Origin of the sequence: Variovorax multivorans (genome assembly GCF_051216835.1) — a bacterium.
GTDB lineage: Bacteria > Pseudomonadota > Gammaproteobacteria > Burkholderiales > Burkholderiaceae_C > Variovorax.
In genome coordinates this window covers 1-115,343 of sequence record NZ_JBPJZL010000016.1, presented here as the reverse complement: position 1 = coordinate 115,343, position 115,343 = coordinate 1, and the positions used below count along the sequence as shown (strand labels likewise).

Genomic DNA, 115,343 nt, shown 5'->3' with positions numbered 1-115,343 from the left:
AAAATGGCCATCGGCTTTCCCTTTTCTCCTTCTCTTGAAATCGGACCGTATCAGACGTACAGCGCCTGCGGATTCAGGTCGCTTTCGCACACCGGAGTGTCGCGCCATCCCATGGCGACTGGAACGCGGTACAGACGCGGATTGCCCAGCTCAGGCCAGATGTGGCACAGCCCCGGCACGACCACCTTCACAGTGTGCAGGGGAATGTCGGGGCGCGTGTGGTCCAGGACGATGGCTTCCAGGCCGAGCGCGGCGGCAATGGCAACGCAGCGCCGGATCTCCTCGGCGATGTCCGTGCGCGCGGCCGGCGTCGGCGCGACGTTGCCCGCGCCCGACGGCATGAGAAAGCGCAGCGGGCCTTCTTCCCTGGCTTCCCCGGCGGCACGCTGCATCGCGAAGGTCTTGCTCGCCGCGATCAGCTGGCTCATTTCGGTGAGCGCGCGCTCGCAGGCCAGCGCGCGATCGGGGCTGCAGCCGAAGCCGATGGCCCACGCGCCCGTCTGCAGATGCCGGCCGATGGCAACCGCCACCGGAATGCCGAAATCGTGGGTGATGTCGAGCACCCAGCGCTCCCATTGTGGGCCGCAGGTGCGTTCAACGCGCTGGCGAATTTCGTCGGACAGGCCACCAAGGTCGATGGCCGGCCTGGGAACTTCGCCGTACCACCAGATGGCGGCGGCATCGCGCTCCACCAGTTCGAGAAAGCCCTGCAGGATGGCTTCCTCGCGCGTGTTTCCAGCAGCGCAGCCGTTCGATGTCCAGCTGACGTGGCGCTGGCTTTGCGCCGGCGCGTGGGCGAAGCAGAAGGCCAGCGGCAGGTAACAGCGTTCATCGGCCGTGAGCGACCAGGCAGGCGTCCACCACGCGGGGCCGGACGACACGGACGACGCCACGGCATGCGGGGGCTTGTGCGCCGTGTCGAATCGCTCGCGTTGCCGGTCGCTGAAGAGCGCCAGCGCCTGCGGCTGGATGCAGCGCGCATCGAGGTCGTCGGCGAAGGCCACGACCGAGGCTTCGTCGCCCTGATGGAAGGCGGCATAGCGTTCGACCGCCTCGCACAGCGCGCTGGCGCGGGACTGGTCCATCGACATGCCCTTGCCGAGGCAGATCTGGGTCAGCGCGCCGGGCAAAAGATCGTCGCCGGGCGGCGGCGTCCTGAAGATTTCGCTGCGATAGACCGTCAGCGCGCCCTCGGACTCGGCGTTCAGCGGCGCGATCTGCGCGATCACGCCGCACAGCGGGCTGACGTGTGGCGCCAGCCGCTCCACCGTGGCCGAGGCCGGCACCGTGCGCCAGCCGCCATCGCGCCGGCCAATGGGCAGACCTGGCGCCAGCGTGATGCGCTCGCGTTGCCGCTGCGCCACGAGCCCCGGCGTTCCGCAGTGCGGGCACTGGGGGCGGGCAGCGACGGAATGCGGCTGCGGCGAATCAAGCGTGCGCACCTGCGCGTCCGCGTGCGTGGCGATTTGCCGCGCGATGGGCAGCAACTGGTCGAGGCGTTCGGCGACGAGCCGGTCGCCTGCCCGCACCGGCAGGCCGCTGCCCGGGATGCCATGCCGCGCCTGCCACCAGGCGCGCGCCGGCCGGTTCCTGAGCCAGCGGTGCGCGAGGCAATGCCAGCAGGGGCCGACCGTTGCCGCGCCCAGCCTGAAGAATGGGCCGACCATGGCCTGTTCGCCGGTGGGCTTGACCAGCAGCCAGGGACGCCCCGAGGCGCGCTGCTGCGCATCGATGGTGCCGAGCCGGGGGTCGAGGTAGTCGTCGCAAAAAACGAGGGCGAGGCTGGTGTCGGCGAACGCCTGCGCCCAGCCGCTTGCCACGTCGTCGCGCATGGCGTTCGACAGCGCGATGACATCCACATGTGCGGAGAGGGCCGTGCGCACATGCACCGCAGAAAAATCAGGCACGAGGTACGGCTCGCCGCCGTCCATCGCAACAGGTCGCACGAGCCCCTGGCGCGTCAATGCTTCGAGCGCATGCAGCATCTGCGCGAGCAGCGCGGCCGCGCCTTCGTTCCGGCAATACGTGGCGAGGCTGACGCCCTCGCGCAGCACGCGTTCGACGGCCATGACGCCCGGCGAGCCGAGCACCAGCAAGTCGTTCTCGCTGGGCAGCAGCAGGCGGTCCTGCAACACCACCGGCGGCAGGTACTTGTCGTGCCAACGGAAAACATCGCCGAAGAAATCCGGCGCCGCCGCAGCGCTACTCATCGTCTTTCAGGCCCAGCGCGAGGCGCACGACGCCATAGGGCCAAGCGCCTGTCGTGGCCCGGAACGCCGCCTCGAACAGCCGATGCTGTTCCGAGAATTGCGCGTAGATATGGTCTTCGGACAGCACCCGCATCGACGGATGCAGGCCTGCGATGCGGGCGCCATCCTCGAAGCCCGACACCACTGGCAACCGCATGCCGCCCACTTCCATGGGCATGCGCGCGAACATCGGATGCACGTGGTCGAGCACGACGACACATGGCGTCGCGCTGTGTTCGAAGCGCCCGGCCAACCGGCGCAGAAGCGCCTCCAGCGGCGCCTGCGGCAGGTAGGGGCAGACGCCTTCCAGCATCGCGAGCACGGGCCGCTCGCCGGGCAGGCCGGCGGCGTCGAACCACGCGTCGTCGAGCACCGAGCATGCGAGATCGCTCTCGCCCTCATGGCGTGCAATGTGTTGCGCCCGCAGGCTGATGGCCTCGGGCAGATCGACGTTCAGCCAACGGGAACCCGCAGTCACGGCGGCTCCGAGGCGGCTGCGCCGGGTGCACAGCCCCGCGCCCAACGTGATGCACAGGCCGGTCGGATGGGCCGCGAGGAACTCGGCCGCATAGCGGTCGAACAGTGCGGCACGCAGGACCACACTCCTGACGAATGCCGCGTCCGTCGCATAGGCCGACAGATCGAAGGGCAGCGACGCCGCGATGCGTCGCGCCTCGGGATCGGAAAACACCGACGCATCGGCCACGCTGCCGGAGTCGGCACGCGCGGCCAGCGTCAGCAGGAGCGTGGCCGAGACGCCTTGCAGCGCGCCCGTGGCCTGCCCCTGTTCGGCAGCGGACTCAGCAGGTGAAGGGATAGGCGTCGCCCGTGTTGTTGTACGAGGTGAGCGCGATCGGCCGCATGTCCACTTCCACCGGTGCGGTCGGGTAGTTGAGGAGGATGCCGTTCTTGATCAGCGAGCCGTCCGCGTTCTTCAGATTCCATTCGCCCTTTGCCGCATCCCACGTGAAGGCGGAATTGGTCGTGAACAGGATCTTGAAGTTGAACGGGTTGTTGTAGCCCAGCCATTGACTCAGCACGGGCGCCTTGTCGGTATCGGGGTCGCGCGTCAGGTCGAAAAGGAACTCCGGCGACTGCCATGCGAGCGCAATCGCGCGCAGCACCACACCGCCGAACGCCAGCAGCGAACCATCGCCGCCGCCGGGAATGCCGAGGCCGGTGGGCAGTGCGCCACCCACGATGCCGGGGGGCGGCACGGGTGCTTCGAAGGCAGCAGCGGAGCCCATGAAGTTCGGGAACAGCTGGTAGTAGGCGGCCAGAGCCTCCGTGGCATGCGACGACGGCGCCTGCGGCAGCACGATGACGAAGGAGTCGTCGGGGCCGACCCAGCCGGAGGTCAGCACCGGCTTCCATTCGGCGCGCATGTCCGGATTGGGGCTCTGGAAAAGCCTCACGTCGAGTTGCGGCCACAGCGTCGGCAAGCCGAAGTCGCGGTGCAGCATGGGCTGGATGTCCTGCGAGTCGAGCAGTTCGCGGCGGTAGGCATCGTCCTGCCACGATTTGGCAATGCCACGCAGGTAGGCAAGACGGAATTCGAGCAACGGTTCGGCAGCTTGGCTTTGAAAGGTCATGGTGACTTCATCCTTGGTTCAAGACATGGTTCGAGAAACAGGCGCATGCACGGGCATGCGCGACGGCAGTTCCGGCCGCAGGTCGGCCAGCTCCTTGAGGCGTCCAGCCACGTCGTGCCCGGCGGGTGCCAGTGCCTGCAACGCCACCAGGGCCTCGTATTCGGTTCTGTACTTCGCACCCTCGCGCGCCACGTTGGCGGCCTGCGAGAAGCACTCGGCCACTGCGTCGTGTTCGCCGCCCGAGGCCTGCAGGTAGCGGGCCTTCTGCAGATGGAGCTCGGACCTGTAGAGCCCTTCCTTGAGCTCGTCCGCCAGGCGCAGGCACTCGTCGACCCGCTCCAGCGCCTCGCCCCAGCGGCCATTGGCGGCCAGCGTGTCGGCGGCAAAGGCGCGGTAGTAGGTCTGGCAATAGCGGCAGCCCATGCCCCACAGCGCCTGCACCCAGCCGTCGGCCTGCGCGATGTTGTCGACGTCGCCGGTGGCCCAGCAGCGGATGATTGCCGCGTAGCCCTGGAATGCCGGCAGGCCGTAGCGCTCGGTGATGCCGAGCAGCTCACCCGTGCTCACCAGCGCCCGCGCCTTGTCGTTGCGGCCCTGATGGCCCAGGCTCTGGTACAGCAGGGCCATGCTCAGCGACGGAATGTGCGACATCTCGCGCGCCCAGCGCACGGCGTTCGTGGCGTCGGCGCGCGCGGCCGCATCGTGGCCCGCGAACCAGCGCACCAGCGCACGCCCCGTGGTCGCCCACACGCGGGTGTCGAAGCCGAAGTAGGCGGCGTGGTGCGCGTGCGCCTCGGGGCTGTAGCGCTCGATGCCGTCCGTCAACGACTGCTCGGCGCGCTCGAAATGGCCGTCTGAATAGTGCGCGAGCCCGAGGTACGTTTGCGCCGCGACGAACACGCCCTCGTCCTGCTGCTGGGTGGCGTGGTCGAGCAGCCGGTTGCTCAGCTGCTGCACCTCGGCGCGGTTGCTCGCGACGTGGTGGAAGGTGATCAGCGTCCACAGGTGCTGCACCTGCTTCTCGCGCGCCACGTCGTCGGAGAGCAGCTCCTGCGACAGGGCGATGCGGTCCACCACCTGCGCATGCGCCCAGCCGTACTTGTTCATCATGGCCTGCGTGACGTAGCTGTTCACGTCGAGCCGCGCCTCGCGTTGCGCGGCGCTGTCCAGGTGCGCCATCCAGCCGTCGATGTGCTGGGCATAGGCAATGGTTTCGTCGTTCAGCGAGCGGTGCTGGGTAATGAGCAGCTGGCGCACGGCCAGCGCGACGGCCTCCGCGTGCTCGCCCGCATCGGCCCAGTGCTGGGCCACGCTGCCCGGCTCGCTCGCCACGCGCTGCGGCTGGCTGCTCAGCAGCGTCTGCGCGACGTTGCGGTGCTGTTGCCGGCGCTGCGCGTCGAGCATGCATTCGTAGGCGGTGTCGCGAATCAGCGCGTGGCGGAAGATGAAGGCGCCCGGCGGCCCGGCCGGGGCCACAAGCCCCGCGTCGAGCAGCACGGCCATGTCCTTGTCCATCGCTTCGGGCGACTTGCCCGAACAGGCGCACAGCAATTCGGCATCGAACTGCCGCCCGATGGTGGCTGCCAGCTGCAGCAGGCCCTTGACGGAGCCCAGCCGGTCGAAGCGGCTGACCAGAGAGTCGCGCAGCGTGACCGGAATGGCAGCCGGCTGCGCCGTGTCCTTGAAGACCCAGACGCCCTCTTGTTCCACCAGGTAGGCGTCGAGCAGCATGCGCGCCATTTCCTGGATGAACAGCGGCACGCCGTCGGTGCGCGCGACCACGTTGTCGATCACCTGCTGCGCGGCGACCCTCGGCGCCATCGCCTGCCGGGCCAGTTCGGCCGCCTGCGTGTCTTCGAGCCGACGCACCTCGATGCACTCGGCCTGCAGCGCCGGCGGCTTCACCCATTCGGGCCGCGCAGTCAGCACCAGCAGCACGCGCTGCTGCGGCAGCTGGGCAACCAGCTGCTCGACGAACTCGATGCTGGTGGGGTCGGCCCAGTGCACGTCTTCGAGCAGGAGCAGCAGCGGTGCCGCCTCGGCCATGTGCAGCAGCCACTGTGCGGTCGATTGCAGCAGCAATCCCTTCTGCATCGCGGGGGACACCTGGCTGGGTGCGCGGTCGCCCAGTGGGAGAGACAGCCAAGCGCAGAAGATCGGCAGCACCGCTTCGGCGTCGCAGCCGGCGGCCTGCAGGGCCTCGCGCAGCCGCTCGCGCCGGGCGTCGGGCGTGGCTGCGTCCGGCGCGGCTTCGAGGCGCTGGCGCAGCAGCGTCAGGAACGGCGTCAGCGCGTTGTTCTGGTTCTCGGGCTGGCACTGCGCGCTGACGGTCTGCCAGCCTTCTTGCGCCACCTGCTCGCGCAGCACGTCGGCGAGACAAGACTTGCCGATGCCGGGCTCGCCGCGGACCCACACCGCTCCGCCGTGGCCTTGCCGGGCCTGCGCCCATGCGGCGCGCAGCTGTTGCAGTTCTGCCTCGCGTCCGATGCACGCGTTGTGCAGTGCCTGTTCCACGGATCCATGCGGCGCTGGCGCCTGCTGTTCACCGCCCAGGCGATAGGTCTGGATGCCGCCGGACTGCCCCGGCAGGGTCACGTTGCCGGCCTTGTCGAAGCGCGCATGGCGGCCCAGCAGCCGGTAGCTGCTTTCGCTTGCCAGCAGCGTGCCGGTATCGGCCACGCCCTCGAGCCGCACCGCAACGTTGACGGCATGGCCCGACGGAATTTCTCCGGCGGCCACCACCGCCATGCCGGTGTGCATGCCCATGCGAATGCCCAGGTGCACGCCGTGCGCCTGCTCGATGGCAGCCGAGCGCTGGCGGCTCAGCTCGATCAGCTCCAGCGCCGTCATGCCGGCCTGCCGCGCATCGGTGTCGCTGGCGTGCGGATAGCCGAAGAGCACGATCATCCGGTCGCCCAGCGTGCCGGCCAGCAATCCGCCGCGCCGCGTGGCGGTCTCCGCGAACAGGGTGAGCTCGTTGCGCTGCAGCAGCTCCAGGTTTTCGATGTCGGAGGGCAAGGCGTCGTCGATGCCCTCTTCGTCCGCGCCGGCGTCCGGCCAGACGGAGACGCTGCAGCACAGCACGGTGAGCTGCCGCTTTTCGGAAAAGCCGCGCGTGGTGACCACGGTGTGACTGAGAGCTTCGTCTTGCGCCTGCTTCGCCGATCGCAGCACGCCCACCAGATCGTCAAGCCGCAGGCGCCCGAGTTCGGCCAGCAGCGTGGCTGCTGAATCGCTGCGGTCGGCCGCCTTCTTGCGCAATGCCTGGCGCAGCACGGAGGCCACCGGATGGCTGGCGATTTCCGCCGGCAGAGGCACCTCTTGCGGGCTCAGTTGCTGGTGAAGAATTTCTGCCGCCGATGCGCCGCGAATGGCGGGCACGCCCGTCAGGCACTCGATGAACATCAGGCCCCAGGCGTAGATATCTGACTTGACGCCGGGCGGCTCGCCGCGCAGTTGCTCAGGCGCGCTGTAGGCCGGCGTGCCCAGAGACTCGTCGGTCATCGTGAGCGTAGGAAACTCGGCGCCCCTGTTCGAGGGAATGACGGTGCTGATGCCGAAGTCGAGCACCTTCGCATGCGGGACGGCGCCGGTGAAGGTGACCATCACGTTGTCGGGCTTCAGGTCGCGGTGCACGATGCCCGCGCTGTGCGCGCAGTCCAGCGCGTCCAGCACTTCCGCCATGAGGTGGGCGGTTTCGGTGGCCGTCAGCGCGCCCTTGCGCCGGATCAGGCTGGTGAGCGTTTCGCCCGGCACGTACTCGAAGACGCCGTAGACGCATGGGCCCTGCTCACCCTTGTCGAGCAACTGGACGATGTGCGGATGGTGCAGCGAGGCGCAGAGCTTCGTCTCGCGGTGAAAACGTGCAACGCGCTGGCTGCCGACCTGCAGCTTCACGACCTTGATTGCGACCACGGTGCCCGTGTTCTTCTGCAGCGCGCGATACACGGTGCCATAGCCGCCGGCGCCTAGCTCCTCCAGCAACTCGTAGCCCGGAATCTCCAACGGATTCGGCAATGATGATTGCGACACTGCGTGCGTGGGGTTGGTGACGGCATCCTGCATTTCAGTCTCGTCGTGATGGATCGCGTTGAGAGTCCTCCGGAGCGTGCTGCGGCCGCGATCTGCGCTGCGGCAGGAACGCGAATTAGACACTAATTGTTACTGTAGCGGACGCGAGGACTTTTCAACTGGGTCGCCCCAAAAAAGAAAACCCGCGCAACGCGCGGGAGGTTAGAACTTTTGAATGTATAAGCGCCCTCGCTCGCGAACGTGGCCGATTCGCGCACACCGAGGAACCGGCTCCGCCGGGCCTCAGGTGTCGCCCCCGGTAGGGGGTTGGCGTAGCGACACGAAGTGCGCGAAGCCTGGGGGCGAGCTTATTTCTTGTCGCCGCCCGGCACCTTGCCTTCGACGCCCTTGACGTAGAAGTTCACGCCCGACAGGAACTTGTCGTCGGCCACAGCGTCCTTGGCGACCACTTCCTTGCCGTCCTGGCCGAGGATCGGGCCCTTCCAGATCACGAAGCTGCCGTCCTTCAGGCCCTTCTTCACCGCCTCGACCTTGGCCTTGGTTTCGGCCGGCACGTCCTCGGCGATCGACACGATGTCGATGGCGCCTTCCTTCACGCCCCACCAGGCCTGGCCAGTGGCCCACTTGCCGTCCAGCGCTTCCTGGGTGGCCTTGATGTAGTACGGAGCCCAGTTGATGGTGGCCGAGGCCAGGTGGGCCTTGGGACCGTAGGCGGTCATGTCCGAATCCCAGCCGAAGGCGCGCTTGCCCTTTTCCTGTGCGGTCTTGAGCACGGCGGGCGAGTCGGTGTTCTGGAACAGCACGTCGGCGCCGCCGTTGATGAGGGCGGTGGCGGCTTCGGTTTCCTTGGGCGGGCTGAACCACTCGTTCACCCACACGACCTTGGTCGTGATCTTCGGGTTGACCGACTGCGCACCCAGCGTGAAGCTGTTGATGTTGCGCAGCACTTCGGGAATAGGCACCGAGCCGACCACGCCCAGCGTGTTGCTCTTGGTCATGGCGCCGGCAATGACGCCGGCCATGTACGCGCCCTCGTACGTGCGGCTGTCGTAGGTGCGCATGTTGTCCGAGGTCTTGTAGCCGGTGGCGTGTTCGAACTTCACGTCCTTGCTGTCGGCCGCGACCTTGAGCATGGGCTCCATGTAGCCGAAGGTGGTGCCGAAGATCAGCTTGTTGCCCTGGCCGACCATGTCGCGGAACACGCGCTCTGCGTCGGCGCCCTCGGGCACGCTTTCGACGAAGGTGGTCTTGATCTTGTCGCCGAATTCCTTCTCGAGCGCCTTGCGGGCGTTGTCGTGTGCGAAGGTCCAGCCGCCGTCGCCCACCGGTCCGACATAGGCGAATGCGATGTTCAGCGGCGCTGCCGGTGCCGGAGCGGCCGCAGCAGGTGCCGGGGCCGGCGCGGGCGCCGCGGCCGGTGCTGCCGCTTCTTCTTTCTTGCCGCAGCCGATCAGGGCCGCCGAAGCGACCGCAGTGAGAGCGGCCAGCTTGAGCAGGGAGCGCTTGTTCAGATCATTCATTGTCGGAAATCCTCAAAAGGACAGGTTGGCGGAAAAACGAATCGCGATTATGAGCCGGGGTAGAACGGTTTCCCGATGGAAGCCGGCATGTTGGCGCGGATGAAGGCCGGGTTGCGCGAGATCAGCGCCAGCACAACGATGGGCGCGATGTACTGCAGCATGCTGAGGAACTGCGAGGGCACATCGACGCCGCTGCTCTGCAGGTGAAAGCCCAGCATCGACACCCCGCCGAACAGGTAGGCGCCCAGCAGCACGCGAACCGGCCGCCAGGTGGCGAAGGTGGTCAGCGCCAGCGCGATCCAGCCGCGGCCGGCCACCATGCCCTCGACCCACAGCGGCGTGTACACGGTCGACAGGTACGCGCCCGCCAGCCCGCACAGCGAGCCGCCCGCGATCACCGCCATGAAGCGGATGCGCCGCACCGGGTAGCCCAGCGCATGCGCCGACTCGGGCGATTCACCGACTGAGCGCAGCACGAGGCCGGCGCGCGTGCGGTACAGGAACCAGATCAGCGCGACGGTCAGCACCACCGCGAAATACACCATCGGGTGATGGCGGAACAGCGCGGGGCCGACGAGCGGAATGTCGCTCAACACCGGGATCGCGTACGACGTGCTTTCGGGCAGCTTGGCCTGCACAAAGTTGATGCCGGCAAAGGCCGAGAAGCCCACGCCGAACAGGCTCAGCGCCAGGCCCGTTGCGTACTGGTTGGTGTTGAGCCAGATCACCAACACACCGAAGAATGCCGCGAGCAAGGCGCCCGCCGCCATGCCGGCGAGAAAGCCGAGCCAGGGGTTGTGCGTGGTGACGACCGTGGCAAAGCCCGCGATGGCGGCGCACAGCATCATTCCCTCGGCGCCGAGGTTGACGATGCCGGCCTTCTCGTTGATGAGCAGGCCCAGCGCCGCGATGGCGAGCACGGTGCCCGCGCTCAGCGTGGAGCCGAGCAGGAGTGCGTAGCTTTCCATGTTCAGTGGCTCCCTTCGGTGGCACGCGCGACGGGTGCGGTGATTGGCGTGCTCGCTTGCAGCGAAGCGGTGGTCATGGTGGCGGCTTTAGCTGCGGCCTTGCGCCGGATCCGGTACGCAATGAGGGTGTCGCAAGCCAGCAGCGTGAACAGCAGCAGCCCCTGGAACACACCGGTCAGCGACTTGGGCAGACCCAGCCGCGACTGCGCAAGCTCGCCGCCGATGTAGAACATGCTCATCAGAATGGCCGAGAAGATCATGCCCACCGGATGCAGCCGTCCGACGAAGGCCACGATGATGGCTGCGAAGCCGTAGCCCGCCGGCACGTACGGCGTGAGCTGGCCGAGCGGCCCAGCCACTTCGAGCGCACCGGCCAGGCCGGCTGCGCCACCCGAGGTCAGCAGCGCGATCCACACCGCGCGCCGCGCCGAGAAGCCCGCGTAACGCGAGGCCGCCGGTGCCAGCCCGCCGACTTGCTGCGCGAAGCCCGCCCGCGTGCGGAACAGGAACACCCACAGCGCCCCCGCCCCCACCAGCGCGATAACCAGCCCGATGCTCACGCGCGAGCCCTTGAAGAGCCGCGGAATCTGCGTAACCGCCTCGAAGGTCTTGGTCTGCGGGAAGTTGTAGCCGTTCGGGTCTTTCCACGGCCCATAGACCATGTAGCCCAGCAGCAGCGTGGCCACGTAGACCAGCATCAGGCTCACCAGGATTTCGTTGGCGTTGTACTTGTCGCGCAGGAACGCGACGATGCCCGCCCACACCATACCCCCGAGGATGCCCGCCAGCAGGATTGCCGCGACGATCCACTGCCCTGTGGTCTTGTCGGCCAGCAGCGCCACGCCGCCCGCCGCAATGGCGCCGAACACGAACTGCCCTTCGGCGCCGATGTTCCAAACGTTCGAGCGGAAGCACACGGCCAGCCCGAGCGCGATGATGAGCAGCGGCGTCGCCTTGACCATCAGCTCGCCGATGGCATAGCCGCTCTTGATGGGTTCGTAGAAGAACACCAGCAGGCCCTTGACCGGGTCCTTGCCGAGCGCGGCGAACAGCGCCACGCCGATCAGCACGGTAATCAGCAGCGCCAGGATCGGCGAGGCATAGCTCCAGAAGCGCGACAGCTCCGGGCGGGGTTCGAGCTTAAGCATGGGCGGCCTCCGCCTTCTGGCCGACATTGTTGCCGGAGGTCTGCCACAAGCCGCTCATCCATTCGCCGATCTGCGGCAGCGTGGCGGCCGCGCGGTCGATGGAGGGCGACAGCCGCCCCTTTGCAATCACGTGCAGCCGGTCGCAGATGTTGAACAGCTCGTCGAGCTCCTCGCTGATGACCAGCACGGCACAGCCCGCATCGCGCAGCGCAAGGATCTCGGCGTGGATCAGCGCAGCCGCGCCCACGTCCACCCCCCAGGTCGGCTGCGAAACGATGAAGAGCTTCGGGTTGGCGTCGATCTCGCGGCCGACGATGAACTTCTGCAAGTTGCCGCCGGAGAGCGAACGCGCCGCTGCGCGCGGCCCACCAGCCTTGACCTTGAAGCGCTCGATGATGGCCTTGGCCTGACGCTCGAGCGCGCCTGTGCGGATCCACCCGCCCCGGCCCACTGCATCGCTGCGCGTGAGCAGCAGGTTGTGCGCAAGCCCCAGCGTCGGCACCGCGCCGCGGCCCAGCCGCTCTTCGGGCACGAAGTGCAGGCCCAGTGCGCGGCGAGAGCGCGGGCGCAGCCGGCCGGCCGGCTTGTCGAACACCCGGACCATCGAGGCCTCGGCGCGCACATCTTCACCCGAGAGCGTGTAGAGCAGTTCGCGCTGGCCGTTGCCCGAGACGCCCGCAATACCGACGACCTCGCCAGCGCGAACCTCGAACGAGATGTCCTCGAGGTCCATGCCGAACTGGTCTTCGCGCGCCAGCGACAGCCCGTCGACGCACAACGCCACTGCGCCCGCATGCACCGGCCGGTGCTGCAACGGCGGCGGCTCGCTGCCAATCATCAGCCGCGACAGCGACTGGGTGCTCTCGTTCTGCGGATTGCACACGCCCGTTACCTTGCCGCCACGCAGCACGGTGCAGGCGCTGCACAGCTCCTGGATCTCATGCAACTTGTGGCTGATGTAGAGGATGCTGCAGCCCTCGGAGGCCAGCTTGTTCAGCACATGGAAGAGCTTGATGACCGCCTGCGGCGTGAGCACCGAGGTCGGCTCGTCGAGGATCAGCAGCTTGGGGTTGGTGAGCAACGCGCGGATGATCTCCACCCGCTGCATCTCGCCCACCGACAGCGTGTGCACCGGGCGCGAGGGGTCGATGTCGAGGCCGTATTCGCTCGCCTTGGCGGTGATGCTGCGCGCAACCTCGGCGAGCTGCAGCGACTTGTCGAGCCCCAGCCAGACGTTCTCGGCCACGGTGAGCGTGTCGAACAGGCTGAAGTGCTGAAACACCATGCTGATGCCCAGCGCCCTCGCCTGCTGCGGGTTGCGCAGGTTGACGGCGTGGCCGTCGAACATCACGGTGCCCTCGTCGGGCTTGACCGACCCGTAGATGATCTTCATCAGGGTCGACTTGCCGGCGCCGTTCTCGCCGAGCACGGCGTGGATTTCGCCGGGCTGCACGGCCAGGGAGATGTCGCTGTTCGCCACCACCGCGGGATACCGCTTGGTGATGTTCGCGAGCTGGAGTCTGGGGGTTGTCATGCCGGGTTTCGTGGATTTGTCTCGTTCAACTGCAACAAAGCGGGAACAGCTATCAGTTTAATAGCGTGCTCCCGCGACCATCGGCGCCCGACGGCGCTTCGCTCAGTTCATTGCTTCAATGCCCGCCGATATAGGCGAACTTGAACAGGAACACGGCGGCGATGACCCAGACCATCGCATGCACTTCCCGTGCCCGGCCGGTGCAGAGCTTCAGCACGGCGTACGTGATGAAGCCGAAGGCCAGGCCGTTGGCGATCGAGTAGGTGAAGGGCATGGTCAGCGCGGTCACTGCGGCCGGGATCACCTCGGTGGTGTCTTCCCAGTCGAGCTCGACCAGGTCGCGCAGCATCAGGCAGCCCACGAAGAGCAGCGCCGGCGCGGTGGCATAGGCCGGCACCGAGCCCGCCAGCGGCGAGATCATCAGGCAGGCCAGGAACAGCAGCGCCACCACCACGGCCGTGAGGCCGGTGCGTCCGCCCGCCTGCACGCCCGCCGCGCTTTCCACGTAAGCCGTGGTGCTCGAGGTGCCGAGCAGCGAGCCCGCGAAGATCGCGCCGCTGTCGGCCAGCAGCGCCTTGTTCATGCGCTCCATCTTGCCCGGCACCAGCAGACCGGCGCGCTTGGCCACGCCCATCAGCGTGCCCGTGGCGTCGAACATCTCGACCAGGAAGAACACCAACACCACGTTCAGGATGCCGCCCTTGAGCGCGCCCAGGATGTCGAGCTGCATGAAGGTGGGCGCGATGGACGGCGGCGCATCGAACACACCGTGGAACTTGTTGCCGCCGAAGAAGAACGACAGCACCGTCACCGTGACGATGCCGATCAGGATCGCGCCGCGCACCTTGAGCTTGTCGAGCGCCACGATGATGAGAAAGCCCAGCGTCGCCAGCACCACCGGCGCCGAGTGCAGGTCGCCCAGCGTGACGAAGGTCGCGGGAGAAGCGGCCACCACGCCAGCGCTCTTCAGCGCGATGAGCGCCAGGAACATGCCGATGCCCACCGTGATCGCAGTTCGCAACGACTGCGGTATGCCCTGTATGAAAAGCTCCCGCAACCCCGTGACCGTGACGATCAGGAACAGGCAGCCCGAGATGAACACCGCGCCCAGCGCAACCTGCCACGTGTAGCCCATGCCCAGCACCACCACGTAGGCGAAGTAAGCGTTCAGGCCCATGCCCGGCGCCATGGCAATCGGGTAGTTGGCGTACAGGCCCATGATGAGCGTGCCCAGCGCCGCAATGAGGCAGGTGGCGACGAAGACCGCGCCCTTCGGCATGCCCGCGTCCCCGAGGATCGACGGGTTCACGAAGATGATGTAGGCCATCGTCAGGAAGGTGGTGAGCCCCGCGATGACTTCGGTGCGCACCGTGGTGTTGTGCGCACTGAGCTTGAACATGCGTTCAAGCAGACCCGAGCCGCTTGCGCTGCCCACAGCCGCACGCGGACGCGCGGACTCGACATGCCCCGGGATGCGGGGCTCGGCGCCTTTCGGCGCCTGTTCCAACGTACTCATTTCGCTTGTCTCCAGCTGTTGTAGTGGCGGTTTTCATCGTTCCCCCGCTCACGACGCCGGCGCGAACGGGGTTTTCTCAGGGATCCGGGGTTTCAGGGGCGGCGGGCGGGCGCGTTACGGCGCCAGATACACCGGGTATGGCGGAAGCCGGGGGCCGCAGCGAAGCCGCCACGTCCTTGATGCATTCGCGCAGCCAGCGCGCAGAGCTCGACGAATGGGTGCGTTCGTGCCAGAGCTGGTAGTACATGAGGCGCGGCAGCGCCACGGGGCAATCGAGAATCTTCAGCGGCAGCCGCGAGGCGAAGCGCTCGCAGTACTGGCGCCCGGTGGTCAGCACCAGCAGGCTCGAAGCCACCATGTCCGGAATGAGGCTGAAGTGCGCGCAGCGCGCCGTGATGTTGCGCTGCCGCCCCAGCTCGTCGAGCATCTGGTCGATGATGCCGCGCCCGCCCGGGTGCATGGGCGTGGGCGCGATGTGCTCGGCCGCAAGCCAGGTCTCCAGGTCCCAGCCGCGGCGCACCGCCGGATGATCCTTGTTGACCAGCGACACCACCTCGTCGCCGAAGAGCCGCGCCATGTGCAAATCTTCCGGCGGCTTGAGCCAGTTGCCGATCACCAGGTCGACCTGTCCTAGCGCCAGGTGCCCGTGGTAGTCCGAATCGGGCGAGAGCGCGTGGATCTCGATCTGGCACAGCGGCGCGTCGCGCTTGACCTGCGCCACCAGCATGGGCAGGAACAGCGGGTCCATGTAGTCGCTGGCCGCAATGCGGAAGGTGGTGGCCGCCGACTGTGGCTCGAAGCCGCGCGCATCCGAGAACAGCATCTCGGCCGCACGCAGGATGCTCGCAGCCGGCTCGATCATGCGCAGCCCCGCGTCGGTGGGCACCATGCCCGAGCCCGAGCGCACCAGGAGCGGGTCGCCCGACAGCTCGCGCAGGCGCTTCAGCGCGGCCGAAACGGCCGGCTGGTACATGCCCAGGCGGATGGCTGCGCGCGAGACGCTGCGGTCGGTCAGCACGGTGTGAAGCACCCTGATGAGGTGAAGATCGATCTTGTCGAAAAGCGCCTGGTCTCTCATGGCTGTTCACACCTTTCTTGTCTGTGCGAACAGTTATACAGCGCAGCATTTGGCGAAACCGGGTGTGGAAGTGAAGCTCGGACCGTGCGAGCACGGCCCGCTGTCATTCGGCCGATGCTGTCTGCACCACCGTAATGGCGCGAAGAATCGACTCGCTCGTGGCCGGCGCCTTCAGCGGCGGATCGACCCTGTGGCCGCCCGCGGCCGACACCGCATCGCGGATCGCGAAGAACACCGAGAACGGCAGCAAGAGCGGCGGCTCGCCCACGGCCTTGCTGCGGTGAATGGAGTCTTCGAAGTTCTGGCCTTCGAACAGGCGCACGTTGAACACGGGCGGGCAGTCGTTGGCGGTCGGAATCTTGTAGGTGCTGGGCGCGTGCGTGGTGAGCTTGCCACTTTGCGGATGCCACACCAGCTCTTCAGTGGTGAGCCAGCCCATGCCCTGGATGAAGGCGCCCTCGACCTGGCCGATGTCCACAGCCGGGTTCAGCGACTTGCCCGCGTCGTGGAGGATGTCGGCGCGCAGCAGCTTCCATTCGCCGGTGAGCGTGTCGACGATCACCTCGCTCACCGCCGCGCCGTAGGCGTAGTAGTAGAACGGACGGCCCTGCATCTTGTCCTTGTCCCAGCTCAGGCCGGGCGTGGCGTAGAAGCCATCGGACCACAGCTGCTTGCGGTCGAGATACGCCTCGCCCACCACGGTGCTGAAGGCCAGCGTGCGGCCGTTGACCTCGACCTTGTCGTTGGCAAAGCGCACTTCGCTGGCCTTGCCGCCGTGGCGCTCGGACGCGCTCTCGGCCAGGCGCTCGCGGATCTGGCGGGCCGCGTCCTGCGCGGCCTTGCCGTTCAGGTCGGCACCGGTCGATGCGGCCGTGGCCGAGGTGTTGGCCACCTTGGTCGTGTCGGTCGCGGTGACGCGCACGCGCTCGAAGCTCACGCCCAGCTCGTGCGCCACCACCTGCGCCACCTTGGTGTTGAGGCCCTGCCCCATCTCGGTTCCGCCGTGGTTCACGAGGATCGAGCCGTCGGTGTACACGTGCACCAGCGCGCCGGCCTGGTTGAAGTGCTTCACGTTGAACGAGATGCCGAACTTCAGCGGTGCCAGCGCCAGGCCGCGCTTGAGCACAGTGCTCCTCGTGTTGAAGGCCGCGATGTCTTCGCGCCGCGCGCGGTAGTCGCTGCTGGCTTCCAGCTCGGCCACGAGTTCGTGGACGATGTTGTCGGTCACGGTCTGGCGGTACGGCGTGACGTTGTTCTCCGCCTTGCCGTAGAAGTTGACGCGCCGCACATCGAGCGGATCGCGCTTCAGTTCGCGGGCCACCGAGTCCATGATGTTCTCGATGGCGATCGCGCCCTGCGGGCCGCCGAAGCCGCGGAAGGCCGTGTTGCTCTGCGTGTTCGTCTTGCCCGAGAAGCCGTGCATGGCCACGTTGGGCAGCCAGTAGGCGTTGTCGAAGTGGCACAGCGCGCGCGTCATCACCGGGCCCGAGAGGTCGGCCGAGTGACCGGCGCGCGAAACCATCGTGATCTCTGCGCCGAGGATGCGGCCTTCGTCGTCGTAGCCGACTTCGTACTCGTACCAGAAGCAGTGACGCCGGCCCGTGACCATGAAGTCGTCGTCGCGGTCGAGCCGCAGCTTGACCGGGCGCTGCAGCTGCCGCGCCGCGATGGCGGCCACGCAGGCGAACAGCGCCGACTGCGACTCCTTGCCGCCGAAGCCGCCGCCCATGCGCCGGCACTCCACATGCACTTCGTTCGACTGCAGGTGCATTGCATGTGCCACCAGGTGCTGCATCTCGCTCGGGTGCTGCGTGGAGCAGTGGATGTGCAACGCACCGCCTTCCTTCGGAATGGCGTAGCTGATCTGGCCTTCGAGGTAGAACTGTTCCTGCCCGCCCACGTCGAGCGTGGCCTTGTGGCGATGCGGCGCGTTGGCAATGGCAGTGCGCACTGCAGCCTCGTCGCCTTCGTTGGCGACACCGCCGCTGCGCACGATGTGCATCGGCGGCACCACGTACTGGCCGCGCTCGTGCGCGGCCTGCGGCGTGATCACGGGCGGCTGGGCCTCGATGGTCAGCGCGTCCTTGGCCTTCGCGGCGGCGCGGCGCGCGTCGGCACGCGTTTCGGCGATCACGGCGAACACCGGCTGGCCGAGGTAGCGGATCTCGCCGCCGTCGTTCACGGGCAGCAGGATCGGGTCGTCGTGAATGATCGAGCCGCAGTCGTTGGTGCCCGGAATGTCGTCGGCCGTGATGACCGCGACCACGCCCGGCATGGCGCGAATGGCGTCGAGCGACAGCGCCGTGACGCGACCATTCGCGGCCGGCGACAGGCCCAGCGCGCAATGCAGCGTGCCGGTGAGTTCGGGAATGTCGTCGATGTAGGTCGCTTCACCGGCAACGTGCAGGTGCGCCGATTCGTGCGGCCGGCTGATGCCCACGCGCATGCCGCGCTCGTGCGCCAGCGCTTCGGCGCCCACGTCGATGCGGGCGGCGGTGTTCGTCAGGTAGTCGGCAAAGGCCTCGGAGGGCTGCAGCAGGCGGGCGTCGATGGGCTTGTTCATGGTCAGACTCCTGCGGCAGTGGCCGGGGTCGCGTGGGGCATCACGCTCCAGACGCTGGTTTCTTCCAGCGACAGGGCGTCTTCGGCGCGGGTTTCGAGCCAGAGGCGCTGAATGAGGTTCTGCGCCACCTGCAGCCGGTAGTCGGCCGAGGCGCGCATGTCCGACAGCGGCTTGAAGTCTTGCGCCAGCGCGAGCTTGGCGGTGGCCACGCTGGCCTGCGTCCACGGCTTGCCGACGAGAGCCGCTTCGGCATTCGCGGCGCGCTTGACGGTCGCAGCCATGCCGCCGAAGGCCAGGCGCACGGCCTTCACCGTGTCGCTGCCGGCTTCGAGCTCGATGGCGAAACCCGCGCACAGCGCCGAGATGTCGCAGTCGAAGCGCTTGCTGATCTTGTAGGCGCGAATCTGGCGGCGCAGCGCGGCATGCGGAACAGCCAGCCCCTGGACGAATTCGCCGGGCTGCAGTTGGTTCTTCATGTAGTCGAGATAGAACTCGGGCAGCGGCATGCGGCGCACCACGTCGCCGCGGCGCAGTTCGATCTGCGCGTCGAGCGCCATCAGCACAGGTGGCGAATCGCCGATGGGCGAGCCGTTGGCCACGTTGCCGCCCATGGTGCCGGCGTGACGGATCGGCGGCGAGGCAAAACGCAGCCACACCTCGGCCAGGCTGGGCACGCGCTCGACCAGTGCGGTGAAGGCGGATTCAAGCGAGGCGCCCGCGCCGATGTAGAGCTCATCCTCGCGGTCTTCGATGGTCTTCATTTCGGCCACGTCGCCCACGTAGATGATGTCGCCCAGATCGCGGAACTGCTTGTTGACCCAGAGGCCGACGTCGGTCGAACCGGCCAGCAGCTGGGCGCGCGGCTTCTGTTCGCGCAGCACGGCAAGCTGGGCCAGGGTCTTGGGGGCGTGGAAGTGGTCGATGCGGGCGCCGAGCGGGGCGGCGTAGTTCAGGTCCAGACCGTCGTTCTGCAGGGCGGTGAGCGCTGCGACCACGGGTTTCGTGTCGAGGCGAACCGATGGCAGGTCGAACATGCGCTGGCCGGCATCGAGGATCGGGCGGTAGCCGGTGCAGCGGCACAGGTTGCCGGAGAGGTCGTCGGCCAGTTGCTGGCGCGTGGGCTGCGTGCCTTCGGCCTGGTGGTGTTCGTAGGTGGACCACAGCGACATCACGAAGCCGGGCGTGCAGAAGCCGCACTGGGAGCCGTGGCAGTCGACCATCGCCTGCTGGACCGGGTGCAGGGTGTGTACGGGGTGCTTTTTGTCGACGGTTTTTTCGGTCTTGCACTGGCCCTTGAGGTCTTCGACCGTGAACAGGGCCTTGCCGTGCAGCGTGGGAAGAAACTGGATGCAGGCGTTGACGGTCTGCAGGTTCAGGCCGCCAACAGCGCCCGGGGCGTTCGGGTCGGTGGCGAGTTCGCCGATGACGACGGTGCATGCGCCGCAGTCGCCTTCGTTGCAGCCTTCCTTGGTGCCGGTGCAGCGGGCGTCCTCGCGCAGCCAGTCAAGCACGGAACGGGTCGGGTGGACGCCGGTGACGTCGACGATCTTTCCGCGATGGAAAAAGCGGATCGGGTGAATCTGGCTGCTGCTGTCGGTGCTCATGCTTTTGGGCTCGTGGGGGACCCGTTGTGGGTCAGTCATGGACGTTAGCGGCTTGTTCGGGGTCTTGCATATGGAGGGGCCCATAACGCGTATGTGGGGGGCGGTATGCCATGTACGGGGAAACCCTTGTGCAGGTGCTGCAATTCCTGGGCCAATTTTTGTTTTTGTGCTCTTTGCTGAGGGCGGAGGCCGGGTCTCGGCCCGGCGGCCGACTCACTTTCTTTTGCTTCGCCAAAAGAAAGTAAGCAAAGAAAAGGCGACCCTACTGTCTGCGTCCCTTCGCTTCGCTACGGGCAACCTGCGGTGCTCGACTCCGGAGGGGGTCCGCAGAACTCGCTTCGCTCAAACAGCTGCGGCCCTGATCCCTCCTACGTCTGCGCTCCTCGGCGCAGCCAGAAGGGACTGGGGAACCCAGCAGGCCATCGCTTCGCTCGGCCGAACATCCAATACCAACAGCCAATACCAACCACCGCAGGCGCACAGCGCCTGCGGTGGCATGGTGGCCGAGCGAAGCAAAGGCCCGTTCCGTTTCCCCTCCCCTCTGGCTGCGCCGAGGAGCACAGCGTTTCGCGGATAAGGGCTCGCCCTTGTCTGAGCGAAGCGAGTTTGGGCGAGACCCCGCGAAACGCGAGCACCACAGGTTGCCCCTTCGCTACGCGAAGGGGTCGCAGATAGTGGGGTCGCCTTTCTTTTGCCTACTTTTCTTTGGCGAAGCAAAGAAAAGTAGGTCGCCCGCCGGGGCGAGTCCCGGCCCCAGAAAACAACCCCTCAGCGCAACTCAAACCCGCTCAGAAAACAACTCAGTAATAACCCCCCGCAACCACCGATTCCCCGGATCAGCCTCAAACCGCTTGCTCCAATGCAGCGACACCGTGAAATCACGCAATGGAAATGGCGGCTCAACAATGGCATACCCCCCCTCCTCCGCAAAACCACGCGCAATGTTCCGCGGCATCACAACCGCAAGGTCAGTAGCACGCACGATAGCCGGCAGCACCATGAAGTGCTCGGTAGTCAGCCGCAGCCGATCTTCGAGGTTCAGCAACTGCAGGATGCGCAGCGTGTCCGCATGCGTGCGCACCGCCACGTACTCGAGCTCTTGCAAGGCTTCGAGCAACGCCTGCCCGCTACGCCGCCGCTTCACAAAGGGATGGTCCTTGCGCAACAGCACGATGTAGCGGTCCTTCAGCAGCTGTGTGCTCTGGGTGTCCTTCACGCGCGGCAGAAAGCCGAAGGCGAAATCGACCTTGCCGCCATCAAGGCCGGTGGCAATGTCGCCCGGCGCCAGCGGCATGGTCTCGACCCTCACCCCCGGCGACAACTCGCGCAGCCGCGCCATCAGCGCCGGCAGGAAGCGCCCCTCGCCGATGTCGCTCATGTGAATGCGGAAGGTCTTGCGCGACACCAGCGGTTCGAAGTGGTCGGACTCGTGCAGCGCCTCTTCCAGCACGCTCAGCGCCGCCTGCACGGCCACCGCCAGCCGGTCGGCGCGCGGTGTCGGCGCCACGCCGCCGGGCGCGCGGGTGAAGAGCGCATCGGCAAGCAGCAGCCGCAGGCGGCCCAGGCCATGGCTGGCCGCCGGCTGAGTGAGGCCCAGCGATTCGGCGGCGCGGCTCACGTTGCGTTCGCGATAGACCGCGTCGAACAGCCGCAGCAGATTGAGGTCGAGCGTTTCCATATGCATGCCATTCATATTACTTAGCTCGATTATTTTATTGAACGCTGCAGCAGCGCCACGCACACTGGCGGGCGTTGTCCGGATCGCCCCGCGGCCGGACAGCCCCACGACAAGAAGGAGACAAGACATGGCCCCGATTCGTGCATTCAGCGCGTTCCGCGCGCATGCGGCGCTCGCCGCCCTTCTCTGCGCAGCCGTTACCGCATGGGCCCAGCAGCCGCCCACCGAAGAGCCGGGCTGGGCCAAGGGCAGGCCGAAGAACGAAGCCGCCACGCGCATGGCACCAGTTCCCTCCTTCCCGATTCCGACCGCGGCCGACCAGTTGCCCACGGCCAAGTTCAAGCTGCCGCCCGGCTTCAAGGTCGAGACCTGGGCCTCGGGCGTGCTCGACGCGCGCGAGCTGCGCCAGGGCGCCAAGGGCACGGTGTTCGTGAGCACGCTCTTCGTGGGCAACAAGGTCTATGCAATTGCCGAGAAGGGCGACCGCAAGCCCAAGACCATCATCGACAAGACCGAGTTCGCCACCGGCATCGAGTTCTACAAAGGAGCGCTCTACCTCGCGACCCACAAGCAGATCGTTCGCTACGACGGCATCGAGGACAAGCTCGACAACCCCGGCACGCCCGTGGTGCTCAACGACAAGCTGCCCGGCGGGCAGGACCACAGCTGGCGCTACCTGCGCATGCACGACGGCAAGCTCTACTACGCGGTCGGCGCGCCCTGCAACCTGTGCGAGCCCGACGACGCGCATGCGCGCATCTTCCGCATGAACCCCGACGGCAGCGGCATCGAGACCGTGGCGCGCGGCGTGCGCAACACGGTGGGCTTCGACTTCGACCCCAAGACCGGCAACCTCTGGTTCACCGACAACGGCCGCGACTGGCTCAGCGAAGACCTGCCGAACGACGAGCTGAACGTGGTGACCAAGCCCGACCAGCACTTCGGCTACCCGTACTGCCACCAGGGCAACATCGCCGACTCCGAATTCGGCTGGGGCAAGAACTGCAACGACTACGTGAAGCCCGCCGCGCTGCTCGGCCCGCACGCCGCCGCGCTGGGCCTCACCTTCTACAAAGGCACGATGTTCCCGGCCAAGTACCGCGGCGCCATGTTCATCGCGCGCCACGGCCCGTGGAACCGCACCGTCAAGTACGCCGACATCGCGGTCGCCTGGCCCGACGGCAAGGGCGGCGCGAAGGTCGAGCCCTTCATGACCGGCTTCGTCGAGAACAACACCTACCTCGGCCGGCCGGTGGACTTTCTGGTGCTGAAGGACGGCTCGATGCTCGTGAGCGACGACCACGCCGGCGCGATCTACCGCATCAGCTACGGCGGCCGATGACACCAGCGGGCCTTCTCTTTCGACACGCGATGGCGGCAATGATCATGGCGGCGGCAGCATCGTCGGCCGGTGCACAGGGCACGCAGGCGGCAAAGGGCGGCTACGCCCAGCGCTACGCCGAGCTCTGCGCCTCATGCCACGGCGCCAACGGCCGCAGCGACATGGCAGGCACGCCGGTGCTCGCGGGGCAGCATTCGTTCTACGCGATCACGCAGCTGTATCTCTTCCGTGAAGGCCGGCGCGACAACCCCGCGATGACGGCGGTGGCGAAGACCATGAAGGACGAAGACCTGCGCGGCTTCTCGGACTTCATCGCCACCTTGCCAGCGGTGCCGCCCCCGCCGCCCGCCGCGCCGGCCGACGCGGCGCGCATGGCGCGCGGCCAGGCGCTGGCGCAGGAACATCGCTGCCTGCTCTGCCACGGCGCCGACCTGAGCGGCGGCCAGCAGGTGCCGCGCATCGCACAGCAGCACGAGGACTATCTGCAACTGTCCCTGCAAGGCTTCCGCACCGGCAAGCGCCCGGGCTACACGCAGGCCATGGGCGAAGCGGTGGGCCGCGTTCCACCGGAAGACCTGGACACCCTCGCCTACTACGTGGCGCGCTTTCCCGGCGCGGCGCCCAAGCCGCCTCCCAAATAAACGCCCTCTTCCGGCGTGCAGCACCGGCGGATGCACGGTGCCGGCACTGCGCACCCCGAACCCTCCCCCAACGAACATCGGAGCCGAATCTCTTGGAAGTCTCATTCAGCAAGGAAGTGGAAATGCTGCGCCTCGGCGCAGGCGACACCTTTCACGGCGAGGGCATCCTCGCGATCACCAAGGGCCTGCTGCAGTCGGGCGTGGCCTACGTCGGCGGCTACCAGGGCGCGCCGGTGTCGCACCTGCTCGACGTGATGGTCCAGGGCAAGGCCTACATGGACGAGTTGGGCGTGCACGTGGAGGCCTGCTCCAACGAGGCCTCGGCCGCGGCAATGCTCGGCGCGTCCATTCACTACCCGCTGCGCGGCGCGGTCACGTGGAAGTCCATCGTCGGCACCAATGTGGCGGCCGATGCGCTGTCGAACCTGTCCTCGCCGGGCGTGACCGGCGGCGTGCTGATCGTGGTGGGCGAAGACTACGGCGAAGGCGCCAGCGTGATCCAGGAGCGCACGCATGCCTACGCCCTTAAGTCGAGCATGTGCCTGCTCGACCCGCGGCCCGACCTCGGCGTGATGGTGCGCATGGTCGAAGAAGGCTTCCGCCTCTCCGAAAGCTCGAACATGCCCTGCCTGATGGAGCTGCGCATCCGCACCTGCCACGTGCGCGGCAGCTTCGAGTGCAAGGACAACATGGCGCCCGCCATTTCGACGCGCGCTCTGATGACGGAGCCGGCGGGCTTCGACTACATGCGGCTTGCGCATCCGCCCGTCACCTTCCGGCACGAGAAGCTCAAGGGCGACCAGCGCATTCCGGCAGCGCGGCGCTACATCGTGGAGCACGGCCTCAACGAGCTGATACCGGGCCAGCGCCATGCAGACCTGGGCATCGTGGTGCAGGGCGGGCTCTACAACGCGCTGATCCGCAGCCTGCAACAGCAAGGGCTGGCCGATGCCTTCGGCGAAACGGACATTCCGATCCTCGTGCTCAACGTGACCTACCCGCTGGTGCCCGAACAGGTCGCCGACTTCTGCGTGGGCAAGCGCGCGGTGCTGGTGGTGGAAGAAGGCCAGCCCGAGTACATCGAGCAGGACATCGCCACGCTGCTGCGCCGGCGCGACATCCAGACGCCGCTGCACGGCAAGGACATGCTGCCGTCGGCGGGCGAGTACGGCGTCGAGGTGCTGTCGGGCGGCATCGGCACCTTTGCCGCGAAGTACATCGAGGCGGGCGAGGCCCTGTCTTCGGCGCAGGCCTGGCTGGCCGGCAACCGCGAGCGCCGCGAAGCCGTTGCGCGCAGCCTGAGCGCGCCGCTGCCCAACCGGCCGCCGAGCTTCTGCATCGGCTGCCCCGAACGGCCGGTGTTCTCGGCGCTGAAGCTCGCGCAGCAGCAAACCGGCCCGGTGCACATCGCTGCCGACATCGGCTGCCATGCCTTCGGCACCTTCGAGCCCTTCTCGATGGGCCATTCGATCCTGGGCTACGGCATGAGCCTGGCGAGCCGCGCGGGCGTGGCGCCGATGATGAACCGCCGCACGCTGTCGATCATGGGCGACGGCGGCTTCTGGCACAACGGCCTGCTGACCGGCGTGCAGAGCGCGCTGTTCAACGGCGACGATGCGGTGCTGCTGATCTTCAAGAACGGCTACACATCGGCCACCGGCACGCAGGACATCATCTCGACGCCCGACGACGAGATCAAGGAGCGTGCCGTCGACAAGCAGCAGAGCCTGGTCGACAAGAACCAGACCATCGAGGACACGCTCAAGGGCCTGGGCGTGAAATGGATGCGCACCGTGACCACCTACGACGTGGAGCGCATGCGCAAGACGCTCACCGAGGCGCTCACCAGCGATTTCAACGGCCTGAAGGTGGTGATCGCCGAGGGCGAATGCCAGCTGGAGCGCCAGCGCCGTATCAAGCCGTGGATTGCCGGGCTGCTGAAGAAGGGCGAGCGCGTGGTGCGCGTGAAGTACGGCGTCGATGAGGACGTGTGCAATGGCGACCACGCATGCATCCGCCTGTCGGGCTGCCCGACGCTCACGCTCAAGGACAACCCTGATCCGCTGAAGGTGGACCCAGTCGCCACCGTGATCGACGGCTGCGTGGGCTGCGGGCTGTGCGGCGCGAATGCCCACGCGGCCACGCTGTGCCCGAGCTTCTACCGGGCCGAGGTGGTGCAGAACCCGAAGTGGCATGAGCGACTGCTGCATGGGCTGCGCGGCGCGGTAGTTCGCGCATTGCAACCGGCGTGAGGAGCGAAGGCATGGAACAGAACCGCCCCCTCACCCTGCTCGTCTGCGCCCTCGGCGGCGAAGGCGGCGGCGTGCTGACCGAATGGCTGGTCGACATCGCACGCCACGCCGGCTACGCGGCACAGAGCACGTCGATTCCCGGTGTTGCCCAGCGCACGGGCGCCACCACCTACTACCTCGAAGTGTTCCCCGTGCCGCTCGCGCAGCTCGGCGGCAAGCGCCCCGTGTTCAGCCTGAGCCCGGTGCCGGGCGCGCTCGACGCGATCGTCTCGTCGGAACTGCTGGAAACCGCGCGGCAGATCGGCAACGGCATGAGCGCACCGCTGCGCACGCTGGTCATCAGCTCGTCGGCGCGCATCTTCACGACGGCCGAGCGCATGGAGCCAGGCGACGGCCGTGCCGACGCGCAGCGGTTGCTCGATGTGGTGAAGGCCTTCAGCCGCGAGCACCATGTGTTCGACATGAACGCCATCGCGCGCGACAGCGGCACGGTGGTCAGCGCGGTGATGCTGGGTGCCATCGCGGGCAGCGGGATGTTTCCGTTCCCGCGCGACGCCTACGAGCACGTGGTGCGCGGCGGCGATGCCGGTGCGCCCGACAAGATCGGCAAGATGGCTGCCGCCAGCCTGCGCGGCTTTGCAGCAGCCTTCGATGCGGTGAGCGCCCCACGCGCGCAGGCGGCCTTCGTCAGCAGCGTGCTGGCCGGCGACACGAACGACGCACCGCCACCAGCCAGCGCCCTGCCCGCCGACCTCGCGCGGCGCTTTCCGCCGGCCGTGCACGACATGCTCACGCTCGGCCACGCCCGCGTGCTCGACTACCAGGACGCCGCCTACGCCGCGTTCTACGCCGAGCGCCTGGGCCGTGTGCTCGACGCCGAGCGCGCCGCCGATCCGGCCGGTGCGCATGGCTTTGCCATCACTCGCGAGGCCGCGCGCTGGCTCGCGCTGTGGATGGCCTTTGACGACATCGTGCGCGTGGCCGCGCTCAAGGGCCGCGCGAGCCGCGCACAACGGGTGCGCCAGGAGGTGCGGGCCGGCGATGAAGACATCGTGAAGGTCTACGACCACTTCAAGCCCGGCGCCGCCGAGTTCGCTGCACTGCTGCCTCCTTCGCTCTCGCGCCGCGTGACGGCATGGGACCGGGGCAGGCAGGCGCGCGGCCTCGCGCCGTGGGCGCTGCCGCTGAAGGTGGGCAGCCATTCGGTGTTCGGCATGGCCTCGCTGCGGCTGCTGGCCTCGCTGCGCTGGCTGCGCCGCCGCGGCAGCCGCTTCGCCGAGGAACAGGCTCTCATCGAACGCTGGCTCGCCGCAGTGGAAGCCGGCGCACGCGAAGCCTGGGCGCTGGGCCATGAACTGGCGCTGTGCGGGCGGCTCATCAAGGGCTACGGCAGCACCAACGAACGCGGCAAGGACAACCTGCTGCACGTGTCCGACCACCTCGCCGCACAGCCCGGCGTGACGCCGGCCGAGCGAGCACTGGCCGTGGCCGCCGCGCGCACGGCCGCGCTGGCTGACGACGCGGGCAAGGCGCTCGATGCCGCGCTGGTCGAACATGGCGCGCCCGCACGCCCCATCAAGGCCCAGCCCATCCGCTGGATGAAGCGCAAGCCGACCGGCGGCGCCTGAGACGGAAGGCGCCCACGATGACGCAGCTGCTCAACGTCGAGGACTACCGCTGCCGCGCACGGCGCGTGCTGCCGCGACTGGTGTTCGACTATGTCGACGGCGGCGCGGAGGACGAACGTTGCCTGCGGCGCAACCGCGACGCGCTCGAAGCATTGCCGCTGATTCCGGAGTGCCTGCGCGACACCCACGCGATGGACATCGGCATCGAACTCTTCGACCGACGCTGGCGCGCGCCTTTCGCGGTCGCGCCCATCGGGCTGGCCGGCCTCGTGCGCCCACGCGCCGATGCCTTGCTGGCCAGCGCCGCGCAGGCCGCGCGCGTGCCCTTCATCCTCTCGACCGCATCGAACACCCGCATCGAAGACGTTCGCACCGCCGCCCCCGACGCCACGCTGTGGATGCAGCTCTACGTGATGGGCGAGCGCGCCATCGCCGAGCGCATCGTGCGCCGCGCGCGAGCCGCCAACTTCGAGGCGCTGGTGCTGACTGTGGACGTGCCCGTCGGCGGCTTGCGCGAACGCGATCTGCGCCATGGCTTTCGCGTGCCGATGCGCCTCACGCCCGGCACGGTATTCGACATGGCGCGGCACCCCGCGTGGCTGCTGCGACTGGCGCGCGGCAGCATGCCGCAGTTCGCGAACCTGCTGCCTGATGAGGACGACGACGCCCCGGTCTCCGCGCAGACACAGGCCGCGCTGCTCTCGCGCAGCATGGACCGCACGCTGACATGGGAAAGCCTCGCTTGGCTGCGCAAGCTCTGGGACGGCCCGCTGCTGGTGAAGGGCCTGCTCGGCGCGGAAGACGCGCGGCGCGCGGTGAGGCATGGCGCGGACGGCATCGTGGTCTCGAACCACGGTGGACGCCAGCTCGATGCGGCACCGGCCAGCATCGCGGCGCTGCCTGCGATTGCTGATGCGGTCGGCGGACGCATCCCCGTGCTCATGGATGGAGGCATCCGGCGCGGCAGCGATGTCGTGAAGGCGCTCGCGCTGGGCGCACGCGCGGTCCTCGTCGGCCGCGCACCCGTCTACGGACTGGCCTGCGACGGCGAGCGAGGCGCGCTGTCGGTGCTGCAACTGCTGGCACAGGAAACCGAACGCACGATGACGCTGCTCGGCGCAGCGCATGCACACGAGCTCGGCCCGCGCCATGTCGACCGGCCCACACCGCGCTCGCCCGACGAACAGAACGGCTCCGCGCAACGACCTCCGGAAAGCACGCGCGGGAAACCCTCCATTTACCCAGCGCGTGCGCCTGCCTAGGCTCACCGGACTCGACGATTTCACACGCTACCCATAACGAAGGAGACCATGCAAACCACGCACCGCCCCCGCCGCCTCGGCACACCACGCCCGCAACGCGTCGCTCGCCGCATCCAGCCCCTTGCCCTGCTCGCAGCCTGCGCCGCGCTCGTCGCGGGCACGCCCGCCGTGCAGGCGCAGGACAAGCCCGTGCAGCTCAAGCTGTCGAGCTGGGTGCCCGCGCAGCACCCGCTCAACCCCGCGCTGCAGGCCTGGGCCGACGACATCAAGAAGGAATCGGGCGGCACCATCACCGCCATCCTGTTTCCGTCGGAACAGCTCGGCAAGGCCTTCGACCACTACGACATGGCGCGCGACGGCATCGCCGACTTCTCGTACGTGAACCCCGGCTACCAGCCGGGCCGCTTCCCGGTGATGGCGGGCGCGTCGCTGCCCTTCCTTTTCGCCAACGGCAAGGAGGGCTCGGCTGCCATCGACGCCTGGTATCGCAACTACGCGGCCAAGGAAATGAAGGACGTGAAGTACTGCTTCGCGTTCGTGCACGACCCGGGCACCTTCCACTCGCGCAAGAAGATCACCGTTCCCACCGACGTCAAGGGCATGAAGGTGCGCCCGGCCACCAGCACTGTGGGCCAGCTCATCACCTCGCTGGGCGGCACCAACGTGCAGGCCTCGGCGCCCGAGTCGCGCGACATGCTGGAGCGCGGCGTGGCCGACGCCATCACCTTCCCGTGGGGATCGATCGGCCTGTTCGGCATCGACAAGGTGGTGAAGTACCACATGGACGCACCGCTCTACGTCACGCCCTTTGTGTGGGTGATGAACAAGGGCAAGTACGACGCCATGTCCACCGCGCAGAAGAAGGTGATCGACGACCACTGCACCAGCGAATGGGCGCAGAAGGTGGCCGGCCCGTGGGCCGACTTCGAGTTTGCGGGGCACGCCAAGATGGCGGCGCTGTCGGGCCATGAGATCTACAAGCTCACGCCCGAGCAACTCGATGCATGGCGCAAGGCGGCAGCGCCTTCGGAGGCGCAATGGGCCGAGAGCGTGAAGAAGGTGGGTGAAGACCCGAAGGCCATCATGGATGCACTGAAGGCCAGCCTCGTCAAATACAAATCGGCGCTCTGAGCGATGGCTACACGGTCCGCCAGCTATATGGACCGCGCGATCAACACGATCGAATGGCTCGCCGCCATCTTCGTGGGGATCGTCGCGCTCAACATCTTCGTGGCCGTGGTGCTGCGCAAGTTCTTCGACACCTCGATTCCCGACGCATACGACTTCGGCCGCATGCTGCTGGGCATCCTGATCTTCTGGGGCATTGCGGCCACCAGCTACCGCGGTGGCCATATCACGGTCGACCTCGTGTGGACGGCTGCGGGTCCGCGCATGAAGCGCGTGATCGACGTATTCGCCACGCTGGTGCTGTTGTTCGTGGTGGCGGTGCAGACCGCCATGCTGTTCGACAAGGTGCGCGGCACGTATGTCGACAACGTGCAGACCTACGACCTCAACATTCCGACCTGGCCCTTCTATGCGGTGGCCTGGGCCGGCGACGTGTGCGCGGTGCTGCTGATCGCCATCCGCACCTACAGGCTGATCTTCCATCCCGAGCAGCTCGAAGAAATCCACCCCGAACAGAAGGCTGATGAATGAGCCCCGATGCAGTTGCCATCCTGGGCTTCGTCGCCCTCTTCGTTTTGATGTTGTTGCGCGTGCCGGTCGGCATGGCGATGGGGCTGGTCGGCGTGGTGGGCTACAGCTACCTCGTCGGGCCCGGTCCCGCGCTGAAGCTGGTGGGCCAGACCTCCATGCGCACCGTGACCGACTACACCTTCGGCGTGATCCCCATGTTCATGCTGATGGGTGCGCTGGTGTCGGTGTCGGGCGTGAGCCGTGAGCTCTTCAAGGCAGCGAACTCGATGATCGGCCACCTGCGCGGCGGCCTCGGCGTGGCCACGGTGGTGGCGTGCGGCGGCTTCGCGGCGATCTGCGGTTCGTCGGTGGCCACGGCCGCTACGTTCTCGGCGGTGGCGTATCCAGAGATGCGGCGCTTCAACTACCCGCAGTCGTTTTCCACCGGCGTGATCGCTGCGGGCGGCACGCTGGGCGCGATATTGCCGCCCTCGACCGTGCTGGCGGTGTACGCCATCCTCACGCAGCAGGACATCGGCAAGCTCTTCATGGCGGGCATCGTGCCCGGCATCCTCGCGATGGCGATGTACGTGCTGACCATCGCGATCATCGTGAAGGCGCGGCCAGGCTGGCTGCCAGGCGGCGAGATCAAGCCGTGGTCGGAGCGCCTGAAGGATTTGAAGAACGTGTGGGCGCCGCTGGTGCTGTTCGTGTTCGTGATCGGCGGGCTCTACGGCGGCTTCTTCACGCCGACAGAGGCAGGCGGTGTGGGCGCGAGCGGTGCGTTCATTCTCGGGCTGGTGCGGCGCAAGCTCGACGGCCCGAAGATCCGCGAGGCACTGCTGTCGGCCACGCGCACGGCTGCGGCGGTGTTCACGGTGCTGATCGGCGCGCTGCTGTTCGGGTACTTCCTCACCATCACGCAAAGCCCGCAGAAGCTCACCGAATTCCTCACCAGCCTTGGCATCGGTCGCTACGGCGTGCTCGCGCTCATCATGCTCATGTACTTGGTGCTGGGCTGCCTGATGGACGCGATGGCGATGATCATCCTGACCGTGCCCATCATCTACCCGGTGATCGTGCACCTGGGCTTCGACCCCATCTGGTTCGGTGTGATCATCGTGATGACGGTGGAGCTGGGGCTCATCCATCCACCGGTGGGGATGAACGTGTTCGTCATCAAGAGCGTGGTGAAGGACGTGAGCTTCACCACCATCTTCAAGGGCGTGCTGCCGTTCATCGTGACCGACATCGTGCGGCTGGTGATCCTGATCGCCTTCCCCATCATTGCCCTGTGGCTGCCGACGAGAATGGGCTGATGAGCAGCATCAAAGAAATCGTCTACACCGCACGCGTCGAATTCGGCGATTGCGACCCGGCCGGCATCGTCTGGTTCCCCAACTTCTTCCGCTGGATCGATGCGGCCTCCCGGCACTTCTTTGCCGAGTGCGGCGTGCCGCGCTGGGAGGAAACGACCGAAACGCTGGGTGTGATCGGCACGCCGCTGGTCGACACGCACACGCGCTTCGTGAAGGCCGCGAGCTATGGGGATACGCTGCAGATTGCGGTGCGCATCACCGAGTGGCGCGAGAAGAGTTTTGTGCAGACGTACCGCGTGACGCGCGGGGATGACCTGATCCTCGAATGCGAAGAGGTGCGGATCTTCGCCGCGAAACGCGAGGGCGGCGGCATCCGCGCGGTGCCGATTCCGCCGGACATTCGCGCACTCTGCGCATAGCGCCGGCCAGCGACGCCGCTTAATTCCTTGGACCTCATTCGTCGCGGCTTCGCGCTCCGTGAAGCCTTTCAGTACCCTTTCATTTCACACGCCTCGATACAAATAATCGCAGCCATTACAAGGCTGGAGGCGAGCCGTGAACCATGTCTACCGTGTCATCTTTGATCGTCGGTCGGGGGAGTTCCGGGTCGCATCGGAACTGACGAAGCGCAATGGTTCAGGAAGGACAAGAGGCAGCACCGGTGCTGTATGCCACAGCGTGCTCCCTGCCCTCGCGGTGCTGGCGGCGCTGCAGTTTCACAGCGGCGAAGCGGCGGCGGCATGCACACCCGCAGCTCCCATCGACAACGACACGGTGAGCTGCACCGGCGTGCCGATCACGCTGCCGCCGAACCCGAACAGTTTTCTCAGCAACGCGAACGGCCTCGCCGTGACGGTGCAGGCGGGCGGCATCATGAGCACGCTGCCCGGCGGTACGGCGATGGCCCTTGGGGGCGACAACATCACGCTCAACAACCTGGGCGCCATCGATGCGAATGCGGCGGGGTCCCTCGTGCTCGCTCGGGCCCTGACCATCGGCAACCTGATCGCGCCCACCAGCAGCAACGTCACGGTGAACAACTCGGGCTTGCTCGAAGGCACCTTCGACGGCACCTTCGGCCTGCTCGGCACGGCGGCGGTCATCGCCAACGCCGGAACCACGACGTTCAACAACAGCGGCTCGATCGGCGTGAACGTGCTGGGCGCTTTCGATCCGGTCAACTCGATCGCGGTCGCCGTCTACGGCGGCGGCAACGTCAACTTCACGAACACCGGAACGATCACGGGCCGCGTGGCTTTCGAGAGCCCCACCGCCGGCGGCAACACCTTCGTCAACGCAGGCACCATCAACGGCAGCGTCTCGCTGGGCACCACAGTCAGCAACGACACCTTCGTGGCGGTGACCGGGTCGTCGATCGGCAATCCACTGATACCGCTGCCTGCCGTGACCATTCCCACGCTGACCCTCCCACCGGGCCTGCTCACATTCGCCGCCACGGGCACGGTCGATGCGGGCGTCGGCGGAAGCGACACGCTCGTGCTGCAGAACACCATCGCCGGGCCCGGCTCCGGCACGGGCGGCACCGGCAACATCTCGGGCCTGCAGTACCTCAACTTCGAGAACCTGACCGTCAACAGCGGCACGTGGACGCTCACCGGCGCGGTGGTGAGCGGCGCCACCACGCTCAACGGCGGTCTCTCGGTCTTCGACAACCCGCTGGCTTTCGGCACCGGCGCGCTGACGGCCAACGGCGGCGCCATCGAGGCGTCGCTTCCGGGCCTGGCGCTGGCGCAGAACGTCAACCTGACAGGCGACCTGATCGTGCAGGGCGCCAACGGCCTGACGCTCGGCGGCACGATCAGCGGCGCGGGCGGGCTGATCAAGAACGGGGCCGGCACCCTGGCGCTGTCCGGCAGCAACAACTTCAGCGGCGGGCTGGCGCTCAATGCGGGCGGGCTCACGCTGGGCTCGGCCAGCTCGCTCGGCACCGGCCTGTTCCAGGTCGGCGGTCCGGCCACGCTGAACACCGCTTTCACGGGCACGCTCACCAACCCGGTGCAGCTCAATGGCGCCCTGTCGCTCAACGGCGCGGGCACCCTGACTCTGGGCGGCAACATTGCCGGTGCCGGCAGCCTGACGCTCAACAGCGGCGCCCTGGCGCTGACGGGCAGCAACAACTACGGCGGCGGCACCGTGCTGCAGGCCGGCTCGATCGATCTGGGCAACAGTTCCGTGCTCGGCTCGGGCGCGCTGACCGTCAACGGCGCCGGTTCGCTGACCGGTGCGGCCGGCGTGACGATCGGCAACGCTGTCGTGCTCAACAACACACTGAACTTCGGCGCGGGTGGCGGAGGCGGTGCGCTGACGCTCAACGGCACGATCAGTGGCGCGGGCGGCATGAGCCTGGCCGGCGCGCCGGGACTCACGCTCAACGGCGCGAACAACTTCGCCGGCGGCTTCAACCTGGGCGGCGGCGCGCTCACCGTCGGCAACAACCTCGCGCTGGGCACGGGGGCGGTCACGGTCAGCGGTGCCGGCTCGCTCACGGCCGGCGCGGCCGTGAGCCTTGTCAACAACTTCAACCTCAATGCCGGCCTGACCATCGGCAGCGGCAGCGACCTGGCGCTCAACGGCGCCCTCGGCGGCCTCGGCGGCCTCATCAAGACCGGCGCCGCCAAGCTCTCGCTGGGCGGCGCGAGCACTTTCTCCGGCGGCGTGAACCTGCAGGCCGGCAGCCTGGGCATCGGCACGAACACGTCGCTGGGCCTGGGCGCGCTGACGGTCAACGGCGCTGCCACGCTCGATGCGAGTGCGAACGTGAGCGTAGGCAACGCGGTCGTTCTCAACGCGGGCCTGACCGTGGGCGGCGCCAACAACATCGCCCTCGGCGGGCTGGTGTCGGGCATCGGCACGCTGGGCTATAACGGCACGGCGACGCTGGCCCTCAATGGCGCCAACGTCGGCCTTCTGGGCGGCGTCAACCTGGCCAGCGGCACGCTCAGCGTGGGCAACAACCTCGCGCTGGGCACGGGTGGGCTCGGTGTCAGCGGCAGCGCGAACCTGAGCGCGGGCGTACCCGGCATTACCCTGGGCAACAACGTCACGCTCAACGGCGGCGCCACGCTGGGCCTGGGTGGCGCGAATGCGCTCATGCTGGGCGGCGTCATCGGCGGTGCGGGCGCGCTCGCGGTCAACGGCGCTGCCGCCGTCACGCTAGGCGGCGCCAATAACTTCGGCGGCGGCGTGACGCTGGCCGGCGGCCAGCTCGCGCTGGGCACCAGCACCTCGCTGGGCACCGGCACGCTCGGCGTGACGGGCAACGCCACGCTGTCGAGCACGGGCGGTGCACTCGCGCTGACCAACGCCGTCACGCTCGGAGCAGGCGCGGGGCTCACGGTGGGCGGCGCAGCAGACCTCACGCTCGACGGCACGGTGAGCGGCGCCGGCTCGCTCATCAAGAACGGCACCGGCACGCTGGCACTCAACAACGCCAACAATTTCGGCGGCGGCGTCACCCTGCAGGCGGGCACGCTCAGCGTCGGCAACAACGCAGCCCTGGGTACCGGCGCGCTGACGGTGGCCAGCACCGCGATGCTCAGCGCCAGCACCGACGTGGCGCTGGCGAACGACGTCGCGCTCAACGGCAACCTGGGTGTCGCGGGCGCCAGGAACATCACGCTCGGCGGCACGGTCAGCGGCGCCGGGGGAATCTCGATGGGCAGCACCGGCACGCTGGCGCTGAACGGCGCCAACAACTACTCGGGGCCGACCGTGGTCGCCAGCGGCACGCTGCAGGTGGGCAATGCGACCGGCAGCGCCACCGGGAGCGGCGCGGTCACGATGCAGAACGGCTCCACGCTGTCGGGCAATGGCCGCATCGGTGGCGATGTCACGCTCAACAACACTGCCGTGCTGGCACCGGGCACCCCCGGCGCGATGGGCATGCTCACCATCGGCGGCAGCCTGTCGCTTGCCAACGGCAGCGTGTTCGACTACCAGTTCGGCACGCCCGGCGCCAACTTCGCCACGCCCGGCCAGAGCGACAGCGTGAGCGTGGGCGGCAACCTCCTCATCGCGGGCAACACCACCATCAATGTGACGGACACCGGCGGCTTCGGCCCCGGTGTGTACCGGCTCGTGGACTACGGCGGCGCGCTCACGGGCGGCGGCACGCTGACGCTGGGCGGTGTACCCGGCGGCGCCACGTTGGTCCTGCAAAACCTCAGCGCCGACAAGCGCTTCACGCTCGTCAACAGCACGGGCATGACGCTGGACTTCTGGAATGCCAATGGCCTGGCCAGCCCGACGCAGTCGGGCGGCGGCACCGGCACTTGGTCGACCACCTCGCCGGTGTGGACCGATGCGGTGGGCAACATCTCGCTGCCGATGCAGCCGCAGCCGGGCTTCGCGATCTTCACCGGCGCGCCGGGCACCGTGACGGTGGACAACACCGGCGGCGCGGTGCAGGCCACCGGCCTGCAGTTCGCGAGCAACGGCTACACGCTGACCGGCGACGCGCTGACGCTGCTGGGCGCAGGGGGCGGCGCGAAGGCGGAGATCCGCGTCGGCGACGGCGGCGCGGGCTCGGCCGGCTTCACCGCCACGCTGAACAACACGGTCGCGGGCACGGCCGGCATCGCCAAGACCGGCGACGGCACGCTGGTTCTCGGCGGCACCAACACCTACACCGGCGGCACCGCGGTGCAAGGCGGCACGCTGTCCGTTTCCGCCGATGTGAACCTCGGCGCGGCCGCCGGCAATGTGACGCTGGACGGCGGGCGCCTGCAGGTGACAGGCACCGCGTTCACCGGTACCGCGCGCAACCTGGACATCGGCGCGGCGGGCGGCGGCATCGAGATCGTCGATCCGGGTCTGGACTTCACCGCCAGCGGCGCGCTCGGCGGCAGCGGCGGCCTGGTCAAGTCGGGCGCAGGCACGCTGACGCTCGCAGGCACCAGCACCCTCACGGGCGCCACCACCGTCGCGGCCGGCACGCTGCGCTTCGGCGCGCCGGACCTGCTGAATCCCACCGCGCCTATCGCACTGGCCAACACGGCGGGCGCAACGCTGGACCTGAACAGTTTCAACCAGACCATCGGCTCGCTGTCCGGCGGCGGCACGGCCGGCGGCGAACTCCAGCTCGGCAGCGCAACGCTCACGACCGGCGGCGACAACACCAGCACCACCTTCGGCGGCACGCTCAGCGGCAGCGGCGACCTGGTCAAGCAAGGCACGGGCACCTTCACGCTGACCGGCGCGAACAGCTATGCGGGCGGCACATCGCTCACACAGGGCCGCATCGACGTGGGCGCCAATGCGGCACTGGGCACGGGCGCGCTGGCGATGTCTGGCGGCACCACGCTCGGTCTTGCGGCCGATGGCCTGACGGTCGCCAACAACGTGACGCTCGGCGCCGGCGGCGGCGGCGCGGTGGTCGACACCGGTGCCTTCAACGGCACGCTCACGGGCGCCGTCAGCGGCAGCGGCGCGCTCGTCAAGGAGGGCAGCGGCACGCTGACGCTGGCCGGCACCGCCAACACCTACACCGGTGCAACGCAGGTGGACGCGGGCACGCTGCGCGCAGGCGCGGCCAATGCGTTGAGCGCTGCCTCCGCCACCAGCGTGTCCGCGGGTGCGACGCTCGACCTGACCGGCTTCAGCCAGACGGTGGCCTCGCTGGCCAACGGCGGCACGGTCTCGCTGGCCGGCGCCGCGCCGGGCACCACGCTCACCGTCACCGGGCCCTACACGGGCAACAACGGCATCCTGCAACTGGGCGCGGTGCTCAATGCCACCGGCCCCTCGGACCGCCTGGTGCTCGACGGCGCCGGCGCGACCGCAAGCGGGCGCACCACGGTGCAGATCATCAACCTCGGCGGACTGGGCGCGCTGACGACGGGCAACGGCATCGAGGTGATCAGCGCCCTGAACGGCGCGACCACCACCGCGCAGACCACCAGGGACGCCTTCTCGCTGGCCGGCGGCCACGTGGACGCTGGCGCCTACGAGTACCGGCTGTACCCGGCGGATGCCAGCGGCAGCGGCGAGAACTGGTACCTGCGCTCCACCACCGGTGGCCTTCCTGGAACACCGGGCGGGCCGGGCGGGATCGGCGGGTTGCCTACCTACCGCATCGAAGTGCCGCTGTATGCCGCGCTGGCGCAACAGCTGCGCCAAGGCAACCTCGAGATGCTGGGCAACCTGCACCTGCGCGGCGGCGACGACACGCGGCTGGCCACCGACGGCGCCAGCGCTCGCGGTCGCCGCGCCTGGGGCCGCCTGATCAGCACCGACATCGACGCGAGCCAGCGTGGCACCGTGAACGCGCAGAGCAAGGGTCGCCTCCACGGCTTCCAGGCTGGTACCGACCTGTGGGCCGACACCCGCTGGAACGTGGGCGTCTACGTCGGCCAGCTCGAAGGCAACATCCGCGTGAACGGCCTCGCGCGCGGCATCCAGGGGCTGGACGTGGGTTCCAACGACCTGCGCAGCCGCTACCTCGGCGCCTACGCCACCTGGCACGGCGACGAGGGCTGGTACGCCGATGCCGTGCTGCAGGCCGGCCAGCACCGCTACAACGTGCAGCCGTTCGCGACCTTCGGCAGTTCGGGCAAGGGCAAGAGCCTGCTGGCCTCCATCGAGGTGGGCAAGGCCTTCGGCATCGGCAGCGGCTGGATCGTGGAACCGCAGCTGCAGCTCATTCACCAGCGCCTGCGCATGGACGACACGGGCATCTCCGGCGCCGCGGTGACACAGGACCCGCATGACGGCCTCATCGTGCGCGCAGGCGTGCGCATCAAGGGCGAGATCGCCACCGGCACCGGGACGCTGCAGCCCTATGGGCGCATCAACGTGTTCCACGCCTCTGGCGGTGCCGACGTGACGCAGTTCCTGAACTTCGGCGGCGGTACGGCCATCCGCAGCGAAACGGGTTCGACCAGCACCGAAGTGGCCGGTGGCGTGACGCTCGCCCTCGGCGAGCGCGCCTCGCTCTACGGGGAGCTCGGCAAGCTGTGGGCCTCGGGCGGCGCGGCGCGCTTGAAGAGCTCGATCAACGCGTCGCTGGGTGTGCGGGTGCGCTGGTAGCAAGCGCGGCCAGCCTCGTCAGCAGGCCGTCGACGCCAAGATCGATCAGGTCGAAGACTTCGACAAAAGCCTGATGCCCGCCATACCAGGGGTCGGGCACATCGCCTTCGACACCCTCGGCGAATTCGGTGAACAGGTGCACCTTGTGGGCCGTGCCTGCGGGCGCGAGCCGGCGCAGCGCGGCGCAGTGCTGGGCAGTCATGCCGACGATCAGGTCGAAACGTTCGAAGTCGGCCTTGCGGACCTGCCGCGCGGAATGGGCGTGCATCTCGATGCCACGGCGTTTGGCCTCGGCCACGGAGCGTGGATCGGGCGGGTTGCCGCGCTCCTCGTCGGAGATGGCAGCGCTGTCGACATCGACCGCCATGCCTGCGATGCGGGCCTTGTGCATGAGCAATGCATGGGCCGTTGGCGAGCGGCAGATGTTGCCGGTGCAAATAAACAGGATTGCCAGTTTCTTCATATGCGACAGAGGCTACAATACGGCCTCGCTCAATGATCCTGAGCGTTGCCTGGCCAGGCAAGCTGAATCTCACACCAGCGCGTCGAAGTCACTACGACGAAAAAAACAAAAATGACTTCATGCAAAAGAATTTGCCGTAGCGTGGACCGCGTAAGAGTTCACGACCACATTCCCAAAGCCCGCCTCGAGCGGGCTTTTTTACGTGTGGACGCTTTGGTCTGATGGTCCTACAGACCGTGAAAGGTGACAGCAGTCGGCATCGAGGCACTTCCCTGAGCGGTTTTATTCCTCCCTCGCCTCTACCAGCGCCGTCTGCTGTCGAAGCCAGTGTGCTCAAGCGAAGTGAATTCGGCATGAAGTCCGCGGGAGTGTTCTGTGAAGCGAAGCCAGGTCGCGTAGCCCGAGACCGGCCAGCTTGACCAGGCGCATGAGGAGGTCACTTCGCACTCCAACGGCATCCGCCAGGCTCTTTGGTTGGAATCGACAGCTTCTCACCGTTCTCGGCCGGCTGCTCGTAGAGGTCATAAGTGCAATAGAAGACTTTCTCCTTGAGGTCCGAGATGTACGAAGCCCCCTCCTTCGGAATGAACGAATAGAAGAAACTGCAGGTGCTGCCTGTGTAGCCGGTGTTGTTCTTATGCCCGACGTAGACCCTTACACCGGCCGGAATCTCAAGCCAACGCCAGGTTCTGGCATCGCCCTCCTCTCCGCATCTGTCGGACACAGACAAGGTCGCCGAGATTCGGTTGGCGTCGTCATAGAACTTGATCCTCGCTTTCGACTGGGTCGGAGGGAACTCAAAATTCTTGACGGGCTGTGTCGGGGCACAGCCCCCGAGCATGGCAAGAAGAGTCAACGAGGCAAAGGCGAAGCGCATTTTCAGGGCTCAGGTTGTTTGGGCGGGCGGAGCATACACACCAGCCCTCAGCATCGGCATGGCCCCGGGGCCGAAATCGAGCCAAGGCGTAACCGCAACAGTGAGGCGATAACCACCATGCTGGCATCGGGGGACATGGCCAAAAGGGTTGACGCTGTTCGTGCCGCAGTGCAACAATCCTGCATCTTCATTTCGGAGCCCCGTGCGTGGACAGTGCCAGTTGGATCAGTGACAAGACGCGTGCCTCGGCAGGCGTGACACACCCGGCTCTCTAGCGCAGGCTTCTTGCGCGCTGCGTGCCGGTGTGCACACAGCGTGACCCTCTTGCCTCATCGGCAAGCGGTTCCCCTCCTCCCGATTCCCGTCGTTTCGTCGCTGACTTTTTCAGTCAGCTTGCGTGCGTCCGTGCACGAGGCCCTTCATCGCGAAGGAGCCTTGTCATGCGTCACTTTCATCTTCGTCGTCAGCCGCACGAACAGCAGCAGCGCGTTCGCCCGTCGGCGCACGTGCCTGCCCGCGACCCTGCGGCAGCGGACGCCGCGCCCGTCGTCGATGCCTCGCTCGACCAGGTCGCGGCGCTCTGGACAACGCGCCGCATCCGCAGCTTCCTGGTGCTCCAGCCGGCCTGCGCGCCTCGCCGCTGAGCCGCGCTCCGAGCCCCTCTTTCAACCTGCAAGCAACCCGGGAGCACACGATGGACCCAGCCTCTCATTTGCGCCGTAGCGCGCCCCCTTCGCTTCGATCGATTGCACCAACAACAACGCGGCCCGCCGCCGCGCTTCGCAAAGGGTTGCTCCTGGCTGATTGATGCCTGGAGGTTCTCCCTGGGCGGGCGGCGGCCGCCCCGAAGGAGAACCCCATGAAAAACGTCCTGAAGTCTTTCTTCGAAAGCTTCCTGCGCAGCCGCCACATGCTGCATCACTTCGAGCGCTGGCAGACGCTGCTGGGCTCGAAGCCCGTCGGCACCGGCTCCGCCGTCAGCATGCCGCCCGACATCGCGAAGGCACTGGGCGTCGCCTCGCGCACCGATGCCGGCGAGATGCTGGTCAAGCTCAACAGCTCGCCGCGCGGCCTCAGCGAAGGCCATGCGCAGGTGCTGCGCAAGCGCCTCGGCAGCAACGAGGTGCGCCACGAGCAGCCGCTGCCCTGGTGGCAGCACCTGTGGCAGTGCTATCGCAATCCGTTCAACCTGCTGCTGACGGTGCTGGCGTTGGTCTCCTATGTCACCGAGGACATGAAGGCCACGCTCGTGATCGGCAGCATGGTGGTGCTGTCGACGGTGCTGCGCTTCCTGCAGGAGTCGCGCTCCAACAAGGCGGCCGACCGGCTCAAGGCGATGGTGAGCAACACCTCCACCGTGCTCCGGCCTGCACCGGGCTACAAGGCGGGCGCTGCTGGCGACGAGGGCTTCGACACCACGCACGCCGGTACGGTTCGCGTCGAAGTGCCGATGCGCGACCTGGTGCCGGGCGAAGTGATCGCGCTGTCGGCCGGCGACATGATCCCGGCCGATTGCCGACTGCTCACCGCCAAGGACCTGTTCATCAGCCAGTCCGCGCTGACGGGCGAGGCCATGCCGGTGGAAAAATTCGTCGTCGATCGCGGCGACCACGCAGCGGGCGTGCTCGAACGCGAGAACCTGCTCTTCATGGGCACCAACGTGATCAGCGGCACCGCCAGCGCGCTCATCGTGCACACGGGCGACCGCACTTTCTTCGGCGCGCTGGCCCAACGCGTGACAGCCACCGACCGCGGCACCAGCGCGTTCCAGGCAGGCATCAACCGCGTGAGCTGGGTGCTGATCCGCTTCATGCTGGTGATGGCGCCGCTGGTGCTGGTGATCAACGGCGTGGCCAAAGGCGACTGGTGGGAGGCGGCGCTGTTCGCGCTGTCGATCGCGGTCGGCCTCACGCCCGAGATGCTGCCGATGATCGTGACGGCCACGCTGGCGAAAGGCGCGGTCGTGATGTCGCGCCAGAAGGTGATCGTCAAGCGGCTCGAAGCCATTCACAACTTCGGCGCGATGGACGTGCTGTGCACCGACAAGACCGGCACCCTGACGCAGGACCGCATCGTGCTCGAACGCCACACCAACGCATGGGGCGAGGGATCCGACCACGTGCTGCAACTGGCCTACCTCAACAGCTTTCACCAGACGGGGCTGAAGAACCTGCTCGACAAGGCCGTGCTGAGCCATGCCGAGATGCAGTTCGAAACACGCCTGCAGACGGCCTACCGCAAGATCGACGAAGTGCCCTTCGACTTCTCGCGCCGCCGCATGTCGGTAGTGGTGGCCAATGGCGGCAGCGAGCACCTGCTGATCTGCAAGGGCGCGCTGGAAGAGATCCTGTCGGTGTGCACTTCGGTCGAGCGTGGCGCTGAAGTGCTGGCGCTCGATGCGGAGGTGCTGGCGCGCATTCATCGCGTGGCGTCGGAGCTCAATGCCCAGGGCCTGCGCGTGGTGGCAGTGGCCAGCCGCTCGCTGAAAGTCGAAGCGCAGAAGCCGGCCTACGGCGTGGCCGACGAGTCGGGGCTCATGCTGCTGGGCTACGTCGCCTTCCTCGACCCGCCGAAGGAGTCGACCGCGCCCGCGCTGCGCGCGCTGGCTGAGCACGGCGTGGCCGTGAAGGTGCTGACCGGCGACAACGAGCTGGTCACGCGCAAGGTCTGCGCCGACGTGGGCCTGGAAGTCGGCCGCATCGTGCTCGGCCGCGAGATCGAGGACATGGCCGATGCCGACCTGCGCCTGGTGGTCGAAGCTCACCAGGTGTTCGCCAAGCTCACGCCCGCGCACAAGGAACGCATCGTGCACGCGCTGCATGCCAACGGCCATGTGGTGGGCTTCATGGGCGACGGCATCAACGACGCGCCCGCGCTGCGCGCAGCGGACATCGGCATCTCGGTGGACGGCGCAGTGGACGTGGCCAAGGAATCGGCCGACATCATCCTGCTGGAGAAGAGCCTGATGGTGCTGGAGCAAGGCGTGATCCAGGGCCGCCGCACTTTCGCGAACATGCTCAAGTACATCAAGCTCACTGCTAGTTCGAACTTCGGCAATGTGTTCTCGGTGCTGGTGGCGAGCGCGTTCCTGCCGTTTCTGCCGATGCTGCCGCTGCACCTGCTGGTTCAGAACCTGCTGTACGACGTGTCGCAGATCGCGATTCCGTTCGACAACGTGGACGACGAATTTCTGAAGAGCCCGCAGCGCTGGAACCCGGCGGACCTGGGTCGCTTCATGGTGTTCTTCGGCCCGCTGAGTTCGGTGTTCGACATCCTCACGTTCGCGGTGATGTGGTTCGTGTTCGCGGCCAACACGGTGGGCCACCAGACGTTGTTCCAGTCGGGCTGGTTCGTCGAGGGCCTGCTGTCGCAGACGCTGATCGTGCACCTGATCCGCACGCGCAAGATCCCGTTCCTGCAAAGCCGCGCGGCATGGCCGCTGCTGATCATGGGCGCGGCGATTGCCGCGGTGGGCATCTGGCTGCCGATGGGACCGCTGGCGCACTACTTCAAGCTGCAGGCGCTGCCGTTGATGTACTTCCCTTGGCTTGTCGCCATGCTGGTCGGCTATGCGGTGCTGACGCAGGCGGTGAAGGGGTGGTATGCGCGGCGGTATGGGTGGCAGTGATGTGCCTGTGCTGAGGGGACTGTTCGGGGTGCGTGCGAATGACACCGGGTGCTCCCCTCCGCGAATGTCCCCCGGCCTGCGGCCTCCTCCTTTATTTCGCTGCGGGGAGCACCCGGTGTCATTCGCACATGGGCGCGGCTGTTGTGCTGGCCGTTCAACCACTACTCTGGCTGATCACATCGACGGGGTGCTCGCGCCCCGAAACAACGCACAACGGTCGAATATGCTTTGTCTCTCAGAGTGAAGCCGCCCCACATGCACATGACACTCAAGACCCGCAAACTGCTGGTGCTGGATCTCGACGAAACGCTGGTTCACGCCACGGAGAACACACTCGGCCACGACGAGGATTTTCGCGTCGGCCCTTACCGCGTGCACTTGCGGCCGCACCTTGCCGACTTCGTGAGCAACGTGCTCGCACAGTTCAAGGTCGGCGTCTGGACTGCATCGGGCGAAAGCTACGCGTCGCAGATCGTCGAGCGCATCTTCCCGGGCTGCACGCTGGAGTTTGTCTGGTCGAGCGCACGTTGCACGACAACGCGAGACTGGATGACGGGTGAGTACCAGAGCATCAAGAACCTCCAGAAATTGAAGTCCAAGGGCTATCCACTCGAATCGATCATCGCCGTCGACGACACGCCATCGAAGTACGCAAGGAGCTACGGCAACCTGGTGACGGTGCGCGAGTTCGTGGGAGACAGGAGCGATGCGGAGTTGCCGTTGCTGGCGGCGTATCTGACGCACCTTGCGGACGTTCCGAATGTGAGGCGTATCGAGAAGCGCAACTGGCGTGAACACATCCAGCGGCATACCGGCATGACGCCGCCGGCCGATTGAACATCGACATCACAACAACAAGGAACCTTTCGATGCAAGCTATCCAGAACATCAACCTGCTCTCGCTGCTCGACACTTTCATCAGCGTGGCAGCCGCGTTCGTCCTCGGCTCGCTGATCGGCCTGGAGCGCCAAATACGGCAGCGCACCGCAGGCCTGCGCACCAACACGCTGGTGGCCGTGGGTGCGGCGGTGTTCGTCGACATGGCCAACCGCCTGCATGGCCAGGACGGGGCGGTGCACGTGGTGGCTTACGTGGTCTCGGGCATCGGCTTCCTGGGCGCGGGCGCGATCATGAAGGAAGGCGCCAACATCACGGGCCTGAACACGGCGGCTACGCTGTGGGGGTCGGCGGCGGTGGGCGCCTGCGCGGGCGCCGATCTGCTGGGCGAGGCGATGATCGCCGCGCTGTTCGTGCTGGCCAGCAACACGCTGCTGCGGCCGGTGGTCAACCGGATCAACCGCCGCCCGATCAGCGAAGAATCGAGCGAGGCGACCTATGCAGTGCGCGTGATCTGCTCGCGCGCGGCGCGGCCCGAGGTAATGGACCAGTTGCTGCTGCTCCTGGAAGCCGCGAACTACCCGGTGCGCGATGTCGACCAGCACGCCTTCGGGCCGGCCGACACGGAAATCGAGGCAACGCTGTACGCCACCGCAGTCGAGCCGCTGGAGCTCGACCAGGTGATTACCGAGCTTGAAGCGCTCGACGGCGTGCAGCAGGCGTTCTGGAACGCCTCTGCCGAAGACTAGGCGCCGATCAAACGCCCAGGATCGAAACAGCCTTGGTGTTCAGGTAAGCCTCGAGTGCCTCCGGGCCGCCTTCCGAACCGTAGCCCGAATCCTTCACGCCGCCGAAAGGCATTTCCGGCGACGGCGTGGCGGGCTGGTTGATCCACAGCATGCCGAGTTCGAGCTTCTGGCTCAGCAGGTGCGCGTTCTTGATCGACTTGGTGAAGGCGTAACCGGCCAGGCCGAAGGGCAGGCGGTTGGCTTCGGCGATCGCTTCTTCGAGCTTGTCGAAGCCGCGGATGGCGGCGATGGGGCCGAAGGGTTCGTTGTTGAACACGTCGGCGTCCAGCGGCACGTCGGTCAGCACGGTCGGGGCGAAGAAGTTGCCGGTGTCGCCCACGCGTTCGCCGCCGGCAGCCACGGTGGCGCCCTTCTTGCGCGCGTCTTCCAGCACATGGGCCATGGCCGTGAGGCGGCGTGCGTTGGCAAGCGGGCCGATGGTGGTGCCTTCGGCGAGGCCGTCGCCGAGCTTCAGGCCTTCGGTGTACTTGACCAGCGTGCGGGCGAATTCTTCGCGCAGGCTGTTGTGCACCAGGAAGCGGGTCGGCGAGATGCAGACCTGGCCCGCGTTGCGGAACTTGGCTGCGCCCGCGGCCTTGACGGCCAGCGCCACGTCAGCGTCTTCGGCCACGATCACCGGGGCGTGGCCGCCCAGCTCCATCGTCACGCGCTTCATGTGCGAACCGGCCAGCGCAGCGAGTTGCTTGCCGACCGGGGTCGAGCCGGTGAAGGTGACCTTGCGGATGATCGGGTGGGCGATCAGGTAGTTCGAGATTTCAGCGGGGTTGCCGAACACCAGGCCCACGGTGCCGGGCGGAATGCCTGCGTCGACAAAAGCCTGCAACAGCGCGGCGGGCGATGCCGGGGTTTCTTCAGGGGCCTTCACCAGGAACGAGCAGCCGGTGGCCAATGCCGCGCCGAGCTTGCGCACGATCTGGTTGATCGGGAAGTTCCACGGCGTGAAGGCAGCGACCGGGCCGAGCGGCTCCTTCAGCACGAGCTGCTGCGCAGCCAGGTTGCGCGAGGGCACGATGCGACCGTAGACACGGCGGCCTTCGTCGGCGAACCATTCGATGATGTCGGCGGCAGCCAGCGTTTCGCCCTTGGCTTCGGCCAGCGGCTTGCCCTGCTCTTGCGTCAGCAGCTTGGCGATTTCAGGGGCGCGTTCGCGGATCAGGCCGGCGGCGCGGCGCATGACGGCGGCGCGCTCGTTGGCGGGGGTATTGCGCCAGGTTTCGAAGCCGCGTTGTGCGGCGGCCAGAGCGCGGTCGAGGTCGGCGATGCTGGCGTGAGCCACCTTGCCGATGGCCTTGCCGGTGGCGGGGTTCACGACGTCCAGCGTCTTGCCGCCGGTGGCGTCGACCCATTCATTGTCGATCAGCAGGCGGGTGTCGGTGTAGGTGGCGGTCATGGCGAACTTTCCTTCGGGGACTGGATGATGAAAAGAAGAATGGGGAATTCTGGAGGTGCTGTGCGGCTCTGCACCCGAAAGGATGCGCCGGCTTCAACGGCAGCCACAGGCCGCCGGGGGCATAGGTTAACCCGAGTTCACAAACCTCGCCCGCCAGCGGTCGCGGGTGGGAAACGGGGTCGTCATGCGCGCCGAACATAATCCCCGTCACACAAACACACAGAGGACGAGGGAAATCCATGCACGCAGCGCTGCGCAACAACCTGTTTTTCATCAAGGAACACGTCGGCATCTTCAAGGCGGCCAACAACTACGACATCTTCGACCCGAATTCGCAACAGAAAATTCTGGAGTGCCGCGAGCCGAACCTCGGCTTCTTCAGCAAGCTGCTGCGCTTCACCGACTACAAGCGCTTCACGCCTTTCGACGTGGTGGTGTCGACGCCCGAAGGGCAGAAGGTGCTGTCGGTCAAGCGAGGCGTGTCCATCTTCCTGTCGAAAGTGCAGGTGCTGGATGGCAACGACCAGGTCGTCGGTTCGTTCAGGCAGAAGCTCTTTTCCATCGGCGGCAAGTTCGACGTGCTTGACGCGCAGGAGCAGATCGCCTGCACGCTCAAGGGCAAGTGGACCAGCTGGGATTTCCGCTTCGTGCAGGGCAGCACCGAGTTCGCCGCCGTGTCCAAGAAATGGGCGGGGCTGGGCAAGGAGCTCTTCACCACGGCCGACAACTACATGCTGTCGATCGACCCGGGCGTACCGGCCAACGACGCCCGCCGCCTGCTGATCGTGGCAGCGGTGATGTGCATCGACATGGGGCTGAAGGAGTAAAGCTCCTTACAACACCAGCAGCGCGCGGAAGTCGTTGACGTTGGTGTGGGTCGGGCCGGTCACGAACAGGTCGCCGATGGCGTCGAAGTAGCCATAGGCGTCATTGCGATCGAGATGGTCCGACAGCTTCTTCCCGGCAGCGGTGGCGCGCGCCAGCGTGTCGGGCGTGACGAAGGCGCCCGCGTTGTCTTCCACACCGTCGATGCCGTCGGTGTCGGCGGCGAGCGCCCACACCTGTGGCTGGCCCATGAGCGCACCGGCCAGCCCCATGCAGAACTCGCCGGCCCGGCCGCCGCGGCCCTTGGCCTGGCCCGGCTGGCGGGGGCGGATGGTCACCGTGGTCTCGCCACCCGAAAGAATTACGCAGGGCCGCGCGAACGGCTCGCCGCGGTGCGCCACGGCACGCGCGAGCGCGGCGTGCACCTTGCCGACTTCGCGCGATTCGCCTTCCATTTCGTCACTGAGGATGTGCGCCTCGATGCCAGCCTCGCGCGCCGCCCTGGCCGCGGCTTCGAGCGACTGCTGCGGCGTGGCGATCATGTGCGTCTCGTGGCCCTTGAACACGGCGTCGTGCGGCTTGGGCGTTTCGAGTTCGCCGCTTTCGAGCTGCGCGCGCACCGGGGCGGGTACTTCGATGCCGTAGCGGTCGAGGATGGCAAGCGCATCAGCGCAGGTGGTGGCGTCGAGCACCGTCGGGCCGCTGGCGATGACGGCCGCGTCATCGCCGGGCACGTCGCTGATCGTCAGCGTCACCACGCGGGCCGGCGCGCATGCTGCTGCCAGCCGGCCGCCCTTGATGCGCGACAGATGCTTGCGCACGCAGTTCATCTCGCCGATGCCTGCACCGCTTTCGAGCAGTTGCTTGTTGATGCGCTGCTTGTCGGCCAGCGTCAGGCCTTCGGCCGGCAGCACCAGCAGCGACGAGCCACCGCCGGAAATCAGGCACAGCACGAGGTCGTCGGCTGTGAGGCCTTGCGTCAGCGCGAGGATGCGCTCGGCGGCCTGCTGGCCTGCGGCGTCGGGCACGGGGTGTGCGGCCTCGACGATCTCGATGCGCTGCGGCACGCCTTCGGGCCGCGGCGGAATGTGGTCGTAACGCGTGACGACCAGCCCCGACAGCGGTGCATCGGCCGGCCACAGGGCCTCGAGCGCCTGCACCATCGAGCCGCCGGCCTTGCCTGCGCCCAGCACCAGCGTACGGCCCTTGGGCGGTGGAGGCAGGTGGGCGCCCAGGGTGGACAGCGGCAGCGCGCGGTCCACCGCCACGCGGTAGAGGTGTTCGAGAAATGCGCGCGGGGCTTCGCGCGGATCGGGAGCGGGGCCGAAGGCGGGGTTCGATGCGGTCATTGCTGCTTTGTCTCCAATCCGGCGATTGTGCTGCGGACCGTGACCCGCCCTCTTGCCGCCGGTCAACTTCTGTCTGTCTAGTTTGTCTTTGCGCCGCCCTGGAACCAGCGGCTGATGAGGGCCCGCTCTTCGTCGGTGATGCCGGTCGCGTTGTTCATCGGCATGATCTTCGTGACCACCACCTGCTGGTAGATCGCCTGTGAATGCGCGGCCACCTGCTCGGGCGAATCGACCCGCACGTTCTTCATCTGAACGGCCGCGCCGTGGCACATGAAGCAACGCTGTTCGAGCACCTTCTGCACGTCCTTGAACGGCACGGCGGGCGCGGCGGCAGCCACCGCGGGCGCGGCCACGGGTTCAGGTTTCATCCAGACGATCGTCAGGCCCAGCACCACGATGCCGACCAGTGCGTAAGGCAGCGGGTTGCCCGCATTGCCCAGCTTGAAGCGATGCCGCACCACGAAGAACTGACGAATCGCCGCGCCGCCGAGCATGATCAGCAGCAGCACGATCCAGTTGTACTTGTGCGTGTAGGTAAAGCTGTAGTGGTTGCTCAGCATCGCGAACAGCACCGGCAGCGTGAAGTAGGTGTTGTGCACGCTGCGCTGCTTGCCGCGCTGACCGTGCACCGGGTCCACCGGCTTGCCTTCGCGCAGCGCCGCCACGTTCTTGCGCTGGCCGGGAATGATCCAGAAGAACACGTTGCCGCTCATGGTCGTGGCCATCATCGCGCCCACCAGCAAAAAGGCCGCGCGGCCCGCGAACCACTGGCAGGCCAGCCAGGTCGCGAAGGCGATGAAGATGGCGATCAGCACGCCGACGATGGTGTCGCCGTGCTTGCGCCGGCCGAAGATCTGGCAGATGCCGTCGTACACCATCCAGAACACCACGAAGAAGGCCAGCGCCACGGCAATGGCCGCACCGGGCTGCCAGTCCATCTTCGACTTGTCGATGAGGTACGTGCTCGCGTTCCACAGGTACGACATGGTGAAGAGCGTGAAACCCGTGATCCAGGTCGAATAGCTCTCCCAGTAAGACCAGTGCAGGTGGTCCGGCAGCTTCTTGGGCGCCAGCGCGTACTTCTGCATGTTGTAGAAGCCGCCGCCGTGCACGGCCCATTGTTCGCCGCCCACGCCCTTGTCGAGCGATTCCTGGTCCTGCGGCTTCTCGAGGCTGTTGTCCAGCATCACGAAGTAGAAGGAGGCGCCGATCCAGGCGATGGCGGTGATGACGTGGACCCAGCGCAGCAGCAGGTTGGCCCAGTCGAGGTAATAGCTTTCCATGTGCTCTCTCTCAACCCAGTTGGCGCGTGGGGGCACCAAGGAGGGGTTTCAGCCTGCTCACCACCGCGGGCGCTGTAAGCAGAGAAAGTGCCGCGAACGCAGGCTCCATGAAGAAATGGGCCTCGCTCCGCTGCGGCTTGTTGTGGACCGAAAGTGTATACAGTTTTGGCAAGGACGGGGCTGTTTTTTAAGGCGTGATCGCCGGGAAAACCCTGTTCAGCCCAGCGATTGCAACAACTGTGCCGCCACCGCCACAGCGATCACCTCGGGCTCCTTGCCCGTGATGCCGGGCACGCCGATCGGGCAGGTGATGCGGGCCAGTTCGTCGGCCGTGAAGCCCCGCGCCTCGAGCCGGTGGCTGAAGGTGGCCCACTTGGTCTTGCTGCCGATCAGGCCGACGTAAGGCAGGTCGTTGCGCTCGCGCAGGCGCTTCAGGCAGGCGATGACGATGTCCAGGTCTTCGGCATGGCTGAAGCTCATGATGAGCACGCGGCTGCCCGGCGCCAGCGCGGCCACGGCGTCCTGCACGGGTTCTGAATGTTCGGTGTCGATCTGCGCGGGCAATTCGTCGGGGAAGACGCCGTCGCGGCTGTCGATCCAGCGCACCGCGAACGGCAACGCGGCCAGCAGCCGCGCCAGTGCCGCGCCCACGTGGCCGCCGCCGAACAGCGCCACGGGCTTGAGTTGCGCGACCAGTTCGCGCTGCAGCCTTGGCGCATCGGCGGCCGTGACGTGCTCGTACGACAGGAACATCACACCGCCGCAGCACTGTCCCAGGCTCGGGCCCAGCGGGTAGCGCTGAATGCCATCGAAGGGCGCGCGTGTGCCCGCCAGCATTTCGCGTGCTTCTTTCGTGGCCTGGAATTCGAGTTGCCCGCCGCCGATGGTGGCCGTGAGCGCATCGGCCCACACCGCCATCCAGGTGCCGGCCTCGCGCGGCGCCGAGCCCTGCGTCGATTCGACGCGCACCAGCACCGCGTCTTCGTGACGAAGACGTGCCAGCAGTTGATCGACCGCACCGCTCATCGTTGTCGATACCTTCGGTTGCCTGGCCCATGAAGACTCACGGTATAAACCCGGCGATGAATCGCCAGCTTACGCCCCGCCGCCTTGCACTTGCCGCTTCCGTTCTTTCCGCCCTCTGGCTGGCCGGCTGCGGCAGCCCTGGCGCCGTGCCCGGCCAGCTGAGCAGTGCCTCCCCTTCCAGCGCATCCGGCCGGGTGCCCCGCGCCTCGAACGCCGCCACGGCGCGCGACTACCGCCGCGATGCAGCGCGCCATATCTACGAGATCAACCGCTCGCGCATCTACGGCGGGCAGCTGCCGCCCATGCTCTATGCGGTCGGCACGCTGCAGGTGAACCTGGATGCGGGCGGCAAGGTGGTCTCGATGCACTGGTTGCGCGCTCCCCAGCATGCGCCCGAAGTGATCGCCGAGATCGAGCGTGCCGTTCTGCAGGCCGCGCCCTTCCCCGCCGCCACCCGCCTCGGCGCGGTCACGTGGACCGACACCTGGCTGTGGGACAAGAGCGGGCGCTTCCAGCTCGACACCCTGACAGAGGGGCAGCAACAAGGCGACTGACCTCAGGAGCCCCGGTACGTGGAGTAGCTCCACGGACTGACGAGCAGGGGCACGTGGTAGTGCTGGTCGGTGTGCGCCACGCCGAAGTCCAGCGACACCTTGTTCAGGAAATTGGGCTCCGGCAGCTTGACGCCGCGGGCCTTGAAGTAACCCGCCACGTCGAACACCAGCCGGTAGGTGCCGGCCTTCAGTGAGTTGTTGTCGTACAGCGGTCCGTCGCTGCGGCCGTCCGAATTCAGCGTGAAGCGCTTCACCAGCGTCGCGGCGTCGCCGTCGGTGGTGTACAGCGCGACCTCCATGCCGGCTGCGGGGCCGCCATGCATTGTGTCCAGTACGTGAGTGCTCAGGCCCATGGGGCGCTCCTTGAAATGGGTGCGGGAAATTCCGGTGGACAAAAGTGTATACAGTTACCGGCTTTGGGTCTATCATGAAAAACATGGAGTCCTCCACCACCCGTTCGATCGTCGATGCCCTCACGAAGGCCATCGTCGAGCACCGGCTTCAGCCCGGCACCAAGCTGGCCGAGCAGAAGCTGGCCGATCATTTCGGCGTCTCGCGCACGCTGGTGCGCCAGGCGCTGTTCCAGCTGTCGCAGAACAAACTCATACGCCTTGAGCCCGCACGCGGCGCCTTCGTGGCCGCACCGGCCGTCGACGAGGCCAAGCAAGTGTTCGCCGTGCGCCGCATGCTCGAGGCCGAGATGACGCGCGAGTTCGTGCGCACCGTCACGCCCGCCAAGATCAAGGCGCTGAAGGAGCACGTTGCACTCGAAAAATCCGCCGTATCGGGCGAAGACATCTCGGGCCGCACCGAGTTGCTCGGCGATTTCCACGTGCGCATGGCCGAGCTCATGGGCAACCAGGTGCTGGCGCAGATCCTGGGCGAACTCATCTCGCGCTGCGCCCTCATCACGCTGATGTACCAGAGCGCCAGCGCGGCCGAGCACTCCAACGACGAGCACGCCGACATCGTGAAGGCGCTGGCCGCGCGCGACGAAGAGCGCGCCGTTCGCCTCATGACCGAACACCTGGAGCACGTCGAGGCCAATCTCACGTTCGACCGCAAGGTGCCCACCAACGACATCTCCCTCGCGCTGTCCTGATCCAAACCATGACCGTCTACGACACCACCCTGCCCTACCCGCGCGACCTCGTCGGCTACGGCCGCAACCCGCCCCACGCCCAATGGCCGGGCGGTGCGCGCGTCGCGGTGCAGTTCGTCCTCAACTACGAAGAAGGCGGCGAGAACGCCACGCTGCACGGCGACGCGGGCTCCGAGCAGTTCCTCTCCGAGATGTTCAACCCGGCGAGCTTTCCCGACCGGCACATCAGCATGGAAGGCATCTACGAGTACGGCTCGCGTGCCGGCGTATGGCGCATCCTTCGCGAGTTTGAAAAGCGCGGCCTGCCGCTCACCGTGTTCGGCGTGGGCATGGCGCTTGAGCGCTACCCCGAGCTGACCGCCGCCTTCAAGGAGCTGGGCCACGAGATCGCCTGCCACGGCTGGCGCTGGATCCACTACCAGAACCTCGACGAAGCCACCGAGCGCGAACACATGCGCCTGGGCATGGAAGCGATTGAAAAGCTCACCGGCGAACGTGCCCTGGGCTGGTACACCGGCCGCGACAGCCCGCGCACGCGCCGCCTCGTGGCCGACTACGGCGGCTTCGAATACGACAGCGACTACTACGGCGACGACCTGCCCTTCTGGATGAAGGTGCAAAAGACCGACGGCACCGTGGTGCCTCAGCTCATCGTGCCCTACACACTCGACTGCAACGACATGCGCTTCGCGCTGCCGCAGGGCTACTCGCACGCCGACCCATTCTTCCAGTACATGAAAGACACCTTCGACGCGCTGTATGCCGAAGGCGACCCGAACGGCGACAACAGCCCGAAGATGATGAGCATCGGCATGCACTGCCGCCTGCTCGGGCGGCCGGGCCGCATCACGGCGCTGCAGCGTTTTCTCGATCACATCGCACAACACGACCGCGTGTGGGTCTGCCGGCGCCTCGACATCGCGCGCCACTGGAAGCAGGCGCACCCCTTCGAAACCGGAGCTATTGCCGGAGCCGCATCATGAGCCTCACCATCGCCCAACTCAACGCCGCGGTGCCGGCCGCAGCCGTCGCGCTGCTCGACGGCATCTATGAGCACTCGCCCTGGATCCCTCAGCGCGCCCTGGCCGCGCGCCCGTTCCGCTCGCTCGCGCATCTCAAGCATGCGCTCGTGCAGGCGCTGGCCGCTTCGTCGGCCGACGAGCAGATCGGCCTGATCCGCGCCCACCCCGAACTCGCCGGCAAGGCCATGGTCAGCAAGACGCTGACGGCCGAATCGACCAACGAGCAGAGCAAGGCCGGCCTGACCGACTGCACGCCCGAGGAGTTCGCAAAGATCCAGCAGCTCAACGCCGACTACAACGCGAAGTTCGGCTTCCCGTTCATCCTCGCGGTGCGCGGCCCGCGCGGCACGGGGCTGCCCAAGCGCGAGATCATCGACACCTTCGCGCGCCGGCTGTACAACCACCCCGACTTCGAACTCGGCGAGGCGCTGCGCAACATCCATCGCATCGCGGAGATTCGCCTCGACGACAAGTTCGCCGCCGACGTCACGCTCGGCAACGACGTGTGGGACTGGCAGGAGCAGCTCTCGGTACACACCGACCCGGGCTATGCCGAGAAGGGCCAGCTCACCGTCACCTACCTGACCGATGCGCACCGCGCCTGCGCCGCGCAGATCAGCGCGCTGATGCGCGACGTGGGCTTCGACTCGGTGCACATCGACGCGGTCGGCAACGTGGTCGGCCGCTACGAAGGCTCGACACCCGGCGCCAAGACCCTGCTCACCGGCTCGCACTACGACACCGTGCGCAACGGCGGCAAGTACGACGGCCGCCTGGGCATCTTCGTGCCGATGGCCTGCGTGCGCGAACTCAAGCGGCAGAACAAGCGCCTGCCCTTCGCCTTCGAGGTGGTGGGCTTCGCCGAGGAAGAAGGTCAGCGCTACAAGGCGACCTTCCTCGGCTCGGGCGCGCTCATCGGCCACTTCGACCAGCGCTGGCTCGACCAGAAGGACGCCGACGGCGTCACCATGCGCGAGGCCATGCAGCAAGCGGGCCTGAAGCAGGAAGACATCCCGAAGATCCAGCGCGACCCGGCGCGCTACCTCGGCTTCGTCGAAGTGCACATCGAACAGGGCCCGGTGCTGACCGAGCTCGACCTGCCGCTGGGCATCGTCACCTCCATCAACGGCAGCGTGCGCTACGTGGGCGAAGTGATCGGCATGGCCAGTCACGCCGGCACCACGCCCATGGACCGCCGCCGCGACGCCGCGGCCGCCGTGGCCGAGCTGATCCTCTACACCGAGCAGCGCGCCGCAAAAGACGGCGACTCGGTCGGCACCGTCGGCATGCTCGAAGTGCCCAGCGGCTCGATCAACGTGGTGCCGGGCCGCTGCAAGTTCAGCCTCGACCTGCGCGCGCCCAACAACGCGCAGCGCGATGCATTGGCCACCGACGTGGTCAATGCGCTGAAGGACATCTGCGAGCGCCGCGGCGTGCGCTACGAGCTCGAAGAAACCATGCGCGCCGCCGCCGCGCCCAGCGCACCCGCCTGGCAGCAGCGTTGGGAAAAGGCCGTCGATGCGCTGGGCATTCCGCTCTTCCGCATGCCCAGCGGCGCAGGCCATGACGCGATGAAGCTGCACGAGGTGATGCCGCAGGCCATGCTGTTCGTGCGCGGCATCAATTCGGGCATCAGCCACAACCCGCTCGAATCGAGCACCAACGACGACATCCAGCTCGCAGTGCAGGCCTTCCAGCTGCTGCTGGACAACCTCGCCGCCGAACAAGCCCACTGATTCACAGAAGAACAACCATGACCGACTACGCCAAGCTCGACGCCTGGATCGACGCCCACTTCGACGAGGAAGTGCAATTCCTGCAGCAACTGGTGCAGGTGCCCACAGACACGCCACCGGGCAACAACGCGCCGCACGCCGAGCGCACAGCCGAGCTGCTGAAAGACTTCGGCCTCGATGCCGAGAAGCACGCCGTGCCCGCGCAGGAAGTGAAGGACTACGGCCTCGAATCGATCACCAACCTGATCGTGCGCCGCAAGTACGGCAACGAAGGCCTGACGGTCGCGCTCAATGCCCACGGCGACGTGGTGCCCCCGGGCGAAGGCTGGACACACGACCCGTATGGCGGCGAAATCGTCGACGGCAGCCTCTATGGCCGAGCAGCAGCCGTCAGCAAGAGCGACTTCGCCAGCTTCACCTTCGCACTGCGCGCGCTCGAAGCGGTGGCCAAGCCCACCAAGGGCAGCGTCGAGCTGCACTTCACCTACGACGAAGAGTTCGGCGGCATCCTCGGCCCGGGCTGGCTGCTCGACAGGGGCCTGACCAAGCCCGACCTGATGATCGCGGCCGGCTTCAGCTACGAAGTGGTCACCGCGCACAACGGTTGCCTGCAGATGGAAGTGACGGTGCACGGCAAGATGGCCCATGCCGCCGTGCCGGCCACCGGCATCGACGCGCTGCAAGGCGCCGTGAAGATCCTCAACGCGCTGTATGCGCAGAACACGCTCTACCAGCAGGTCACGTCGAAGGTCGAGGGCATCACGCACCCGTATCTCAACGTCGGCCGCATCGAGGGCGGCACCAACACCAACGTGGTGCCCGGCAAGGTCGTGTTCAAGCTCGACCGCCGCATGATCCCCGAAGAGAATCCGGTCGAAGTCGAAGCTGCCATCCGCAAGGTGATTGCCGATGCGGCCGCCGAGAGCGCGGGCATCACGGTCGAGATCAAGCGCCTGCTGCTCGCCAATTCGATGAAGCCGCTGGCCGGCAACAAGCCGCTGGTCGATGCGATCCAGAAGCACGGCGGCGAACTGTTCGGCGAGCCCATCAAGGCCATGGGCACGCCGCTGTACACCGATGTGCGCCTGTACGTCGAAGCCGGCATTCCAGGCGTGATCTACGGCGCCGGCCCGCGCACGGTGCTCGAATCGCACGCCAAGCGCAGCGACGAGCGCGTGGTGCTCGAAGACCTGCGCCGCGCCACCAAGGTGATCGCGCGCACGCTCAGCGACCTGCTGGCCTGATCCGGCTCAGACGACCTTGACGGCCACGGGCGCCGAGCGCGCCGCGGCCCACGCCATCACATCGGGCAGCGGCGCGGGCCGCGCCAGGTGATAGCCCTGCACCAGCCGGCAGCCCATCGCGTGCAGGGCATCCAGCTCGTCCTGCGTTTCCACGCCTTCGGCAACCACCTGGATGTTCAGCGAGCGGCCGAGCTGGACGATGGCGTCCACCAGCACCACGTTGCCCGGCGAGGACGACAGGTCGAGGATGAAGCTGCGGTCGATCTTCACCTGCCGCACGTACTCGCTGCGCAGCGACGCCAGCGACGAATAACCCACGCCGAAGTCGTCGACCACGATTGCCACGCCCGCGGCCGACAGCGCGCTCAACCGGCTGCGCGTGGCGTGGGTGTCGAGCGCCACCTCTTCCGTGATTTCGATCTGCAGCCGGCGCGGTGCCACGCCGCGCGTCTTCAGCATGCCGAGCACGATGTCGTCGACCGCCAGCTGCGCCATCTCGCGCGGAGAGACATTGATGGCAACCGGCACGGCGGCCAGGCTGGAGCCTGCGGCCTCGAACTGGCGCATGCCCAGGCAGACCTCGTCGACCAGATGCCGCAGCAGCGGCTCGGCCACGCCGGTGCTCGCTGCAGCGTAGATCACCTCTTCGGGGGCAATGTGGCCGTGGCGCGGATGGTTCCAGCGCATCAATGCCTCGAGGCTGTGAACTTCCCGACCGTCGCTGTTCATGATCGGCTGGTACCACACGCCGATGTCGCGCGCCTCGATGGCATGGAGCAGGTCGCGCTCCACGTCCCGGCGCGTGGCCAGCCGCTGGTTGAGCGCCTTGTCGAAGACCTGGTAGCGGTTGCGCCCGGTGCGCTTGGCCTCGTAGACGGCCTCGTCGGCAAAGCTGATCATGTCGGCGATCTCGGCATCGCCCGAGACGGAGATGCCGATGCTCACGCCCAGGTGGCCGCCGTAGTGCGCCGTGGCGAATGAGATCGAACGGATCAGCGCCTGCGCGATGGCCGTAGGTGCCTGCCGCTCGTCCTGCAGGCTGTAGAGCACCGCGAATTCGTCGCCGCCCCAGCGGCCGAGCACGGCCTGCATGTCGGCGGTCTCCCGCTGCAGCCAGCGTGCCACGTCCTGCAGCACGCGGTCGCCGACCTTGTGGCCGAAGGCGTCGTTCACCGCCTTGAAGCCGTCGAGGTCCAGCAGCAGCAGGCCGTGCTGGCGGCCGCCGGGTGCGGCGATGTGCAGCGTCGCCGCCTCGGTGAAGCCTTCGCGGTTGAGCAGGCCTGTGAGCGAATCGTGCGAGGCCCGGAAGGCCAACTGCTGCGTGGCGTCCAGCGACAGCGCGTGCACCAGCCGCAGCTGCGCGGCCATGGCTGTGGCTTCGTTGCGCAGGCGGCTTCCTTCGCGAAAGGTCCTGTCGCTCTGCAGCGCACCGCGCACCAGTGCCGCGAGGTACAGCAGCACCATCGCCGCCAGGCTCAGGTTGTCGAAGCCGCCTGCATAAACAAGGCAACCCACCACCGACAGCAGCGCCGGCGTGATGAAGCTGATGGGAACGAGCGCATAGGCAATGCCATAGGTGACAGCCCCCGCGCAGATGCCGCACACCACCGTGAGATAGAACACCGCATGCGGCGATGAGTAGCCGTCGCACAGAAACGGAATGAGGGCCCACACACATCCCGACACCGCAGCCATGACCGCAGCGATGCGCAGGTGCCATTCGACCGGGCGACCATTTGGCGAGGTCAGGACGTCACTGCCGGGCTCGGCGCCGGGCGACGGCGCGAACGGCCAGCGGCAGATGTAGCTGCGCAGTCCGTTCACCATGAGCGACAGCAGCAGCCAACTCATCCCTTCGAACGCGCGGCCGGCATTGAGGGCGACCAGCGCCGCAGTGAAGCTCAGCAGCACGCTGATCGGAATGGCCGAGAGAACGCTGCGGCGCACCGTCACGAGCTGATCGGTGCGCACCATGCGCGACAGCACTTCATCGTCGATGGATGCGGTGGGCAGGGGGACGGGCGCGCTGGGGATCATGGAAGGGGCACAGTTTATAGAGGGCAAGCCCTCCAGCGGCCCGGTTGCGGGCGCGAAAACAACGAACTTTCGTTCTGCTTTCATCGAAGCGTCATGGCGCCATTCGAGACTCGGCGACTTCCTTCGACACGCGCACTTCAGGTGCGCGTCACTTTTTTCAGACCGCCATGTTCATTCTTCCGACCGCCCTCTCGACGCCTCTCCCGTTCCGCCGCACGCTGTTTTCCACCCTCGCCATCGGCACGCTCATGCTGGCCGGCTGTGGCGGCGGAGACTCCAGCGGCCCGGCCTTCTTCCCCGTGGCGCCCAGCACCCCGGCAGCCGTCGCGCCCGCGCCCGCCCCCGCTCCCGCAGCCGATCCAGGCCCGTCCGCACCGCCCGGCCGCTGGACCGTTGGCGACATGCACATCCACACGATGCAGTCGGACGACACGCAGCAGATTTCCACGCTCGACCAGGTGCTGGCCAAGGCCTTCGACCAGTTCGGGCTCGACTGGGCGGCGCTGTCCGACCACCTGCGCCTGTCTTCCTATGACAACAACGGCACCAAGCTGCCGGCGCAGATTCCGTTCTCGGAAGGCATGGCCAAGTACCAGGTGCCGCGCATCAAGGCGCTGCAGGCCGGTGGCAAGTACGCCGACAAGACGATCTTCGCGTCCTTCGAATGGGACATGCCCTCGCATGACCACGGCAACGTCGGCATCCTGACCGACAACCCCATGTCGGACGCAGCGCTCAAGGCCGCGAGCCAGTTCGAATACCTCTTCACCAACCGCGCCGCCGCGCTCTTCCCGGCCGGCGACGTCACCGCCTGGGGCCCGAAGGCCGGCGTCAACTACGACACGCACGCCGAGACGCTCGCGGCAATCGCCTGGCTCAAGAAGAACTACCCCGACACCAGCTACCTGCAGATCAACCATCCTTCGCGCAACCCCGGCAAGTACACCATCGCCCAGCTGCGCGAGATGAACGACCTCGCGCCGAACATCGTGTTCTCGCTCGAAGGCATGGTCGGCAACCAGATGGAGCCCGACCGTGGCGGCTACACCAGCGCCTACATCCCGGCCAACCTGCCCTCGCGCACCTACGGCGGCGTCGATTACCTCGTCGCCAAGCTTGGCGGCACCTGGGACGCGCTGCTGTCCGAAGGCCGCCATATCTGGAACGTGGCCGACTCCGACTACCACTTCACTACCTCGCAAGGCCAGTACAGCAGCGGCTACGCGCCGGGCGAATACGCGAAGAACCACCTGTGGGGCGATGTCAAGGACCCGAAGTCGCTGCTCTCGGCCCTGCGCTCGGGCAAGCTCTTCGCGGTGAACGGCGGCCTGATCGACGCGCTCGACTTCAAGGTGCAAAGCGCCAAGGGCGCTGGCGAGATGGGCTCGGACGTGGCGGCCAAGGCAGGTGAAGACCTGAAGATCACCATCCGCTTCAAGAGCCCCGAGCGCAACAACTTCGAGTACCAGCTCGGCAGCGGCAACTTCGCCAACGTGAAGCCGGTGGTCGACCACATCGACCTGATCGCCGGCGACGTGACCGGCCCCGAGCTGGCGGGCACGCCGGGCTACGCGCGCGACACCAACCCGTCGACGCGCGTGCTCAAGCGCTTTACCCGCAACGACTGGAAGCTCGACGCCGACGGCTACTTCTCGGTGAGCTACACGGTGAAGGCCGGCAACAACCAGTATTTCCGCCTGCGCGGCACCAACCTGGGAACCGACGTGCCCAACGAAACCGCCGCCGGCGAGCCCTTGCCCGACGCGCAGACCACGGGTACCGACAACGTGGCGCGCTTCAATGCGATCAACGTGCGCAACTACAGCGACCTGTGGTTCTACTCGAACCCCGTGTTCGTGAAGGTCGCAGCGCTCTAACAAGCGAGCCGGAGCCCGCCCGCATCGATCAGTTCTTCGCGGCGCGCACCTCCGGCATCGCCGACGAGTGGTGATGCGCGATCAGCCACTGCCCGTTCACCCATTCATAGACATAGGTGTAGCGGGCATGCACCGTGCCGCCATCCTTGAAGCGGAAGGTGTAGGTGCCGACGTCCTGCGCCACGTTGCAGCCGATCTTGACGATGCGCTTGTCGATCGTGCCCTGCGGCTCGCTCTTGAGGAACTTCACGAAGTAGTCGCGGATCTCCGCCGGGTTGGTGCGCGGCTGGTTCGACACGGTCGCCAGCAGCACGCCATCGGGTGCGTAGTTGGCGACCACCTTGTCGGGGTCCAGCGTGCGCAGCGAGCTGTTCCAGCGGTCGAACAGCGCGCCGATCTGCGCTTCATCGGTCGCCACGCAGGCAACTGCTGCACCCGCCCCCTGGGCCAGCGCACCGGTGGCAAGAGTGAGAGAAAGAACGCCGAGGGCGGCACTGGTGACGAGACTTTTCTTCACGGAGATTCCTTGTTGTGAAAGTGTTGAAGCACCGGTGTCTGCCGGCGCTGCACCGCATTCGCGAGGCAGGAATCAAGTCTCTGGCGCAGAGATGAACACGACCCGTGCCGGGCCATGAACACAGGTTGAAGCGCAGATGAACAACGGATGAACGCGCACGCACCCGTCGTGCGCCCGGGCGCTCAGGCTTCCAGCGCGTCGAGTCGGTAGCCGAAGCCGCGCACGGTCTTGAGCAGCGCGAGCGGGTGGCCCTCGTCGATCTTGGCCCTGAGGCGGCGCACGTAGACGTCGACCACATTGGTCAGCGGGTCCTCATTGGTGCCCCACACGTTCGAGAGGATGCGCTCGCGGCTGTAGACGCGGCCGGGTGCGCTCATCAGCAGCTCCAGGAACGCCAGCTCCTTCGCCGTCAGCGCAATCGGCTGTCCGGCTCGCGTGACCTGCATGCGTTCGCGGTCCAGCACGAGGTCGGCCACCTGCAGGCTGCTCGCCTTCACGCGCTGCTCGCGTCCGCGCCGCAGCAGCGCCTCGATGCGCGCGAGCAGCTCCTCGAAGGCGAAGGGCTTGGTCAGATAGTCGTCAGCGCCCAGCCGCAGGCCGTTGACCTTGTCCTCCAGCGAGCTCATGGCCGTGAGCATCAGCACCGGCACATGATGGCCTTCGGCGCGCATCGTCTGGCACAGCTCCAGGCCACTGATGCCGGGCAGCATCAGGTCGAGGATGAGCAGCGCCGGCTCGCCGCCGCGCGCCAACGCCAGGCCCTCGGTGCCGGTGCGGGCCAGCTGCACGCCATAGCCTTCGGCGCGCAGGCCGCGCTGCAAGAAGTCGGCCACGCGCGGATCGTCCTCGACCACGAGGATGTTGTTCATGCGGCCTCCGGCGTCGTGGGGGCAACTGCGCTATCAAAGCGCGGCAGCCTGATGCGAACCGTCGTGCCCACGAACGGCTCGCTGTCGATGTCGATGCGGCCTTCGTGCGCGGTAACGATGGCCTGTGCGATCGACAGGCCGATGCCGGTGCCATCGACCCGATGCGCCCGCGCGCGCTGGCCGCGCGTGAAGCGCTGGAACACCGTGGGCAGCTCGTCGGCGTCGATGCCGATGCCCTTGTCGCGCACCGCGATCTCCGCGCACCCGTCGACTTCACGCCAGCCGATGCGGACCTCGCCGCCCGAGCGCGAATAGCGCACCGCGTTGTCGAGCACGATGACCAAGGCCTGGCGCAGCCGGTCGGCATCGGCATGCACGTAAAGCATGTCCGACTGCGCGTCTTGCGAGCTATCGAGGCGAACCCCCACGCCGTGCAGCGCACCCAGCGCCTCGGCCTGCTCGGTGGCATCGCCGACCAGCAGGCCGAGGTCCACCTGGTCCTGCCGCATGACGAGCTGGTCGGCCTCGGCGCGTGCGATCAGCATCAGGTCGTCGATCACGCGCGCGAGCTGCTCCACGCCGCCGACGATGCGCGACAGCGTCTCCTTGTATTCGGCCAGCGGCTTGTCGGTGCCGCGCAGCGCTATCTCGGCCTCCCCGCGGATGGCGGTGGCCGGCGTGCGCAGCTCGTGGCTCAGGTCGGCGAACAACTGGCGGCGGCGCTGGTCGATGTTCTGCAGCGTGACGTGCGCGGTCTGCAACTCGGCCGTGCGCGCGTCCACCGCTTCTTCGAGCTTGTGCCGCGCAGCTTCGGCATCACTTCGGCGCTGCTGCAGTTCGGCGGCCATGGCGTTGAAGTTCTCGGCCACCTGGCCGAATTCATCGCCCGAGCCAACCGCCATGCGATGGTCCATCTGGCCCGCCTGCAAGGCCTGCGTGCCGGTCAGCAGGCTGGCAATGGGTGCCTGCAGCCGCCGGTTCAGGCGAATGGCGAGCAGCACCGCCGCTGCCAGCGTCAGCACCGCCAGGCCGATGGCCTGCAGGCGCAGCACCTCGATGGCGTGCTCGGTGGCCAGGCGTGCAGCCGGCACCGCCTGCTTCTGGCGCTCGATTGCGCCGTTGACGAGTTCGCGCAGGTCGCGCCCGCGCGTCACGTCGAACACCTGATTGATCTGCTGCCACACCGATGAAAACTCCGCGCCCGGCTGCAGCGGCGCAAGCTGCAGCAGGCGATCCTGGACCGCGGCGATGTTGGCATCGAGCAGGTCGATGCTGGCCGCCAGTTGGGTCACCGCTTCGGGCACCTGCGTGCCCCGCGCCGAGGTCACGGTGGTCCACCAGGCCAGGTCACGCTGCGTCAGGTCCCGCAGGCTGGCTGCGCTGGAGCGCATGCCGGCCAGCCAGCGGTCGCGCGACTCGATCGGTGCGTCGCCATTCATCAGCCGCTGCGAGGCCCAGACCCGCAGCCGCTGCTTGTTGGCGGACAGCTCCAGCAGGTCGGACTGGATGTCGCTCGCCAGCCGGCTGTGCTGCGCATAGAAGGTGACGCGCTCGGAGCCCAGGTAGATGAACGCGGCCTGCACGCAGACCAGCGCGACGAGCGCCGCGAAGGCCAGCGAAAGCCGCGAACGGAATTTGATGGAAGGCATCGATCGGTGCGAGGCGCATACCTGCTTTGAAGGGTGCGAAGAATAGCCCATGCCCGTTGGACGGCCGGACATCCATCACTTCTGTTAAAGCTCGATTGACCCGAGCATCGATGTTTGCGATGCTCCAGGCGTGATCAACGAACTCAAGACCTTCATTGCGGTGTGCAAGCTCGGCACCTTCGCGGCAGCCGGCGACCGCATCGGCCTCACGCAATCGGCAGTGAGCAGCCAGATGAAGCGGCTCGAAGAGGCCCTGGGCTTCGAGCTGTTCGACCGGACAGGCCGATCGGCCACCTTGAACGTCGCGGGCCAGACGACCTTGCCGCGGGCGGAAGAAATCTGCGCCCTGTTCGCCAAGCTCGGCGAACTCCCTCACGACGACGCCACCCGGGGGCTCCTTCGCATCGGCTCGATTGCCTCGGCGCAACCTACGCTGCTGGCGCGTGCGCTCGAGCAGCTGCGCAAATCATTTCCCCTTGTGCGCGTGCATGTGTCGCCCGGTGTTTCGATGCGCCTGATGGACGACCTGGACGCCGGCAAGATCGATGCGGCCGTGATCATCCGCCCGCCCTTCGGAATGCCTCCCGACCTGACGTGGCAGGCGCTGGTGCAGGAGCCCTTTGTGCTGGTCGTGCCCAAGGCCGTGCCCGCAACGAAGAACTGGCGGGCGCTGATCCAGGAACAGCCGTTCCTTCGCTACGACAGGGCTTCGTTCGGGGGACGGATGGTCGAGGCGTTTCTGCGCAGGGAAGGCCTTTCGGTCAACGACGCCATCGAGATCGACGAGATCCCCGGGTTGATCCACCTAGCCTCCAGAGGGCTAGGCGTGGCGCTTGTCCCGCTGGTCGAGGCGCATCTTCCGATGCCTGCGGGGGTGCGCATCGTCTCACTGGGCGAGTTCACTTTCCATCGCGAGATCGGCCTGCTCCATCGCAAGCCCCGGGCCAGTCCGCCCGTGGTGGCGCACTTCGCCCAATGCCTGCGCGATGCGGCTGAAGCGACGGCACCGACTCGCCGGCGTTCGACGTAATGCCGACTCGGCCGGCTCGGCCCCTCAATCGCCCGGTATGTGGGGCGGATTCAGCACCACGGGTTTGGCCGACTTCTTGCGCATGCGGATGTTGAGCATTTCCACGCTCAGCGAGAAAGCCATTGCGAAGTACACGTAGCCCTTGGGCACGTGATGCTCGAAGCCTTCGGCGACCAGCACGACACCCACCACCACCAGGAAGGACAGCGCCAGCATCTTGATGGTGGGATGGTTGGAAACGAAGCGGCCGATCGGCCCTGCAAACAGCATCATGAGCAGTACCGAGGCGATCACCGCCGCGATCATGACGCGCACGTCGTCCACCATGCCGACCGCGGTGATGATCGAGTCGAGCGAGAACACCAGGTCGATGATCATGATCTGCAGGATCACCGAGGCGAAGGTCGCCTTCGCCGTGCTCTGCTTGTGCTCGTGTTCGCCCTCCAGCGACTGGTGAACCTCGCTCGTGCTCTTCCAGATCAGGAACAGCCCGCCCAGGATCAGGATCAGGTCGCGGCCCGAGATCTCCTGGCCGAACACCACGAAGAGCGGCTTCACCAGCCCGACGATCCATGCGAGCACCAGCAGCAGGCCGATGCGCATGAACATGGCCATGAAAAGACCGATGCGCCGCGCGAACTCCCGCTGGGCCAGCGGCAGCTTGTCGACCAGGATCGAGATGAAGATGATGTTGTCGATCCCGAGCACCAGCTCCAGCGCGGTCAGCGTGGCGAAGGCAATCCAGACCTGGGGATCGGAGAGAAGTTGGAGCATGAGGCGACCCGTTTGCAGCAAAAACGCGGTCGCATCTTAAAGCTCGAGCCGCAAGGGCCCGTGTCAGCGTGCGAAGAGCGAGCTCAGGTCGGCGAACGACTTCATCTCGATGGCGTTGCCGGAAGGGTCCAGAAAGAACATCGTCGCCTGTTCGCCCGGCTCGCCCTTGAAGCGGATGTAGGGCTCGATGACGAACTTGGTCTGGCGGGCAATGAGCTTGTCGGCCATGGCCTGCCATTGGTCCATGGGAACGATCGCGCCAAAGTGCCGCACCGGCACGTCGTGACCGTCGACCGAACTGCTCTGGTGGTGGCCGCATTCGTCGGGCGCCAGGTGCGCCACGATCTGATGGCCGTAGAAATCGAAGTCCACCCATTCAGGCGCGCTGCGGCCTTCAGGGCATCCCAGCAGGTCGCCGTAGAACGCGCGTGCCTCGGCGATGTCGCGCACCGGAAACGCGAGATGAAAGGGGATGCGGGTGGTTGTGTTGCTCATGGTTCTTGCCATCGGAAGTGGGGGATGGACGGGACTCTAAGCAGCGCGTCTCACAACTGAAAGCGATATATTTTTTCTCTGAGCCACACAGATTTCGATCAGTCAAAGAGATCGAGAGCGACAGAAACGGCCGGCTCCCCCGATGCGATCCGCGCGACCGCCTGGATGTGGAAACCTCATGGCGACGGGCTGAGCGAGGGCGCCTGGTCCGACCTGCAGTTTGTCGGCCAACCTGCGCCGGTCCAGTTCACCGTGCAATTCGCGCCACGGTCAACCACCTGGCATAGGCCTTCTGTCCTTTCGGCGCCCGTTACCGAGTAGGCGCCATCTCGCTCGCTGATAACCGCTTCAGCCTGCTCCTTCGTGAAACCAAATGCACCGGGAGCTCCATTCGCGACGCGGGCCGTCAAGTTGCACGCCAGCAGAGTAATGGAGTGCAGGGCAACGCCAGCGCTCAGACGCCCCGACACCTCGGATATTTTCAGCACGTCGCGGCTCGAAGGGAAATCCAGCGCCACGTCGGTGCGGCCTGTACGCCGCACTGTCGTGTTCGCCGCGTTGGAGAACACCCGGATGAACCCCAGAGCCTCATCGTCCTGCATGACCCTGATGATCGGGGGATCCTTTCTCGGCATCACGATTTCTCCCGGGTTTTCGCTCTGCTGCTTGCGCAACCACGTCCAGCCACTCACCGGCGATGTGTTGAAAGCGTAGGCGATCTTCACGTCCTCGCTCATGTATGCGGCCAGCTGCGCCATGCTGCCCCCCAAGGAATGCCCAGCCGTGTAGATCTCGACATTCGGGGCGTCTTTCTTCAATTTTCTGACGATCTCTTTCAATCCGATCCGGACCTGCACGAACTGCTGTGGTTCGAGATTCAGCGCCATCGCCAGATTCGCTTCCCAATCGGGCAACAACTGGCCGCTGTAGTTCTCCGTACCGCGAAAGACAATGAACGCTTGTGTGATCGGCCCGTCGGGCAGGCGATAAACGAAGGTCTCGTAGTACAGGCCTCCCACGGCTTTGCAGCCGACCCCCGAGTGCTCCCATGACTCCCATTTGCCGGCACCGGCGGACGGGACCCTCTTCAGCCGCTCCAGCGGATGCAGATCCGGCCTGTAGGCGCAGTCGCCCCGGCTTGCCTCAGGCGCATACCGTCGGTAGACCACTTTGCTCAGCACTGCAGGCCACGCCATCTGGCCGAGCACTTCGGCCGCGGAGGTTGCCTGGGCCACTTCCTGGGGCGTCCACGGCTTGCTTATTGCAACGGCGGACGGCGAACTGTCTATCGTCGGTTTCTGAACCCGATCGACCCTTGCTCCCTCGAGCGAGCGGCTGGCAGCGGAGATCACCGCGCTGTAGCAGTCGGACGCGTCGGTATCCCGGTAGCGATGGTCCAGAACGTGCCGCTTTTCCGGTGAGGAGCCATTGCGGCACTCTTCCACCTCACGCCTCATCTCCGCGGCCATCTCGGCGCGGTACAGCTTCGCCTCGCGGTTGACGGAATAGAGACCACAGCCTCCCGATGCGGCGCAGCAAAGCAGCACCGCCATGCACCGGGCGGCACGCCCCCAGTTTTCTCTTTGCATCTCCACCTCCAAATGTTTGCCGCAGCATAGCGGCGCGCTACGCACGCCACGGGGTTCATCCCGCAACGTCGGCAGCGCTGCTGTGTGCGAATAAAGTGCGTCGGGAAAGCTCTCACCGTAAGTCATTGATTTGGCGGAGTTTTTTTGAGATTCATGACGCGACGCAAAGTGCGTCGCCGTTTTAATAAGCGGTCTCCCAACGCGGCCCCTTATTCATTCCCTCGATAGCGAACAGCTCGTCACGACACGATTCGATGGCTTTTCAAGGAACTGGTCAATGCCCTGCCGGCGGCGGGTGGCAAGCCAATGGAAGGCCGCGCGAATGGTCAAGCATATTGCACGCGGACAAGGGACACGACTACACACTCTGCCACCACTACCAGCAAACGATAAGCTATGTATCCGCTTCGAGGGTCATATCAGCATTCATGTCGCTTTGTTAACCGCTTCTAGTAACGCCAATCTTCTCAGGCTCCCGTGCAAAGAAAATCTAATGTTTTGCTTGGTATAGCAAGATTTTCTGTAGACCAAGCGAATGCAATTGACTAGAGTAGCGTTGCGATCCAAACTCGCGGCCTAGAGGATTTTCAATCTCTAATCTTGCCAAGTACTTCGATGATCAAATTTCGGGGTGACGAGCTAAGTTTGAAAGCAATCAGTTGGCTAGAAGACGAAACGTTGCACAGCCTGTGTACTCGTCAGCATTTCCTCTTGGGAAATGTTAAAAGTTCCGAGACAAATTCTCAACTTTTTGGTCAAAGCTCTAGAAAGATCACACATGATTTTCCGGGCGCGATCGACAAATTTGTTGAACGAACGGGTGGCAAACTCGGAGATAGCGAAGAGATCATCCGACGCAGAACGATACTGGCCGCATACCTCCCATTTTTGAGCTCAGGCCAAGAGCAGATTGCACTCGAATCAATGCGACAGGGCTCTGGACACAACGGCGTTTTCGCCAAAATCGGCCTCGGGGGCGAGCGCTATTTCAAGACACAATGCCTGCGTTTTTGCAGGGAGTGTGCAAGCCGAGACATCATCCAACAAGGTACGGCACACTGGCACCGAGACCATCAACTTCCTGGCGTTTTCCGTTGCCTCTTGCACGGTTGCGAACTACATGAACGCTCGATGCGAGACCGTCTTAGAGAATCATATCTAAAGCTCCCGACGCCCAGCCTCATTGACGACCTTGAGTTTGTGCCTGCAGTCACGGCTACAAATCAGCGAGAAGCAGAGGCTCTGATCAAGATCACGAGTTTCTCGATCAAAATCGCTCATCAACCTGCAGGCTTCAAAATCGAACGGGCACCACTCCTGCAAGCCTATCGATCTCGCTTGATAGGCCGAGGCTGGGCCAATGACAGTCAAAAGCACATCGATTGGAATCGTGCGACGACTGATCTGCTTGGATTCGCGAGTGCTATCGACAGACATCGTACCCATCCGGGTTGGCTTAGCAGCTTGTATGCGAGGTCCAACCTGTTTCACCAGCTGCAAGCGCGTTCGATTCGACCTTTTTTCCAGTTCGTAGTAATCGCGTGGCTTTTCGATAACTGGGAAGACTTCATGGATTGCTATCGAATTCACGCCGCTCAGGATCCAGCATTACACAGACAGCAACCGTATTTCCGTTTGCCATCACAACGTTCACTTGACATCAATGCTCGCAAGCAGAAATTTGGTCACCTGATTCGAGAGGGTGCATCGGTATCCGCCGCAGCGCAGACTGTTGGTATTTCAAACGGAATAGGCAGAGGCTGGGCAGCTGCCCTAGGCATTAAGCCCAGGCTCCGCCGCAACACCATACCCAAAGAGTATCGCGACCGGCTCGACTCAATGATCCGCAGCGGTGAACCATCAGAAGTCATTGCCTTGAAACTTTCTATCTCGGTGAGCAAAGTCGATGAATATCTCAGACTGAATCCTCAAATGCACGAGGAGAGGAAGCGCGCACGTGTTCTGAAGCGCCTCGAAATTGCTCGTGCCAACTGGACATATGCTCTCGAGCGTTCTCGTCGAGGAGACGTAGGAGCGACGAGAGTCGCTTCCTCGGACTACCACTACCTTAGAAAGCACGACGTCCAGTACGCAACGTCATCAGTAAATCTAAAACCACCTGTCACAGCCCGTCGCCACAAGGATCAGCACCAATGGGCAGAACTTGAAGAGCTCTATGTTCAGGCTATCAGAACCGCGGCTGGAGAGCTCCGAAAGATCGATCCGTATCGTGAGCCGAGCCGCTGGGATATTGTCCTGCGCCTAGAGCATCTTGGTCCAAGCAATGAACTTTCAGCACGTATTCTGATGCCGCGAGTTTTCGCAGCACTTAAACACGAACTCAAGCCACAGCATCTTCGAACCGATGATGCGAACCCAGATGTGGCTCGCAAGCCAGTCGATCCGCGTGAGCTCAATTAGTCGCCCGATGTCCGAAGAACGCGCCGCTCCAAACAAATCTAGCCTCGCTTAACGCTCGAAGGATTGCGCGACTTACTTTTCGGTTGGAGAAGTGAGTAGGCGGCCTTGACCAAGGCCACAGATCTCATTTCTGATATCGCGTCAGCGGGCTCCGCAGGTGCAGCCGCCCCTGCCGTGCGAGGTCTCGGATCTGCTCTGCGCCTCTGCGCGGCTGGAACAGGACTCAGATCAGATTTGATCTTCGCAAGCTCCTTCTTCTCGGCTTCGTTCAGCACGGAGTCTTCAACCGCCTTCCCGAAGCGCTGCTGAAGCAGGCTCCTCAATGCCGCTTGGTATTCGTTGTTTGACGGACTTGCAAACGGACACATGAGATCCCGCTTGATCTTCGTGTTGCCCATCGCATGTGCAAGCAATTGCTCGACCTCTTCTCGGGTCGAGAAGTAGTCAGTGTGCAGGTAGGTCGACTCGACAGTCGACCAGCTCACCGAAGTCTCACCAACACGCCGAGATGCCCGGAACGATTCTTTTAGCAACTGCTGGAGGTTGCGCTTGAGTCCGGCGCTGTAGTTCCACAGCTCCGTTGCCCGATCGACAAGATTGAATGCAAACAGTCCTGGAACTGCAGCTTGCAGCTCCTGCAAATATTCAGCCCACAATGGATCTCGCGGCGAACAAGGAGTCACCAATCTCAAGCGGGCGAGCAACCGTTGACGACTCTCATGTGGCAACTTAAGCATCTTGTAGACCATGCTGAAATTGCAAAAATACGCCAGTGGCATTCCCAAGCTTGCCGCGCTCAAGAGCAATCTGGCCGCCATGGCTCGAGCGTCTTCCCCATGAGTGAGGAACTGCATCTCGTCGAGAACTGCGAAACAGGCACCCGAGCGATACATCGAACCTCGACATTCGACCATCGTCTGCTTGAGCTTGGAGCCGGGACCGGCCAGTGCTGCGAAGACCAAGGTGCTCTGTGGTCCGTTTTCGATCAGCGCAGATCGCATTGGAATCCATGGAAATGGCTCATATTCATCAGACACCGCGATCGTAGACGCCGGTGGCGTGAACAGTCGCTCCAAAGCTCGGCGCAATGCGCTCTTGCCAACACCGGACAAACCCGTCACGCAGAAAGGGAAAACCGGTGGTATGTTGATAGCTCCGCTGAAGATAGTGCCCAAAAATGCCTTCTTCGTCCGAAACCATTCGTTAGCGTATGCGAGTGCCACTTCTACAAATTCCAGCAGCAGCCGACACTCGCTCTCGCTCGGAATGTAGATGGCATCCCAAGCGGCTTCGATACGCCGACACGCCACCTCGACAGGGGCGTCTCCAAGCCCTGAAAGGGCCTGCGCCCCCACTCGCACCATCCGAGCTATATCGCCAATGGTCTTGATTCCACGCAGGTGACTGGTCCACGGACTCTCACACGGCTCAACACCATGGGTCAATGAAGGACCTCCTTGCCCTTCGAGAGTGCCCGCGTTCGCGCGCCCTCACTGCGGGCTTGCTTGGTTCCATATTTGGCACGCCCCGGCTTGGCTTTGGCCGAGCGCCAGGACTTTCCGGTCTGAGACCGATGCTGCTCTGCGACATGGGCTTCCGTAGCCTGCTGGTGCTCAGGCAGCTTGCGTTCCCATTTTCGATGTTGGTCCGCTCGCTCCTGCAGTTCGGACAAGGTGACGAAGAACTCGCGATCTGTTGTACGGTACGCAGCTGTCATGTCGAGTTGGATCAGCTTTCCCTTCATATCAAGCCAGATGTGGCGAACACACGCCTCAAGAACCCAAACGTCGACCTCAAGCGTCTGATTCCCATTGATGCACTCCCGTAGACCGGATTTGTCTAGTGCATCTGAGCGGAAGACTCGCCCCATCAACTCGACACCTCGCCGAGTGAGCTTCGCTTTCGCAGGAGTCAGGAAGGCACGGATCGCATCCTCCCGCAGCATTGCAATGCCATCGTTGCGCATGCGTGCGTCGAGCGCCTTCCACAGCCGCAATGGTGTCGGCACGGAGACCTCCTCAAGCAAATCATCGGATACCCGGTCTTTCACATTCATGCTGTCGTTGTCCCTGATCAACCTCCAGATCTCCTGGACAACCAACTGAAACGAGTTCTTGTCCGAGCGCATGTACGCCAACTGATCGTCGACCTTGAGCTCCCGCGGATTGGATGCCTCGATAAGCGCCTTGGATTGCGGGCTGCGGCTCGGCGAACCTTCGACAATCACAGGCGTGAACTCATCCACCCTCGCAAATGCTCCATCCGTTCCGCCGGGGCCACGATCCTGGATGTCGTGCGGAGAGTTGCCTTCGCTGGGCCACATATCTGCCGTAATCCGAATGCCAAAGAGGCTGCAGAGCCAGACCTTGTCGACGGCCTGCACAAACCTCGCCATCCGGTAGGCGCTACTGGTTTCCGAGCCGAAGGAAAACCCGATCCCGGTGAAAAGCCCGGAGCGCTGATCTCGCAGCCGAACAATCACCAAAGGCTTTACATCTGCATCGCTGATCAGACCACGAGGAACTTCCTTCGACACGTATGCATCGCCCTCCACCCGCTCCATCAGGTTCGCGACATTGGAGCTGAATGACCCAACGAAGGGTGCGAACTTCGAACGCTCCTTTTTGCGTCCGATGCGGGTACGGCGCTTCTTCTTCTTGCCGATGGTCTGATCGACGTGGTACCAGTACATATTTTCGGTAGGAAATCGCTCCCCACGCGGATGGTAGAACTCGCGCGCACCATTGACCTCCCGGGTCTTGCACCCAAAATCCTCGACGATTGCGCGAATGTAAATGTCGTCAAATTTGACGCCTGACTTCGCTAGGCGCCGATAGGATTCCAAGATCGTCCCGAGCATTGCCCGGTCGGTGTTGTACCCGTGACCAGGTCCCTCATCGCGGCTTGGTGCCCCCCTCTTGACCAAGGAATTCGAGTCGAGTCGGTCCCAATGTCCGATGCTTGCAAATGAGTAGTGCAAGGCCAGATCGTTGCCCTCGAATGCAAGCCTCGTATAAAACCACCACGAATACCGCGTCTCGTTGACCGCAGGCTTGCAAGATCGCGCGAGCCGGCCGAGCATTTGCTCCGGTTTTTCGGACGCCAGGATCTCGTTCTTGATCTTTAGCGCGGGGGCAATACGCTTGAGCTTGTCCTTGATGCGATCAGCGTGCTTCTTGACGGCGTTTCGCCTTCCCGCATCGCTCGCGTGCAGTCTGTCGACAGTGAGCCCAGACAGCCATGGGGGCAAGCTGTTTTGCTCCTCACATTTTTTTATCATGCCGTTGTCGAGCCCGGCTTCGAACTCCGAACGGCCCAAGCGCACAAGGATTGCCCGTGGCTGTGGCTTCCGTTTGGTTCGTGCCGCCGGTTCGGCGTCTTGATCTTGCGCTTCCGACTTCCGCGGATCGTTCTTGGACTTAGGCGGAAAGGCCGGGGCCGGGGCGATGAACTGCACTAGCGAGACAAGCTTGGTGTTCTCATTGCTCTGCAGGAAATGGTAGACCGCCCCTTGCTCCAGGTTGAGATACCCCCGAGGCGCGTAAAGCTGTGTTCCAGCAGCTGGCATATCAGTCTCGCGTGAACCAGTTGGCGTAGACCTCGAAGACATCCTTTGTCTCCGACTGCATCGGCTGATCGAAAAGCACTGGGTGAAACAGATCAAGACGCAGATCCCGACTCCAAATCGCGCGATAGAAAGCCGTCTTGAGCTCATCGACGTCAAGTGATGAGGAACTCGCGCTTACGCGCCGGACGACCTCGAGCGCGCTTTGCCCCTTCGATATGCCAAGGCGAAACTCTTCCATCAGATCGGCATAAGCCGTCCGACTCAGCGCGAATCGACGCTTCTGATAGAGCAAGGCAGCACGAAGGTTGTTGCAAACCTCTGAATCCACGTCCTCGTCAGCGGCGATATCGACCGTCTTGATATCCCCAGCTCGGTAGCGCTCACGCACGATCCGATGGCGCGATATCTCTTGCTCGCGAGCATCTTCTGGGCTCATTCTTGAGAGCTTGAAATCCGGAGGGTCTTGGAACGCATCGCGTGTATCTTTGATGTTCAGATGCACGCAGTAGGGGCCTTGAGAGCCCGCTATGAACGGCAGGAGATCGCCAATGAGGAAACTGGGCACCTCATAGCGCTGGCCGGCAACCTTGGTCTTGATCGTCGGGTAGTGCTTTAGCAACCCCAGTTTCTCCGCGAGCATGCAGGCGCCAGGCAATGGTGCGGGGCGCAAAAGATCTGCTCGCGGATGATCAGTCAGCGGATGAGGGCGTTCATCGAAATGGATGAGGCGTTGCTCTTGAAGTTCAAAAACCCAGGGACAGTGCAACACAATCAGCACCACCTTGAACTCTGGCGCTGACAACACGTGGACGTCACGCCCCATTAACGGCCAATAGACGGTGAGATACCCTGAAACGCTTGGTGCTTCCTCCCTGGTCGCCAAGATGGAGGGCGTGTAACCTGGACCGAACTCTGGTGGATCCTGTCTGATCAGAGTCTTTTTCAGCCGGGCTAGAGTCTGAGCTGTCGTTTTCGGCATAACACGCCCAAGGAAAGAGATTCCCCTACCGTCTTCACGGTGAGCGACATTTGCGCGACAGTCGAATCAGGTACTACTCAACATATCGCGACGCTCCAGCTCACGCTGGTTGTAGAAGCCCGTTTCACCTTTGGCGAGGTGAGCGGGTTTTGTTTTTGGCGTCAGATCATCTGTTGCTCAAATAAGGACTGGTGTCCGCCAGTCTGCAACAGGCAAGACCTTCCGCACGAGATCGGTCACAAGCTCTGAATTCAGATGTCGATCTCGCCAGTTACGCAAGCACGTCAAGCGTCTGACAGGGATAACGTCAGAGTTCTGCAGCGCCCCTACCATATCATTCCTCAAGATCATGAATCGTCTGCAGCAGACTTTGCTCGCGGCTCGAAGACGCGTTCGTTGACCTTGAAAAATCAACTCCTTCACTCCAAACTCCGCAATTATTAATGCGCCCTATCAATTCTTGCAATAGATTTTTAATCTAACCCTCTTAGTTCGGCACATTCGATGCCATTGCCTCAATTTTTCTTCATTTTACAATGTGAAATAGTTTTCAATTCGATCTATGATTTTTCCATTTCGCCGAGAAAATTATTTCTTTTTTGAAATTACTCTTATGCGAAGCAAATCAAGAATGCACATTGTTCTAGTTGATTTCTGCGCGGTTGATTGACCAGATACGCCCAGGCGTCAATGGATTCCACTGCCCCCCTCTTTGATCTCCCAACGACATGCACTTGGCTGCCAGGAGAAACCTTGTATAGCCTGTGCTGTCGCCACCACTTCATAGCCGGCAACACGCGCGCGGGCGAAACCACCCTGCAGCTTTTTGGCACCTCATCCTGCGGCCCAGTGCGGACAGGTGGCGTCGCAGCGCTTGTCGAACGCGCCAGAGGCCAGCTCGGTAATACAAGAAAGATCATCGAAGACCGGACGCTGTTGCCGTTTCACATGCCGTTTCTTACGCAGCGCCGCGTCACTCGAACGATCACGGCCATGAGCACAGGCACGCCTGGGGGGTTGAAGGTGGCACTGAATGCGCTGGCTGGGCGATCTGCGATCCCACGATCGCTGCGCGCCTGCCTAGCCTGTGCCCGCGCGGACAGGGCGGCCCATCACATCGCGTACTGGCATCGAGATCACCAGTGGCCCGGCGTCTATCGCTGCCCTCTCCACGACCTCCCTCTTCGCGAACTGACCATCCAGCCAATTTCCGCACATGGACTCATCTGGTGTCTGCCAGTTATCGAAGCATTGGAGTCATCAAATGCGGGCCCTGCAAACAGCATGTCCGCTCACCTCGTACAGCAAAATGCTTTCCACGCCTCCTACTTCACGCCGTTCCCACCTCAGGACAGCGCACACGAGAACGTCATCAAGTGCATCGCATCGATCGCCATTGCCCTTGGCACGCATGGCCACCTTTTGCGATTGGAAGGAAGGATATTGAGCGACGTTTATCGAGCCACACTCTCGCATCAAGGACTGCTAACAGCAGGTACCGGACACCTGCGACAGCCAGAAGCGGGAGATCGGTTCTATGCATTTGGCGCCGCACTCTGCCGCTCCAGTGATTTTTTGGGGCTGTTACAGAATCCCGAGCAGGCAAACGGCCACTTACTACGCTTGATGAAATCGAACCGCATGCCCCGAAATCCGCTGTGGCATCTGCTGGCTATTGCATGGCTTTTCGAAGATTGGGAAGGATTCATGCGGCAATACCACGCGTTCTCATCGTCTAGTGAACGCCGAAAGAATCAATTGGAATTTCACAAGTTGGCGGATCTACTCACAGAACCTCAAGTACGCAGGAGCCGACCAGGAAGTTCGCAAGCGTGGCGACCGTGATGCCGTGATGTCGTGATGTCGTTGGTCCGAGCTAATAGAGTTCAAAACATTTAGGAGGTGCCAGGTAAGGGAAGATCTGAACAGCTCACCAATTGGCCTTCGATGAGGGCCAACGATGCGCATGGCGATGAATCGCATCGCCAGATACCCCGATTCAATGAGGCCTGCGTGTGATCCAGCACCCTCAGGCTGTTTGCAAACGTGCCTGTCCCATCATCGTCATCAGTTTCTTGCGCGCCAGCCATGGCGATCTTGTACGCAGCGTACTCAGCCTGCGCACGACGAGGCCGACTCCACTGGCCAGTGCACCACCGCGGTGGCGCTACCTCTCCGAAGCTCGATGCGAACGTCGCGAATCGGCCTCTTGGCTTCGGGCTGCACATCGAGCGCGATAAAGGCTGGCGCCGGCAACTTGGGAACCTCGAGCGCCTCCGGTGCAGCCGCCTTCCTTGATTGACCCGCATCTGCGTATCGATGCAGCGGGCTGCAGTCGTGCGCTCCGAAGTATGGGCAGGGTCAGGCGCAAGCAGAAACGTGGATCACGTCTGCGCGGAAATCAACAGTCAGAAGTCACTACGCTTGCTCCACCTTGATCAAGCCATATTCCTGCATCTGACTACGCACCTCTTGAATCTCACGATTCAGTTGGACGAGATATTCGTTGGCAACCATAGAGAACAGGTCTTCACCAACTTTATCCAGCTTGACGATGAAATCCCCGATCCCGATTCGCTGTATGAGCTTGTTGAATGCACTCTTGACCGCATTCGGATTGTCGTCAGACAGCGGGATCGTGACAGGGTCTTGCTCCATGTTGATCTTGAGGAAGTACTTCTCCTCAACGCACTCCACTGCTGCATCAAGTATGACCATAGATTTTCCCTCTCTCTCCAAATGCATCCTTGCCGCCTTCGAGTGTGCGCATGCTGACCATCTTCCAATCACGCTCCTCAGACTTCTCCACGTTCACCAGGTTGTTCGTGAAGGGATTGCCAACGAACGTGCTATATCCCTCCGGCCCATGAGTGCGGTAGATCGAGCAGTACGGCAACGTTCGCACGGCAATGTTGGCATCGTGCGTTGAGATGAACACTTTACGACCTGACTTCGCTCGCTCTTTGATGAGCGGAACGATTACATCGTTGATGTATTCGTTGCCAAGGCTCTTCTCGGGCTCATCAAGAATGTAGACCTCCTTGTCGATCCCCAGCTCCTTTTGCAGCATCACCATCGACGCCTCGCCACTTGAAGGCGCATAGGGCAGGCCGTCGAGCGTGAAGTACCTCTTGAACAGAAGCAATTCATGGACCGTTTTGATCTCATCGACGCCCTCGGTGGCATTGAGCTCAGAGACATAGTGGAACAGATTGTCCTGGAACACATGCTTGCCCACCGCATGGAGAGCATTGACAAACTTCTTCTGGACACCCTTCTTCACGCTCGTCAGGCTCAGCGTCTCTCCGTCCGTGACGCTGCCATCCTGAAAGAGGAACTGGGTCACGAACTTCAACTCGCCCTTGCCTGAGCCGAGGTCGCCGACGATCTCCTCTTCATTCGCGATCACAGAATTCAGGCTCTTGTCGATCGCGCGGATACTGGCGGCGATCTTCAGGCGGTTCATTGCATAGTCACGAAAGCCCGTCGTGATGGGCTTCGCGGGCGAGCCTGTTTTGCGCTCTACTTCGATCCGGAAGGTCTTGATCGCTGAATTGAGCAATGAGAGTTCCTTCCAGTCTACAAACCCGGACCACTCCTTCCCAATGAGGCGATCGAGCAGCAGCCCGAGGATACGCCGCAGCTCTGTGAACTCGTCGTCCGTTAGCTCCTTCTTCACGAGAGGGTCTTCTTCCATAAAGGCAAAAAATGCATCGATCTTTGAGGCAGTCTCGTGGTATTTGGAGAAATTTCGCTCGGCGTCACCTTCCTCCTGCGTGTCGATGTCTTTGAGCAGGATCAGCTTCGCATTCTTGTTCGAGACCGTGGACTCAAAGAACGCCTTGAACTTGGTCACGCTTGTGACGTCCACTTCGATGGCGGTACGCACCACCTGAATATCGTCCTGGCAGTAGCTAATGCCATGGTTGTTGAGATTGGTGCTTAAGCCCTTGCCCTTGATGTCAAAGATATCGTTGAGACGGCCGCTGGCGGACTCGTAGACCTTGGCATCGATTCCGTTCTTCATGTAGTGCTTCGCAATAGCGTGGAGGATGCAAGACTTCCCAGTCCCCTTCGGCCCAAAGATGATGTTGATATCGTTGAACACCCTGATGGTTAGCTTCTTCCCGTCTTCGAAGGGCGCCAATGTGAGTTCTTCAGACGTCTTGCGATCCATTACCGTGTTGATGGTCGTGGGGTCCTTTTTCAAGAGCAGGCAGAAGTGCTCGAAGCCATCGATAGGAAGACGTAGATCGGGCAACTCGTGAGCACCCTCGACATACTTCCCCCAATCATGGATGTCGGAGCCGTAGATCGAAGACCGGCCATGCGAGATGTGGATGCCCGCGGAGATGGCATTGCTTACCTCTTTCAGGATGCTCCACCTGTTCTGCGCTCCCGATTCAAGCGCTGCCAGCATTTCGTCCGATACGCTCGGCCGCTTCTGCTTGTAGTGGGCAACATAGAGCGGCTCCATCGCATCGAACGTCGCGAGAACGTCCGGAATCGTCACCTTGAACGAGTCCGGCGTGTAGCCCTTTGTTAGATCAACTACCGCGGCGAAGAACTGTGCCGCTAGCTTGGGCGAGACAATAACCAGCAGGTGACCTTTGCCACGATCGTCGTAAACATCAAGTTCCACACCAGGCCATACCTGCGCGTCCGTTCCGATGCGTGCCTGGATAGCCTGGAACTGAGAGAGATCAAAAACGTTGTGATTTGTGATCGCAACAACCCGGACTTCTGTCGATAGGATCGCGTCACAAAAGTCCTCCGGCGAAATCTCTCGCGTCTGCGCATCACCAGATTTGCATTTCCTAGTATGCGTGTGGATATCGATTTTCACAGATTGCATCTCCCCATACGAGTCTCAGGCGGTGTGTTGGAGTGCTGTGATTACTTGTGGCTCCCATACTGGTCACGGGTTTTGTTGTTCCGGTAAGTGCCGCCGCGATGCGAACTACCTTGCCCACCCGAATAAGTACCGCCGTGACTGACAGTGTGATGCCCTCCTCCATACGCAACGCGGCCGCCCCCACTACCTTTGGCAACAGCCAACGGCGCAGCGAACATGGCAATGGACCAGACCGCAAGCAGAAATGCTCTCTTCATGGTGTCCCCTTCTGTGAAAATTTCCCAACATGTGGCAAGACCGTGCATTGGTCGCACAGAAATTGACGCCTTGGGGCAGGGTTGTCCAAAGCGGCCCAAGCGGCAATCCCGCGTTCATGGGATGAGCACCTCACGCCCGCGCCGCCACTGCTCGACATCTTCCGCATCGCGCTCTAGTTCCACACCCAGCCTGTAGACAACGCGGAAGATGACGGCTTCTAGCAGCGGCGAGAGTCGCAATGGCCTTAAGCTGGGCGACTGGCCACGACGGTGGAGACTGTGCAGCACCAGTGATCGAAGCGTCCGCGCGGTTTTGGGTTCTGATGTGGCGCAGCGACCAAGTCCCTGAGGCGAAAATGATGTCTGCCAAAGAGATTCTGGAGTGCGCAGGTTCGAATCCTGCCGTCTTACTCTTGTTGCGGCTCTGCGCTATTGCGCGCTTAGGCGCTCCGCGATTTCGCGTGCGCCGAGTTCTCGCACAGTCGCAAGACTTTCGAGTTGTGCTGCCCGCGGACGTGCCTTGCCTTGTTCCCAGTGGTAGATCGTCTGCCCTGACACGCCAACCAGTTGCCCATAGCTCGCCGCGGACAGCCCAAGCTTTGCGCGATGTGCCGCCAACCTGGTTGGGCTGAATCGGCGCTTCGTGCTGGCTGCGGCTTCATCGGCCGAATCAGCCGCTGCGGCAGGGCGCGTCGCTCCCTTCGCAACACGGCGCAGTTCCTTCTCGAGCGCAACCACTTGGCGACGCAACTCAGCAATCGATGCGCGATGCGCGACCGATGCTTTCTTGAGCGTTTCGATCTCAGCGCGCACTTCTTTGCGAGCAACACGGGAGATTTCGGTTTTGAGGATCGAGGCGATGTTTGGCATGGGCACATTGTGCCGTTTCATTGCAGCGCTGAAGCTCTGCCGCCGGGCTTGCAATCGGACCGCACCAACCTCATCCATCGCGAAATCCGAGGCGGAGTGCATGAGCACCGGATAGCCATCTTCGCAACGTTCCTGTGTGATTTCTAGAACTCGCTACCCAATTGCTTTCCTTGTAGGCCCCCAGCCAAGCAACTAGACTGAACAGTGAGGGCACCCGCGATACTGGGGGCCGAGGAGCCTGCCATGTACAAGCGTGTTCTTGTCGCAACCGATGGCTCCGCGCTGTCGGAACAGGCGGTCGCAGCGGCCATCGACTTGGCCCTGCTGACCGGTGCCGAACTGGTGTGTGTCAATGTCACGCACCTTCTACCGTACGGCTATTTTGAAGGATCGATGGTGTTGAATCAGCGTGAAATCGAAGCCATGCAACAGCAGACGAATATGTCCGCGCAGCGCTTGGTCGACGCGGTCAAGACCGCTGCGCTCGCCAAGGGGGTGCGCGATGCACAAGCCATCGTCATAAAATCAAACCAAGTAGCCGAAGCCATCATCGCAACAGCCAAGAATCAGCAGTGCGATTTGATTGTGATGGCTTCGCACGGGCGACGCAGCCTCGCGCGATTGCTGCTGGGCAGCGAGACGCTGCATGTGCTGACGCACTCACACATTCCCGTACTGGTGTTGCGCTAGGAAGATCAACGCCAGTTGACGGGCACTTGCGCGTCGAGCCCGGTTCGACTCTGGTCGATCTGCATCGAGGACCAAGACCAGACGCGTAGATCCTGCATGAGATCAACGGACAAAGCCGTCGGGCTCGATCCCTCGACGGCGAGGATCGTTCGGACAGGAGACTGCAGATCGATCCATTCGAGAACTCCGCTCGTCTGCTAGTGCAATTCTCCAGGAGGACCAAATTCGACGAAGTGATTTGGCATCTCTACCACTTCATATCGACCAGTCTGTCGTCCATCAAGAACATCCTTTGGGATGGGATCTCGCAAAGTCATCTGGCCCGACACCCAGGAATGAGGCAACCGATCTATTCGAATCGTGCGAGTCGGTCTGGAAAATCCTTCCGACGGATATCCATCGATCCACTCGGGGACGATCCAGTATTGCCCATCGATGACCACAGTATCGATGATGACGAGACCCTCGCCTTCAATCGCTATCCACGATTTGGTGATCGCATGAACCATGGCTCCATGTCCCTGCTGAGTTGGGGGCTGGCGAGCTCCCAGAAGTACATCATCTACGTGATGATCAACAGCCAAGCGATAGTCCGAAGTACTGGCGAATGCCTACTCTCCCGAATCCAAGCGAGCCTCAAGCCAGGTCCTCACCTCCTTCATACCCCACTCGGCAGCTTCGGCCTCCGTCTCAAACGTCGGCTCCAACCATTGGAGGGGATGCTGATCCGGATGCGGTTCCACGCAATATGTCGCTGTCGCTGCCGCCGCAAAACGGCCGTCGGGCAATCTGATTCCACGGCTCTTGAGTTCCCATTTATCCATCGTGAACATCGTAGTCTCCGTCGTTCGAAAAACGAATTTCTTCCTGCTGCAAATTTGCGAGCGCTGTGTTTCTCAGATGTCCAAGCATTGAAGCAGACACTTGCATCGACCAGCCGTTGCCTCGGGCGACGCAAATTCTTGTAGCGCAGATCGAGAGTTCTCTGCACGTTTGAATCAGCGCTCGTGAAGAGCGGTTTGGAGCCACACGCGTTGAAGCTGCTTGGAGCACAAAACGCCTGCTTCGATAACGCCTCATCAAAAGCACGACGCACCTTTCCCTGCCCGATCACCAGAACATGTAACTCGCATCTTTGTGGCCTTAAACACGATTTTCATGCGATTTATATTATCATGCCACTGCCGTAACGATCCACCCCCTCACTTGCGGCATGACGCACGGCGAAACTGTTTGCTCTGGGCGTTGTGAGAGTCGGCTCGCCCAACGTAGGCGCTGTAGTTGCACTTCTCTTGAACACAGGTCGCACAGAGGTTGTGTGGGCGGTTCTACTTGTGTGAACCGGACCGCTGCGGGACTCTTCATTGGATCGCCATCAAATTGACAATGCCTTTCTCCCGCATCACCGGCACTGGCAGCTTTTTGCCTCCGCAACGCGTCACCAACGACGATCTGTCGGGCGAACTGGCATCACGTGATATCGAGACTTCGGATCAATGGATCGTCGAACGCACCGGCATTCGTGCGCGCCACTTCGCTGCACGCGATGTCGCCAGCAGCGACCTCGGGCTGGCGGCGGCGAGGAATGCACTGAAGGCTGCGAATCGCAGCGCCGACGATGTCGATCTGATCATCGTCGCCACATCGACGCCCGACATGGTGTTCCCGTCATCAGCCAGCATCCTGCAGCACAAGTTGGGCATCGCTGGATGCCCCGTGTTTGATGTGCAGGCCGTCTGCTGCGGTTTCATCTACGCGCTAACGGTCGCGGATGCCATGATCCGCACTGGTGCTGCGAAATGCGCTCTGGTGATCGGTGCTGAAGTGTTTTCGCGCATCCTGGATTTCAGTGACCGCACGACCTGCGTGCTGTTTGGCGACGGTGCGGGAGCCGTGGTGCTGGAGGCGAGCAACGAAGCCGGCATCCTCGCAAGTGATCTGCACGCCGATGGCAAGCACGTGGGGATACTGTGCGTTCCGGGTCACGTGTCGGGCGGAAATGTGCTGGGCAGGCCGCTGCTTGAGATGGACGGTCCGGCTGTATTCAAACTCGCCGTTCGCTTGCTCGAAGAGACGGCCCGCACGACGCTCGCCAAGGCAGCTAAGTCTGTCGCCGATGTTGATTGGCTCATCCCCCACCAGGCCAATATCCGGATCATGGAAGGCACCGCAAAAAAACTGCAAATGCCGCGCGAAAAATTGATCGTCACGCTGCCCGAACATGGGAATACCTCTGCGGCCTCGATTCCGCTCGCACTCGACCAGGCAAGACGCGACGGCAGGGTAAAGCTGGGGGACACGATCCTGCTCGAAGCGGTGGGCGGGGGTTTTACTTGGGGCTCGATTTTGCTGACCCTGTAGCACTGTTGGCACGCAAGGACTTCATCGAAACTCATGCTCCTTCTGGCCCGAAACTCGTCTGCACTGCCCTTATCGTCAGGTGCTGGACCATCGAGCCACGAACATATGGCTGAAGGTTACTAACGCTCTTTGCGCAAGAACATGCGCGAGATCGTCTGGATCGTTTGCTCGCGCGACGCAGCATCTCCCGCATGCAACTCGGCCATCGCGCCATGCATCATCTTCTGGGTAAGTCCGCGCGACATCACCTCGAGGACTGCGTCGACCGACTCGCCTTTGGCCAGCAACCTGCGCGCCCGCGCCATTTCTGCCGCGCACCATTTGTCGGCCTGCGTGTTCAGTTGCTGGATCAGCGGCACGATGCAGTTCCGACACAGTCAGTACCCGAAGGCCTTGCTCGCCACACGGCAGAGAAGCCCTCCATCTTCACCAAAACTTCCACCAAGGTCGTGAAGCCACGCCGCTTGTTCGGGTCTGCCCCGTACCAGACGCGCCATCAGTTCGTCGCTCACGACGTCGTATTTCCGCCTCGAAGGCGTCCGCAATCCCGGGTGCGATCTGATCCCCGTGCCGCGCGCGATCACGCCATTCACGCGCCAGATGCCTCAATCGTGCATCGTCAAGGGACTCGGAAGGGAGGTTGTCGTCTTGTTTCAAATCCCTGCTCTTACCGCGATGCGGAAGCATATTTCGCCACTCCAAGGCGCTGCCCCAAAAGCACGGCGATGCTGGAAGCAGGGCAAGCCCACCGTCTTGCCAAGTGAGGCCTCATTGCTGTCTGGCCCAGTCGAACGGGCATGGCCTGCATGCCTCGACTCAACGGCACAGACGTCTTTGTGGGGTACGACCGACGGCACGCGGTGTCCGATGCTCTTCTTTGGCGACAGAGCGATCAAGGCTTCTCGACCATCTCCTCTTCCTGCTCTGTGCCGCTGGGGACGAAGGTCACACCGTGGTGAGTCAGGTAGTCGCGGATCAGGCGTCGCACCACCTGTGAAGGTGTGACGTCCTGCCGTGCGCAAAGCGCTTCAAATGCTTTTTTCTTCGAGGGATCAACCAGCACCGTCAGGCGCGCAGTCTTGAGTTCCATAAGGTATCCCTATGCTAGTTTCATGATAATGATAGTATCATTCAGCGCAATCGAATTGCAAGCTGAGTGGGCACCCTGAGTGCCTGTTTGGCCGAGATCTTGGAGCTCTTCATTTGCATTGTTTCGTTGATTCATGCATGTCGCACGTGGCTTGTAAATTCAGGTCGCAGCAGCGCTCGGCTGAGCACCTTCGATTCGACGGGGAGGCATCGTACGTCCTAGCGCCCGAGGTTCGGGGCCATCAATGACGGCTCTCAATGCGGCTGTCTTCATATTGCTGCTGGGCGCTGCTGTTTGCCTGCTGCCCATGCGCAATGCCGTGCATGCCGGGACGGGGATATTTTCGCAGCTGATTGCCACGGCTTTTGTCTGGGCAGCGGCGGTTCCCATTCTGGCCGGAAGAGCGCCGGTGGTCGGCGAACTGGCATGGGCCTATCCGGTGGGCACGCTGAAGGTGCAACTGGACGCGCTCGGCGCCTTTTTTCTCGTCTGGTCGCTGCCGATGACCTTGCTAGGCAGCATCTATGCCGTCGGCTATCTGCGCCCCTATTTCAAATCGACGCGACACCTAGGGTTGCACTATGCGCTACTGAACCTGATTTCCCTGTCGTTCGTTCTGGTCTATACCGCGGACCATGCCCTGATATTCCTGCTGGGCTGGGAGACGGCGGCACTGGCTGCCTGGCTTCTCGTCATCTGGGACTACACGAATCAGAAGGTCCGCTTCGCCGGTTTCAACTATCTGGTGTCCACGCACATCGGGCTGATCTTCCTGGTCGCCGCGTTCATGATCCTGTACACGCATTCGGGCTCATGGGATCTCGGCAGTTTTGGGCGCTGGCTGCGAAACAACGCCGGGGCAGAACGCAACCTCGTCTTCCTGTTGCTGGTCACGAGCTTCGGCCTGAAGTCGGCGTTCTTTCCCTTTCACTCCTGGTTGCCGCGCGCCCATGCCGCCGCACCCGCGCACGTCTCCGCGCTGATGTCGGGGGTCATCCACAAGGCCGGTCTCTACGCGCTGGTGCGCTTCGTCTTCCTGATCGGTAGACCCGACGAGTGGATGGGCTGGTTTCTGATCGGTTTCTCCGCGCTGTCGGCGCTGATCGGCGCCCTGTACACGGTCGGCCAGCGGGACCTGAAACGCCTGCTGGGCTACTCCTCGACCGAGAACGTTGGTATCGCCGGCATCGGCTTCGGTGTCAGCTGCCTGGGACTGAGCTGGGGCAATGCCTCGCTCGTGGCCATCGGATTCACCGGCGGGTTGCTGCATCTGCTGAACCACGCGTTCTTCAAATGCCAGCTGTTCTACGCCGCCGGTGCTGTCTACCAGGCCACGCATACCGTCGACATGGAAAAACTGGGCGGGCTGTCCCGCCTGATGCCATGGACCTCGCTGAGCTTCATCCTCGGTGGTGTCGCGATTGCCGCGATGCCGCCGCTCAACGGCTTCACCAGCGAGTTCGTCATCTACTCGGGCCTGTTCACCGATGCGCCAATCGGGGTCTGGGCGAAGGTGGCACTCTGTGCCACTGGCGCGCTGCTGGCCTTCGTGGGCGCCGTGTCCGCGTTGAGCATCACGCGCGCCTTCGGCGTGGTCTTTCTTGGCACACCGCGCGATCGCAGCGTGCCATTGCCGACCGAGGTGAGTCGCTGGATGCTGGTTCCCATGGGGGTGCACGCAGCAGGTGTCATCGCGTTGGGGGTGATGCCGATACTGGGCTTCAAGCTGGTGCAGGGCCCCGCCGGCATCGCACTGAGAACCTTGCCCAACCCCGCTGGCAATGTCCTGCAATCCATCGCCACGACACTGACCTGGATCGGCGTGGTCTCCGGGGGACTCGTCCTGCTGGTCGAAGTGCTCATCTGGCTTCGGTCAAGAGTCGCATCTCCAACCGCCTCGAGCCACGTCACCTGGGGCTGTGGCTATGCTGCGCCGAACTCGCGCATGCAATACACCGGATCCAGCTTCTCGTCGGATTTCAGCGCACGATTTCGCAGTGTGATGGTGATGTTGCGGCGACAGAAGGCCCCAGCCGGCTACTTTCCGACCGAAAGCTACCTGATCACTGACTGTGTGGACGCCGTAGAGCGGCGACTGTTCTCCGTGATCGGTCACGGTGATGCCTCGGCGGGCGATCTCTCGAAGCGATTGCACGAAGATGATCCGCGCGTTGCCTTTGCGGCGGCCCTGATTGGCATCGTCGTGATCGCTGGGATTCTGGTGTTGGTGAGCGGGCCGCTGCAATGACGCTTGTGACGGGATTCGCGCACGCGCTCTTGGCGCTCGGCATGCCGGTGTTGATGGTCGGTCTCGTGAACCGGACCAAGGCGTTATGGGCAGGGCGCAAAGGCCCGCCGCTGATGCAGTTGGGGTGGGACCTGCTGCGACTCATGAGGAAACGCCCTGTGCTCAGCGCCGTGACCACGCCGCTGTTTCGCACTGGCGCCTGGGTGGTCCTGGCCGCATCCATGCTCGCAGCGATGATCGCGCCGAATCTCGGCCGATTCGCACCGCTCGAGTTCAACCACGACTTCGTCTTCTTTGCCTACACCCTCGCACTCGCGCGCATCTTTCTCATGCTGTCGGCCATGGACGTTGGCAGCGCCTTCGAAGGCATGGGAGCCGCCCGCGAAGCATCGTTCACCGCCTTCGTCGAACCCGCGCTTTTCCTGCTCATCGGCGCCGCCAGCGTCGTCACTGGTCACTCCAGCTTTGCGGGCCTGATTGGCCATCTGCACCAGGCCGAATCGTTTCGCTGGCTGGTCCTGCCTCTGATCGTGGTCCTGTTCATCCTGCTGCAAGCCGAGGCTTCACGGGTCCCCGTGGACGATCCGTCGACACACCTCGAATTGACGATGATTCACGAGGTGATGGTCCTCGACCACAGTGGGCCGGAACTGGCGGCGATGCAATACGCCGCAGCCCTGAAGATGACCATCTATGCAGGTCTTGTCGCTGCCCTGCTCAATCCTTTCGACCTGGCGACCGCGCCGCTGGCCTGCATACTCTTCTCGACATTCATCATGGCCGGTGTTGCCGTGGTGGTTGGGTGTGTCGAGTCACTGGTCGCACGCCTGCGCATGCGACTGGTGCCGCCATACCTGATGCTGGCATCGACGCTCGCGGCGCTGTGCCTGGGCGGCGCCGGCTGGCTGACGAGGCCCTGATGACGCTGCCACTGGTTATCTTTTTGGTTGCCACGGTCGCCCCAGTCTTCTTCAGCAAGATACGGTCCACGCCGGTCTGGCTCGCCATGCAAGCGCTGGCTCTGGGCTGGAGCAGCACCTCGCCGCAAGTACAGGTGTCGCCCCACGTACTCGTGGCTCTGCTGGAGGTCCTGCTCGTGCACGGCGTCATCGCCCCGCTCCTGTTGCGTCGCGCCATCCGTCTGCGCGTCGAACCGAACATGGATTTGATGCCGTCGAACCTCTTCACCTGGGCTATCGCCGTTGCGCTCATCGTCCTGGCATTCGAGTTCGGTGCACCGGCCATGTCCGACCGGCAGGCCTTCACGCTCGGCGTTGTCGGCGCAACGGTGGCCGTGGCCTTGCTGGTGCTTTCGACCAACAACTCACCGCCGGCGCAACTCGTGGCGGTCCTTTTCATGGAGAACGCACTGGCGCTGTTCGAGTCCTTACTCCCCGAGCCTTGGCCACTGCCTGTTCATGCCGCTCTGAGCGCCATCTACCTGCTCACAGCCGGTGTCGGCAGCTGGCTGGTTGGCGCACAAGAGCCGGGTGAAACGGGCGAGCCGAAGCTTCCCGCGAAGGAGCCTACATGAATAGCCCGCGCGTTGTTTTCGAATCGGGCCTGCTCGCACCAGGCGTTTCCAAGCCCGTGGAGCCTTTGGGGTCCGCAAGTCAGTTCCAGAAGACGCGCTATCCATGGATCGGCCCGGCGCTGGTTGCAGTCGCACTGGCCACCCTGGGTCTGTGGGTGACCGTCTTCGTGCGCACGCCGCTCGCGGAGCTTCCGCTCTATTTCGCGCAGCGTTATTTCGTTCTCGACGCCACTTCGCTGCTATTCCTGCTGGTGATCAACATCGTGTTCCTGGGCATCAGCGTCTACATGGCCTCCCGGGTCAGCACGTCGGCCACGCTGGCCACACGGATGCCGTCCCGGGCATCCCTCACGCTCGCCTTCATGGTGGCCATGAACCTTGGGGTGATGGCCAACAACCTGCTGCTGCTGTGGGCGTTCATCGAACTGACCACGTTGTGCGCAGCGCCGTTGGTCGCGCAGGGCAACGCAAAGTCTCCGCATCGGGTCGCCTGGCGCTACCTGCTGTACTCCAGCATGTCGCTCGCGCTGACTTTCCTGGGCATCATGTGTCTCACCCGCTCGGCATACCTGCAGGGCGTGGAGATCAATTTCGCACTCAGCGAAATGGCTGCGGCCATGCCACCCGTGGGCGATTCCTGGCGCCACCTCGGATTGGGGCTGATGTTGTTCGGCCTGGGCAGCAAGCTTGGCCTGGCGCCGCTGTACAGCTGGATGCCCGAGACCTACGAGGCCGCACCGACCAGCACGAGCGCGCTGCTCGCGGCCGTGCAGTTCAACATCAGCGTGGTCGCGGTCTTTCGAATTCTCCAAGTGTTCCATGTCCAGGATTCAGGCTTCGTGGCCTATCAGCTGTTGATCATGGGCTGTCTGTCGCTGACCGTGGCAGCGATCCAGGTGATGGCCGCGCACAGCTACAAGCGGTTGATCGCCTATGCATGCGTCAGTTCCTCCGGCGTGATCGCCATTGGTTTGTCGGTCGGCAGAACCGCCGCGTACGGGGTCCTGCTCTACATCGTCAGCAACGCCTTCGTCAAAGCCCTGCTGTTCCTCACCGCGGGACGGCTGCGAGCGGTCTATGGCACCAACGAAATCAAGGCGCTGAGCGGTGTGATCCGGGTGCTTCCTTTCTCCGGATTGCTGTTCGCCGTGGGCACTTTCGCGCTGCTGGGGTTCCCCCCGTTCGGCAGCTTCATGGCGGAGATGCTGATCCTGTCGGGCATCGTGCAATCGGGCAATCTGATCGCGTTCACCGTGATGTGCACGATGCTGACGATCATCTTTGTCGCGACGGGACGCTCGATTTTCCCGATGCTCTGGGGCCCCTCCAACCGACAGGTTCCGCCGACCGACGGGAGCTGGGTGACCGCGGCGCCCAAGCTGGGATTCGTCGTGGCCCTGGTCATGTTGGGTGTCTACACACCTGCGCCGGTCAGTCAGTTGCTGCGTCAGGTGGCGCAATCGATCGGGGGACAGTGATGGGGCCGATCAAGTCGCTGGCCATGATGCTCACCCGCGAGATGGCGCCCATCGGCTTGTCCACATGGGCGGACCAGTGCGCTCAAGCTTTAGATGCCGGCGATCGGTTAATCACGCTCTTCGGGCGTCCGGACGCGGGGGATCAGACCGTGGTGACGGCCGTTCTGATGGGTGAGGAGGAGCGACTGCATATCCTGCGCGGGCGTGGCAAGCGCCATGCATCGTTTCCATCGCTGACGCCCAGGTATCCCGCCGCGCAGATGTTCGAAAGGGAGCTGTGGGAGCAAACCGGATTGATCCCGGTCGGGCATCCCTGGCTCAAGCCAGTGCGCTACGAAGGCGACCACCAACAACACATGACCGAGTACCCCTTCTTCAAGGTACGCGGTCAGGAGATTCATGAGGTCGGGGTTGGACCGATCCATGCCAGCGTGATCGAGCCGGGGCATTTCCGGTTCATGTGCCATGGCGAACAGGTGCATCACCTGGAAATCCAGCTCGGCTACCAGCACCGCGGCGTCGAGGAGCTGCTCTTGCGCCGTCCGCCGCTCGCGCTCACGCCGTTGGTCGAGACCATCGTGGGAGACAGCAGCATCGCGTATGCCTGGGGCTACTGTGCCGCAGTGGAGGCACTGTCCAGTACCCAGATCTGCATGGAGTCCGACCTTGTCCGCGGCATCGCCCTCGAGTTGGAGCGCGTGGCCATGCACCTGGCCAGCCTGACGGGGCTGGCGACGGACATCGCGTTCCTGCAGGGCGGCGCCACCTATGGGCGATTGCGCACGGCGATCATCAACGCCTGCATGCGGATTTGCGGCAGCCGCTTCGGCCGCGGGTGGCTGCGCCCGGGCGGCGTCCGGTTCGGAATCACCGACGAACTTCGGCGAGACCTGCTCGCCACCATCGCGGCCTTTGCGAAAGACTTCGCTGAGGTCAACGACCTCATCCTCAGCGCACGCAGCGTGCAGTCTCGTTTTCGAGGAGTCGGCGTCGTGACCCATGAGGCGGCGCAAGACCTCGGACTCGTGGGTTTGGTGGGGCGCGCCAGCGGCGCCGCCGTCGACATGCGCGTCAGTTTGCCTGGACGGATCTACACCGCCCATCCCGTCGCGCGCTTGACGGAAGACACGGGGGACTGCTGGGCGCGGCTGAAACTGCGTATGCGCGAGATCGACGAATCGGTCCGATGGTTGAAGCAAGTGCTCCAAGCGCAAGACATCGACCTGAGAGCCCCTGCGCCCGCAGCGGTGGGAGCACTCTGGCCCGACACGCTCTGCGTCTCGGTGCGGGAGGGGGTCCGAGGCCCAGTGGTCCAGGTGCTGGAGACCGGTCCGGACGGGCGCCTGGTCCACTACAAGGTGCAGGACCCGTCGCTGCTGAACTGGTTCGGCCTTGCATTCGCCCTGCGCGACAACGAGATCTCGGACTTCCCCATCTGCAACAAGAGTTTTGATCTTTCCTATTGCGGGAACGATCTCTAGGAACATCGATGCTCAAGTCGATCGGCGTGAGGATCTCGCAGGGGACCCAGTACATCAAGGACCCTCGCCAGGCCAACCCCATCGGCTTCCGCGGCAAGCCCGCCATCGGCAGTGCCTCTTGCGACACAGGCTGCGGTGCCTGCGCGGCCGCGTGCCCGACCGAGGCGATCACGCTCGACCCGGTGCAGATCGATTTGGGGCGTTGCGTGATGTGCGGTGACTGCGCGCCCGCCTGCCCCAGTGGAAAGATATCGTTCACGAACGACTTCAAGCTGGCCTCGACCAATCGAGATGGATTGACCGTCAGCGCATCGCGACCGATGCCCGATCCCGTGAAGGTGTCCGAAGCACTGCGCAAGCGTTTTGGCCGCTCCCTCAAACTGAGATCCGTCTCGGCCGGCGGTTGCAACGGCTGCGAGCTCGAGGTCAATGCCCTCACCAACGTCAACTTCGACATCGCGCGCTACGGCATCGACATCGTGGCATCTCCTCGGCACGCGGACGGCCTGGTGCTGACGGGACCGATCACCCGCAACATGGCGGCAGCGCTGGAGTTGTGCTGGGACGGCATGCCCGATCCCAAGCTTGTGATCGCGGTCGGGATCTGCGCAATTTCAGGGAGCCCGTTCGAAGGGGCAGGAACCCTGGAGCGAGGCTTCCTTGATCGCTTCAAGCCGACGCTCTATGTGCCCGGCTGTCCGCCGCACCCGCTCACTTTCGTATGCGGCGTTCTTGATCTACTTGGCATCAGTAGCTGAGTTAGATCACGGGGTTCAGTCCAGTCGTCGACGACAACGGACTGCCGTGGGAAGGCGGATCCGACAGCATTGCGGGACGTCCGTGACGTTGAACTTCCTCAGGCGCTAGGTGCCAATGGCGCCAGCCTCATCGCTTCGTCCGGATGAATCCACCCAGGCAGCGCGCGCAGCAGACCCAGCCAGCGCTCAATATGAGGGTAGTCGGCCTCCGAAAACCCGGTCTGAGACAACCAGAAAAGGTAGGCGGAACATGAAATATCCGCAATCGTCGGCCCCGAAGGCAAAAGGAACTCAGTTCTTGAGAGCGCTTCGTCGAGCGTCTGCAAGTCTGCGAGAACCCGTTTGCGCAGGTACGCAAGAACATCGGGCGGCTGAGGCTCCCACAACAACGAAAAGCGCAGATTGGGCGCGCTGAAGCCGATGCGATTCGCCTCCCAGGAAAGCCACTCGAGGATCGCACGCCATTCGGCTTTATGGCCGCGGAAAGCGTTCGTGCGCTGGGCGAGATGCATCAGGATCGCGTTCGACTGGCAATGCGCGATGCCGTCATCGATCAGAACGGGAACTTCGCCGAACTTGCTGACAGCAACGAATGCCGCGGAGCGTTCCAATCTTGGCGTGCCGAGATCAACCCACTCATAGCTGTGGGGTGTCCCTGACATCAGGAGAAAAGACCTGACTTTGTACGAGTGACCCGAGTCGGTACTTCCATAGAGCAGCATGCATGCCTTCGCACTGTGTCGGTAAAGAAAACTGGCCCAGCTCCTCTGGGAATGCCAGTCAAGTCGAATTCCAAGCCATTTTTTCCTGAATTTGATTTCAAGCCGGAAGACCGGCCGAGGTCAGGCGCTCCGCGGCAAGTATCGACATCATCGGAGCATGATAATGTTATTATCATTGCAACGAAACATCAGACGCATTACATTTGCTTTTTATCGTGTTATGTGAAGTGCGCGGGTTAGCTGTGTGTCGAGTAATTGCGCGCCGCTGATCGGACTTTCATGAGGGACGGATTGCGACTGAAATCCAGTCGTCCCAACAGCTTGTCATCCGGCAGTGCTGAATAGGTGGTTGATTGGTGTTGGCGACCCATGCTCGCCGGGTGCGCAGGTGGTCAATGCTGGTGGAGAGCGTCGAAGGTGTCGTGATGTCTCAACAAATGTTCAACAAGTCCATAGCAGCCCGCCGCTCGCACCGCAGCCGTCACCTGAAGCTGGTGCAATTTCTGCCGCCATCCGGGAAGCCGAAGGTCTGTGCCGCCGTCTGGCGCGACGGTGACTATGTGCGTCTCGCCTCGCCGCTGATGCGCGCACACAACGGCGTGCGAGATCCAAGATCCTACGCACGGCAGTTCCCCGATGCCCTGGAGTCGATCGATGCCTTTGAAGAAACCATGACCTGGCTGGACGCAGTCTGCTATGCCGCCTCGGATCCCCGCGAGGTCGACACCGCCTGTCAACAACACCCTGAGTGGCGTTTGCACTGCCTGCGGTACGAAGGGAGCGATGCCAACCTGCTGGAGGTAGCAAGCCTCCTTCGAGCTTCCAAGACAGCCGGCTCTTTTCCGGAGACCATCATGCGCGATTGCCTGCACGAAATCATCCGGCAGATCCTGAAGAGCGATCCTGAAATGGCCACAAGCCAGATCGCTTCGACCTCTCCAGAAGGGGACGACATCGCAACGTTGGATATCGGGCCGAATCGCATCGTCATCGTCAACCTGCTCAGGAACGTCGTGCCCACGGACGTCGTGCGCCAGGGCGTTCTCGCGCACCACAGGATGACTGCACTGAACGATGCACGCAGTCAATGCCTGCTTGTGGTGCCGGACCTTGAACTCAACGCACCGATGTTCCTCACGCCGCGCGTGGTGATCACGAACATGGATGTTGACCACATCCGTGCTTCGTTGGCGCGCATGGCCCAGCGCTGAACCCGATTCCCCATCAGAAACCAAGAGCCGTTCTCACTCATGCCCGACAGCCTAGCCTCCGCTCGACACGTCAAACCCTTCGTCTACGAAACCGCTACTTCCAAGCTCCTTCATTTCTGCATCAGCAACATCCAGAGTCGCATGCGCATCAATGATCCCAACGCCTTGGCGCTCGAATACACGCGCACGATGATGGGCTTCCTGCTCTTCAAGCCTGACCCCCGGAGCATCGGGATGATCGGCTTGGGGGGCGGATCGCTGGCCAAGTTCTGCTATCACTATCTGAGCCGAACCCGAATCCAGATCGCCGAGATCAATCCGCATGTCATCGCATTGCGTGAAGAGTTTCACATTCCCCCTGATGATGCGCGATTCATGGTCTTTCAGGCCGATGGAGCGGACTTCGTGCATCGCGATCCCAGCCGCTTTGATGTCCTGATCGTGGATGGGTATGTCCTGGAAGGCCTGCCTGCCCAGCTGAGCTCCCAGGGTTTCTATGACGGCTGCTACGAGTCGCTCAAGCCCGATGGGATCATGGTGGTCAACCTGCAGCACGGGGACCCCGAGAGCGTCGACCACCTGATCCGGATCCGCCAGAGCTTCAATGAGTCCGTCCTTGTCGTCGAAGATGGCGAGGAGAGCCACAACATCGTGTTCGCGTGCAAAGGCAACGCTCTCGAGACGTATCGGCTCGGTGCAATTCGCAAGCCGCCCAACCTCGATCCTTTCGCCGCCAGCCAACTGCTGGCGGGGTTTGCACTGATCACGTCCGCGCTGAAAGACCAGCGAAGCTAGGCCTTCCTGAATCGCATGGTATTCATATACCATGTGTTGAAGATACCCTTTGGATTTCAACGCGATGCTGAGGATCCATGGAACTCGAAGTTGCATGCCAGCCTTTTCGCCAAACCTCACGGTCGGTGAAAGGCGTCCTCTCGTAGCGCGCTGACCTCCAAAGTCCCCAGCGATGACCAGCCTGCCTTCTCTCGCGCAATGGCTCTGGCTGGACTGGATACTCGTTGTTGCGTTGGCCTGGCTCCTCCTTGGCATCGCTGGCGTATTTGCGCTGCATCGACTCGGCTTGGTGTCCCGGTGGCTCTTTCCTGTTAGCGCGTTGCTCGGACTGGCACTTTTCAGCTTGGCTCTGGGCGCACTCCTTGACTCCCCGGAGGTCGCCGTCCTGCCCATCGGACTGCCGACACTGCCGTTTCATCTGCGCTTGGACAGCCTGTCCGCTTATTTCCTGATGGTGGTTGGAGGCGCCTCGGCCGGCATCTCCGCATTTGCAGCCGGCTACTTCCGAAAGGGCGAAGGCACGCCCCCCGGATTGCTGTGCCTGGAGTACCACGTTTTCCTGGTCAGCATGGTGGGCGTGATCCTCGCCGACGACGCGTATTCATTCATGGTGATGTGGGAAACGATGGCACTGTCGTCGTTCTTCCTGGTGACCGCGAACCACCGACTGGCCGAAGTACGTAGCGCCGGCTATCTCTACATCACAATGGCGAGAATCGGTGCCATCGCCGTCCTGCTGTGCTTCGGCGTGTTGCAGGCCAACACGGGCGATTACACCTTCGCCAACATGCGCGCCCAGACATTGCCGCCGTTCTGGGCCTCGGCCGGTTTCCTGCTGGCGGTGTTCGGGTTCGGTGCCAAGGCCGGCATCCTGCCGCTGCATGTCTGGCTGCCTGAAGCCCACCCTGCCGCGCCATCCCCCGTTTCGGCCATGATGAGCGGCGTCATGCTCAACACGGCCGTCTACGGCCTGTTGCGCGTTTCATTCGATCTGCTGAACACACACCTGTGGTGGTGGGGTGGTCTGCTGCTGGCGATCGGTCTGGCGACCGCGTTGTTCGGCGTCGTCTTCGCCGCGGTGCAGGTCGATATGAAGCGGCTGCTGGCCTATTCGTCGATCGAGAACATGGGCTTGCTGTTCGTCGGCATGGGCCTGACATTGATATTTTCAGCCTACGGCATGAAGCCGATGGCCGCGCTCGCGTTGACGGCGACCCTCTATCACGTCGCAAGCCACGCTTTCTTCAAGAGCCTGCTCTTTCTTGGCGCCGGCAGCGTGCTTCATGCCACTTCCGAAAGAAATCTCGGCAAGCTGGGGGGACTGATCCGGACCATGCCCTGGGTCGCCTGGCTCACGCTGCTGGGCGTGCTGACCAGCGCGGGTCTGCCGCCGCTGGGCGGGTTCGTGTCGGAGTGGCTGCTGCTGCAGAGTTTCCTTTTCACACCTGGACTGCCAGTGCCGCTGCTGACCATGCTCATTCCGGTGGTTGCCGCGCTCATCGTCCTGGTGGCCGCGCTGGCCGGCTACACGATGGTCAAGTTCTTTGGCGTGATCTTCCTGGGTCAGCCACGCGAAGAGAAACTCGCCGATGCCCATGATGCCGGCCGCTGGGAGCGTATCGGCATGGTGTGGCTGGCGCTCGGCTGTGTCGCGCTTGGGTTGCTGCCGACATGGTTCATTCAGTTGATCGATCCGGTGACGCGACAGCTTGTTGCATCGGGCCTTGGCGTCAAGGCATCTGCCAACGGTTGGCTGTTGGCGCCGAACAGTCTTGAGCAGGCCAGCTATGGTCCTGTGATCTTCCTGCTGGGCATCCTGGGAAGCTTTGCGCTCGCTTTCCTGCTCGTGCGCGGCCTATACCACGGGCGTGTGCGGCGCAGCCCGCCCTGGGCCTGCGGCTTTCCGTGGGGGACCGCACGCATGCAGGACACCGCCGAGGGCTTCGGCCAGCCGATCCGCCAGATCTTCGAACCGTTCTTCCTGATGCGACGCGATCTGCCCACGCCTTTCGACGCGAAGCCGCGCTATCGCGTGACGGTAGAGGATCATTTCTGGCGCTGGCTCTATGTGCCCATCGCCGACGTCGCGGCGTATCTCGCACGGCTGGTCGGCTTGATGCAGCAGGGACGAATCTCGGTGTACCTTCTGTACAGCTTCCTGACACTCGTGGCCACGCTGCTCGTGGTCATGCGATGAGATCGCCATGAGCCTCACGGGTTTCCTGTCGCAGTTGCTGGAGATCGTCATTGCGATCGCACTGGCCCCCTTGCTCACAGGCTGGGTCAACCTGTGGCGCGCATGGTTCCAGAACAAGTCTGCACCCAGCCTCTGGCAGCCCTACCGCATGCTGCACAAGTTGTTCAACAAGGAGTCGGTGATTGCCGACCATGCGTCGCGACTGTTTCGCATCGCGCCCTACGTGATGTTCGGATGCATGGTGCTGGCCTGCGCGATCATTCCCACGCTGTCGACCGACCTGCCGCTGGCACCGGCCGCCGACGCGATAGCGCTGGTTGGCCTGTTCGCCTTGGCGCGGGTATTCGTCTCGCTGGCGGCCATGGACATCGGCACTGCGTTCGGCACCATGGGTGCGCGGCGCGAAATGCTGGTCGGGTTCCTTGCCGAACCTGCGCTGCTGATGGTGTTGTTCTCGGCCTCGCTGATTTCCCAATCGACATCACTCACGACCATTGTCGAGACACTGGCGCATCGCGAACTCGCGATCTATCCCGGGCTCGCCTTTGCTGGTGTTGCATTCACGATGGTGTCACTGGCAGAGAACGCGCGCGTGCCGGTCGACAACCCGGCCACGCACCTGGAGCTGACCATGATCCACGAGGCGCTCATCCTCGAGTACTCGGGCCGGCATCTGGCATTGGTCGAATGGGCGGCCAGCCTGAAGCTCTTCGCTTACTCGTGCATCGGCTTGGCTTTGTTTCTTCCGTGGGGCGTTGCCGAAGCCCAGGCCCCGCTGGAGATGCTGCTGGCCCTACCGGCGTTGGTGGTCAAGCTTGCCGTGGGTGGGTTTCTGCTGGCCGTGCTGGAGACGGCAAGTGCCAAGATGCGCATCTTCCGCGTTCCCGAGTTCCTGGCCACCGCCTTCCTGCTGGCGGTGATCGGCATGCTCGTGCACCTGCTGCTCAACCGTTGACATGAGCAGCAGCATCCTGGCCCAACTCGTCAACCTGCTCGGCGCGGTGCTGTTGATGCTCGCATTCGCGATGCTCTCGCAGCGGCGCATCCTCACGCTGATACACCTGTTCACGATGCAGGGCGCCACGCTGGCGCTTGCAACCGCTGTGGTCGGGTATGTGACTCATCAGCACCACTTGTACCTTTCGGCGGGTCTGACTTTGGTGCTCAAAGTGCTGTTGATCCCGTACCTGCTGCACCGGGTCATCGCCCGCCTCAACATCCGCGGGGACATCGAAACACTGATCAAAATTCCGACCACGATGCTCATCGGCATCGGGGTCGTGATCTTTGCGTTCAATCTGGCGATCCCCATCTCCCAGCTGTCGTCGGCAGTGGCACGCGGTACGTTGGGCATCGCGCTGGCCTGCGTGCTGTTGTCGTTCCTGATGATGATCACGCGCGCAAAGGCGGTTCCGCAGGTGGTCGGCTTCCTCGCGATGGAGAACGGTCTCTTCTTTGCTGCCACATCAGCCACCTACGGCATGCCGATGGTGGTTGAGTTCGGTATCGCACTGGATGTGCTGATCGGCGTGCTGATCCTGGGTGTCTTCATGTTCCAAATTCGGGAGCAGTTCGACAGCCTGGACATCCGCCATCTCGAAAAGCTGAAGGAAGACTAAGTTGCTTGCACTGGCCTTCCTCCTCGCAACCCCGCTGGCCGGAGGGCTGGTCTTGGCGCTGGTCGGCCATCGCGACAATGCGCGCGACGTCAACGTCGGCTTCAGCCTGGGGACCTTCATTGCCGCCTGTGCACTCACGGTGCAGATCATCGAGAACGGGCCAATGCTCGCGTGGGACCGCGAGTTCCACATCGATCCGCTGAATGTCTTTCTCGTCGCTCTGACCGCGCTTGTTGGCTTGACCACCGCCATCTTCTCGCGCCCCTACATGCGCGTGGAGCGCGACCACGGCAAGATGACGCCGTCGCGCATGCGTCTCTACCACAGCATGTACCAGTTGTTCAGCTTCACGATGCTGCTGGCGCTGACGACCAACAACATGGGCATCATTTGGGTCGCCATGGAGGCCGCCACACTGACCACCGTTCTGCTGGTCAGTGTGTATCGCACCGCCGCCAGCCTTGAAGCCGCATGGAAGTACTTCATCCTGTGCGGCGTGGGCATCGCCCAGGCCTTGTTCGGCACAGTGCTGCTCTACATGGCAGCTGAGAAGGTGATTGGCCCGGAGGGCGGCGCCTTGCTCTGGACCAACCTCGATGCGGTGAAGGAAAAGCTCGACCCGAACATCATCACGCTGGCGTTCGCGTTCCTTTTCATCGGCTACGGTACCAAGGTCGGACTGGTGCCTGTCCATAACTGGCTGCCGGACGCGCATGCCGAAGGCCCGACGCCGGTGTCGGCGGTGCTGTCGGGCCTGCTGCTGAACGTCGCGCTCTACGCGATCCTGCGCTGCAAGGTGCTGACCGATGGCGCACTGCACAACGCTCTGGCTGGGCGACTGATGATGGGCTTCGGCCTGTTGTCGGTGGTCGCGGCGGTGTTTTTCCTGATCCGGCAGAAGGACGTGAAACGCATGTTCGCCTACTCGTCGATCGAACACATGGGGATGATGACCTTCGCCTTCGGCATGGGTGGCCCGATCGCCAATTACGCCGGGCTGCTGCACATGACAGTGCATTCGCTGATCAAGTCCGCAATCTTCTTTGCAGTCGGCCATGCCACGCAGAAGGCCGGTACCCAGGTGATGGAGAACATCCGTGGGCTCATCAAGGTCAGTCCGACGGTCGCCCGGGGATTGATGCTCGGATCACTTGCCATCCTTGGCATGCCGCCGTTCGGGGTCTTCGCCAGCGAGTTTCTGATCGTCACGACCGCAATGCGTGAGCAGCCCTGGGCAACCCCCTTCCTGCTGATCGCCTTGGGATTGGCATTTGCATCCGTCTTCAGTCGGATCCAGCCGATGGTGTTTGGTGAGACCAATGTCAAGCCCTTGGCACACCCACCAGCCTTGGTTCCAGTATTCATACATCTGGCGCTGGGCCTGATGCTCGGCCTTTACATTCCACCCTATCTCAACGCGTGGTACGTCCAGGCCGCGGCGATGCTGGGGAACTGATCACATGCCGTGCTCAGAACTCGGACTTGAACTGCGGCGGCTGCCGACGCCAGTGCCCATTTGGCATGGACGGGTACACCAAGATGCCTGGAGCGCTGCCGCGCGCAGCATCGCGGATACAGGTGGGCGCCTAGTCTCGGTCTGGGGCGTCGATCGCAGTGCGTCCGGGGAAATGATGACGGTGTGTGCCGCATATGCCATCCCCGAAGGGCTGGTCTGGCTTGAACTTCGGCTGGAAGATGCTACGCAAAGATTCCCCGACCTGGCAGATGCGTTCCCTTGCGCGGAGCGCATGCAACGCGCCGTCGCAGACCTGTCAGGCATTCGCGCCGAAGGCCACCGCGACGATCGTCCCTGGCTTGACCACCGGGTGTGGTCAGCCGGACCACCGCCCCTTCAACCAACTGCTCTGTCCCAGCGAGCCGCCGGGGGCGCGCTTCCCGCCGACTACCCCTTTGTGCGCGTCGACGGTGACGGAGTACATGAGATTGCAGTCGGACCCGTACATGCCGGCATCATCGAACCCGGCCACTTTCGCTTTTCCGTGGTGGGCGAGAAAGTGCTCAGGCTCGAGCAGCACCTCGGGTACACGCACAAGGGTATCGAGCGTCGATTCACGGAGCTGATGCCGCTTGAGGGCCATCGCCTCGCGGGACGCATCTCTGGCGACACGACGGTGGCCTATGCCTGGGCCTACTGCATGGCGCTCGAATCGGCCTGGGGTTGCGAGATTCCGGAGCGCGCCAGTTGGCTGCGTGCGCTGATGCTCGAACGAGAGCGCGTCGCCAACCATTTGGGCGACCTTGGTGCTCTGGCCAATGACGCGGCGCTCACCTTCGGCCTGGCACAGTTCTCTCGCTTGCGCGAAGACTGGTTGCGCCTGTCCAGAGAGATCTTCGGTCATCGCCTGATGATGGATGCCGTCATGCCAGGCGGGGTGGCTGTCGATCTGACGCCAACCATGCAGGAGCGCCTGCGGTCGCAGTGCGATGCGGTCGAGCAAGAGGTGCGCGCGCTCGGACGTGTGTACGACGAGCATGCGGGCCTGCAGGACCGTTTTGTCGGAGCCGGGCGGGTAACGCCCCAGTTGGCGGCCCAACTCGGCCTCACGGGTCTGGCAGGGCGCGCCAGCGGACAAGCGGCAGATCTGCGCTGCGACTTCCCATGCTCGCCCTACGATCGGCTGGAAGTCGTCATCGCGACGCACCAGGATGGCGATGTCGCGGCGCGCGTGGCAGTACGGTTCGATGAGGTGTTCGAGTCGTTGCGGCTCATCCGTGTCATTTGCACCGGCATGCCGGGCGGCGCCGCTCAGATCGAAGTGCAGCCCCGGACTTCGGCATCGCTGGGGGCGGGCTGGGTCGAAGGATGGCGGGGCGAGGTTTTTGTTGCGCTGGAGATCGGGGGAAATGGTCGCATCGTGCGATGCCATTGCCATGATCCATCCTGGCAGAACTGGCCGGTGCTCGAACACGCCATCATCGGCAACATCGTTCCAGACTTCCCGCTGATCAACAAATCCTTCAACCTGAGCTACTCGGGGCACGACCTCTGATGTGGCACATCCTCAAACAGATCGTACGCACCGGCATCGTCACCGAGCCGGCGCCCCAGGTTGACGATGGTGAGTACGCCGCGGTAGATCGCATTCATCGCGACATGCTCGCCATCCTTGGTCAGGCGCTGACGATCCGTGCAGTCGATGCCGGCTCATGCAATGGCTGCGAACTTGAGATTCACGCACTCAACAATCCTTACTACAACATCGAAGGACTCGGCATCAAGTTCGTCGCCAGTCCGCGTCACGCCGACATGCTGCTGGTGACTGGGCCGGTGTCGCGCAACATGGAAGAAGCGTTACGGCGCACGTACGATGCCGTACCGGAACCGAAGCTGGTGGTCGCCGTTGGCGATTGCGGCTGTACCGGCGGCATCTTTGGCGAGAGCTATGCCAGCTGCGGCAGAGTATCGAACGTGATTCCCGTCGACGTGGTGGTGCCCGGCTGCCCCCCACCTCCGGTCGACATCCTGCGCGGGGTTCTCAGTGCGGTGAGGCGACGACAGTCAAATTCTGGTTAGTAGCAGCCGTCCTTACCATCCGGCGGCAGGAGATTGCCTCTTCAGGAGAAGCGCTGTCTCTCGCCACTTGAAGCAGAACAATTCATGCCTTAGGATGAGAGGCCTTTCGCACTACATATGGAGGTGCTCATGCCCATGGGACTTCTGAACGATCTTGCGATCCGAGACCTGCCGTGCAGGTTACTCAGTGCCGTTGAAATTGACAAACTGGCGGTTCTGCGAACGGAAGAGTTGGTGGCGGCGTTCATTCCGTCGTCTAGGCGACTGCCCACCGGTGAGCGCGTCTACGAACCAGCGATAGCAACGGCCGTTACGGCAAAGGGGCGCAAGGCGCTGGGAATGTAATGCCGGCAGACCTCGCCGAGCAGTGAGGACGGCAGCTCGCCTCCCGCACGCGGCGAGGCGCCTACAGCCGAAGAAGTTCGCCGGGCTTCAATTCGGGCAAAGTGCCGCGACCTTCTCGCCACGCCATGACTGCCTCGGCGTATTGCTCGCTGCAATCCCGTAAGGGGCGGTACTTCTCGGCTCTGGCCTCATCATCCAATTCCGCGAACAGCCAGACGGAGCCGCCAGCCGTGCTGCATTCCTTGGCGAGGCGGCGAAGCCCCTCGTCCCGCTCCGGCCCTGTAGGCAGGGTGTAGATGGATCTGTCAAGTTGCACGCAGTCCAGCGCGGCAAACAGGTGCTCGATGTGCTGGGAGACAGATGCCTTTCCCTCAGGGCGCTGAACGATCAGAAGCATAAGACGCGATAAATTGGTATTTGGGCAATCAATACGATGCGGAGACTTCATTTTTTTCGGAGCATCGGTTCGGAGCTGTCGCTGACGAAGCGACGTGTACAACACCATCCGCTGCCCTCTCTTGATCCAGATCAATAAAGCTGGCGGGTACTGTCGCTCGTGATTTGTGCTTGACCATTTCTCGCGTGTACATAGTCTGACGACCAAGCTCCCCGTGCACTCATCAGCGAGACCGGGGTGAGCGAGTCGAACCGCACTCAGCGGATTTCACGGCAGGTGGTTCGATGCATGCCGGCACCCTGGCTGGCGCCTTGATCCGCAGTTGCTTGTTGACGTTCTTGCGCCCGTACACAACCTCAATGTCAGACTGCGACACGCCAAACTCGCCTGCCAGGAAGCGAACCATGTGGTCTGTCGCTCGCCCCACGCGCGGAGCGGCTGTCACGCTGACCTTCAATTGATTGCCCTTGACTTTCCCGATAGCATCTTTCGACGCGCCGGGCGTTCCCAGGATATTGAGGACCAGCACATCCTCTTCCCATCTGTAGAACGAGTTCATCTTCAAGCGTCGATTGCGCGCCGTTTCAGGTGCCGCGGCTGTCGTTGAAAGCGTCACAGGTGTGCTACCCAACGGTGACCCTTGTGCACAGCAAGTCGGCCTCTACTGCCAGTTCTGCGCTCACGAAGCCGCTTCCCCTGAACTTGAAGACCTCGGCCCTCCTGCGTACCAACTGCACGTCCATCACCAATTGATCGCCAGGTTCGACCGGCCTCCTGAACCGAGCGGCGTCGATTCCCCCGAAGTAGTACACCTTCGTGTCGTCAGGTGTCTCGTCAAAGGTCTCGAATGCGAGCAGCGCGGCCGTCTGCGCCAGGGCTTCAAGCAAAAGTACACCGGGCATCACCGGGCGATGCGGGAAATGACCTTGGAACGGTGCTTCATTGATCGTGACGTTCTTCAGCGCCTTGATCCGATGCCCTTTCTCCAACTTCACCACGCGATCCACCAAGAGGAATGGGTAGCGGTGAGGAAGCCTCTTGAGAATGTCGTAGATATCCAGTTCCACACAAGCTCCTCAAAGAAGGGGAATACGGGCGAGCCTGCGGAGGTTGCTACGTGGGTTCATCCGACGCAGAGGAGAGCCCCCGCGGGCGCTGAATTTTGCTCGCCCTGTGCAGCTACGTTGGCGGCCGCTCGACTCACTCCGCGCACGCCTCGCCACGGCGTGCCGAACCGCCGCGTCCTCGGCATGTCATTTACGGGAATCGAAGTCACAAGCATCGCCTTTGGGTGCCACAGCACACGCCCGGATGACAGTCGAAGGCCATCCTCGGGAGTCAAACATGATAATGAAATGATAATTGCAATTATATACAATGAAAACTATATTTGCGCCACCCCTTGGAGCCGAGTGTTCTTCACGTCTGTCCACCGCACATGCGCGCGCATATTCCTCGAGCACTCGTCCAATTGCTCTTTTCCCGAAAGACGGATCGCCAGCTGGCAGGCACCCTCGCGTTTCTGAGCGGGGCGATCAACGTGGGCGGATTTCTCGCAGTGCAGCGGTACACATCCAACATGACCGGGACTGTGTCCACCATTTCCGACGACCTGGCATCGGGCCATCTCGACTGGGCGCTCGCCAGCGTCGCATTGCTCGCCATGTTCATGTTTGGGGCGGCCGCGACAGGTGCACTGATCGCTCGGGCGCGTCGCTTGCATCTTCATTGGGAGCTTGCGCACCCACTTTTGCTGGAAGCTACTCTGCTTTTGCTGTTCGGTTTGCTCGGCGGCTGTCGCGACTTTCTGGGCGAATGGTTTGTTCCGTCTGCCACGTTGCTTCTGTGTTTTGGCATGGGACTTCAGAACGCGATCGTCAGCAATATTTCGAGGACCGAGATTCGGACAACACACATGACGAGCGTCCTCACCGATCTCGGTGTCGAACTCGGCCGATGGATTCACGGCAACCCAGCGAGAGGAGCCCACAGCCAGGATGCTGCAAGGACCGATTTCAGGAAGCTGGCGCTTTACGCAACGATCCTTGCCCTGTTCGTGGCAGGCAGCGTCATTGGCGCCATTGCGTTCACAACCGTCGGCTTTGTGACGACGCTCCCCTTTGCCGCGGTGCTCATCGTATTGGCTATGCCTTCGATGCTGCAAGACCTCTGGTCCATGGAGGACGATTCGCGAGGGGATGTGCCGTGACAGCTGTTGGGGGATTAGATCCCGCATCCAATCGACACATCAAGCTTCTGCGTTATCAGCCCCGGGCTGGAGGGGCGAGCCGTCCTTTCGGCGCGATCTGGAAACAGGGCAACCAGATCCGATGGATATCGCCGCTCATGGGAGAGCAGGACGATGCGGTGGACGCGAAGCTCTTTGTCGACTGGTTCCCGGAGGCTACATGCGACCTTGACCAGTTTGCAGCCGCCGTAGCTTGGCTGCAGTTGGTTTGCAGCCAGGCGCGCGAGCTACCGGACGTTGCGCAAGCTTGCAGAACCGAAGAAGCCCTTGGCTTGAGTTGCATCCGATACGCGGGTCCGAAAGACGGTGCGGACCTCGCCGCTCTGCTGGACGGAGGCAGTCAGGCTCGGTTACCGGATACCGAAATGCTTCGGGCCATCGTGACCCTGACCCTGAAGCACCTCGTCCAAGAGCACCCCGTATTGAAGGACCTTGCCCTCGAAGTGATCGCCGAGGGCTCTGCCGAATGCGCGCGAATGGCTCTCCCTGATGGCAGGCTCGTACGGATCTACCTTGATCGCGAAACCAGAGCGGGCCAAGTAATCCCGCAATTGCTCGCGGAGAGTGACCGGCTTTTTCGCCGGCGGCTGGATTCGGAGGTTTCTTTTTTCGTGTTCGCCCAACTCAAGAGTGCCCTGCCTCTCAGGCTCTCTGCCAATGTGCTCGCAACCGGCATGCGGCTGCCGCATATCGCCAATGGATTGGTTCGTCTCGTTTGGTCTACGCCTCTGTCGTCATGAGCCCGATCAACAGATTCCGGGCACCGTTGCCCTCTCGCGACTGGCCGCGACGCCGGCCCCTCAAATCCCCTGGACAGAAACGTCATGACTCGCCTCGCTGATCTATTTCGAATTGCCGCCCTCGAGTACCACGAGTTTCCCGTTCCCGGCAAGATCGCCATCGCAGCGACCAAGCAGATGGTCAACCAGCGCGACCTGTCGCTGGCCTACTCGCCCGGCGTGGCCGCGCCCTGCGAGGAAATCGTCAAGGACCCGGCCAACGCCTTCAAGTACACGTCGCGCGGCAACCTGGTCGGCGTGATCAGCAACGGCACCGCGGTGCTGGGCCTGGGCGACATCGGCCCGCTGGCTTCCAAGCCGGTCATGGAAGGCAAGGGCGTTCTCTTCAAGAAGTTTGCCGGTGTCGACGTGTTCGACATCGAGATCGACGAGAAGGATCCGGTCAAGCTGGTCGAGATCATTGCCGCGCTGGAACCGACTTTCGGTGCCATCAACCTCGAAGATATCAAGGCCCCGGACTGCTTCTACGTCGAGCGCGAGCTGCGCAAGCGCATGAAGATCCCGGTGTTCCACGACGACCAGCACGGCACGGCCATCACGGTGGCGGCCGCCATGCTCAACGGCCTGAAGGTGGCGGGCAAGAACATCGCCGAAGTGAAGCTGGTGACCTCGGGCGCGGGCGCCGCGGCGCTGGCCTGCCTGAACCTGCTGCTCAAGGTGGGCCTGAAGCGCGAGAACGTGTTCGTCACCGACCTGGCCGGCGTGGTCTACGAAGGCCGCGAAGAGCTGATGGACGACGACAAGCGCCAGTACATGCAGAAAACCGACCTGCGCAAGCTGTCGGAAGTGATCGTGGGTGCCGACGTGTTCCTGGGCCTGTCGGCCGGCGGCGTGCTCAAGCCCGAGATGGTGGCAAAGATGGCGGCCAAGCCGGTGATCTTCGCGCTGGCCAACCCGAACCCCGAGATCGCCCCTGAAGACGCCCATGCGGTGCGCTCCGACGTGATCATGGCCACGGGCCGCACCGACTACCCGAACCAGGTCAACAACGTCCTGTGCTTCCCGTACATCTTCCGCGGCGCGCTCGATTGCGGCGCGACCACGATCACCGACGAGATGGAAATCGCCGCGGTGCGCGCCATTGCCGAGTTGGCGCAAGCCGAGCAGAGCGAGCGCGTGGCAGCCGCCTACGTCGGTGAAAAGCTGTCCTTCGGACCGGAGTACCTGGTCCCAAAGCCGTTTGATCCGCGTCTCATGATCAAAATCGCGATGGCCGTGGCCCAAGCCGCCGCCGATAGCGGCGTTGCCAGCCGTCCGATCAAGGACATGGACGCCTACCGCGACAAGCTGCAGAGCTTTGTCTACGCCTCGGGCACGACGATGAAGCCTATCTTCGACGCGGCCAAGCGGGCGAGCAAGAAGCGCGTGGCCTACTGCGAAGGCGAGGAAGAACGCGTGCTGCGCGCCGCGCAGATCGTGGTCGACGAAGGCATCGCGCGCCCGACGCTGATCGGCCGCCCGGCCGTCATCGCGCAGCGCATCGAGAAGTTCGGTCTCCGCCTGAAGGAAGAGCTGGACTACGACATCGTCAACGTCGAGCAGGACCACCGCTACCGCGACTTCTGGCAGACCTACCACCGCATGACCGAGCGCAAGGGCCAGACGGTGCAAACCGCCAAGATCGAGATGCGCCGCCGCCTCACGCTGATCGGCGCGATGCTGCTGCACAAGGACGAGGTCGACGGCATGCTCTGTGGTACCTGGGGCAACACCGCGTTGCACCTGCATTACATCGATCAGGTAATTGGCAAGCATCCAGGCGCATCTACTTACGCCTGCATGAACGGCCTGCTACTGCCCGACCGCCAGGTGTTCCTGGTCGACACGCACGTCAACTACGACCCCTCGCCCGAGGAACTGGCCGAGATCACGAGCATGGCGGCCGAGGAAATGATGCGTTTCGGCCTGAAGCCGAAGGCCGCGCTGCTGTCGCACTCCAACTTCGGCACCAGCAACGAGCCCAGCGCCATCAAGATGCGCAAGACGCTCGACCTGCTGCGCGTGCAGGCGCCCTGGCTCGAAGTCGACGGCGAAATGCAAGGCGACATTGCGCTTGACGGGGCCCAGCGTGCCACTGCGATGCCACGCAGTGTGCTGGCGGGCGACGCCAACCTGCTGGTGTTCCCCAATATTGACGCGGCCAACATTTCATACAGCTTGATGAAAACAGCCTCCAGTGGCGGCATCACCATCGGTCCCATCCTGCTGGGGGCGGCACGACCTATTCATATCCTGACGCCGTCCGCAACGGTGCGCGGGATCTTCAACATGACAGCCTTGACTACCGCCGAGATCAATAGCGCGAAGTAGCCTTCGCCTGATTCAAATACCGCATCTCACAATTTCCATTTTCTCTGAATCCTCGATGCCAGATCGCCTTGAATGCCGTAAGCACCCGCGCCCCTTCGTAGACAAATCGCTGAGCTCGAAGACGCTGCATTTTTCGATTTGCGACGTTCAAAGCAGAATGCTGATCGATCGGCCGAACGACCTCATGCTGGCATACACGCGGCTCATGATGGGATTTCTGCTGTTCTCCCCCAATCCCCGCCACATCGCAATGGTCGGATTGGGTGGTGGATCGCTGGCGAAATTCTGCTACCGACATCTGCCCGATACGCGCATTCAGGTGCTAGAGATCAACCCCTACGTGATAGCACTGCGAAACGAGTTCGCAGTGCCTCGGGACGATCACCGATTCAACGTCCGAAAAGAGGATGCCGCTGACTATGTTCGTACAGCCCCGTATCGCTTCGATGCGATCATGGCCGATGGATTCGATGCCAATGGCGTGCCGCCGAATTTGTCCTCGCAGTCCTTCTATGACAACTGCCATGAACGGCTGGAGCCCAGTGGAGTTCTGGTGGCGAACCTCCATGCTAGCCACGAGCACTTTCCGACGCACCTCGAACGAATAGGGCGAAGCTTCGCTGGCCACGTCATTACCGTTGATGACCTTGAGTGCAACAACGTCATTGTTTTTGCCTTTAAGGAAGCACCGCCGCTGAAGCTGCTTCTTAGCAATCTGAAGCACTGCGCATCGACGTTGGCACCCGAAGCGTGGCGCCAACTTGAGCCCAGTTTCGTCAGGATCAAGAAAGTCGGACGGCTGCATCGTGAGTCAGGCTTGAAAGCGATCACATGAGATTTGATTCGATCATTCAGATGATCTGGGACAGCAACTGCGTCATGTGCAGCGTGCTTGCTCGATGGTCCACTCAACATCGAAATTCATGGATGAGATGTGGTTGGCGGCCATCGGTGCAAACGTAGTCATGGCTGGGGATCTTCAATCCAAGCGCTTGGGCAACAATGACTGGCTGATACGCACGTACATGACCTGGGACACCGCTGAGCAGTGCTTTACGGGCCGTGTTGAAATTTTCCTGGCAGGTATCTTCAGATGCCGGGTCACCTTGCCCAAGGGTTTCCTCGAGGCCGACGCCGCGACCGCCTCACTTCACCAAAGAGCGGAGGACTTCATCGCCGATTGGTCACACCGCGAACACAGCGCCGAGACGGAATTCAGCGAGTTCTAAGCCGCGTCCAGCATCCCGGCCCTGCTACACATGCACGATTGTCTTCAACGACCCAAAGAAAGCTTGTGATTTTCATCTCAAGCGGCGCTCTTCAGTGAGGCATCCTCTTGCCAACCGCAAGACCTCCCAAGATCCGCGGCTGATAACTCAACGTTGAGCGGACTGTGACTTTGCCTGTTTAAGGTATTGCATCAACCACCTTCGCATGATGGCCCGCCGTTCGCCCCCTGGGGCGGCCGCGAGGAAGGTTTCCGCATCCGCTTGAGCCAGCGGCTCAAAGCGCATCATCGAGGTTGCCAATGAATAGCCACCCAGCCAAAACGCACCACAATGGGTGCATGCGTTGATCGATATCTCATACGACTCGATGCGCCCCAAATATCCCTCAACGGAATCGCGTACGGGAGTCCCGCAACAGGTCCATTCAGGAGCCATTTGATCCGGCAAGGGCCGAACTGCGCGGCCCCACTCAGCGAACCGGGACCAGAGGCCGGTTGCCGTGCCTCCATCGGCATTTGAGGCGCCAAGGTCTCGATTTTCAGGACGAAGATGGAGAGAAGACATCCCAGATGCTCTTGAGACAATGAATTTCCTGATGAGCCTTGGATCAAGCCTAGGGCGAGGAGCTTATCGCACCACACGTAAAAGCGTAAGGACGGAATGAAGAGCACCGAGCCCACACGCCACGGCCGCAGACATGCAAATAACCGGCGCGACCTGACGCTCCATATGCAACGTCGTGATCCGTATCAGCATGGCCTTCATCGGCGACCGGATTGCTTCAACGTCGGCGCCCAGTGCTTATCACGGTTCGGCCAAGTGGAATTCTTTGGCGAACGCATTGATCGGGATCGCTGGCATCATGTCGGTGATGGTTGCCACCTTCACCTGAGGTTGAAAACGACATGCCAAGATTCGCCCTTCGAATTCCCTTGAGGACGAAATCCTTGCTTCTGGCCCTCGCTGCCGGGTTGTTTGCAATCACCGTCAGCGCTCAGCCAGCGACAACGCTGCACATTGCCACGGAATACCCGGCCACCTCGATGCCTGGTCTCGGCATTTCATCCTTCGCGGAGCGGGTTTCGCAGAAGACGAGCGGTAAGTTGGTGTTCCAAACCAGCTTCGATGCCACCGCTGGATTCAAGTCCGCCGACATGGTGGATGCTGTCCAGGCGCGCAAGATCGACGCAGCCGACGCCTTTGCTGGCGGTGTGGCGAACAAGTACCCCCTGTTTGCCGTGTCGTCGCTGCCGTTCCTGGCCGATTCGCTGCCACGCGCGGAAGCGCTTCTCAAGGCTGCACGCCCCGCTTACGAGCGGTTCCTTCAGGCGCACGGGCAAAAGCTGCTGTACACCACGCCGTGGCCCGCGTCGGGAATCTGGTCCTTGAAATCGGTCACGTCGCTCGATGGACTGCGGGCGCTTCGCATCCGCACTTACGATGACATGTCGCAGGCTATCCTCACCGCGGCGGGCGCCCGAGCATCCAACATCTCGTTCGCCGATGCGATGGCACGCATTGCCGCCGGCGATATCGACGCGGTACTCTCCTCCGGCGATGGCGGCGCCGGCCGAAAACTCTGGCAATACCTGCCGGCGTTCACGGAGATCAACTACGCCATGCCGATTTCAATCACGACGATCAACCTGACAGCCTATGAAAGCCTGGACGCTACCGGTAGAACGGCTGTCGACCAAGCAGCAGCCGAAACTGAGGCAGCGCAGTGGCAGCGCATTCGCAGCCGCATGGAAGACAACTATAGGATCATGCGCAGCAATGGCGTCATGATTGAAGTGAATGTGCCGTCAACGGTCACAGGTGCACTGAGAGCGGCGTCGGCTGGCGCCGTCAGGCAATGGCAAGAGAAAGTGGGACCGGACGCCGATGACATCCTGAAGCGGTTTGGTCGCAACTAGTCGTGTGCGGCAGCGGGGTGTACTTCAAACGATCTAAACGCTTCTGTCGCGCCCGCATAACGCGACAACCCAGCCCGCTGCGCTTCCCAGCACGATCATCTTAATCAAGACGCCCGTGAAATAAGCCATCCGCCAAGCGAGTTCTCGTGAGCGATGCCCTTCTTCCGGAACGACCGATAGCCACGATTGGTACCGAAGGGCTCGATCTCCTTTCGAAGTCAGGAGCAGTCAGCGAGCCGATGCGCTATTCTGTGTCATGCAGTGACGTAGGAGTGAAATGACCCGGCAAACCTCCAGCCAAGCTGAATTTGGCCCAGATCAGCTTCCGGCATACGAGCTATGCGACGAGCGATCGTTGGAATGAAGTCCAATTCGATTGAGTGAATCTGGTCGAACAACGAAGGTTGGCTTCTCATGTGCACGCCGCTGGCAATCACTTTGCTCCGTACCGTGGCCCTGACAAGTCGGAGGTGCTCTGCCAGAGAGGCCAGATCCCAGTCGAAGCGGTGAAGCAGGATCACATAGGCTGAAGCCTGCGAATAGCTGTGCCGGATCAGGGTGAGCGTGTACCCGATGGCGCGCGCGAGCTCCGACTTGGCAGACGCCTGTGCGAGCATCCCTCGCAACCAGGCGAACAACTCTTCGAGCAGCGGCCCGGCTCGCGCCTGCCGCTCCCGGCATCGTTCGGCCGGCGGGCGCCCGCGGATGTCGGCTTCGATCGCATACAGCGCACCGATGCGCCTGAGCGCTTGTTCTGCAATCGAACCCGGCGCTCGACCCTGGCTCTCGTGCAGATCCCAGAACGGCCTGCGCGCATGCGCCCAGCACGAAGCCTCGATGACGTTGCCGTTTGCATAGAGCTTGGCGAAGCCGGCATATGCGTCGGCCTGCAACACGCCCTTGAAGTTCTTCAGGTGCGCCTGGGGGTGTTCGCCTTTGCGGTCAGGCGAGTAACGCAACCATGCCGCCGGTGCGTCGGTGCTCGCCGATGCGCGATCGTCACGTACGTAGACCCACAGCCGCCCCGTCTTGGTCCGGCCACGCCCGGGCGAGAGCACCGCCACCGGCGTGTCGTCGGCGTGCAGCTTGGAGCCTGCCAGCACGTAGCGCCCGAGCGCTGCAACCAGCGGGTCCAGCAGCTTCTCGCTCTGGCCGACCCAGCCAGCCATCGTGGAGCGTTCGATCGGGACGCCCTCGCGGGCATAGATGCGGCTCTGGCGGTACAGCGGTTGGTGGTCGCAATACTTGGCCGCCAGCACGTGGGCCAGCAGCCCAGGGCCGGCCACGCCGCGGGCAATGGGCCGGCTCGGTGCTGGCGCCTGGAAGATCGACTCGCACGCCATGCAGGCGAGCTTGGGGCGCACGTGGCGGATCACCTTGAAGCGCGAGGGCACGTACTCCAGTTGTTCCGAGACGTCCTGGCCAATCTGGCGCAGCCGGCCGCCACAGGCGCTGCAGCCGCAGGCCTGGCCAGCGGCGTCGTGCCGTGCATCCGACGCCTCGGGCCGGTACACATGGTTCTCTCGAGGCAAGTGCGCGGGCAGGCTGCGATCGAAGCCTTCGCTGTTGGCCGCTTGCGCCTTTGGCGTCTGCGCGACCGGCGCAAGCTCGTGCATCGGCAAGTCTGCGATCAACGCGAGCTGCGGGTCGTCCAGTTGTTCGCTGGAGGCACCGAAGCGGGCTCGGACCTGGCGCAGCAACTGCACCTTGAGCTTGTCGACGAGCAGCTTGAGCAGAACGACTTCGGCATCACGCGCCTGCACGACACGCAACAGCGAGTCGACGGTGTGGGGCGCGTTGGCGGTGTTCGGCACGCCCTCTACTATGCCATCGGACCTGCCCGGAGTTGACCGGGACCCGTGCGTTCAGAAGACGAGTTCTTGAGCGCGGTTCAAGCCGCGAGCGCGGGCTGGTCGGTGCGAGTCGGCATGCGCCAGTCGATGCCTTCGAGCAGCATCGACAGCTGTGCCGACGTGAGTGAGACCTTGCCGCCTTGCGCCTGCGGCCAGACAAAGCGGCCGCGCTCCAGGCGCTTGGCCAGCAGCAGCAATCCCTGGCCATCGAACCACAGCACCTTGAGCATGTCGCCGCGTCGGCCGCGGAAGACAAAGACGTGACCGCAGAAGGGGTTGGCCTGCAGCGCCGTCTGCACCATCGCCGACAGGCCATTGAATCCCTTCCTCATGTCGGTATGACCGGCGACGATCCACACACGGGTGCTCGACGCAAGGCCGATCACGCCAGCGCCTTGAGCGTCTGCAGGACATGGCGCACGCTGGCTTCGTCGACAGCACCGCGAAGTCGGACCCGCGCACCGCCGACATCGATCTCGATAATCCCGGCAGGTTGGCGAGGCGCCGCCGCCGTGGGTGAAGGGCGTGCCCCGACCGGCGCAGCTTCAATAGTGACGGGCAGCAGCATCGGCGAGGGAGCCGCTGGCGCTGGTGTGAGGGGCCGCTCTTGCGCACTTAGGTGCATCCGGCGCCACGCGAACAGCAGGTTCGAGTTGACGCCGGCCTCCAGCGCGACGGCTGCTACCGACGCACCGGGAACCAGGCTGCGCGCGACCAGTTCGCGCTTGAACATCGGGCTGTGCTCGCGCCGACGGCGCTTGCTCGGAGTGTCTTGATCGTTCATTGATGTGCATTAGCAGTTCTTGATGCACACGACCGCCGTGCGCACCGAACGACCAATCGTAAGCAGCCAGCGAAGTCATGTTGACGAAGCGGTTAGATGCGTCCTTGCTTGTGGAGATCGTCCTGTCGCCGTAGTTCAAAATCTATGTATGGACGCTTTTGCCATCGACCCGACAAAGGTACAGGACATCTCGAGTCGCCTACTCGATGACCGCGGGCGCCTCCGTATTACTTCCGCTCGCACGCTCGAGGGGACAACCGCCCAAGAACGGCTGCTTTTTGGCGTACGCCAAGGCGTTTACAGCTTCCCGACCGATGAGCTCTGTGACTTCCTGCGATCTCGCATCGAAGGCAGGGTCGCCATCGAGATTGGCGCTGGGCACGGCCTCCTCGCTGAGGCACTGTCCATTCCTGCCACTGATAACCGTCAGCAAGAGGATCCGGAGCTCAAGGCCTACTATGCGCAGATCGGTCAGCCGACGGTCCCCTACGGCAAAAACGTAGAGAAGCTGGATGCGGTCGCAGCCATCGAAAAGTACCGGCCCAATGTCGTCATTGCGTGCTGGGTCACGCATCGTTTTGACTCAGAGCGACCGTACGCCGGAGGCAGCGTGACTGGTGTCGACGAAGCATCACTCATCGAATCGTGTGACGAGTACATCTTCATAGGCAACGAGCATGTGCACGCGCAAAAACCCATTTGGGAAATGCCGCATGAGAAGTTGACCCCGTGGTGGCTCTACTCACGTGCGGTCAATGGCAGCCGCGAATTTATTGCTACTTGGCGTCGATCCCAAATCTTCGGGCGCGCAGGAGTAAGCAGCAAGGCAACAGATGCTTGAGGCGGCTGGAGACCGGCGTCGTCAGGTCAATGGCGCCCAGCGATGCGGCAGCAATACGCCGATGTCGCGCGCCGGGTGCGTCGGCAAACGCGCGAGGACGTCCCTGATGTACGCGTAAGGGTCGTGCCCGTTGAGCTTGGCCGACTGGATCAGACTCATGATGGCCGCAGCGCGCTGGCCCGCCATCAGCGTACCGGCGAACAGCCAGTTCTTGCGGTTATGCGAAGCTTCGCATAACAGAAATAAGGCGAAGTGCGCTTTTATGCGAAGTGTTCCTCTGTCGCCAGTCTCCTTGCCCTCGACTGCGGGCGCGACGCGCAGCCGGGATACTTCGCATAGTCACAGCGATCGTAGGAAC

91 protein-coding genes and 3 pseudogenes (1 of these 94 running past the window's edge) are annotated in these 115,343 nt (G+C 63.8%); 49 read left to right on the top strand and 45 right to left on the bottom strand.

All coding sequences use genetic code 11. The features are described from left to right. From ACSFCA_RS31065 to ACSFCA_RS31000, 14 genes are all read right to left on the bottom strand, one after another. Positions 1 to 11, bottom strand: the 5' end (the start) of a protein-coding gene (locus ACSFCA_RS31065; protein WP_435462125.1) for an FHA domain-containing protein. It extends 934 nt beyond the left edge of the window; the window shows 11 of its 945 coding nt (coding positions 1-11); it begins with the start codon at positions 9 to 11; its stop codon lies off the left edge, out of view. Between the two features lie 39 nt (positions 12 to 50). Then, entirely contained in the window at positions 51 to 2,210 is a 2,160-nt protein-coding gene (locus tag ACSFCA_RS31060) for a TOMM precursor leader peptide-binding protein (protein WP_435462126.1), read from the bottom strand. After that, positions 2,203 to 2,955, bottom strand: a complete 753-nt coding sequence (locus ACSFCA_RS31055) for a class I SAM-dependent methyltransferase (RefSeq protein WP_435462127.1) — start codon at positions 2,953 to 2,955, stop codon at positions 2,203 to 2,205. Before ACSFCA_RS31055 ends, ACSFCA_RS31060 begins: the two co-directional genes overlap by 8 nt. A 94-nt stretch (positions 2,956 to 3,049) precedes the next feature. Next, complete coding sequence (locus tag ACSFCA_RS31050; RefSeq protein ID WP_258353585.1) at positions 3,050 to 3,841, bottom strand: BMA_0021/BMA_0022 family TOMM bacteriocin; 792 nt, start codon at positions 3,839 to 3,841, stop codon at positions 3,050 to 3,052. 18 nt (positions 3,842 to 3,859) lie between these two features. Beyond that, a complete protein-coding gene (locus tag ACSFCA_RS31045; protein WP_435462128.1) occupies positions 3,860 to 7,906 on the bottom strand; it encodes a TOMM system kinase/cyclase fusion protein in 4,047 nt (1,348 codons plus the stop codon). 314 nt (positions 7,907 to 8,220) lie between these two features. Next, the gene (locus ACSFCA_RS31040) at positions 8,221 to 9,393 is read right to left on the bottom strand and encodes a BMP family ABC transporter substrate-binding protein (protein WP_435462129.1); all 1,173 of its coding nucleotides are present in this window, start codon (positions 9,391 to 9,393) and stop codon (positions 8,221 to 8,223) included. Between the two features lie 47 nt (positions 9,394 to 9,440). After that, positions 9,441 to 10,361 (bottom strand): ABC transporter permease, encoded by a 921-nt coding sequence (locus ACSFCA_RS31035; RefSeq protein WP_435462130.1) that lies wholly within the window; start codon positions 10,359 to 10,361, stop codon positions 9,441 to 9,443. A gap of 2 nt (positions 10,362 to 10,363) precedes the next feature. Then, positions 10,364 to 11,509, bottom strand: coding sequence for an ABC transporter permease (locus ACSFCA_RS31030; RefSeq protein WP_435462131.1), 1,146 nt, complete (start codon positions 11,507 to 11,509; stop codon positions 10,364 to 10,366). Then, entirely contained in the window at positions 11,502 to 13,043 is a 1,542-nt protein-coding gene (locus ACSFCA_RS31025) for an ABC transporter ATP-binding protein (protein WP_435462132.1), read from the bottom strand. The genes ACSFCA_RS31030 and ACSFCA_RS31025 overlap by 8 nt, the downstream gene beginning before the upstream one ends. 115 nt (positions 13,044 to 13,158) lie before the next feature. Then, positions 13,159 to 14,559, bottom strand: coding sequence for an NCS2 family permease (locus ACSFCA_RS31020; protein WP_093058841.1), 1,401 nt, complete (start codon positions 14,557 to 14,559; stop codon positions 13,159 to 13,161). 76 nt (positions 14,560 to 14,635) lie between these two features. After that, positions 14,636 to 15,637 (bottom strand): LysR family transcriptional regulator, encoded by a 1,002-nt coding sequence (locus ACSFCA_RS31015; RefSeq protein ID WP_435462133.1) that lies wholly within the window; start codon positions 15,635 to 15,637, stop codon positions 14,636 to 14,638. Between the two features lie 103 nt (positions 15,638 to 15,740). Next, a complete protein-coding gene (gene xdhB / locus ACSFCA_RS31010) occupies positions 15,741 to 18,200 on the bottom strand; it encodes a xanthine dehydrogenase molybdopterin binding subunit (protein WP_435462134.1) in 2,460 nt (819 codons plus the stop codon). Positions 18,201 to 18,202: 2 nt separating this feature from the next. Next, the gene (xdhA, locus tag ACSFCA_RS31005; RefSeq protein ID WP_435462135.1) at positions 18,203 to 19,804 is read right to left on the bottom strand and encodes a xanthine dehydrogenase small subunit; all 1,602 of its coding nucleotides are present in this window, start codon (positions 19,802 to 19,804) and stop codon (positions 18,203 to 18,205) included. 778 nt (positions 19,805 to 20,582) lie between these two features. Then, positions 20,583 to 21,488: a LysR family transcriptional regulator gene (locus ACSFCA_RS31000; protein ID WP_435462196.1), complete on the bottom strand. Its 906-nt coding sequence runs from the start codon at positions 21,486 to 21,488 to the stop codon at positions 20,583 to 20,585. Positions 21,489 to 21,609: 121 nt separating this feature from the next. Between ACSFCA_RS31000 and ACSFCA_RS30995 the strand changes: the two genes are divergently transcribed. The 10 genes from ACSFCA_RS30995 to ACSFCA_RS30950 all read left to right on the top strand — a co-directional run bounded on the left by ACSFCA_RS30995 (position 21,610) and on the right by ACSFCA_RS30950 (position 38,611). Continuing rightward, positions 21,610 to 22,824 carry a PQQ-dependent sugar dehydrogenase gene (locus tag ACSFCA_RS30995; RefSeq protein WP_435462136.1) on the top strand — a complete coding sequence of 405 codons (1,215 nt, stop codon included), beginning with the start codon at positions 21,610 to 21,612 and terminating at the stop codon, positions 22,822 to 22,824. 29 nt (positions 22,825 to 22,853) lie between these two features. Next, positions 22,854 to 23,465 (top strand): c-type cytochrome, encoded by a 612-nt coding sequence (locus tag ACSFCA_RS30990; RefSeq protein ID WP_177192877.1) that lies wholly within the window; start codon positions 22,854 to 22,856, stop codon positions 23,463 to 23,465. 92 nt (positions 23,466 to 23,557) lie between these two features. Then, a complete protein-coding gene (locus tag ACSFCA_RS30985; RefSeq protein WP_435462137.1) occupies positions 23,558 to 25,717 on the top strand; it encodes a thiamine pyrophosphate-dependent enzyme in 2,160 nt (719 codons plus the stop codon). 11 nt (positions 25,718 to 25,728) lie between these two features. Then, the gene (locus ACSFCA_RS30980) at positions 25,729 to 27,345 is read left to right on the top strand and encodes an indolepyruvate oxidoreductase subunit beta family protein (RefSeq protein WP_435462138.1); all 1,617 of its coding nucleotides are present in this window, start codon (positions 25,729 to 25,731) and stop codon (positions 27,343 to 27,345) included. A gap of 17 nt (positions 27,346 to 27,362) precedes the next feature. Continuing rightward, positions 27,363 to 28,607 carry an alpha-hydroxy acid oxidase gene (locus ACSFCA_RS30975; protein ID WP_435462139.1) on the top strand — a complete coding sequence of 415 codons (1,245 nt, stop codon included), beginning with the start codon at positions 27,363 to 27,365 and terminating at the stop codon, positions 28,605 to 28,607. 48 nt (positions 28,608 to 28,655) lie between these two features. Next, a complete protein-coding gene (locus tag ACSFCA_RS30970) occupies positions 28,656 to 29,738 on the top strand; it encodes a TRAP transporter substrate-binding protein (protein ID WP_258353572.1) in 1,083 nt (360 codons plus the stop codon). Between the two features lie 3 nt (positions 29,739 to 29,741). Beyond that, positions 29,742 to 30,266: a TRAP transporter small permease gene (locus ACSFCA_RS30965; protein ID WP_256216979.1), complete on the top strand. Its 525-nt coding sequence runs from the start codon at positions 29,742 to 29,744 to the stop codon at positions 30,264 to 30,266. Beyond that, on the top strand, positions 30,263 to 31,564 hold the full coding sequence (locus tag ACSFCA_RS30960) for a TRAP transporter large permease (RefSeq protein WP_435462140.1): 1,302 nt from the start codon (positions 30,263 to 30,265) through the stop codon (positions 31,562 to 31,564). Before ACSFCA_RS30965 ends, ACSFCA_RS30960 begins: the two co-directional genes overlap by 4 nt. After that, positions 31,564 to 31,983, top strand: coding sequence for an acyl-CoA thioesterase (locus ACSFCA_RS30955; RefSeq protein ID WP_435462141.1), 420 nt, complete (start codon positions 31,564 to 31,566; stop codon positions 31,981 to 31,983). Before ACSFCA_RS30960 ends, ACSFCA_RS30955 begins: the two co-directional genes overlap by 1 nt. Before the next feature lie 136 nt (positions 31,984 to 32,119). Further along, a complete protein-coding gene (locus ACSFCA_RS30950) occupies positions 32,120 to 38,611 on the top strand; it encodes an autotransporter outer membrane beta-barrel domain-containing protein (RefSeq protein ID WP_435462142.1) in 6,492 nt (2,163 codons plus the stop codon). Here the strand turns inward: ACSFCA_RS30950 and ACSFCA_RS30945 are convergent. Then, a complete protein-coding gene (locus ACSFCA_RS30945; protein ID WP_258353569.1) occupies positions 38,577 to 39,074 on the bottom strand; it encodes a low molecular weight protein-tyrosine-phosphatase in 498 nt (165 codons plus the stop codon). The two genes, ACSFCA_RS30950 and ACSFCA_RS30945, sit on opposite strands and share 35 nt — an antisense overlap. Before the next feature lie 436 nt (positions 39,075 to 39,510). Beyond that, positions 39,511 to 39,951, bottom strand: a complete 441-nt coding sequence (locus ACSFCA_RS30940) for a hypothetical protein (protein ID WP_258353568.1) — start codon at positions 39,949 to 39,951, stop codon at positions 39,511 to 39,513. Between the two features lie 440 nt (positions 39,952 to 40,391). On the opposite strand from ACSFCA_RS30940, the gene ACSFCA_RS30935 reads away from it, so the two are divergent. From ACSFCA_RS30935 to ACSFCA_RS30920, 4 genes are all read left to right on the top strand, one after another. After that, positions 40,392 to 40,595 (top strand): hypothetical protein, encoded by a 204-nt coding sequence (locus tag ACSFCA_RS30935; protein WP_435462143.1) that lies wholly within the window; start codon positions 40,392 to 40,394, stop codon positions 40,593 to 40,595. Between the two features lie 215 nt (positions 40,596 to 40,810). Continuing rightward, positions 40,811 to 43,579 carry a magnesium-translocating P-type ATPase gene (gene mgtA, locus ACSFCA_RS30930; protein ID WP_435462144.1) on the top strand — a complete coding sequence of 923 codons (2,769 nt, stop codon included), beginning with the start codon at positions 40,811 to 40,813 and terminating at the stop codon, positions 43,577 to 43,579. Between the two features lie 261 nt (positions 43,580 to 43,840). Further along, the gene (locus ACSFCA_RS30925; protein ID WP_435462145.1) at positions 43,841 to 44,416 is read left to right on the top strand and encodes an NIF family HAD-type phosphatase; all 576 of its coding nucleotides are present in this window, start codon (positions 43,841 to 43,843) and stop codon (positions 44,414 to 44,416) included. A 32-nt stretch (positions 44,417 to 44,448) separates the two neighbouring features. Then, positions 44,449 to 45,165, top strand: a complete 717-nt coding sequence (locus tag ACSFCA_RS30920) for an MgtC/SapB family protein (RefSeq protein WP_435462146.1) — start codon at positions 44,449 to 44,451, stop codon at positions 45,163 to 45,165. Positions 45,166 to 45,172: 7 nt separating this feature from the next. Here ACSFCA_RS30920 and ACSFCA_RS30915 read toward each other — a convergent pair whose 3' ends face one another. Further along, positions 45,173 to 46,615 (bottom strand): NAD-dependent succinate-semialdehyde dehydrogenase, encoded by a 1,443-nt coding sequence (locus ACSFCA_RS30915; protein ID WP_093058857.1) that lies wholly within the window; start codon positions 46,613 to 46,615, stop codon positions 45,173 to 45,175. Positions 46,616 to 46,854: 239 nt separating this feature from the next. Here ACSFCA_RS30915 and ACSFCA_RS30910 point away from each other — a divergent pair, with 239 nt between their 5' ends. After that, positions 46,855 to 47,442, top strand: coding sequence for an LURP-one-related family protein (locus ACSFCA_RS30910; RefSeq protein WP_435462147.1), 588 nt, complete (start codon positions 46,855 to 46,857; stop codon positions 47,440 to 47,442). A 6-nt stretch (positions 47,443 to 47,448) separates the two neighbouring features. On the opposite strand, the gene ACSFCA_RS30905 is transcribed toward ACSFCA_RS30910, so the two are convergent. From ACSFCA_RS30905 to xdhC, 3 genes are all read right to left on the bottom strand, one after another. Next, a complete protein-coding gene (locus ACSFCA_RS30905) occupies positions 47,449 to 48,789 on the bottom strand; it encodes a glycerate kinase type-2 family protein (protein ID WP_435462148.1) in 1,341 nt (446 codons plus the stop codon). A gap of 77 nt (positions 48,790 to 48,866) precedes the next feature. Next, a complete protein-coding gene (locus ACSFCA_RS30900; protein ID WP_258353563.1) occupies positions 48,867 to 50,072 on the bottom strand; it encodes a urate hydroxylase PuuD in 1,206 nt (401 codons plus the stop codon). Between the two features lie 216 nt (positions 50,073 to 50,288). Next, on the bottom strand, positions 50,289 to 51,098 hold the full coding sequence (xdhC, locus tag ACSFCA_RS30895) for a xanthine dehydrogenase accessory protein XdhC (protein WP_258353562.1): 810 nt from the start codon (positions 51,096 to 51,098) through the stop codon (positions 50,289 to 50,291). Positions 51,099 to 51,154: 56 nt separating this feature from the next. On the opposite strand from xdhC, the gene ACSFCA_RS30890 reads away from it, so the two are divergent. Next, entirely contained in the window at positions 51,155 to 51,652 is a 498-nt protein-coding gene (locus tag ACSFCA_RS30890; protein ID WP_093081362.1) for a hypothetical protein, read from the top strand. Between the two features lie 2 nt (positions 51,653 to 51,654). Here the strand turns inward: ACSFCA_RS30890 and uraH are convergent, their stop codons facing one another. After that, the gene (gene uraH, locus ACSFCA_RS30885) at positions 51,655 to 52,005 is read right to left on the bottom strand and encodes a hydroxyisourate hydrolase (RefSeq protein WP_007838349.1); all 351 of its coding nucleotides are present in this window, start codon (positions 52,003 to 52,005) and stop codon (positions 51,655 to 51,657) included. Between the two features lie 74 nt (positions 52,006 to 52,079). Between uraH and ACSFCA_RS30880 the strand changes: the two genes are divergently transcribed. Genes ACSFCA_RS30880 through ACSFCA_RS30865 form a run of 4 tightly spaced genes read left to right on the top strand, consistent with a single transcriptional unit; the run spans position 52,080 to position 56,756 of the window. Next, entirely contained in the window at positions 52,080 to 52,754 is a 675-nt protein-coding gene (locus ACSFCA_RS30880; protein ID WP_093058863.1) for a GntR family transcriptional regulator, read from the top strand. An 8-nt stretch (positions 52,755 to 52,762) separates the two neighbouring features. After that, entirely contained in the window at positions 52,763 to 53,737 is a 975-nt protein-coding gene (puuE, locus tag ACSFCA_RS30875) for an allantoinase PuuE (protein WP_258353561.1), read from the top strand. Beyond that, entirely contained in the window at positions 53,734 to 55,512 is a 1,779-nt protein-coding gene (gene uraD, locus ACSFCA_RS30870) for a 2-oxo-4-hydroxy-4-carboxy-5-ureidoimidazoline decarboxylase (protein WP_435462149.1), read from the top strand. The genes puuE and uraD overlap by 4 nt, the downstream gene beginning before the upstream one ends. Positions 55,513 to 55,529: 17 nt before the next feature. Beyond that, complete coding sequence (locus ACSFCA_RS30865; RefSeq protein WP_435462150.1) at positions 55,530 to 56,756, top strand: M20 family metallopeptidase; 1,227 nt, start codon at positions 55,530 to 55,532, stop codon at positions 56,754 to 56,756. A 6-nt stretch (positions 56,757 to 56,762) separates the two neighbouring features. Here the strand turns inward: ACSFCA_RS30865 and ACSFCA_RS30860 are convergent, their stop codons facing one another. Further along, positions 56,763 to 58,793 (bottom strand): putative bifunctional diguanylate cyclase/phosphodiesterase, encoded by a 2,031-nt coding sequence (locus tag ACSFCA_RS30860; RefSeq protein ID WP_435462151.1) that lies wholly within the window; start codon positions 58,791 to 58,793, stop codon positions 56,763 to 56,765. A 167-nt stretch (positions 58,794 to 58,960) separates the two neighbouring features. Here ACSFCA_RS30860 and ACSFCA_RS30855 point away from each other — a divergent pair, with 167 nt between their 5' ends. After that, positions 58,961 to 60,670 (top strand): CehA/McbA family metallohydrolase domain-containing protein, encoded by a 1,710-nt coding sequence (locus ACSFCA_RS30855; RefSeq protein ID WP_435462152.1) that lies wholly within the window; start codon positions 58,961 to 58,963, stop codon positions 60,668 to 60,670. 28 nt (positions 60,671 to 60,698) lie between these two features. On the opposite strand, the gene ACSFCA_RS30850 is transcribed toward ACSFCA_RS30855, so the two are convergent. The 3 genes from ACSFCA_RS30850 to ACSFCA_RS30840 form a co-directional block, all read right to left on the bottom strand. Continuing rightward, positions 60,699 to 61,121: an SgcJ/EcaC family oxidoreductase gene (locus ACSFCA_RS30850; protein ID WP_435462197.1), complete on the bottom strand. Its 423-nt coding sequence runs from the start codon at positions 61,119 to 61,121 to the stop codon at positions 60,699 to 60,701. 248 nt (positions 61,122 to 61,369) lie between these two features. Beyond that, complete coding sequence (locus ACSFCA_RS30845; RefSeq protein ID WP_435462153.1) at positions 61,370 to 62,056, bottom strand: response regulator transcription factor; 687 nt, start codon at positions 62,054 to 62,056, stop codon at positions 61,370 to 61,372. Beyond that, positions 62,053 to 63,705: a sensor histidine kinase gene (locus ACSFCA_RS30840; RefSeq protein WP_435462154.1), complete on the bottom strand. Its 1,653-nt coding sequence runs from the start codon at positions 63,703 to 63,705 to the stop codon at positions 62,053 to 62,055. The genes ACSFCA_RS30845 and ACSFCA_RS30840 overlap by 4 nt, the downstream gene beginning before the upstream one ends. A 130-nt stretch (positions 63,706 to 63,835) precedes the next feature. Here ACSFCA_RS30840 and ACSFCA_RS30835 point away from each other — a divergent pair, with 130 nt between their 5' ends. Continuing rightward, positions 63,836 to 64,735: a LysR family transcriptional regulator gene (locus ACSFCA_RS30835; protein ID WP_435462155.1), complete on the top strand. Its 900-nt coding sequence runs from the start codon at positions 63,836 to 63,838 to the stop codon at positions 64,733 to 64,735. 24 nt (positions 64,736 to 64,759) lie between these two features. Here ACSFCA_RS30835 and ACSFCA_RS30830 read toward each other — a convergent pair whose 3' ends face one another. The 3 genes from ACSFCA_RS30830 to ACSFCA_RS30820 all read right to left on the bottom strand — a co-directional run bounded on the left by ACSFCA_RS30830 (position 64,760) and on the right by ACSFCA_RS30820 (position 67,719). Next, a complete protein-coding gene (locus ACSFCA_RS30830) occupies positions 64,760 to 65,509 on the bottom strand; it encodes a TerC family protein (RefSeq protein ID WP_258353552.1) in 750 nt (249 codons plus the stop codon). A gap of 63 nt (positions 65,510 to 65,572) precedes the next feature. After that, positions 65,573 to 65,959, bottom strand: coding sequence for a VOC family protein (locus ACSFCA_RS30825; protein ID WP_371127416.1), 387 nt, complete (start codon positions 65,957 to 65,959; stop codon positions 65,573 to 65,575). Positions 65,960 to 66,180: 221 nt separating this feature from the next. After that, entirely contained in the window at positions 66,181 to 67,719 is a 1,539-nt protein-coding gene (locus ACSFCA_RS30820) for a Tle-like phospholipase domain-containing protein (RefSeq protein ID WP_435462157.1), read from the bottom strand. Between the two features lie 489 nt (positions 67,720 to 68,208). On the opposite strand from ACSFCA_RS30820, the gene ACSFCA_RS30815 reads away from it, so the two are divergent. After that, positions 68,209 to 70,014, top strand: coding sequence for a TnsD family Tn7-like transposition protein (locus tag ACSFCA_RS30815; protein WP_435462158.1), 1,806 nt, complete (start codon positions 68,209 to 68,211; stop codon positions 70,012 to 70,014). Between the two features lie 38 nt (positions 70,015 to 70,052). On the opposite strand, the gene ACSFCA_RS30810 is transcribed toward ACSFCA_RS30815, so the two are convergent. From ACSFCA_RS30810 to ACSFCA_RS30800, 3 genes are read right to left on the bottom strand one after another with little or no spacing between them, the layout of a single operon-like run. Then, the gene (locus ACSFCA_RS30810) at positions 70,053 to 71,459 is read right to left on the bottom strand and encodes a P-loop NTPase family protein (protein ID WP_435462159.1); all 1,407 of its coding nucleotides are present in this window, start codon (positions 71,457 to 71,459) and stop codon (positions 70,053 to 70,055) included. Beyond that, on the bottom strand, positions 71,456 to 73,582 hold the full coding sequence (locus ACSFCA_RS30805; protein WP_435462160.1) for a hypothetical protein: 2,127 nt from the start codon (positions 73,580 to 73,582) through the stop codon (positions 71,456 to 71,458). The genes ACSFCA_RS30810 and ACSFCA_RS30805 overlap by 4 nt, the downstream gene beginning before the upstream one ends. A gap of 1 nt (position 73,583) precedes the next feature. Continuing rightward, positions 73,584 to 74,465, bottom strand: coding sequence for a PDDEXK family nuclease (locus ACSFCA_RS30800; protein ID WP_435462161.1), 882 nt, complete (start codon positions 74,463 to 74,465; stop codon positions 73,584 to 73,586). Between the two features lie 786 nt (positions 74,466 to 75,251). Between ACSFCA_RS30800 and ACSFCA_RS30795 the strand changes: the two genes are divergently transcribed. Continuing rightward, positions 75,252 to 76,406 carry a TniQ family protein gene (locus tag ACSFCA_RS30795; RefSeq protein WP_435462162.1) on the top strand — a complete coding sequence of 385 codons (1,155 nt, stop codon included), beginning with the start codon at positions 75,252 to 75,254 and terminating at the stop codon, positions 76,404 to 76,406. A gap of 573 nt (positions 76,407 to 76,979) precedes the next feature. Here ACSFCA_RS30795 and ACSFCA_RS30790 read toward each other — a convergent pair. The 3 genes from ACSFCA_RS30790 to ACSFCA_RS30780 all read right to left on the bottom strand — a co-directional run bounded on the left by ACSFCA_RS30790 (position 76,980) and on the right by ACSFCA_RS30780 (position 80,543). After that, entirely contained in the window at positions 76,980 to 77,279 is a 300-nt protein-coding gene (locus tag ACSFCA_RS30790) for a hypothetical protein (RefSeq protein WP_435462163.1), read from the bottom strand. Beyond that, positions 77,266 to 79,407 carry a PHP domain-containing protein gene (locus ACSFCA_RS30785; RefSeq protein ID WP_435462164.1) on the bottom strand — a complete coding sequence of 714 codons (2,142 nt, stop codon included), beginning with the start codon at positions 79,405 to 79,407 and terminating at the stop codon, positions 77,266 to 77,268. Before ACSFCA_RS30785 ends, ACSFCA_RS30790 begins: the two co-directional genes overlap by 14 nt. A gap of 695 nt (positions 79,408 to 80,102) precedes the next feature. Continuing rightward, entirely contained in the window at positions 80,103 to 80,543 is a 441-nt protein-coding gene (locus ACSFCA_RS30780; protein WP_435462198.1) for a helix-turn-helix domain-containing protein, read from the bottom strand. Between the two features lie 243 nt (positions 80,544 to 80,786). Here ACSFCA_RS30780 and ACSFCA_RS30775 point away from each other — a divergent pair, with 243 nt between their 5' ends. Next, positions 80,787 to 81,233, top strand: coding sequence for a universal stress protein (locus tag ACSFCA_RS30775; RefSeq protein WP_435462165.1), 447 nt, complete (start codon positions 80,787 to 80,789; stop codon positions 81,231 to 81,233). Positions 81,234 to 81,430: 197 nt separating this feature from the next. On the opposite strand, the gene ACSFCA_RS30770 is transcribed toward ACSFCA_RS30775, so the two are convergent. Next, on the bottom strand, positions 81,431 to 81,742 hold the full coding sequence (locus tag ACSFCA_RS30770; protein WP_435462166.1) for a hypothetical protein: 312 nt from the start codon (positions 81,740 to 81,742) through the stop codon (positions 81,431 to 81,433). Between the two features lie 877 nt (positions 81,743 to 82,619). Between ACSFCA_RS30770 and ACSFCA_RS30765 the strand changes: the two genes are divergently transcribed. After that, entirely contained in the window at positions 82,620 to 83,594 is a 975-nt protein-coding gene (locus ACSFCA_RS30765; protein WP_435462167.1) for a beta-ketoacyl-ACP synthase III, read from the top strand. 119 nt (positions 83,595 to 83,713) lie between these two features. Here the strand turns inward: ACSFCA_RS30765 and ACSFCA_RS30760 are convergent. Next, positions 83,714 to 83,953: pseudogene (locus ACSFCA_RS30760) on the bottom strand (glutamyl-tRNA reductase); the annotation flags it as partial. A 533-nt stretch (positions 83,954 to 84,486) separates the two neighbouring features. Beyond that, the gene (locus ACSFCA_RS30755; RefSeq protein WP_435462168.1) at positions 84,487 to 84,684 is read right to left on the bottom strand and encodes a ribbon-helix-helix protein, CopG family; all 198 of its coding nucleotides are present in this window, start codon (positions 84,682 to 84,684) and stop codon (positions 84,487 to 84,489) included. Positions 84,685 to 84,928: 244 nt separating this feature from the next. Between ACSFCA_RS30755 and ACSFCA_RS30750 the strand changes: the two genes are divergently transcribed. From ACSFCA_RS30750 to ACSFCA_RS30725, 6 genes are read left to right on the top strand one after another with little or no spacing between them, the layout of a single operon-like run. Beyond that, positions 84,929 to 86,932: a proton-conducting transporter transmembrane domain-containing protein gene (locus ACSFCA_RS30750; RefSeq protein WP_435462169.1), complete on the top strand. Its 2,004-nt coding sequence runs from the start codon at positions 84,929 to 84,931 to the stop codon at positions 86,930 to 86,932. Continuing rightward, positions 86,929 to 87,852 (top strand): respiratory chain complex I subunit 1 family protein, encoded by a 924-nt coding sequence (locus tag ACSFCA_RS30745; RefSeq protein ID WP_435462170.1) that lies wholly within the window; start codon positions 86,929 to 86,931, stop codon positions 87,850 to 87,852. Before ACSFCA_RS30750 ends, ACSFCA_RS30745 begins: the two co-directional genes overlap by 4 nt. Then, positions 87,852 to 88,466, top strand: coding sequence for a hypothetical protein (locus tag ACSFCA_RS30740; protein WP_435462171.1), 615 nt, complete (start codon positions 87,852 to 87,854; stop codon positions 88,464 to 88,466). Before ACSFCA_RS30745 ends, ACSFCA_RS30740 begins: the two co-directional genes overlap by 1 nt. Further along, positions 88,463 to 89,944: a complex I subunit 5 family protein gene (locus ACSFCA_RS30735; RefSeq protein ID WP_435462172.1), complete on the top strand. Its 1,482-nt coding sequence runs from the start codon at positions 88,463 to 88,465 to the stop codon at positions 89,942 to 89,944. The genes ACSFCA_RS30740 and ACSFCA_RS30735 overlap by 4 nt, the downstream gene beginning before the upstream one ends. Positions 89,945 to 89,967: 23 nt before the next feature. Beyond that, positions 89,968 to 91,425, top strand: coding sequence for a hydrogenase large subunit (locus ACSFCA_RS30730; protein WP_435462173.1), 1,458 nt, complete (start codon positions 89,968 to 89,970; stop codon positions 91,423 to 91,425). Positions 91,426 to 91,433: 8 nt separating this feature from the next. Continuing rightward, complete coding sequence (locus ACSFCA_RS30725) at positions 91,434 to 92,183, top strand: NADH-quinone oxidoreductase subunit B family protein (protein WP_435462174.1); 750 nt, start codon at positions 91,434 to 91,436, stop codon at positions 92,181 to 92,183. A 98-nt stretch (positions 92,184 to 92,281) separates the two neighbouring features. Here the strand turns inward: ACSFCA_RS30725 and ACSFCA_RS30720 are convergent, their stop codons facing one another. After that, the gene (locus ACSFCA_RS30720; protein ID WP_435462175.1) at positions 92,282 to 92,905 is read right to left on the bottom strand and encodes a glutathione S-transferase family protein; all 624 of its coding nucleotides are present in this window, start codon (positions 92,903 to 92,905) and stop codon (positions 92,282 to 92,284) included. Between the two features lie 395 nt (positions 92,906 to 93,300). On the opposite strand from ACSFCA_RS30720, the gene ACSFCA_RS30715 reads away from it, so the two are divergent. From ACSFCA_RS30715 to ACSFCA_RS30675, 9 genes are all read left to right on the top strand, one after another. Then, on the top strand, positions 93,301 to 94,116 hold the full coding sequence (locus ACSFCA_RS30715) for a hypothetical protein (protein ID WP_435462176.1): 816 nt from the start codon (positions 93,301 to 93,303) through the stop codon (positions 94,114 to 94,116). A gap of 39 nt (positions 94,117 to 94,155) precedes the next feature. Next, on the top strand, positions 94,156 to 94,911 hold the full coding sequence (locus ACSFCA_RS30710; protein ID WP_435462177.1) for a fused MFS/spermidine synthase: 756 nt from the start codon (positions 94,156 to 94,158) through the stop codon (positions 94,909 to 94,911). Between the two features lie 172 nt (positions 94,912 to 95,083). Further along, the gene (hyfB, locus tag ACSFCA_RS30705; RefSeq protein WP_435462178.1) at positions 95,084 to 97,108 is read left to right on the top strand and encodes a hydrogenase 4 subunit B; all 2,025 of its coding nucleotides are present in this window, start codon (positions 95,084 to 95,086) and stop codon (positions 97,106 to 97,108) included. A gap of 7 nt (positions 97,109 to 97,115) precedes the next feature. Continuing rightward, a complete protein-coding gene (locus ACSFCA_RS30700; protein ID WP_435462179.1) occupies positions 97,116 to 98,063 on the top strand; it encodes a respiratory chain complex I subunit 1 family protein in 948 nt (315 codons plus the stop codon). A 1-nt stretch (position 98,064) separates the two neighbouring features. After that, on the top strand, positions 98,065 to 98,727 hold the full coding sequence (locus tag ACSFCA_RS30695) for a formate hydrogenlyase (RefSeq protein WP_435462180.1): 663 nt from the start codon (positions 98,065 to 98,067) through the stop codon (positions 98,725 to 98,727). Position 98,728: 1 nt separating this feature from the next. Next, positions 98,729 to 100,183 carry a hydrogenase 4 subunit F gene (locus ACSFCA_RS30690; protein ID WP_435462181.1) on the top strand — a complete coding sequence of 485 codons (1,455 nt, stop codon included), beginning with the start codon at positions 98,729 to 98,731 and terminating at the stop codon, positions 100,181 to 100,183. A gap of 4 nt (positions 100,184 to 100,187) precedes the next feature. Next, positions 100,188 to 101,738, top strand: a complete 1,551-nt coding sequence (locus ACSFCA_RS30685) for a hydrogenase large subunit (RefSeq protein WP_435462182.1) — start codon at positions 100,188 to 100,190, stop codon at positions 101,736 to 101,738. Further along, entirely contained in the window at positions 101,738 to 102,262 is a 525-nt protein-coding gene (locus ACSFCA_RS30680) for an NADH-quinone oxidoreductase subunit B family protein (RefSeq protein ID WP_435462183.1), read from the top strand. Before ACSFCA_RS30685 ends, ACSFCA_RS30680 begins: the two co-directional genes overlap by 1 nt. Positions 102,263 to 102,391: 129 nt before the next feature. After that, positions 102,392 to 102,607, top strand: coding sequence for a hypothetical protein (locus ACSFCA_RS30675; protein WP_435462184.1), 216 nt, complete (start codon positions 102,392 to 102,394; stop codon positions 102,605 to 102,607). Positions 102,608 to 102,668: 61 nt separating this feature from the next. On the opposite strand, the gene ACSFCA_RS30670 is transcribed toward ACSFCA_RS30675, so the two are convergent. From ACSFCA_RS30670 to fabZ, 3 genes are all read right to left on the bottom strand, one after another. Further along, positions 102,669 to 103,112 (bottom strand): hypothetical protein, encoded by a 444-nt coding sequence (locus ACSFCA_RS30670; RefSeq protein ID WP_435462185.1) that lies wholly within the window; start codon positions 103,110 to 103,112, stop codon positions 102,669 to 102,671. Positions 103,113 to 103,227: 115 nt separating this feature from the next. Beyond that, positions 103,228 to 103,563 (bottom strand): DUF167 domain-containing protein, encoded by a 336-nt coding sequence (locus ACSFCA_RS30665; protein WP_435462186.1) that lies wholly within the window; start codon positions 103,561 to 103,563, stop codon positions 103,228 to 103,230. A 64-nt stretch (positions 103,564 to 103,627) separates the two neighbouring features. Next, positions 103,628 to 104,065: a 3-hydroxyacyl-ACP dehydratase FabZ gene (fabZ, locus tag ACSFCA_RS30660; protein ID WP_435462199.1), complete on the bottom strand. Its 438-nt coding sequence runs from the start codon at positions 104,063 to 104,065 to the stop codon at positions 103,628 to 103,630. 377 nt (positions 104,066 to 104,442) lie between these two features. Between fabZ and ACSFCA_RS30655 the strand changes: the two genes are divergently transcribed. The 7 genes from ACSFCA_RS30655 (at position 104,443) to ACSFCA_RS30625 (ending at position 111,507) form a co-directional block, all read left to right on the top strand. Then, on the top strand, positions 104,443 to 105,213 hold the full coding sequence (locus ACSFCA_RS30655; RefSeq protein ID WP_435462187.1) for a YoaK family protein: 771 nt from the start codon (positions 104,443 to 104,445) through the stop codon (positions 105,211 to 105,213). Positions 105,214 to 105,350: 137 nt separating this feature from the next. Next, positions 105,351 to 105,992 (top strand): hypothetical protein, encoded by a 642-nt coding sequence (locus ACSFCA_RS30650; RefSeq protein ID WP_435462188.1) that lies wholly within the window; start codon positions 105,351 to 105,353, stop codon positions 105,990 to 105,992. Positions 105,993 to 106,076: 84 nt separating this feature from the next. After that, on the top strand, positions 106,077 to 108,362 hold the full coding sequence (locus tag ACSFCA_RS30645; RefSeq protein ID WP_435462189.1) for an NADP-dependent malic enzyme: 2,286 nt from the start codon (positions 106,077 to 106,079) through the stop codon (positions 108,360 to 108,362). Between the two features lie 55 nt (positions 108,363 to 108,417). Continuing rightward, positions 108,418 to 109,197 carry a fused MFS/spermidine synthase gene (locus tag ACSFCA_RS30640; protein ID WP_435462190.1) on the top strand — a complete coding sequence of 260 codons (780 nt, stop codon included), beginning with the start codon at positions 108,418 to 108,420 and terminating at the stop codon, positions 109,195 to 109,197. Between the two features lie 88 nt (positions 109,198 to 109,285). Further along, on the top strand, positions 109,286 to 109,591 hold the full coding sequence (locus ACSFCA_RS30635; RefSeq protein ID WP_435462191.1) for a hypothetical protein: 306 nt from the start codon (positions 109,286 to 109,288) through the stop codon (positions 109,589 to 109,591). A gap of 739 nt (positions 109,592 to 110,330) precedes the next feature. Then, positions 110,331 to 110,483, top strand: a complete 153-nt coding sequence (locus ACSFCA_RS30630; RefSeq protein ID WP_435477462.1) for a hypothetical protein — start codon at positions 110,331 to 110,333, stop codon at positions 110,481 to 110,483. Between the two features lie 55 nt (positions 110,484 to 110,538). After that, positions 110,539 to 111,507, top strand: a complete 969-nt coding sequence (locus ACSFCA_RS30625; protein WP_435462193.1) for a TRAP transporter substrate-binding protein — start codon at positions 110,539 to 110,541, stop codon at positions 111,505 to 111,507. A gap of 560 nt (positions 111,508 to 112,067) precedes the next feature. On the opposite strand, the pseudogene tnpC reads toward ACSFCA_RS30625, so the two are convergent. The 3 genes and pseudogenes from tnpC to tnpA form a co-directional block, all read right to left on the bottom strand. Then, positions 112,068 to 113,321, bottom strand: a pseudogene (tnpC, locus tag ACSFCA_RS30620) (IS66 family transposase); the annotation flags it as partial. Between the two features lie 77 nt (positions 113,322 to 113,398). Continuing rightward, entirely contained in the window at positions 113,399 to 113,719 is a 321-nt protein-coding gene (tnpB, locus tag ACSFCA_RS30615; protein ID WP_435477463.1) for an IS66 family insertion sequence element accessory protein TnpB, read from the bottom strand. A 23-nt stretch (positions 113,720 to 113,742) separates the two neighbouring features. Continuing rightward, positions 113,743 to 114,144, bottom strand: coding sequence for an IS66-like element accessory protein TnpA (gene tnpA, locus ACSFCA_RS30610; protein ID WP_435462195.1), 402 nt, complete (start codon positions 114,142 to 114,144; stop codon positions 113,743 to 113,745). A gap of 148 nt (positions 114,145 to 114,292) precedes the next feature. Here tnpA and ACSFCA_RS30605 point away from each other — a divergent pair, with 148 nt between their 5' ends. Next, a complete protein-coding gene (locus ACSFCA_RS30605; protein WP_307695897.1) occupies positions 114,293 to 114,985 on the top strand; it encodes a hypothetical protein in 693 nt (230 codons plus the stop codon). Between the two features lie 21 nt (positions 114,986 to 115,006). Here ACSFCA_RS30605 and ACSFCA_RS30600 read toward each other — a convergent pair. After that, a pseudogene (locus ACSFCA_RS30600) lies at positions 115,007 to 115,201 on the bottom strand (transposase domain-containing protein); the annotation flags it as partial. Between the last annotated feature and the right edge of the window lie 142 nt (positions 115,202 to 115,343).

Bases quoted from the DNA above. Each gene is read 5' to 3' on its own strand.
- ACSFCA_RS31060 (WP_435462126.1), bottom strand. From the start codon at position 2,210: ATGAGTAGCGCTGCGGCGGCGCCGGATTTCTTCGGCGATGTTTTCCGT.
- ACSFCA_RS31050 (WP_258353585.1), bottom strand. From the start codon at position 3,841: ATGACCTTTCAAAGCCAAGCTGCCGAACCGTTGCTCGAATTCCGTCTT.
- ACSFCA_RS31045 (WP_435462128.1), bottom strand. From the start codon at position 7,906: ATGCAGGATGCCGTCACCAACCCCACGCACGCAGTGTCGCAATCATCA.
- ACSFCA_RS31040 (WP_435462129.1), bottom strand. From the start codon at position 9,393: ATGAATGATCTGAACAAGCGCTCCCTGCTCAAGCTGGCCGCTCTCACT.
- ACSFCA_RS31035 (WP_435462130.1), bottom strand. From the start codon at position 10,361: ATGGAAAGCTACGCACTCCTGCTCGGCTCCACGCTGAGCGCGGGCACC.
- ACSFCA_RS31030 (WP_435462131.1), bottom strand. From the start codon at position 11,509: ATGCTTAAGCTCGAACCCCGCCCGGAGCTGTCGCGCTTCTGGAGCTAT.
- ACSFCA_RS31025 (WP_435462132.1), bottom strand. From the start codon at position 13,043: ATGACAACCCCCAGACTCCAGCTCGCGAACATCACCAAGCGGTATCCC.
- ACSFCA_RS31020 (WP_093058841.1), bottom strand. From the start codon at position 14,559: ATGAGTACGTTGGAACAGGCGCCGAAAGGCGCCGAGCCCCGCATCCCG.
- ACSFCA_RS31015 (WP_435462133.1), bottom strand. From the start codon at position 15,637: ATGAGAGACCAGGCGCTTTTCGACAAGATCGATCTTCACCTCATCAGG.
- xdhB (WP_435462134.1), bottom strand. From the start codon at position 18,200: ATGAACAAGCCCATCGACGCCCGCCTGCTGCAGCCCTCCGAGGCCTTT.
- xdhA (WP_435462135.1), bottom strand. From the start codon at position 19,804: ATGAGCACCGACAGCAGCAGCCAGATTCACCCGATCCGCTTTTTCCAT.
- ACSFCA_RS31000 (WP_435462196.1), bottom strand. From the start codon at position 21,488: ATGCATATGGAAACGCTCGACCTCAATCTGCTGCGGCTGTTCGACGCG.
- ACSFCA_RS30995 (WP_435462136.1), top strand. From the start codon at position 21,610: ATGGCCCCGATTCGTGCATTCAGCGCGTTCCGCGCGCATGCGGCGCTC.
- ACSFCA_RS30990 (WP_177192877.1), top strand. From the start codon at position 22,854: ATGGCGGCAATGATCATGGCGGCGGCAGCATCGTCGGCCGGTGCACAG.
- ACSFCA_RS30980 (WP_435462138.1), top strand. From the start codon at position 25,729: ATGGAACAGAACCGCCCCCTCACCCTGCTCGTCTGCGCCCTCGGCGGC.
- ACSFCA_RS30975 (WP_435462139.1), top strand. From the start codon at position 27,363: ATGACGCAGCTGCTCAACGTCGAGGACTACCGCTGCCGCGCACGGCGC.
- ACSFCA_RS30970 (WP_258353572.1), top strand. From the start codon at position 28,656: ATGCAAACCACGCACCGCCCCCGCCGCCTCGGCACACCACGCCCGCAA.
- ACSFCA_RS30965 (WP_256216979.1), top strand. From the start codon at position 29,742: ATGGCTACACGGTCCGCCAGCTATATGGACCGCGCGATCAACACGATC.
- ACSFCA_RS30960 (WP_435462140.1), top strand. From the start codon at position 30,263: ATGAGCCCCGATGCAGTTGCCATCCTGGGCTTCGTCGCCCTCTTCGTT.
- ACSFCA_RS30955 (WP_435462141.1), top strand. From the start codon at position 31,564: ATGAGCAGCATCAAAGAAATCGTCTACACCGCACGCGTCGAATTCGGC.
- ACSFCA_RS30945 (WP_258353569.1), bottom strand. From the start codon at position 39,074: ATGAAGAAACTGGCAATCCTGTTTATTTGCACCGGCAACATCTGCCGC.
- ACSFCA_RS30940 (WP_258353568.1), bottom strand. From the start codon at position 39,951: ATGCGCTTCGCCTTTGCCTCGTTGACTCTTCTTGCCATGCTCGGGGGC.
- ACSFCA_RS30935 (WP_435462143.1), top strand. From the start codon at position 40,392: ATGCGTCACTTTCATCTTCGTCGTCAGCCGCACGAACAGCAGCAGCGC.
- mgtA (WP_435462144.1), top strand. From the start codon at position 40,811: ATGAAAAACGTCCTGAAGTCTTTCTTCGAAAGCTTCCTGCGCAGCCGC.
- ACSFCA_RS30925 (WP_435462145.1), top strand. From the start codon at position 43,841: ATGACACTCAAGACCCGCAAACTGCTGGTGCTGGATCTCGACGAAACG.
- ACSFCA_RS30920 (WP_435462146.1), top strand. From the start codon at position 44,449: ATGCAAGCTATCCAGAACATCAACCTGCTCTCGCTGCTCGACACTTTC.
- ACSFCA_RS30915 (WP_093058857.1), bottom strand. From the start codon at position 46,615: ATGACCGCCACCTACACCGACACCCGCCTGCTGATCGACAATGAATGG.
- ACSFCA_RS30910 (WP_435462147.1), top strand. From the start codon at position 46,855: ATGCACGCAGCGCTGCGCAACAACCTGTTTTTCATCAAGGAACACGTC.
- ACSFCA_RS30905 (WP_435462148.1), bottom strand. From the start codon at position 48,789: ATGACCGCATCGAACCCCGCCTTCGGCCCCGCTCCCGATCCGCGCGAA.
- ACSFCA_RS30900 (WP_258353563.1), bottom strand. From the start codon at position 50,072: ATGGAAAGCTATTACCTCGACTGGGCCAACCTGCTGCTGCGCTGGGTC.
- xdhC (WP_258353562.1), bottom strand. From the start codon at position 51,098: ATGAGCGGTGCGGTCGATCAACTGCTGGCACGTCTTCGTCACGAAGAC.
- ACSFCA_RS30890 (WP_093081362.1), top strand. From the start codon at position 51,155: ATGAATCGCCAGCTTACGCCCCGCCGCCTTGCACTTGCCGCTTCCGTT.
- uraH (WP_007838349.1), bottom strand. From the start codon at position 52,005: ATGGGCCTGAGCACTCACGTACTGGACACAATGCATGGCGGCCCCGCA.
- ACSFCA_RS30880 (WP_093058863.1), top strand. From the start codon at position 52,080: ATGAAAAACATGGAGTCCTCCACCACCCGTTCGATCGTCGATGCCCTC.
- puuE (WP_258353561.1), top strand. From the start codon at position 52,763: ATGACCGTCTACGACACCACCCTGCCCTACCCGCGCGACCTCGTCGGC.
- uraD (WP_435462149.1), top strand. From the start codon at position 53,734: ATGAGCCTCACCATCGCCCAACTCAACGCCGCGGTGCCGGCCGCAGCC.
- ACSFCA_RS30865 (WP_435462150.1), top strand. From the start codon at position 55,530: ATGACCGACTACGCCAAGCTCGACGCCTGGATCGACGCCCACTTCGAC.
- ACSFCA_RS30860 (WP_435462151.1), bottom strand. From the start codon at position 58,793: ATGATCCCCAGCGCGCCCGTCCCCCTGCCCACCGCATCCATCGACGAT.
- ACSFCA_RS30855 (WP_435462152.1), top strand. From the start codon at position 58,961: ATGTTCATTCTTCCGACCGCCCTCTCGACGCCTCTCCCGTTCCGCCGC.
- ACSFCA_RS30845 (WP_435462153.1), bottom strand. From the start codon at position 62,056: ATGAACAACATCCTCGTGGTCGAGGACGATCCGCGCGTGGCCGACTTC.
- ACSFCA_RS30840 (WP_435462154.1), bottom strand. From the start codon at position 63,705: ATGCCTTCCATCAAATTCCGTTCGCGGCTTTCGCTGGCCTTCGCGGCG.
- ACSFCA_RS30830 (WP_258353552.1), bottom strand. From the start codon at position 65,509: ATGCTCCAACTTCTCTCCGATCCCCAGGTCTGGATTGCCTTCGCCACG.
- ACSFCA_RS30820 (WP_435462157.1), bottom strand. From the start codon at position 67,719: ATGACTTACGGTGAGAGCTTTCCCGACGCACTTTATTCGCACACAGCA.
- ACSFCA_RS30815 (WP_435462158.1), top strand. From the start codon at position 68,209: ATGATCAAATTTCGGGGTGACGAGCTAAGTTTGAAAGCAATCAGTTGG.
- ACSFCA_RS30805 (WP_435462160.1), bottom strand. From the start codon at position 73,582: ATGCCAGCTGCTGGAACACAGCTTTACGCGCCTCGGGGGTATCTCAAC.
- ACSFCA_RS30795 (WP_435462162.1), top strand. From the start codon at position 75,252: ATGGATTCCACTGCCCCCCTCTTTGATCTCCCAACGACATGCACTTGG.
- ACSFCA_RS30790 (WP_435462163.1), bottom strand. From the start codon at position 77,279: ATGGTCATACTTGATGCAGCAGTGGAGTGCGTTGAGGAGAAGTACTTC.
- ACSFCA_RS30780 (WP_435462198.1), bottom strand. From the start codon at position 80,543: ATGCCAAACATCGCCTCGATCCTCAAAACCGAAATCTCCCGTGTTGCT.
- ACSFCA_RS30775 (WP_435462165.1), top strand. From the start codon at position 80,787: ATGTACAAGCGTGTTCTTGTCGCAACCGATGGCTCCGCGCTGTCGGAA.
- ACSFCA_RS30770 (WP_435462166.1), bottom strand. From the start codon at position 81,742: ATGGTTCATGCGATCACCAAATCGTGGATAGCGATTGAAGGCGAGGGT.
- ACSFCA_RS30765 (WP_435462167.1), top strand. From the start codon at position 82,620: ATGCCTTTCTCCCGCATCACCGGCACTGGCAGCTTTTTGCCTCCGCAA.
- ACSFCA_RS30755 (WP_435462168.1), bottom strand. From the start codon at position 84,684: ATGGAACTCAAGACTGCGCGCCTGACGGTGCTGGTTGATCCCTCGAAG.
- ACSFCA_RS30750 (WP_435462169.1), top strand. From the start codon at position 84,929: ATGACGGCTCTCAATGCGGCTGTCTTCATATTGCTGCTGGGCGCTGCT.
- ACSFCA_RS30745 (WP_435462170.1), top strand. From the start codon at position 86,929: ATGACGCTTGTGACGGGATTCGCGCACGCGCTCTTGGCGCTCGGCATG.
- ACSFCA_RS30740 (WP_435462171.1), top strand. From the start codon at position 87,852: ATGACGCTGCCACTGGTTATCTTTTTGGTTGCCACGGTCGCCCCAGTC.
- ACSFCA_RS30735 (WP_435462172.1), top strand. From the start codon at position 88,463: ATGAATAGCCCGCGCGTTGTTTTCGAATCGGGCCTGCTCGCACCAGGC.
- ACSFCA_RS30730 (WP_435462173.1), top strand. From the start codon at position 89,968: ATGATGCTCACCCGCGAGATGGCGCCCATCGGCTTGTCCACATGGGCG.
- ACSFCA_RS30725 (WP_435462174.1), top strand. From the start codon at position 91,434: ATGCTCAAGTCGATCGGCGTGAGGATCTCGCAGGGGACCCAGTACATC.
- ACSFCA_RS30720 (WP_435462175.1), bottom strand. From the start codon at position 92,905: ATGCTGCTCTATGGAAGTACCGACTCGGGTCACTCGTACAAAGTCAGG.
- ACSFCA_RS30715 (WP_435462176.1), top strand. From the start codon at position 93,301: ATGCTGGTGGAGAGCGTCGAAGGTGTCGTGATGTCTCAACAAATGTTC.
- ACSFCA_RS30710 (WP_435462177.1), top strand. From the start codon at position 94,156: ATGCCCGACAGCCTAGCCTCCGCTCGACACGTCAAACCCTTCGTCTAC.
- hyfB (WP_435462178.1), top strand. From the start codon at position 95,084: ATGACCAGCCTGCCTTCTCTCGCGCAATGGCTCTGGCTGGACTGGATA.
- ACSFCA_RS30700 (WP_435462179.1), top strand. From the start codon at position 97,116: ATGAGCCTCACGGGTTTCCTGTCGCAGTTGCTGGAGATCGTCATTGCG.
- ACSFCA_RS30695 (WP_435462180.1), top strand. From the start codon at position 98,065: ATGAGCAGCAGCATCCTGGCCCAACTCGTCAACCTGCTCGGCGCGGTG.
- ACSFCA_RS30685 (WP_435462182.1), top strand. From the start codon at position 100,188: ATGCCGTGCTCAGAACTCGGACTTGAACTGCGGCGGCTGCCGACGCCA.
- ACSFCA_RS30680 (WP_435462183.1), top strand. From the start codon at position 101,738: ATGTGGCACATCCTCAAACAGATCGTACGCACCGGCATCGTCACCGAG.
- ACSFCA_RS30675 (WP_435462184.1), top strand. From the start codon at position 102,392: ATGCCCATGGGACTTCTGAACGATCTTGCGATCCGAGACCTGCCGTGC.
- ACSFCA_RS30670 (WP_435462185.1), bottom strand. From the start codon at position 103,112: ATGGTGTTGTACACGTCGCTTCGTCAGCGACAGCTCCGAACCGATGCT.
- ACSFCA_RS30665 (WP_435462186.1), bottom strand. From the start codon at position 103,563: ATGAACTCGTTCTACAGATGGGAAGAGGATGTGCTGGTCCTCAATATC.
- ACSFCA_RS30655 (WP_435462187.1), top strand. From the start codon at position 104,443: ATGCGCGCGCATATTCCTCGAGCACTCGTCCAATTGCTCTTTTCCCGA.
- ACSFCA_RS30650 (WP_435462188.1), top strand. From the start codon at position 105,351: ATGGGAGAGCAGGACGATGCGGTGGACGCGAAGCTCTTTGTCGACTGG.
- ACSFCA_RS30645 (WP_435462189.1), top strand. From the start codon at position 106,077: ATGACTCGCCTCGCTGATCTATTTCGAATTGCCGCCCTCGAGTACCAC.
- ACSFCA_RS30640 (WP_435462190.1), top strand. From the start codon at position 108,418: ATGCCAGATCGCCTTGAATGCCGTAAGCACCCGCGCCCCTTCGTAGAC.
- ACSFCA_RS30635 (WP_435462191.1), top strand. From the start codon at position 109,286: ATGGATGAGATGTGGTTGGCGGCCATCGGTGCAAACGTAGTCATGGCT.
- tnpA (WP_435462195.1), bottom strand. From the start codon at position 114,144: ATGAACGATCAAGACACTCCGAGCAAGCGCCGTCGGCGCGAGCACAGC.
- ACSFCA_RS30605 (WP_307695897.1), top strand. From the start codon at position 114,293: ATGGACGCTTTTGCCATCGACCCGACAAAGGTACAGGACATCTCGAGT.